An 88,916-nucleotide genomic window follows, 5' to 3' on the forward strand; every position below is an offset into this window, starting at 1 on the left:
GCGGCAAATAGGGGGGAGGTTGGTCGGAACTTCCAGGTTTTCTGCAGAAATATTGCTGGAACCGGCGCATCCTGCCAAGAGAGATGTCAAAGCGAGACCGAAAAATAACACAAACTTTGTTTTCATGGCAACAAATATAATTTTATTATTTGGCTTTGTAATAATTTTCTTCCAATATTGATAAAAAGTTGCTTATTTTAGGACGGCCTTTCTTTATAGATTTGTAAACTTTCGTTTTCAAAGCGGTAGTTTTGGGTGCAAAATAGGGAGGTTTGGTAAAATGACATGTTGTGCCCTTTAATGATGGGGGTAAATATCTATCTTTGCCGCCGGAATTGAGATTGGGTAACAAATGAATATTTATAGCTGGAACGTAAACGGGCTTAGGTCCGCTGCGAAAAAGGGATTCGAGGAGTGGTTCAAGGCCACGAACCCCGACATTCTCTGTCTGCAGGAGGTGCGGGCAGAAGAAGACCAGATCCCAGAAGAAATTGCACATCCCGAAGGATACTTTGTTTACTGGAACCCCTGCAAGCGTAAGAAGGGGTACAGCGGTGTTGGTATCTATACTCAGATTGAGCCGGATCGTGTCAATTATGGTTTTGACATGGAGGAATTCGACGACGAAGGTCGCGTGCTCCAGCTGGTTTTTCCGGACTGGGTCCTGAATTCCATCTATTTCCCCAATGGTGGCTCCGGCGACGATCGCCTGGACTATAAGCTTCGTTTCTACGATGCCTTCCTGGAAAACAGCAAGCGCTGGCTGGAAGACGGCAAGCATGTGGTTACCGTTGGCGACTACAATACCTGCCATAAGGAAATCGATATTGCCCGTCCTAAGGAAAACGAGGATGTCAGTGGCTTCTTGCCTATTGAACGCGCCTGGATGGACAAGTATGTTGAAAACGGCTTTGTGGATAGCTTCCGCCTGCTGCACCCGGACCAGAAGGATATCTATTCCTGGTGGAGCAACCGCTTTGGCGCCCGTCGACGTAATGTGGGCTGGCGTATCGACTATGCCTTCATCGATGCAGGCCTTGTTCCCAACGTGACTGCCGCGAATATCCATACTGACGTCATGGGTTCAGACCATTGCCCCATCAGTATCGAACTGGAACCGCCCTTCGCTCCGCTGCCTATCAAGGCTCACGAAGAATAGCGTGGATTAGCGTAAAGCGGAAAGTTAGCGTAAAGCGGAAAGTGTAAAGCGTAAAGAAGGAAGGTCTCGACAATGTCGAGACCTTTCCCTTAATTTTTATCCTTTAACCTTTATCCTTTATCCTATCACCTACTACCTAGTCTTCACGATGGTCCAGGCTTCGTCGAAGAGACGTGCTGCATCGCCAGGATCCTTCAGGAACACCATGCGGTTGATTTCTTCTGCAGTGGGGTTGATCACGCGGTTGTTCTTGAATTCTTCGTCAATGACTTCAAGGGATGCCTTGTTGGGTGTGGCATAGTTGATGAACTTTGCCAGCTGGGCGCCGATCTTTGCGTCAAGAATGTAGTTCATGAATGCGTAGGCGCCGTCCTTGTTGGGAGCCTTTGCGCTGAGGAGCATTGCGTCAACCCACATGAAGGAGCCTTCGGTGGGGATGGCGAACTGGAGGGTGGAATCTTCTTCGATGGCTGCCATGGCTTCGCCGTTGAAGACGATTGCTGCCCAGTCCATCTTGGAAAGAACCTTGTCCTTGCCGCCTACAGAACCGTCAAAGCCCAGGAAGTGGGGATCCTTCTTAGCTTGGAGAATGTATTCCACAGCTTCGTTGATCTGCTTCTGGTCGGTGGAGTTGGCGTCGTAGCCCTTAGCCTGCAGAGCCATGGAAAGCATGGAACGGCTTTCTTCCAGAAGGCTGAACTTGCCCTTGGTCTGCTTGGCGTCAAACAGCATGGAGTAGCTGACCTTCATGGGGTCAACGTCAGCATCGCGGTAGAGAATACCTGTGGTACCCCAGAGGTAAGGAATGGAGTAGCTGTTGGTGGGGTCGTAGCTTGCGTTCTTGAACTGGTCTGCAATGTTTACGCGGTTGGGAACCTTGCTTGTGTCGATGGGCTGGATAAGGCCCAAGTGGATCATCTGCTGGATCACCACGTCACTTGCGATAATCACGTCGTACTGGCTGGTGCCGGAGGCCTGGAGCTTGCCGATCATTTCTTCCTGGGCTTCGTACAGTTCCAGCTGGAGCTTGTAGCCAGTCTTCATCTGGAAATCCGTCAGCATCTCGGGATCGATGTATTCACTGTAGATCATTACAGTGACCTTGTCCGGATGTGCGTTGGACTTCTGTTCTTCGTTACAGCCTGCGAAGAAGCATGCTGCGGTAAACATAGCAAGAGCAAGAAGAATCTTTTTCATTTTTAGCCCTTTGGTGATTGTGTGAGTTTTAAAAGCTTACGTTCCTTACGGATGCCCTTTAGAACCATCAGGATCATGATGAACAAGGTCAGTCCAAAGATGATGGAAGACAAGGCGTGAATCTGGGGGGAGACTCCTCGCTTGAGAGAACCGTAGATATACAGCGGTAGGGTCTGAGATTCGGGACCGCTGGTAAAGAAGCTCAGGATGAAGTCGTCCAGGGACAGCGTAAATGCGAGGAGCGCGCCGGAGACGATGGCTGTAGAAAGCTGAGGCAGGATGACGCGGAACCAGGCTCCGGCGGTACTTGCGTAGAGGTCGCGGGCGGCCTCGATCTGGTCTTTGCCGATGCTTACCAGGCGGCTCTGCACCACGAGAACCACAAAGCTGATTTCCAAGGTCACATGGGCGATGGTCATTGTCAGCATGCCCGGGTCGAAGATGCTTGTCCAACTGCGGAAAAGGGCGAATACGGAAACTAGGGCGATGGCCATCAAAATATCGGGCGTCACCACAGGAACGTTGATGCTCATGTCGTAGAAGTAACCCATCTTCTTGCCCCAGGGCGTACGATGGATGCCGATAGCGAGGAGGGTTCCAAGAACGGTTGCAATCAAGGTGCTGACTACAGCGAGAATCAAGGTGTTGACCGTGGTTGTTTGCACCATGGCGTTACTTGCAAGTCCTGTGTACCAGTCCAGGGTAAAACCGCCCCAGCTTTGGCCGTGCTTGCTGGCGTTAAAGCTTTGTTCTACCACAATGAACATGGGCAGGTACAGAAGTACAAAGCCGATGATGGCAAGGACTGTTGCGAAAATGGGAAGTTTGCGCTTAGACAAAGTTCTTTCCTCCCACTCGCTGGAAAATAATCAGGCTTACCACGCTGCAGATGATGAGCACGGTTCCCAGCATAGCACCGAAGGGCCAGTCCATGGCGGAGCCGAACTGCTGCTGGATCAAGTTGCCGATAAGCATGTACTTGCCGCCGCCAAGCAGGTCGCTGATGACGTACATGCCAAGGCTAGGTACCAAGGTCAGGATGACGCTAGCAATAATTCCTGGCATCATCTGGGAAAGCACTCCGTGATAGAAGGTGCGGATGGGGCCTGCGTACAGGTCGCGGCTTGCTTCTACGATACCCCAGTCCAAACGTTCGACGCTGGTGTAGAGGGGGAGTACCGCAAAAGGAAGCATGGAACTGACCATGCCGATGTAGACAGCAAAGCTACCGGGATATAAGGAATCTCCGGCTCCAATGAGGCCGAAAAACCTGGCGATGTCAGCAGGGAACATGTCTGGCCCAAGCAAGGTCATCCAGGCGGATGTACGGATTACCAGATTGGTGCAGCTGGGGACCATGATGAGGGCGAACAGGAATGCCCGCATGGACTTGCCGTGATTGGCAATCCAGAATGCCATGGGAAGACCGAAGGCTACACAGAGAACCGTAGTGATGACCGCAATCTTGAGGCTGCGCCAAAGAATGAGCAAGTTGTCGGGAGACCAGCCGAAGGAACTGAAACCAATTAAGCGTTTGACATTCTCGATGGAAAAGTCCCAGTTGATGCTTCCGTAGGAGCCTCGCTGGGCAAAAGCAAGAACCATGAGGAAAATGGTCGGTAGTAGCAGGAAAACTAGGAGCCACAGCATGCCAGGACCTGTGAGCAGGACGCCGAATTTGCGCATGCGGGCGCGGGTGGTGAGCTTACCTTCAAAAACCTCGGTTGTCATGCAAAAAATTTAGAAAGATTCTTGCTTGTAGCTGGAGGTGGGGTTGCTTACAAAAACAAAAAATCCCTGCTTTTAGCAGGGACTTTTCGTAGAGCCCAGATCGGGAGTCGGACCCGAGACCTCTTCCTTACCAAGGAAGTGCTCTACCACTGAGCTACCTGGGCTTTTCTTAGGTGCGCCCAAAGATAGTTTAAGTTTAATCCTTTTGCAAGGGATTTTGTAAAAAGATTAATCGTCAAGAACCTGCAGGTACTGCGGTTCCATATAAAGCTTGACCTGGTCGCCCGGGTTGTAAATTTCGTCGGGGTCGGTCATCACACGAAGCTTGAGGCTTTCTGCATTGCCTACGCCGGGAAGTTCTGCAATCAGCTCCCAGTAGTCGCCACGGAAAATACGTTCCAGAATGCGGGCGTCAAAGACGTTGTTCTCGAAGGATTCGCCGGCGGTGCAAACGTGGATGTCTTCCATACGGATGGCGATGCCGCCGCAGGATTTGCCTACATTGTCGCCTTCGGATGATACTGCCCATTGAGGGTCTTTTTCCAGAACCAGTTCGCCAAAGGCTACCTTTGCTAGTTTGTCTGCAACGCGCTCGCTTTCGAGGATGTTGCATTCGCCCATGAAGGTTGCCACAAAGCGGTTTACCGGATGTTCGTAAACATCTTCGGGAGTGCCGTCCTGAACGATGGCGCCCTTGTACATCACCAGCACGCGGTCGCTAACGGCGATGGCTTCGTCCTGGTCGTGGGTCACCATGATGAAGGTGGTGTCCGTCTTCTTCTGGACTTCCTTCAGTTCCACCTGGAGCTTCTTGCGGAGGTTTGCATCCAATGCGGAAAGGGGTTCGTCCAGCAACAGAATGTCGGGCTCGTTCACCAGGGCGCGGGCGAGAGCCACACGCTGCTTCTGACCGCCGCTCAAGGTTGCGGGCATTTCGTTCTTCAGGTCGGTGATGTTCACCATTTCCATCATGGCGTTTACACGCTTCTCGATTTCGTCTTTGGGAACCTTGTGGCTCTTGAGACCGAAGGCGATGTTGTTGAAAACGTTTAGATGGGGGAACAGGGCGTAACTCTGGAACACCGTATTGATGGGACGGTGCGCCGGAGACTTGTTGGAGATGACTTCGCCACTGAGAATCACTTCGCCTGCGTCGGCCTTTTCGAAGCCTGCGATAATGCGAAGAAGCGTGGTCTTTCCGCAGCCGGAAGGACCAAGCAAGGTAACGAACTGACCGTCCTTGATGAATACGTCAATTCCCTTGAGCACGGCCTTTTCGCCGAAGCTCTTGGAAACATTCTTAACCTGAAGATCGAAAGATTTCATATTTGAGTTGTGAGTTTTGAGTTATGAGCTATGAGTCTTAAAAAGCGCGGCTACGCCGCCAAACAAAAACTCAAAGCTCAAGTCTCATTGCTCACTGCTAGCTATGCAAGTACTCGATGATGGCGTCGTGGATGGTGGTGAACACGCTGCGCAGTTCCTTTTCATCTTCTTCAAGGAGGGTCACGCGGAAGCCCTTGAGGTCGGTGCTGAAACTGGTGCTCGGCACCACGCAGATTCCCTTGGCGCCCAACAGGTAGTACACGAAGCGGTAGTCCAGGTTGTCGGTCTTGGAGCACCATTCTTCAACCTTGGCCTTGATCAGCGGATTGTCAATCTTCATGGTCTGGTGGTTGTTCAGAACACCTTCACGGAAGATGATGGTGTTGTAGAATGCACCGTAGGTGGGGTTGAAGTAAAGTTCGGGAATGTCGCTCAAGATTTCGTTGATGATAGCGGAGCGGCGGCCGATCTTTTCGTTCAAAGCCTGGCGGTGTTCCATGAAGCGAGGATCGCCCAGTACGCGAGGAATGGTCATCTGGGGAAGCGTTGTGGAGCAAACTTCCACCATCTTGGCGTTGTCCAAAGCGCGGCAGAAGGCGTCGAACTGTTCGTCCTTGTCGCGGTTGTAGTATTCAACCCATCCGCAACGAGCACCCGGCCACGGGTATTCCTTGGAAATGCCCTTCATGGCAATAGCCGGAACGTCGCCGATGTATTCGGCCAGGGCGTAGGCGTGAGCTCCATTGTAGGTAATCTTGTTGTAGATTTCGTCGCAGATGATGAAGAGGTTGTAACGCTTGGCGATATCAACGATCTTCTTCAAGATTTCCAGGGGGTACACCATGCCGGTGGGATTATCCGGGTTGAGAACCAGGATGCCTGCGATGCTGGGGTTGTACTTCACCTTATTTTCCAGTTCTTCAAGGTCCGGATACCAGTGGTTTTCGGGCTTGAGGCTGTAAGTAATGGCGGGTGCATGAGCGTGGGCAGCTTCTGCAGAGCTGTGGGTGCTGTATGCAGGAGACGGTCCGATAATGCGGGTGGTCATGGACAGCAGGCTATAGAGCGTTGCGATAGCATCGCCAAGGCCGTTGAAGAACAGAATGTCGTCAACAGTAATCTGAGCACCGCCCAGCTTGTTGGTTTCCTTCACCAGGAATTCGCGGGTTTCCAGCATGCCCTTGGACGGGCAGTAACCATAGGAACGGTTGGTCTTGGAAAGGTCCACGACGATGTCCTTGATCCATTCAGGGACCTGGCACTTCTTTTCAATGGGGTCGCCGATGTTTTCCCAGTGGATGTTCGGCATGCCCAGCGTCTTAAGGAGGTTCGCCTTCTTAACGATCTCACGGATTTCGTAAGACAGTTCCTTGGCGCCATCGGTAAGCAAACGCTTTCTCATTTTATACTCCTGTATCGTACTGAAAAATTCAAAAATTTACCGCTTAATAATAGATAAAAATTGATTTTTGAATTTCCTTGTTTTGTGGTTTATGGTTTAAATTTGGCTAAAATAAAAAGGGCTGTCCTTGCGGGACTGCCCTTTGAATTCCTTTTATCTGTTTCGCTAGTTGGTTACGTACAGACCTTTACAATTCCTGAACAGTCGCACACGATTTAACGCAGGCTCGTGCTTCCGCCGCGCCCGCCGCAATCGCTGCTGCGATGATGTTCTGTTCAAAGACGTTCTTCATATTCTGTAATATACTTCAGAAAAAAGATTGCGTCAAGACGAAGCAAAAAAAAAATTATTTTTGTAACGGAAGCGAATGCTCCTTCTTGAACCTTTAACCTTTATCCTTTCCGCTTTATGCTCCTATACGATCCCATCCGCAAGAAGGATGTTCCTGCAACGCCCGAAGAACACGTGCGCCAGGCGACCATCCGCTACTTGCTGGATCAGGTGAAGGTTCCAGAACATCTGATTGCGGTGGAATTCCCTTTGGGATCCATAGACTCGAAGACAGATGACCGCGTAGACATTATGGTCCATAATTTCAGGGCTGGAGCTACTATCGATAGGCCTTGGCTCCTGGTGGAATGCAAGGCTCCCGGTGAGTACACCTGGCCCCGCCTACAGCAGCAGCTGAACAAGTATTTGCAGATTCTAACGCCAAGCTATGTGATGCTTTCGTTGGGTGACGCTGTACGTTACTTTAAATTGGATCCCGCTACAAAGCGGTTTGAAAAAATCGAAACCCTGCCTCTGTTTCAATAGGAGTCTGCGGGGCAATCTTACTGCACTACAGAAGATACTTCACCATCCTTGAATCGGGTGGTGAGCCTGTCTCCGGATTTCAGCTGGCTTGCGTTACGGATAAACTTTCCATTAGCGTCAAGGGTGAGGGAATAACCTCGGGCCAGTGCTGTTGCCGGGTCTGCCGCCTTGACCTTGGTTTCGTATAAGTTAAATGTTGACTTGGCGAGATCTAGAATTTTTCTGGTTCCCTGCCTAAGGCCTTCGGTGTCTCTGTCGAGGCGGGCATTTTCATCGCGAAGGACGTAATGCAGGTCGCGCTTGAGATTGCTGGTGCAAACGGTCAGCTTTGTCTTTTCGCTTTGGATTCTTCCTGTAACCAACTGCTGTAGACTTGTTCCCATGGCAGCAAGATTTCGATTTTCCTGCACAAGGGAGTCCTTGGCTGCAATGGCGATTTCTGAAGCGCGCTGCTGCATGTTTGCCCAGCTATCTGCAACCCGGTCTATGAGACGTTTTGCGGTGTCCGTAGGTGTGATACAGCTTTGGTAGGCGACTTCGTCAAGAAGGCTCTTGTCGATTTCGTGGCCGATTCCGGTGAATACGGGAATGGGATAGTTGGCCACAGCCCTGCACAGGGCTTCGCTGTCAAAGAAATTCAGGTCGGTCTTTGAACCGCCACCGCGGATGATGCAGACTACGTCGAGGTCGTCTACCTTGGACAGTTGCTCCAGGGCTGCAAGAACGGAGGGCTCTGTGTCGGCCCCTTGCATCTTTGCGTAGGCGGTCATGACCTTGAAGTGGAAGGGGGAATCTTTCAGCTTGGTTGTAAAATCGTTGTAGGCTGCAGTTCCTTCGCCGGTTATAAGTCCGATGCGGATGGGAATCTGTGCCAAATCCAGCTGCTTGTTCTTATCAATCAGTCCTTCCAGGGCCAGTCGCTTTAAGATGGCGCTTTTGGTAAGAGCCAGTTCGCCAACAGTGTAAACCGGGTCGATATCAAGAACCTGGGCCTGCAATTTTCCATAGGGAATGTACAGGTCTGCTTTGATCAGAAAGCTGACCTTGAGCTGTTCCTTTAATGCAAAAGGCGTTGCGCAACTTTCGGTCTTTGCACGAAGGGCGTTGAATTTTGCGCTGAAGCAGTACAACGGAATCGTTGCTAGGGGAGAAACGTTACCTTCTTCAAAATCCGCTATGCTCAGGTAAACAATCTTGGCCTTTTCATTAATCTGGGTAATGACCCCATGAACCCACACGGCCGGAGTTTCGTCCAGCCTGTGCTTTAAAGCTTTCATGTATTGGGTTACTGAAAAGGATTTAATCTCTGCTTCCACGGTGAGAATATAACTATTTCTTTTCTACTTTTACCGTACTATGGCAAAAGTTGTATCTGCAATGGAAGTTCGTCAAAACTTTGGCTCTCTGCTGAACCAGGTTTCATTGAAGGACGAAGAAATCGTTATTGAACGCGCCGGCAAGCCCCTGGCTCGCCTGGTGGGTGTATCCGCTCCCACCGCCGGCAAGCTGGACTTCCGCGATATCGGTAAGCTTCCTAACCAGATTTGGGAAGACTAGTTCGCTGTCTTTGCAAAAATCTCTATTTCCAGCGTGTCGCGCTTAGAAGGGTCGGCCTTGCTTTCTGCTATCAGCTGGGCGGTTTCACCTTCGGCATTGGCTTGGACAACTAGATAATCTGACGAAATTTCCTGTTCTGCCTTACCATCGGCTTCGCAGTCGGAAATCTTGTAATTGTTGTTGATCTTTAAAAGGTCCTTGCAGGGAACGAACCAGGAAACGTCTTGGCCAACATACGTCCAGGCTTTGTCTTTGTAAGGCTCGGATGTGAACTGGAACTGGTTGAATCGAATCAGGTCGCCTTCGCTTGCTTCAATGGACTTGTAATATTCATCATTTTGTGGATCATAGAACTGCATGGACTTCAGAAGTCCCGGCTGTTGGATCTGGGTGAATAGCTGTAGTACATAACGAAGAGAGTCTGCAACCTGGTCCAAGGGCGATGAGTTGAGACGAAGATAATGCAGGTAGTAAGGGCCATCTGCAGGGATCTTGAGCGCGCCACCGTATACGGAACTAAGTTCAACCTGTCGCTTCTGTTTCTGGTCAAGAATTTCTAGAATGACAGGGCTGGTAAATTTGTCGTCGTCGTAATTGGAAATCCAGTGGGAGACGATCAGGGAATCGCCTTTCTTGTAGTCGCCAAGCCAAACGAACTGTTCCTGGCGAAGATTGTATCTGTAGATTGCGCTGTCTGGGGAATCCTTAGGACGAGTTCGCTTGAATACGCTACCGGGGTAGGGAATGGAATCCGGATTTGAAAAATATTCGCCTTTCTCTAATGCACGCGCTTTTGTTTTTGCTTCAAAGAATGCGTAAGGGCCGGTGTAGGCGTTGGAGAAGGATTCTGTGGAAATCTTCAAGGTCCAGTTGACGGAATCGTTGGGAACAAGGAGTGTGTCCAGATTCTTTGTATATGATCCGAGGACATTGTCTCCATCGTTTAACTGGTATTTTTTTACGTTCTTGCCGGAGGTGGTAAGGTTGACGCTGTAGCCGTCGTTGGCCGTGAAACCGATGCTGATGTAGTCCGGGGCGTCGTCAATGGAAACAATCCCGCGGATGGTGTCAGTCATGTTCATCTCAATTTCTTCTTCGTCTCCAGTAAAATTGTAGTAGGCAGTGTCGACTTGAACCAACAGACGCAAGTTGGAGTCGTCTGTAAACTTGCCTAGGATTTCTAGGTAATAGTGGTTCTTGCTGAATACGACAAACTGGTTGGAATCCTTGAATACGGCGCCGTCCTTGGATCCAAGGCTAGGAACGAAGTAGTTTGTGTACAGTGAATCCTTTTGATCTTTGGATTTGGGAATTGCAGTCAAGGTCTTGAGTTGATTGCCAAATTCACTGCGGATTTGGATCTTGTCGTCTTTGATGTCGTTTGTAGATGCGAAGACCTTGATGCGGCTTCCCTTGGGAAGGTCGCCGATATACAGGGGAATGGATGTGACGGAGCTGTCGATATAGGTTTCACTGCTGTCTATTGAGGAAGAATCTCCCTTGGACAGTTCGATGTTAACCTTCATGGTGTCGTTGATGGAAATTTCGCCGCGATAGTCGATGTCGGCTCGAGTACTAAGAGAACTGCTTGAACTATAGGACGAAATGGAGGAACTGCTATCGGTGTTTTCCGTGGATGCACTTGATGAATCGTCTCCACAAGCGGTGAAAACAGCTGAAGCGGCAAAGGATGCAAGACCGAATTTAAGGTTTTTTTTGAAACTCATCGTCAGTCTCCTAGTTCAAAATGTAGAACTTCTGCTCTGCTGTAAAGGCCTCGCCGATAACCTTCAGGATGTACCGACCAGTGGGGAACGCCTTGGCCTTGAACTTGAAATTAGTTTTCTTTTCGCCTTCAAGTTCTCGTGCTGCAACGGTAAGCATTCTCTTGCCGAATTCATTCATGATTTCGATTTGAACGAATTGCGGGTAGCCTACAGTCAAGTCAAAATTGCATTCAAGGGAATAGATGTCGATCTGAACCTTGGTTAAGGTGTAGCCGCCGTCCATGGCTTCTCCTCCGACAGAACGGGTGTTGTCGAAGTAGCCTACGTATAGAGCAGGTGCGAACTGCTTGCCTGCAGCAGGGGAGTTGAGGACTGTTTCACCGGGTTCTACCGCGGTGAGAATCAAGGTGTACAGCCCGGAGCTATGCTTTCGTTTGAAAAAATCGGTGAGGGTGGGAGTCCTTAGGAATGCACCAAGAGGTGCCTTGGGATTAAGAGTGATGATGCCGAGGTATTCTGCATACTTGGTGTCAACACCGCCGCCGGAATTCTTACGGATGTTGAACTGTCCTCCGGCCTGGGGGAGATTTGCGGGGGCGTTTTCCCAGGTAAGTTCGTTGTCTGGCCAATCAATGCCGAGCTTCTGGTCGCCAAAGTTCATGTCCTTGGAAGTTTCCTTGAGACCGAAGATATTGAACTGCACGGGCTTGGTTATGCTGTCGGGCATGTCCAGCTGTAAAGCGACGTCAAATAGGGGGCCAGGAAGAGCGGAGAGGTCGTAACGTAGGTAGAGCTTGCCTGCGCTTCCGGATATGTTTGCGACCCTCATTTCCGGGTCGGTATTGTGAGGGCTGTAGTTGTCGAATTCCGAAATCCAGGTGGCTGCGCCGCGACCGCTGGGAATATTGTCGCCGCTATGGTCCAGGGTTGTGTATTTCTTATCGAAAACGTAGATCTTGCCTGTGTCTGCTCCGGTCTGATAGCCGTCGTCACCTGTCATGATAATGTTGTAGCGACCGCTGGCGGTAAAAGAAACGTCGGTGGAGTAAGCCATGCTGTCGGAGAAGACAACCTTGCCGGGGCCAGTTCCTTTTTTCCAGCGGACAGGTACTTCGCAAAGTCCGTCTCCGCGGCCGTCGTCAATGACAGAACCTGTTACGCGGAGTCGGTTGGGCTGGACCAGGAGCATTTCCTTGGGGATGGTAACCTGAGGCTTTTCGTTGGCGCCCTGCTTGGGTGCGTAGCCGACGAAAAGGGGAAGCCTTGCTCCGCCTTCTTCGTTACGAGGGAGATCTTTTCCAAAGAGGGACTTGATGGCAGAAGCCTGTCGTGATTCTTCGACAATCTTGTGATATGGATTTCCGCGGCGCAAGGTTTCCCTAAGTCCAGTAACGGAAAGTCCAGAGTTGTCATTGATGAACATGGGGCGGTCTTTTGCCTTGTCGCTTGCTTCGATTTCGACTCCAATCAGTTCGGCGTTCGCCTTGTTGAAGTTCTGCAGAATTGTATTGCCTTTCTTGGCGGTCAGTCCAAGAATCCAGATGGTGCCGCCGTTGTTGGTAATCTTGGGTCCCTTCGTGTCGCCAATCATGGTGACTTGACGGCCCCACAGTTTCTGGTGGTTAATCTGGATTGTTCCCACGGCAACGTCTTCAAGATAGACGTCTCCAGTACCGATTTCATCGGTTTCCAGGGATTTTACCATCATGTTTTTCAGCAAGATGGATCGGGTAGATTTCTGGATGATGCCGCTGCCGAATTCGGAGAATCGTTCAATGGTCAGTTCGTTAAAGGCGCCCTTCTCGATGATGAACTTGCCCTTGCCATCGATGCGACCTTCGATGCCGATTAGACGGCGAACACGGTTGCGGATATAGATGTCTCTATTGATTGTCCAACGTCCTCCTGGAGGGAAGAATATGGTTTCTGCACCATCATCGATGGCGTCTTGAATTGCCTTGGAATCGTCTGATCCTGTGCTGGATTTTCCACCGTAATCGCCGGCAATGGTTATCCAGTTGTCGGCCTTCTGTTCCGCAAAGTTGGGTGTTTCTGCAACAGCGACTCGCATAGACTGCTTTGGGCTGTGGCATAGCTGCTTGCTTTCTTCAGAAGTGAATTCAATAATCTCGTTTGGAATTTCTTCCTGATATCCTTTCTTTTTGCTCTTGATTGTTTTAGCGTATTTGCTGATTTTCATGGAACGGATGAATAATCCGGCGTCGTTCATGATTGCTGTCGTTGGAACGGATTTCTTTTTACCTGGATCGTACTCTAGCAGACCATCTACAAGACTCAACATGGCGTAAGGACCATGGTTATATACGGCTGGAACGCCGCCCTTGAAACGCAGGGCTCGCGCAGCAACGTTCATGTTCTCGTTTTCAAAACCGACTTTTTTCTGGCCACCGAGGGTGACATGCTCCAGGGTAATAGTACCCTTTTCGCCCTTGGCATATATGCCGATGTTGAATCCGCGAACTTCGACATTCTTGATTAAAAGTGGGCCTATGTTTTCACTGAAACTGAGGTCAACTCCGTAAACGCCGGTGCTGTCACCGGAATAGATTTTTACGTTAGAAAGGGTACCCTGGTTTGCTGCGTTAAACTGGATGCCGATGGCACCGGGATTTCCCTTTCCGGTTCGAATGGTCATGTCTCGGACTGAATTTCTGATTTTCAGTTCTGGCCCCATGCCAGTAAAAATAACAGCCTTCGGAAAATCAGCGTTGTCGAACCCGTAGGTGGAATCAGCCAATTGGATGATTGTTCCGCCCATGCTTTGACCCTGCAGAATGGTTCTACGGCTGGAGGTTTCTGCCTTGCCAGTTTCTGGCCAAACCAGTTGTTCGGAGATTTTGTAAATCCCGTGAGGAAGGTAGATGATGTAGTCGCCGTCGGGATGGTCGTTTAACGCCTGTTGGATGGCCTGGGTGTCATCGGTCTTGCCGTCAGCCTTGGCGAGGTAGGGTTCCTTGGTTACATTGATCACCGTCTTCCCTAGGGGAAATTCCACCTGGGCAAAAAGGGATGCGGTAAACAGAGCCACAAAAAGCACGAAAACGCGATACATATTAACCTCCAAACTACCTTTTAATATATGTTTTTATTCAGGAATGGGGTAATATGTTGCAGCTAGTCTCCGCATTTCTCAAATACAAAGGGGTTATGGTCACCCTGAACCTTAAAAATACGGCGGTCGCGCTCACATTCCCTCGGTGTTACCGGGTACATTTTGTCCCAGGCTTCGAACAGCTTGCGGTCTTGTGAAGAAAGCTTGATTCCGTAGGTCTTTTCCATGTAGAAACTGACTCGGGCGATGATGCCGCGGGCTTCTTCGCGGGGCTGGGCCTTTTTCTCCTTGAAGTCAACGATTGTCTTGCATTTGCCGTACATGGGCGTAGGATCGTTGGTCCACTGGCTGTACATGAAGTTGTTGCGGTCTCCATTGACTTCGCCAATGGCCGGATAGAGGTTGTGGAGGTCACCTTCCATGATCTTGAAGGTTGTGTCGTTGGCGCTGCAGTTCTTGCGGCCACCCTCTTTCCAGCAGGGAAGGAAATGCCCCATGTTGTGGGCTGTCACGATATGCTCCCATTCGATGGACTGGGCTCGCTTGAAACTTTTTCTGTTGGGATTGTTTCGAGGTTCAAAGTCGCAGCTGCTGAAATCCACCGTCTTCTTGTCCAGATACTTGCAGCCACAGTAAAGGGTTTCCTGCAGGTCGCCGTAGTAGATGCGCCGCATCTGCTTTCCTGCATCGCGGTAGTTGTAATGCTGGGGCTTTGCCTCGGGATCAACCTTGGCGAAGGATTCCGTAAAGAGAATCAACAAGACGATGGCAAGAAGAGCCAACATGGAAACTGGAGCAGATTTAGAAAACTTGCGACGCATGTATAAACCCGATATAAAAAAGACAGGACCAAGGAACCTTGGACTCCTGCCTTGAAAGTAGATTATTTTTGATCTGTTGTAATGAACTTGGTTTGCTGAGGCCCGCGATTACTAAGGCCTGCGATTACAGCGCAGGGTCCTTGGCGTTGTTGGCAGCAAAGGCTGCTGCGCGATCGATGCAGGTTCCGCAAGTTCCGCAGGGCTTGTCTCCACCTTCATAACAACTCCAGGTCAGTTCCAGAGGAGCCTTGAGGTTTAAACCTTCCCTTACCACATCGGCCTTGGTCATACCCGCGAAGGGTGCGAAGACCTTGACTTGGTTGTAGGTTCCGATGGAAATGGCCTTGCTGATGGTTTCCACAAATTCGGAACTGCAGTCGGCGTAGGCATTGCCGGCGGCATCGTCCCCGTGGGCACCAAGATAGAGCGTTACGTCGTCGTTTTCAAAAATGCTTTGGGCAAGGCTAGCGCAGGCGCTGAGCATCAGTCCGTTTCTGAAAGGAACGTAAGTGGATACCTTGCCGTTTGCGGCAGCGGAATTAGCCGGTGCCGTGGCAGCCTGTTCTGAAATTTGCTCCGCGTAGCTCTTGTGACTGATTTCCTGGGAGGAATTTGCCAGCAGGGAACAGTTGGAATACTGAAGAATAGTGGAAATGTCCAGCTCGTAATGGGGCAAGTTGTAGAAGTCTGCAACGGCCTTGGCGCTATCCAATTCCTTGCGATGTTTTTGCCCATAGAAAATGGATGTGGTGACCACGTTTTCGGCGCCAAACTTGGCTACAGCCATGGCGACACAGACGGTGGAATCCACACCGCCCGATGAAAGAACGATTGCTTTTTTCATGATAATGTCCAAGGTTCCAGGCGTGAGGCCTGGGCTGCTGTTTACTTCCAGGAGTTACGACGGTCAACGCTTGCGAACAGGCGGTCTGTAGCCTTCTGTTCATAAACAGTACCCGGCTTGCCGTAGTTAGCGAAGGGGTAGATGGAAATGCCACCGCGGGGGGTGAAGATACCTTCCACTTCGATGTACTTGGGATCAAGAAGCTTAATCAGATCCTTCATGATGATGTTGGCACAATCCTCATGAAAGTCCCCGTGATTACGGAAACTGAACAGGTAAAGCTTTAGGGACTTGGATTCCACAATGTACTGGTCTGGAACGTAATTGATGCGGATTTCTGCAAAGTCCGGCTGACCAGTCTTGGGACAGAGGGACGTAAATTCAGGGCAGTTCAGCATGACCATGTAGTCGTTATCCGGATGCTTGTTTGGAAATTTCTCCAACACGTCCGGGTCGTAGTCGTACTTGTATTTGGTGTTCTGGTTACCGAGGAGTGTAACTCCTTCCAGTTCTTCGCTAGACCTGCCTGAATGCTGGTCAAAATAATCCGAAAAGATTTCGGCCATAATGTGCTCCTAGTTTTGTTTTAAGACAGGCGGAATTTCGAACTGTCTTCTCTTGCGATTATCCATAATATAGAAAAGTTTTTTGGATAGTAAGAGTCGGGACTGGGTTTGCTATATTTTGGACATGCAAAACGCTGGTATGGAATATCTTAATTCCCGACTGATGTTCGGGATGGTGCCCGGTCTGGAATCAACCAGAAAGCTCTGTGAAGCCATGGGAAATCCTCAGAAGAAATTCAAGACCATTCATGTGGTGGGAACCAACGGAAAGGGCTCCACCAGTTTTTATCTGGCCGGAGTGCTGCAAGCACACGGTTTCAAGACAGGCTTGTTTACCAGCCCCCACCTTGTAAGCCTGCGTGAAAGGATCCGCGTAAATGACTTGCCTATCGGTGAAGAAGATTTGGATCGTCTTCTTTTGAAAGTGAAGGCTGCTGCAGACGCTATTAATTCTTGCGCTGGGGCAGGGGAGGCCATCGAGCCTACGTTCTTTGAGGTCCTTACGTTGGTTGGATTCCTATACTATGCGGAACAGAATCTTGATGTTGCTGTTCTTGAAGCGGGCATGGGAGGCCGACTTGATAGTACGGCGGTTGCCGAAGGTGAACTGACGGTTCTTACCAGCATTGGCTTGGAACATACAGAAGTGCTGGGCGCAACTGAAAGCGCCATCCTGAAGGAAAAGATGGCTGTTGGCGGCAAGACCTATGTTGTTGGCGGGCTGTCACAGGAACTTCTGGAAGAGGCAAGGCTGTTCGCCGCTTCCCGTGGGGCGGAGTACGTCGTGCCGTCGATTCGTGATGATATTTCTCTGCCAAACTTGGGACAGCATTATGTAGAAAATGCAAGTTTGTCTCTTGCTGCCGCAAAGTTGTTCTGCGAAAAAGTTGCCGGGCGAAATGCTGCCAAATCGGGCTGTGATGGCATCGCTTATGACGACGCTCTGGCCGTCCGTATCCTAGGGAAACGCTCCTGGGCTGGCCGCATGCAGACCCTGGCCAACCGCGAAGGCCGTGTGGATTACATTTTGGATGGAGCCCACAATTCTCACGCGGTTCGCCGTCTTGTCCAGGCTTTGGATCGCTACTATCCGGGTGTCAAGTTCCATTGCGTCTTCGGCGCCCTCAAGGACAAGGATGTGGACGAAATGCTTAAGCTGATGGCGCCTCATGTAAGTCATTGGCACATCACAAAGACTCCTTACCCGCGGTTTCGGGAACTGGATGACTTACGCTCCCAGCTGGCGGCCTTGAACTTGCCGGTAGCAACCGAGGGCCTGCTCAGTCGCGAATTCTTGGACCGTGTCCGCGCAGCATCAGAACTCCCCGTATTGATTACGGGAAGCCTTTACATGATTGGCGAAAGTGTGCAGGCCTTGAAGAAGGATTACGAGGGCCTTGCATTTTTCCGCGGGCTAGACCAAACAACAAACGAACATCGCTAACTCTGGCGGACACTAATAAAATCAGGTTGTCGCTGATAAAATTAGACGACCGCTATTGAAATCTGGCGGACGTTAATGAAAAAACGCGCGGTTTAAACCGCGCGTTTTTTGATGGGAGTTATCTGCACATGTCAAAATAGACTGTGCAGACCCTCGTCTTATTTATTCATCTGCTTGATCAAGTTCAGAGCGGAACCGGCCTTGAACCATGCCCACTGCTGTTCGTTGTAGGTGTGGTTCAGGGTGATGTTGTCGGCGGAACCGTCTTTGTGGTGTGCCACCAAGGTGAGCGGCTTGCCCGGAGCAAACTCGGTGAGGCCGAGAATGTCGAACACGTCCTGTTCCTGGATCTTGTCGTAGTCTGCCGGGTTAGCGAAGGTGAGGGCCAGCATGCCCTGCTTCTTCAGGTTGGTTTCGTGAATACGAGCGAAGCTCTTCACGATCACAGCCTTAACACCCAGGAAGCGGGGTTCCATAGCAGCGTGTTCGCGGCTGGAGCCTTCACCATAGTTTTCGTCACCGATAACGATGGAGCCGATGCCCTTTTCCTTGTAAACCTTAGCAAGTTCCGGAACTTCCTTATAGGAACCGCACTGGCAGAGAACCTTGTTGGTTTCGCCGTTGAAAGCGTTCACAGCACCGATGAGCATGTTGTTGGAAATGTTTTCCAAGTGACCGCGGTAGTTGAGCCACGGACCTGCCATAGAAATATGGTCGGTGGTGCACTTGCCCTTGGCCTTAATGAGGATCGGAGCGCCCATGATGTCCTTGCCGTCCCATGCCGCGAACGGTGCCAGAGCCTGGAGACGCTTACTTTCCGGATTGATGGTCACGGTGATGGAGGAACCGTCTTCTGCCGGAGCCTGGAAACCAGCATCCTTCACTTCGAAGCCGTTGACCGGGAGTTCGCACTTTTCAGGAGGATCCAGCTTCACAGCCTTGCCTTCGCCATTGACGAGGGTATCGGTAGCCGGGTTGAAAGTGAGCTTGCCGGAGAGAGCTGCGATTACAGCCATCAACGGGGAAGCGACGAAAGCGTGAGTGTTGGGGTTGCCATCGGCGCGCTTTGCAAAGTTACGGTTGAAGGAGTGGACGATGGTGTTCAATTCCTTCTTGTCGGCACCAGCACGGTCCCAACGGCCAATGCAAGGACCGCAGGCGTTGGTCATGATGGTTGCGCCAAACTGCTTGAACAAGTCAATGAGGCCGTCGCGTTCAGCGGTGTAGCGGACCTGTTCGGAACCCGGGTTGATGATGAGCGGGCACTTGGGGGTAAGACCCTTGGCCAGAGCCTGCTTGATCATGCTTGCAGCCATGAACAAATCTTCGTAGCTGGAGTTGGTGCAGGAACCGATGAGGGCTGCGCTAACTTCGTCCTTGGATTCCGGCTTTGCGTCTGTTGCCTTGATGGATTCTGCCATGTCGGTGATAGCGAAAGCGCGGTCCGGGCTGAAGGGGCCATTGTAATGGGGAACGAGAGTGGAAAGGTCGATTTCCACAACGCGGTCGAAGTACTTTTCCGGTTCGGCTTCCACTTCGGGGTCAGCCTGGAGGTAAGAGGCAATCTTGTCGGCGGCTGCGGCAACGTCTGCGCGGCCGGTAACCTTCAGGTAGCGGCTCATGGAATCGTCGTAGCTGAAGGTAGAGCAGGTGGCACCCACTTCTGCACCCATGTTGGCGATGGTAGCCTTGCCGGTAGCAGAAAGGCTGCGAGCGCCTTCGCCGAAGTATTCGATAATAGCGTTGGTGCCGCCCTTAACGGTGAGGATGCCAGCCAGCTTCAGGATGATGTCCTTAGCGGTTGCGAAGCCCTGGAGCTTACCGGTGAGCTTCACACCGATCATCTTCGGGTACTTCAGTTCCCAGGGGAGGCCAACCATGGCGTCCACAGCGTCTGCACCGCCAACACCGATAGCCAGCATGCCGAGACCGCCTGCGTTCACCGTGTGGGAGTCGGTACCGATCATCATGCCGCCCGGGAAAGCGTAGTTTTCAAGCACCACCTGATGGATGATGCCTGCGCCCGGGAGCCAGCAGTCAATGCCGTACTTTGCGGAAACGGACTGGAGGAAGTCGTACACTTCCTTACTGTCGGACTTTGCCTTGGGAAGGTCAATTTCCACACCTTCCTTGGCGATAATCAAGTGGTCGCAATGTACAGAACTTGGAACAGCGACCTTGGATTTTCCAGCAGTTGTAAACTGGAGGAGGGCCATCTGGGCGGTTGCGTCCTGCATTGCCACGCGGTCCGGATGGAATTCGGCAAAATCAGTACCACGAACATACTGCTTGGATTCTGCACCGTCGATCAAATGGGTGTAGAGAATCTTTTCTGTTAACGTGAGGGGGCGGCCAAGGAGCTTGCGTGCACCGTCAACGCGGACCGGCATCTTGGCATAGACCTTCTGGATCATGTCGAAATTAAAAAGCATAGTTACCTCGAGTTAGTAGACAGTAGAAAGTAGATGGTAGGAAGTTGTTGCTTCGGCGGTCTACAGGCGACAGTCTTGAATTTCATGTGCATAAGTTAGAAAATGTCGAAACTTATGTTTGAAAGCTTGCAAAAATTGTGCCAAAAATGCAGACGTAGGCAGTGTCTTGACTTTTGAAGATTATTCCCTTACATAAGATAAACTTTCATTCCTTCGTCCTTTAACCCTTGATATACATGGTGTCGATTTCGAAAAATATCAAGTACTTCTCCACGGATCTCCTTATAGCGTTCTTCGATTGTTAAAATTTCATTTATGTTGTCATTATGTATTTTTGTGGCGTTCTTGAAATATAGAAAAGGCTGAATGTCATAAAATGACAAAAGAACTGCTTTGGATGTAGATGCCAATTTTAGGTGTTGAAATTATGCGTGCGTTCTGTTTTTTTTCTCCAAAAAAATGTGGAATTATCTATGTTTAGTGTGTTGTAGAGCTTGATGAACGGTTTTAAGGAGGACGTTCTTATGAACATGAAATTTATTAATGGTTTCTTTGCTGCTGTTTTGGCAACCTCCATGATCGTTGGCTGCGATGATGATTCGTCTTCTGTGTCCGCACCAAAGGATGATCCCGTGTCATCGTCTAGCGCTGAAGAACGTTCTTCGTCAAGTGTCATTCTGAGCGATAGCGATATAGAATCGTCGGGGACTTCGTCCCCTTACGAAATCTTATCCTCTGCTGAGGAAGAATCTAGCAGTTCTTCGGAAGTTGCAGTGAGTTCTTCTTCAATTGTTGCGAATTCGTCGAGTTCGAACGATGACGTGGATAGGTCTTCTTCATCTGACATTGAGGCGGAATCTTCATCCTCGTCATCCTGGAGCAGCGCAGCGGCGATAGGATCCAGTAGCAGCATCGCTTCGTCCAACAGTTTCAATGACGGCAGCGAATATGACGCTACTGCAAACACATTGAAGGACCTTCGCGACGGTCATACTTACAAAACAGTAACCATCGGTACACAGATCTGGATGGCGGAAAACCTGAATTATGCCTATACAGGCGTACCTTACCAATTCGTCAAATATACAAGCTTCTCCTCGGACTCCACTAGTTGGTGCTATGACAATGAGGTTGCCAACTGCGACAAGTACGGTCGCTTGTATACTTGGGCTGCTGCCATTGACTCAGTGACTCTGGCAAATAATGCTGACAATCCACAGATTTGCGGATATGACAAGACTTGTATGTTATCGACTGTTACTCGGGGCGTTTGCCCCTCTGGTTGGCACTTGCCCTCTATGGATGAGTTCATCACCCTGATGGATGCTGTTGGAGGTTATGCTACTTTGGGTATTGTTCTTAAGTCGCAAATTGGTTGGGAGTCAAAAGAAGGTGTGCCGGCAGGCACTGATGCCTACGGTTTCTCCGCGCTTCCCGCGGGCTTCGGGTTCTATGATGGTGTTTTCTCAATTGTCGGCAAATTAGCTTACTTTTGGTCTAGTAGCGAAGACCAGAGTGACGGTGCCTACGGCCTGGACTTGTCCTACGATGACGAGGAGGGCGACATAGTCGGCCGCATCAAGAGCTGCGCCTTCTCGGTACGTTGCGTAAAGGATTAGACGCTGTGTTACGTGTTGGGCGATAATTTTCGCGAATAATCTCAAATCCAAGCTTTTCCACATAGAATTGCTTTAAAACTTCGTAGTTTGAAACGATGATGACAACGTGGTGGATTTGATCAAATTTCATGAGTTAGCTTCTATATTGAGAAATATAACATCAACGGGATTCCTTTCTTTTTTCCTATTTTTGCGGCATAATGAAAATCCTTCAGATCAACAAGATTTTTAATCGCTTGGGTAAGTTCCAGACAGCCCATCGTCGTGGAATTCTTATTGGGATTATTCTTTTTACTCTGGCTGCCGCTGCCGGCATTTTACGTTTTGAGTTCAGTTTTACAAATGATGGCTGGTTTCTGGAAGGGGACCCGGCCAAGGTCAATGCGGAAAAGTTCCGGGAGCATTTTGGAAACGACGCCAGCGTTGTGGTTCTGGTAACTGCGCGTGAAGTTGGTAATGTCGCAGAATCCGCGCCAAGTGTCCGTGATTCCGCAATCCTTGAAATGCGGGATACTCTTTCTCGCTACATGCTGGCGAACATTCCTCTGGCAAAGGAAATCCATTCCATCGAAAACACCGCAGGTACCGAGGCGCTGCTTCACCTGAGTCTAGAACGTTACACGGATCCGGCTGATGATGCTGCAAAAATTGGCCGCGCAGTAGCGGACATGTTGAAGCGTCCGGAGTTTAAGTCTGAAAAGTGGGACTTGAACGCCGGCGGCGAACCCTATCTTGAGGTGGCGAAGAACGATTCCACCATGCCCCAGGCGGCACGTTCCGTAGTTATCGGCGTGTTCATCATGATTTTCTGCCTGGCCTTTTTCACCCGAAGTAAATTCGGTGTGCTGGTGCCCCTGATGGCCATTGCCTTTGCCATGGCTTCTGTGTTTGGCATTTGCGGCTGGCTGGGCGTTAAGCCTGACTTTACCTTGTTTACGTTGCCCTTGGTGCTGGGCATGGCCTTAAGCGTAGGCTATTCCATCCACTACATAAACAGTTTCAAGCAAGCATATCAGCGACTGGAAACCTGCTTTGGCAATCGCCCGAAAAATCGTGATGAAGCCCTGGTGGAAGCGGTAACGGAAACGGGCTGGCCCATCTTCTTTACGGTGGTGACTACGGTTGCTTCCATGTTGTCATTTTTGGTTGTGGAAATGCCTGTGATGAAAATCGTGGGCTCCATTTGCGCCGCCATGGTTTTTGCAGTTTACCTGTACGTGATTATTCTGGTGCCCATCTTGTTTAGTTATGACGGTAAGGGCAAAAAAGCGGTCGCGAAACTTGCAAACGATGAAGGCCGAATTGAAAAAATCCTGGTGAAGATAGGTGGCAAGGCTTTGAACATGAAGCTGCCGATTGCCTTGGCTTCTGTTGCCGTTGCCGTAGCCAGCGCCATTGGATGCATGGGGCTGAAGGTGAATATGGAATATGTGGAAATGTTCGGTACCAAGTTGCCTTTTGTGGAGCGCCTGGTAGAACTGATGGATTCCGAACTGGCCAATGTTTATTCCTACAACGTGATGATTGATTTGGGCGATGATTCTGATTCCGCGTCCTTCAAGAATCCCGAAAAATTCGCCGCTTTGGACAGTGCCGTTACGGACTTGTCAAACCTGCCTCTGACCAAGTTCACCGAAGGAAAGGCCCGTGTGATGGTGGGTGGCGTTACCGACGATTTTAGCACCGCCTACATTCATGTGGAACTGAAGGAGTGGAATTCCAAGCAGATTGATGTTGATATCGACAGCGCCCAGGCTCTTGTTCGCCATTATTTCCCTAAGGCCGATGTGGGTGTAGAAGGTTATGCCGTGGAACAGGCTTCCATGAATAACAAGCTGGTGAAGGGTGAAATCAAGTCCGTGTGCGTATCCTTTGTGATGATAGTCCTGCTTTTGATTGCATCGTTCATGAGCGTGAAAACGGGATTGATTGGCATGATTCCCAACGTGGCTCCTATTCTCGTGATTGGCGCAGTCATGGGCTACTGCGATTTTAGCATGGACATGATGACCATGATGGTGATTCCCATGGCCATCGGTATAGCGGTGGACGATACCATCCACTTTGTCAATCATTCCAAGCTTTGCTTTGAACGATGCGGTAACTATCGCGAATCTGTTCTTGCCACCTTCAGGGACGTGGGCAAGAGCATGGTGAGCACCACCATTATTCTTTGCATGATGTTCCTTGCCTACATGGTAAGCCCTGTGACCATCTTCTTTAGGGTGGGGCTTATGGCAAGCATTGGCCTTGTGACTGCCCTGGTGGCGGACTTTACCATTACGCCGGTGCTGATCGTGCTGACAAAACCCTTCGGTAAAGGTTTTAAAAATCAAAAATCGGCTGGATTACTCCAACCGATTATATTGCAAAATTTGTGCCAAGAATTGAAGTGAAAGCTAGTTGCAGTTATCCGGGATATCCAGGGTGTAGGAACCGTCTGCTTTGAAAAGGGTGTCGGGGACGCAAGATGGCTCCTCGAAAGCGTCGTTGCCGGCGGGTACTTCGTAGTCAAGGTCTTTTTGCTTACATTTCTTGATAGCCTGTTCCTTTGTCCTCGCGATTGCGATAGAATCGGACACTGTATATGAACCGAATGCGACTTCTTTGATGTAATCATCTTCGCAAACCACGTACGCACCATTGGCTGTATCAGCGCTTTGGGTCATTTGGTTACACATGTCTTCCATGGTCATTTTTGTATAAGGTTCCATGCCGACGAAAACAGTTACTGTGATGCTGTCGTTTTTGATGAGGTTGCGGTATATGGCCTTGATTTCAAATCCTGATTGAAATTCAATGGAGGATTCAATGACTTCATTTCCTTTTTCATAAACGGAACATTGGAATCCATTGATGGAATCGCCTTTGGCAACTGAATAAATTTCACTTCCGTAACCTGCAGGATTGTTTGCCCAGCGCTCGGGGAAAACGCCGCTGGTTTCATCGGCATCGGTGCCGCTGGAACAGGCGTTGATTAATGCGATGGCGAATGCGCTAACCCAAATAAACTTTGACTTGATCATAGTCAAATAAACCTCCTAATTTCTGTATGCAAAAAAAATAGAAAAAAGTCCTGCGATTTGGCTCGCAGGGCTTTTTGTTGAACTAAGTCTGTTAATTACTTGTCCAGACAATCGTCCAGGACAGCGATAATCTTTTTCTTTTCCATATGCTGGCCGATGAAGACGAGGCGAATGATACGGTCTCCGTATTCATCGTCCCAAACCTTCTTCAGGTCAGGATTCTGGGCAAGAATGTATTCCTGAGTTTCCTTGCTTTCGGCAGCGAACCAGCGGCCGAAATTCTGGGCGGTAGCCTGCTTGCCAGCCTGTTCGAACAGGTAGCTTTCGGTACGTTCGTCTGAGAACCACAGGAGACCCTTGGTGCGGATGATTGCGTTAGGATAGTCATCCAGGAATGCTTCGAACTTCTTGCGATCGAAGGGACGGCGGCGTTCATACACGAAGGTAGAAATGCCGTATTCGTCACCATGGGGATGATCCTTGTCGTGATGATGACCGCAGTGGCAAACGCCGTGTTCGTGATCGCAGTGGCTGTGGTCTTCGTCATCGTGATGGTGATGATGCTCGTGATCATCGTCGTCGTCATCATCGTGGTGATGGTGGCAAACGCCATGTTCATTGTCGCAATCGCTGTGGTCTTCGTCGTCATGATGGTGGTGATGTTCGTGTTCGTCTTCATCGTCATCATCATCGTGGTCATCGTCGATCTTGTTCAGTTCGATGGCCCAGGCGGCACCTTCAGCAACCTTGTCGAAGTCAAACTGCTTGGTGTCCAGGATTTCCTTCATTTCCACCTTGCCGAAGTTGGTCTCGATCATCTTGGCGGTGGGCTGCAGGGCCTTCACCACAGCCTTCACATGTTCCAGGTCATTCTTTGCAAGGCTGTCCACCTTGTTCAGGATGATGGTGTTGCAGAATTCGATCTGCTGGATCAGCAGGTTTGCAATGTCGGTTTCTTCCAGGTCCTTCTGGAGAAGCTTGTCGCCACCGGCGAATTCGTCGGCCAAACGGCAAACGTCCACCACTGCGGTTACGCTGTCCAGATGGCAGGGGAGAGGTTCGCCATTCTTGCTCTGGAGCTGGGAACCGGCCATGCAAATGGTCTGTGCGATAGGTACGGGTTCGCAAATGCCGCTGGCTTCAATAAGGATGTAGTCGAACTTGCCGGTTTCAAGAATTTCGGCAATCTGTTCCAGCATGTCCTGCTTCAGGGAGCAGCAAATGCAACCGTTGGAAAGGGGCACCAACTTGCCGGAATCTTCCTTGGTGATGTTTCCGCCCTTTTCGATAAGGGTCTGGTCAATATTGACTTCGCCAATATCGTTGACGATAACAGCTACGTGATAGCCTTCCTGATTGTTAAGAACGTAGTTGAGGAGAGTAGTTTTACCGGCTCCTAAGTAACCGGTGAGCACTGTAATAGGTACTGATTTTTTCATGGTCGATAATCTAGCAATTTATTCATTTCTAGGCTAGAGCAGACTGTTTGGGGTGTTTTCATTTTTGTATTTTAGGGGCATGAACTTGAATTTTGTAATCTTTTTAAGCATAGTTCTCGTTGTTCTTTTGCTTTGCATGTTCGTGGTGAATCCTATTGCCCGAAAAATTGCAGAAAAGACTCCCAACAAGTTTGACGATCTCCTTGTAGAAAAACGGTTCTTTTCTAGGGCTTTGCAGCTTGTTCCTGCAACGATTTTTAGCGCGGCCTTTGCCCGCTTTGTAGAACAGCAGTCCCTTGTGTACGATATTTGTACCCGTGTTTCTGCAGTATGGTTTGCCCTGATTGCCTTTGCTGCGGGAAGTTCCTTCTTTGATGTGGTCGAAACCTTGAACGACCAGAACCAAAGACGAAAGAACAAGTCTTTCCACGGAACATTCCAGGCGGTTAAACTGATTTTGTTCTGCGTTTGTGCCATTGTTGTCATATCGCAGGTCATTGGCAAGAGCCCCGTATTTATACTCTCTGCTATGGGTGCCGCCGCAACCATCTTGATGTTGATCTTTAGGGATTCCATTCTGGGCGTAGTTTCGGGTATCCAGATTAATTTGTCTGACTTGCTCCGCAAAGGGGATTGGATTGAGATTGAACGTCACCATACTGATGGTACGGTCATCGACATTACGCTTACCTCTGTGAAAATCCGTAACTGGGACAAGACCATCTCGGTAATTCCTGCTTATGACCTCATTACCAACAGTTTCAAGAACTGGCGCGGAATGGAAGAATCCGGCGGTCGTCGCATTAAGCGTTCGCTCTTCATTGACCAGCAGAGCATCCGCTTCTTGACAGAAGAAGAAATCGAACGATTGTCTAAGATTGAAATCTTGAAACCCTACATGGATGAAAAGCGCGTAGAGTTGGCTTCGGAATTTACCGCCAAGTATGGCGAAGGTGCTGTGCCTACGGAGCTGGACATGGTGAACAGTCGCCACATGACTAACATCGGAACTTTCCGCGCCTATTGTACCGCTTATTTGCGCTCTCTAAAAAATGTGGCGCAGGACATGACCTTGATGACACGCCAGCTGGCGCCAACTCCTGAAGGCTTGCCTCTTGAAATTTATGCATTCGCCAATGTGACCCAGTGGGTGGCCTATGAAACAATTCAGGCGGATATCTTTGACCACCTGATTGCAGTGCTTCCGGAATTTGGCCTTAGTTTGTTCCAATACGTGGCTTGGACGCGGAAGTAGTTGCCACATTTGCAGAGCATTTTTCTTTTCCAACGGGCTGAAATTGTCTCCTATGATTCCTGTCACGGGCAAGAACCTGTAAATTAAGTTATACTTGAAATGTTGATGCATGGTGCGAGTATGTAAACCTGGCCCCAGGGAGTAGATTCGATGAATGGGAAAATTTTTGGAAATAGTCTGGTTAAGGCGGGCTTTGTAGCTTTTGCTTTGGCTTTGGGCCTTGCCGCATGTGGCGACGGCGAATCTTCAAACGGACCGACTAATAACCATGAGGACACAAACATTTCTTTTGTTGGTTCTGAAGATGATTTGCCCAGTTGTACAGAAAGCAGGGATGGTTTCGTAAACTTTATAGACGGGACGAAGGAAGGCTTTGTTTGCAAGGATCGTAAGTGGGTTCATTACGATATGATTGCTGACGTTGAAGAAAATCTGCCTGGCTGTACTGGCTCAAGAGAAGGCCTGTCAGCTTACCTTTATGAAGAAGACCGCGAGTTGAATTGCGTGGAAGGCTCCTGGGATGTTGTTGGCGAGGTTGCAAGCTCCTCTTCCAGTGTCATCCTGAGCGATAGCGAAGGATCTAGCAGTTCTTCTGCAAAGAGTAGCAGCTCTGTAGCCTCTTCAAGTTCCGTAACATCCTCTTCTTCTGTCGCAAGTAGTTCTTCTTCGAGTGTCATCCCGGGCACCGACCCGGGATCTTCTTCCTCTTCCAGCGTCATTCAGAGTTCGTCGAGCGAAGGAACTAGCATCAAGGATGGAAGTAAATACGATGCGTCGGCAAATACCTTGACCGACCTCCGCGACAACAAAATCTACAAGACCGTCACCATCGGCACCCAGACATGGATGGCCGAGAACCTGAACTACGCATACACTGGCGTGAAGTACAAATACATCAGTTACACTTCCGATTCCACCAGTTGGTGCTACGAAAACAAGGCTTCCAACTGCGACAAGTACGGTCGCCTTTATACCTGGAGTGCAGTGATGGATAGTGCTGCCCAGTTCAATGTAAATGCGGGAACCAAGTGTGGCTATGGCAAGACCTGTACCCCCAATAGCCCCCACCGCGGCATTTGCCCCGAAGGCTGGCATGTGCCCACGGACGAGGAGTACAGTACTCTGTACACCTACATCGGAGGTTCCGACACCGCTGGTTCGTTGTTGAAATCCACCAGTGGCTGGGATGATTATTACGGCAAGAGCGGTAACGGTACCGACAAGTATGGCTTCTCGGTGCTCCCCGCCGGAAGCAGGAGCGAACATGGCAGTTTCAGCTATGAGGGCTGCTACGCCCTCTTGTGGTCTGCTTCTGAGAAATTTAGCAGCTACGCGTGGTACCAGTACTTCGGCTACGATTACGACTACGCAGGCCAGTACAACATCTACAAGGACAACGGTCGAAGTTTGCGTTGCCTCAAGGACTAAAGCGATGGTGACCTTTGATCACTTAGTGCTTTAGCACTTATGTGATTCATGGCCCCCTTTAGGGGGATGTTGCGCAGACAAACATGTTTGTCTGCATAACCGAGCCTGAGCGTAGGCGCTTTAGCACCCTCGAATTAGGCATTGCGTAAGCCAAGCCTAATAGCGGCCTAGGCTAGGTGAACGAAGTATTTCCTGTCTATTGACATATCCGTCAAATAGATTTATATTCTCCTTGACATTCGATAATCCGTCTGATAGTGGTGTGAAGTTTTTGCAGACACGCTGGCTTCCGAGTCCCAGGGCGGCAGTTGCATCGTTTGGCATTAGCGGTAAAAAAAGCAGGATTTGGGTCGGTGAGTAACGCGGCTGACTAGGGGAGTGGGCCTCCGCCTGCGAAATGCCAAGCACATCCTCGGTAGATAATACCGAATTTCACAAAAAATGTTGTTATGCCAATGCACGTTATGCGTGTATTGGTTCTGCGTATCGTTCCTAGAAATCGCATCAGGTTTCTGGGTGTGATATGTTGTCTTAAATCCTTAAAATTTCAAACCCTAATGAGGTAAAAATGAATAGAAACCAGTATGCAAAAATGATGCAGGATATTCACGAAACCCGCATCGCTGGTGGCGACGTCGCCGCCTGTATTACCAAATATCGTGAAATGTACAAGTATGTTTATGTCTATAACGATTCGTGCTTCAAGAAAATTTTTGGAGCCATTGAAAACAGGGGGCTGGCCGCCAGTTTCCTGAATGCAATCCTTAATCTGGAAGGCCCTAGGTGCATCGGCAAGTTGGATTTTATCGATCCTTCTGTTCCTGGCGGACCTTTCGTTAAGTCGGTGACTTCGGACCTTGTTGCAGAAGATCCCGACAAGAACCGCATTGTTATCGAGGTTCAGCACAAGGGAAATTCGACCTTCAAGGATCGCCTTGTTTTCTACACGGCCTGCCACACTTTGCAGAGCAAGGTTCCTGGAGACACCTTTACCCTGCGCCATGTGGATTACATTGCCCTCCAGATGTTCGATGCGTATTCCGATAGCGAAGACTATAAGCATGTTGTGCAGTTGAAGGATCAGCATAATGTACTGTACCACGGAAAGAACGTATTGACCATTGTGGAAATCGAGAAGTTCCTGAATGGGAATTACGATACTGACGACAGTCGCTTGGCAGATTGGCTCCGCGCTATCGATCTGGTGAATAACGAGTTCAATGGTGAGGTCAAAAATCGGTATTTGGTGGACTTGCAAAACGCCGCGAAGTTGAGTAATTTTGATATGGATTACTTGCTGACGGAGGCAAAGAACATGTCTGACCACGCTTATGAACTGTCTGTTGAACGTGACGAAGCTCGCCTTGAAGGCATTGCCGAAGGACGTGCAGAAGGCATTGCCGAAGGTCGAGCAGAGGGCCGTGCAGAAGGTCGTGCGGAAGGTCGTGCAGATGGTCTTGCTGAAGCTAAGCGTTCCGCTGTAATCAAGGCCCTGAAACGCGGCAAGCTTACGGTAGATGAAATCGCCGAAGATAACGATCTGCCTCTTGAAGAAGTTCTTAAGATTCAGAAGGAACAGCCTTAAGATATCTTGAGAAAATCTTTATCTTAGTAACGACTTGAAAGTTGTAGTTCTAGCTGAGAAATCGGCTAGAATTTTTTATCTACTCAATTCCACCACGTAATCGGCGGCGTTGACGAAGTCTTGCGCATGTTCGATGGCTACGACGGTGTGTCCTGCCTCGGTTAGGCCTTTAATCAATTCCAGCAGGTGCAGGATGTCTACCTGATGGAGACCCCGGGCTGGTTCGTCAAATAAGAAAAGTGTATTGGGGGCCTTTGCGCGGGCCAGGGCGATGGAGAGACGCAAACGGGCTCGTTCACCGCCGGACATGTGGGCGGTGGATTGTCCTAAACGCAGGTAGTCCAAGCCTGTATCCACCAGAGGTTTCAGCTTGTCGGCGAAGGGTTTCATGTTGGCGAAAAGCTTGTAGGCGTTGCCAATTTCCATGTCCAGGATGTCGGCGATGGAAAGACTCTTGAATCGAATTTCAAGAACTTCGTCACGGAAGCGCTTGCCCAGGCAGACGGGACATTCCGTTTCTTCGTAGCCGGAGGGGTCCAGGATGACGCCTTCGCCCTTGCAGTTTTCGCAGCGGCCGCCTGCAGCGTGGGTTGCGAATTTGCCGGCGGCGTATCCGCGGACTTTGCTTTCGGGAAGCTTTGCGAACAGGTCTCGCAGCAGGTTTCCCATGTTGATGGCACTGAGGACTGTGCTGCGGCGGTTCCCGTGGAAATCCCCTGTGGAAAGGATGGAAAGGGCGTCGATGCCGAGGGAGGAGAATTCACCTGCCTTTGCGCGGACAGCCAGATTCTTGAACATGAGGGTGGATTTTCCGCTGCCGCTTTGGCCGGTGATGACACTGAACTTTTTCAGCGGGAAATCTGCGGAAACAGATTTCATGTCGAAGAGGGCGAAATCCTTGACAGAGATTGCTAGATCCTTCGACTTCGCTGCGCTCCGCTCAGGATGACACGGGGAGGGTCGCTCAGGATGATGTTCCGCGCGGGTTCCCTTCAAATACTTAATCCAATTTCCCGTGGGGGAGGCGGGATTCTTCAAAACTTCTGCAGCAGGGCCCATGAACAGCACTTCGCCGCCTTTTTCGCCGGCGCCAGGGCCCATTTCAATGATCCAGTCCGCCTTTGCAATAATGCCGGGATTGTGTTCGATCAAAACCAGGGTGTTGCCTCGGGACTGGACTTTCTTCAGCACTTTCCAAAGGGCGTCCACATCCGTGTGGTGGAGGCCGCTGGCCGGTTCATCCAACGCAATCAAAAGACCGTTCAAATGTCCGGTGGAAAGGCTTGCCAATCGCAGGCGCTGCATTTCACCGCCGGACAAGGTCGTGCCGGAGCGGCCTGCCGTTAGGTAGCCGATGTCCAGTTCGTTTATCGCCTCGATGCGGTCCAGCAGACTATTTAGGGTAGGGAGCAGGTTTTGTTTGATGCGTCCCTCGAAGAGGCCACGGACTTTTTTCTCCAGCAGGGAGAAAGGCGTGTTCAAAATCTCGGCCCAGGTAACGCCCTCGATGGTTGCGTTGAGAAATTCCTTTTTCAAACGCAGACCGCCACATTCGGGGCAGTCTACGTTGTTTTCTTCATCAACGTCTGCGTTCGTTCCCGTAAGGGAACTGTCCACGACGCCTTTACCTCCACAGCGGGGGCAAGCAGCCGTTCTAGAGTACGGTGAAAGATCCGTTGCGTCCAGGGCTTTTGCCATATCGGGGGTCCCGTGTTCCTTACAGCAAGGAACGGTACTGAATTCAACTCGTGCGCCGTTCTCGTCCAGCGTCAAGTGCGAATGGGTCAGTTTCAAAACTCCATCCACCGCTTCGGCGATTCGGGTTCGTGTATTTTCGCGGACAATGACGCGGTCTACGACAATGAAGAATTCCTTGGGGCAGATTTCCTTTTCTGCGTCGGTCAAGTCGGCCAGGGAATAAACCACTCCGTCAGCCATGGCGCGGGTGTAGCCCTGTGCCAAGAATACAGCGGACAACTTGTCCAGCGACTGGCCGGCGCTTTTCTTACCCGCGGCACTCTTGTCTCCTGCGACATCCTCACGACCCGTGCTCACACGGGCAAAAAACTGCAGTTTGGTTCCTTCTGGTCTGCTGGCGATCTGCTTGATGATTTCTTCGCGGCTGATACTTTCCATGGGCTTGCCGCAAACAGGGCAAGCCGGCTTTGCAAATGCGGCGAACAAGGTGCGAAGTGCACTGTCGCATTCAGAAATGCTTAAGGCGTAAGCCTTGGCGGGGGCTTCTCCGTGGCTAGGTCCAATGGCTAGGCTTGCGGATAATCCTTCGGCGCTGTCTAGGGGAATGTTCCTACGGCCGCCCAGCAGTTCGCAGGCAAAAGGCGACAATGTTTCAAGGTAACGTCGCTTGGATTCCCCATGCAAAGTGTCCAAGACCAGTGTGGATTTTCCGCAACCGGAAGGACCGCATACGACGGTAATCTTTCCCAACGGGAACTGGGCGTCCACATTCTTCAGGTTGTGGAGCCTACATCCGCGAAGAGAAATGAAATCAGACATGATTCGCCAATCGTGAAATCGTCTTTGGGACGATTTATCCTATTCCTTGATGGTGAATCTCAGTTCGCCAAAGGGAGTGCAGAAGTCCAGATTCTCCAGATTGTTCTTTTCGATTCCGGCAAACATGCGGTAGCCGCCGCCGATGGAAACTTCCAACATGCGGGTTACGCGATAGTTGAACTGGGCAGACATGTCTGCTACAAAGAAGTAGTCTTCGGGAGAGAAAGCTTCGTCGCCTCTTTCAATGATGTTGACCACGCCGCCACCTACGTTGATGGGAATGGAAATGGAAAATTCTCCCATGCGGAAAGGAGTGAGTTCAACCTGTGCGCCAAAGGCGTTGTAATTAATCAATTCGGTACCAGCAACGTTATAGTTTCGGACGTCGCTGGCGATAAAGGAAGCCCATACGCCGGTTGCCAGCAGAGGGTTCCATTCGATGCCGATGCGAAGATTTATGAAAATGGTGCCGTCGTCGGCAATCATGGAGTTTCCTCCGCCAAAGCCCAGGTAGGCGGACCAGCCGTCATTCTGCTTTTCTTCGGGAGTGAAGCTTCTTGATCTCAGCTCTGCATTAGCGGAAGTGGTTGCAACGAGAGCCAGGACGAGAGCTGCCAAGGCAATTTTAACGTTCAAAAACTTTCTCATAAATCCTCCGAGATGCCGAGCCAGTTCCAGTTGTGCTTTCCGGCTTCGGGCCAGTTACAGATTGCCCATACAAGGCTGTTTCCGCACAGGATGATTGCCCAGATTCCAAAAACAAGAATCAGGACCAGGGGAATGAACGCTAGGGAGCCGTAGAAAATAGACATTCTAGTCACCATGGCGGTCTGGATCAGCATCAAGATCTTTACGTAAATGTGGATTGCTGCCCAGGCCAAAACGGTAATACCCAAGGAGGACAGAACCAGCTTTTTCTTGGTGTAGTTCTTGGCCTTTTCCTTTGGCCTGGAAGGCAGGGCGTAAAGGGCGAGGAAAATCAGGAAGATGATGATTGCCTGCAGGGAAATGTTCCAGAAGGCGTTGACCAGGGTCTTCAGGACGCTGTGGTCAAAGTGCAGTTCCTCGATGAAAATGACGTTCAATGCCTTTTGTACGCTGTTCACGAAACCTGCGTATAGACCAATCAAAAGAGCGATCGCCATTAAAAACGGAGTGTAAATCTGGATTTGCTTGTACAGAGGGCGGGAAGTCTTGTTTTCCCAGACCACATTGAAATTGGACTCCAGACTGCCGAAGGCGAGGATGAAGGTTACAAACAAGCCGAGGGCGCCGATGAAACCGAGCCTTCCGATAGGAATGTTTTCGGCGTTCTTGATGATGTCTACCAGCTGCTGGGTGGGCCAGTCCAGGCCAAGCATGTCGAAAATGTGGGGAATGTAGTCCGAAATGAAGTTGCTGAAGCCGATGGCGATGGTAATGGACGTCAGGATGATCAGCAGCGGGACCACGGCCAGGAAGGTGGTGTAGGTCAGGGACGCTGCACGGGTAGGCCCGTGGAAATACAGAAAGGACTTGCCGGCGGTAACCGCAATCTTAACGGGGGTGGGGGACCTGTCGGCTAAGCCGTCAAAAATCCGTTCCCAGGAAAAATTTTTGAACCACTCGGGCATCATGGCCCAAATGTAGTAAAGTTGACGGAGTGCCTTTTGTTAAAAAAGCTTTATGAAAAATGCTCTTTTTGACCGTTTTTTAGCCAAAATGTAGACTTTCTAAACGTTTGAAAGCTTTTATTTATCTTGAATTTTGTAAAAATGCGTCAAAAATGTTGACTTTTAATAAAAATAAATGTAGATTTAGAACCATGAAGAACGTAAGTGAGTTAATAGAGCTGTGTTGTCTGTGGACTACGGGTTGTTTATTGATTCTTTTCGCTCTTTAGGATGTGAATGTAATTTAAGGGAAACCTTAAGGAGTGTGTTTATGGGTTTTGGATTGATGAAGGCTGTAATGGCCTTTGGTTTGGGCCTTGGCTTGGCTGCTCAGGCAAATGCCGCCGCCCGTCAGATGGAAAATCTTAACCGCGGCCTAGTTTCGGCCAACGTGGGTAACGGTATGCTGGTGAGCTGGCGTCTTTTGGGTACAGATGCGCCCACCACCGCTTTCAACCTCTATCGCGACGGAACGAAAATTGCCACCATTGGCGGCTCTGAACCGACCAATTACCTGGATGCCAAGGGCACCGCAACATCTAAGTATACCGTTGCCGCAGTAGTGAACGGTGTGGAAGGAACTCAGGAAGGCCTTTCCCTGGTTTATGACCAGACTTACAAGGACGGGAACAGCAAGATTTCCTTCCCCTACAAGGTTCTGAACCTGAAGGCTGCAGCTCCCGCCAACCAGACAATGCCCGACGGCAGCACTTGCGTCTACAGCATTAACGACATGAGCACTGGCGACCTGGACGGCGACGGCACGCTGGATCTGGTGATCAAGTGGGACCCGAACAATTCTAAGGATAACGCCAACTCCGGTTACTCCGGCAGCGTTTTCATCGACGGCGTCAAGCTGGATGGAACCCGCCTGTGGCGTATCGACCTGGGCAAGAACATTCGTGCCGGCGCGCACTATACCCAGTTCATGGTCTTTGACTTCGACGGCGACGGTGTTTCTGAAATCGCCATGAAGACTAGCGACGGCACCGTAGATGGAACCGGTAAGGTCATCGGCGACGCCTCCAAGGATTACCGCACGGGTAGCGGTACCATCATGAGCGGTAATGAATTCTTGACGATTTTCAACGGCACTACAGGTGCAGCCATCAATACTGTCAACTTCTGGCCTGCTCGCGGCAAGATTTCCGGTGACAATTACGGTAACCGCGACAACCGTATGCTGGCCGCTGTTGCTTACTTGGATGGAGTTCATCCCAGCTTGATTACTTCCCGCGGCTACTATACCGAGGCGTACGTTGCCGCCTACGATTTCGATGGCAAGAAGCTGAACACCAAGTGGCAGTATTCTGCATCGACTGCTGGTCAGGGGCTTTACGGTCAGGGCAATCACAACCTGAGCATCGCCGATGTAGACAACGACGGCAAGGACGAAATTATCTGGGGCGCAGGCGCTTTGGATCACGACGGTACTTTTATGTATCGCACGGGCCTTGGTCATGGTGACGCCATGCACGTGTCCGACATGGATCCGGATCGCCCGGGTCTTGAAGTTTGGGACGTTCACGAAGAAACTAACGCTGCTTACAGCGATGAACTTCATACCGCCGAAGGCGGCAAGATTATCTGGGGCACCAAGCAGACCGGTGGCGACAACGGTCGCGGTCTGGCTGCAGATTTGGATTCCACCAACCGCGGTTTTGAAATGTGGAGCTACGCCAGCGGTGCCATTTATAGCGCCACCGGCAAAAAACTTTGGGACGTCCTCCCGTCCCAGAATTTCCGCATCTACTTTGACGGCGATCTTCAGGACGAATTGCTGGACGCCGTGGGTTCTCCCAAGGCAGGCACTTACGCCTACAACACCGGTGGAAAAATCGACAAGTGGAATCAAAGCTCCAAGGGCATTGACCGCTACTTCAGTTTCTACAATGTGGAAGGCTCCAGCCTGAACAACTACACCAAGGCTAATCCCTGTCTGGTGGCGGATATTCTGGGCGACTGGCGCGAAGAACTGATTACCCGTTCCGGCTCCGACCAGAACAAGATCATCATTTTCTCCACTGCGGTGACTTCTCCTCATCGCGTCTATACCTTGATGCATGATTCCCAGTACCGTCTGGGCATTGCTTGGCAGAATGTGGCTTACAACCAGCCGCCACACCTGAGCTATTACCTGCCGGATAACGTGGGCAAGAACCTGAAGCAGCCCAGCCTTTATACCGTTGGCAAGGGTGGCGCTGTGGTTTACCCGAATAGCTCTAGCAGTTCCGTGACTCCCGCTGTTTCTAGCTCTTCTGTCACTCCGGCCGAGTCTTCTTCCAGCGTTGTTCCGGCTTCCAGCTCCAGCGAAACTCCCGCCGTGTCCAGCTCCAGCAAGACTTACGTCACCGCTTTGGACGCTTCCGCTCCGGATGAAGGCGCAGGTGTCTTTGAAAATACCAACGCCGGCTGGCAGGAAAAGGGCTATTACAACTTCGACAATAGTACAGAAAGCTTCGGTACATGGAATATCTATTCCAAGTCCGCTACAGAAGCTACCTTGACTATCCGCTATGCTAATGGCGGCAAGGCTGAACGCAACATGAATCTTACTGTCAACGGAGAAAAAGTTGGCGAAGTGAAGATGGACATGACCGGTGCCTGGACCACTTGGGAAACCGTGGATGTAAAGGTGATGCTTGTCGAAGGCAAGAATGTTCTGACCCTTTCCTCTATTACCGCTGATGGCGGTGCCAATGTGGACATGCTCTACTTTGACAAGGCCGACATTTGCCTCTATAGCGACTATGAATCCGGCAAAGTGAAGTTTGAGGAAGAAAATGGTGAGGATCCCTCCGCAGTTCAGAATGTGGCGAAGGTTGTCGGTTTCAATAGTTACAACGCCGTAACCGGAGTGCTGAACGTTCGTGAGGCGGGCTTTGCTGAAATCTACTACTTCGATATGCAGGGCAATATGCGAGTGGGGCACTCAGCCTACGTTCCTGCCGGCGAGTCGGTTTTCAAGGCTCAGACTGATATGCTGCCTAAGGGAGTTTTCTTTGTGAAGGTTAGGCTGAACGGTCGACTGGTGGCTCAAACTAGAATGTCAAACCCCTAGTTAATGTATCGTCCAACTTGGAATATGAATCTATGTGAATTGGGTAAAAAAAGTCAACATTTTCCTAATGGCTGAAATTGTGCTTGATTTTGCGTAAATTCATATTCTGATGTTGAAAAACGTTTTTTTTGCGGAAAAATAGAGGGTCTTGAAAGCTTTTCTATGGATAAAATGTCAACGATTTGAGCTTGAATTTTTGGTCGTTTTTTGCGGTATATATATACATTATAATGGTGTAAATATATCCCCGTTTTAACGAACGTGATAAGGAGCGTGTTATGGGTGCGAAATTTAGTTGTTTTAGGTCTGTTTTAGCCTTCGGTCTTGCTGCTGGCGTGGCAACCTCCGTTTACGCTGCCCCTAAGCAGATGGAAAATCTTAGCCGTGGCCTCCTGGTGTCCAATGTGGGCCAGGGTGTGTTGGTAAGCTGGCGTCTTCTTGGTGTCGAAGATCCCGCCACCGAATTCAATCTTTATCGCGATGGTGCAAAAATTGCAACTATCAAGGGTAACGAAGGTACCAACTATCTCGACAAATCCGGCAAGACAACCTCCAAGTATGCAGTTTCTGCCGTGGTTGATGGCAAGGAAGGCTCCAAGTCCGATGTTTCTGTGGTTCTTGACCAGACTGTCGCAAATACAGGTCTTTCTGTCCCTTACAAGACCATCAAGCTGCAGCCTCCTGCAAATCAGACCATGCCCAATGGTGAAGTTTGCACTTATACTCCTAACGACGCAAGCGCTGCCGACCTGGATGGCGACGGCGAATACGAAATTATCTTGAAGTGGGATCCCTCTAACGCCCACGATAACTCTCAGACCGGCTATACGGGCACCGTATTTATTGATGCCTACAAGTTGGATGGCACCCGTCTGTGGCGCATCGATCTTGGACCGAACATCCGTGCGGGCGCTCATTATACCCAGTTCCAGGTCTTTGACTACGATGGCGACGGCAAGGCTGAGATGATCGTGAAGACTTCCGATGGAACTATCGACGGCAAGGGCAAGGCCATTGGCGACAAGTCCAAGGTTTATCGCGATGGTAACGGCTTGGTTCTTACTGGAAACGAATTCCTGACTGTTTTCCGCGGTGTCGATGGTGCTGCCATTAGTACCATTAATTTCGTTCCTCCCCGCAATATCTTGAAGTCCGAAAAGGGCAAGAACGGTGCCGGTTACTGGGGCGATAACTACGGTAACCGTAGTGAACGTTACATTGCTGCAACCGCCTATCTGGATGGCGTTCATCCTAGCGCAATCTTTGCTCGCGGTTATTACACTTCTTCCTATGTTGTTGCCTACGACTTTGATGGAACCACATTAAAGCAGCGCTGGTACCACAAGTCCGAAACTCCGGGTCAGGGCCTTTACGAAGAAGGTAACCACAACATTACCACCGGTGATATCGATGGTGATGGTTTCGATGAAATTGTCTTTGGTGCTGCATCCCTGAATCACGACGGTACCTTGCGCTACCGCACTGGCCTTGGCCATGGCGACGCTGGCCACTTGGGCGACCTGGATCCGGATATCCCGGGCCTTGAATTCTTCGGTGTCCAGGAACATACCACAGCAAAGTGCACCGACGACCTTCGCGATAAGGACGGAAAGTTCCTTCATTGTAGTCCTCAGGGCGGTAACGATAACGGCCGCGGTATTGCTGCCGATATCGACTCCACTCATCGCGGCTATGAATTCTGGTCTGCTAAGGGCGGTGGACTTCACACCATCAAGGGTGAAGTCCTGGGAACTCCCGCTCTTGCTCAGAATTTCCGCATCTACTTCGATGGCGACGCATACGATGAACTGCTGGATGGCGGCTATGTGACCAAGTACGATCCCATTGCGAAGAAGGCTAATGTCTATTTCGATGGTCCGGGCGCCTTGAAGGCCGCCGGCTGCAACGGCACCAAGAATACTCCGTCCCTGGTGGCCGACCTCTTCGGTGACTGGCGCGAAGAAATGGTGCTCCGTAAGGATGGCGATCCTACCACCCTGTACATTGTGTCTACTCCGGTGACCTCTCCTCATCGCGTTTACACTCTGATGCACGATCCGGTTTACCGTACTGCAATCGCCTGGCAGAACACGGCTTACAACCAGCCGCCGCACCTCGGTTACTACCTGCCGGATATGGTCAAGAACCTGAAACAGCCCGAAATCCAGATGGTGGGCGAGCCCATTGTTTCTGTTCCCGACGAAACTGCTGACTATCCGGTTGTTAAGGATGGCAAGTCTTCCTTGGAAATTTGCAAGCCTGTAGAATTCGATGGCTTTGTATGCCAGACTGACAATGTGGGCTTCGAACAGGATGGTTTCTTCAATTTCGCAAATTCTATTTCCAGTTACGGTGTGTGGGAAATCTTCTCTCCGAAGGATGCCAAGACCACTTTGACCATCCGCTTTGCTAACGGCGGTACGGCAAACCGCAATATGGCTCTCTCCGTGAACGGTAAGTCTGCAGGTGTTGTTGAATTTGCTGCTACTGGCTGGACCACTTATAAGGAAGTTTCTGTAGATGTAGCCCTGAAGGCTGGCAAGAATACAATCAAGCTTACTTCCATGACTTCCGATGGCGGCCCCAATGTAGACCAGTTTACTTTCGCTATGGATGGCATTGAAATCTATGCCGACCAGAAGGTTCCCGAAGTAAAGGATCCTGAAACTCCGAAGGACTCTACCGAAACCCCGAAGGATTCCACGGAAAATTCCGATCCGACGGCTATTATGGGTGTACCCGCTGTTGCTGGATTTAATTCTTACAACCCTGCAACCGGCATGCTCCGAACCAATTTGGCAGGTTCCGCCGAAGTGACCATCTTCGATATGCGTGGCCAGCTGGTGGGAAGCATCTACAAGAGCGTTTCTGTTGGAATGAATTCTGTGGTTATCGATCAGGAAATGCTGCCTCAGGGCAAGTATATTGTCCGCGTCAAGGTCAATGGAAAGGCTGTTGCCAAGAACGTGTTTACAATCAAGAAATAGGGATAAATGAAATCCGCGTAGGAAACTGCGCGGTATTTCTTTGCTTAAGTTGAAATCATTTTTTTGAGTGTTCGGTATGAAAAAGAATTTCTTCAATAAGTTTTGGCAGGGTATTGTCGCTGGATCTTTGCTTGTGGCTCCAGCTACCTACGCTGGTGTAACCATCTACATGCTTGGTGATTCTACCATGCAGGACTGGGCTTCCGGTTATTACCCTAAGCAGGGCCAGGGCCAGGATTTCCATTTCTGGTTTGATAAGGCTGTCGTTGTAAATCGCGGCCAGGGCGGTATGTCCCTTGGTGGTGGTGGCCTTGACAAGAAGGGCAATACAGCCGTGGGTTACTATGATATGTTCTGGAAGCATGGTTGCACATCTGGCAGCAATTGTATTGTCGATAAGGTCCAGGCTGGCGATTATGTGGTTATCCAGTTTGGTATCAACGATGTCAGCTACAGTACCGAAGATTTCTTTGCATCCAACATGAGAAAGCTGGTGGCAGAAGCCAGGGCTAAGGGCGCCTATCCCATTATTATGAGCCCGATTCGCCGTCTCTACTACGATTCTCCGACCGCAATCCATAATAGTTATCGTGGCTATCCGGCTTTGAACCAGAAACTGTCCGAGGAACTGGATGTTCCGTTCATTGACATGAGTGAAATGGTTGCCAACTACATGATTTCCGTTGGTGAACAGTATGCCGCCCAGTTTATCTTCAACTATGCAACTAGGGATGAATACAGCAATTTGGGTAGTGACCAGGCTGACCAGGTTCATTTGCAGATGAATGGTGCTAATGCCTTTGGTCGTATCATTACCGAACAGATGCGCGCCAATAAGGATCCTATGGTCAAGAAGTTGGGCGACTACATGGCTCCCATGTATCAGGTGGACGTTAAGGTTTCTCCCGAAGGTGCTGCTGAAGCAACTTCTATCGGAGCCTACTATCCTGAGGGCATGACTGTGATGCTGAAAACCATTCCTAAGTCTGGCAAGAAGTTCCTTGGCTGGTACGATGGCAATGGAAATAAGGTCAGCGGCAATGCCGTTTCTACAGTAAAGTCTCCGTACATTTACACCTTTAAGATGGGCAATAAGTCTACGCAGTATACTGCAGTTTATGAAGGCGGTACCGCTCAAAAGTACACTGGTGATGGCAAGGCTTTGACAGCATTCCCTACAACCACACCCAAGAGCCTTGCTGATGTGACCTTTGAACCCTTTACCCCCATTGGTGGTACAACGGAAACTTCTGTTGCCGTTGACAAGAATATCAAGAAATTCTTTGATGCTGCTAAACCCGATGATCAGGGCGTTGGTTGGACTGAAAGCAATAATGCTGGATTTACAGGTGATGGCTTCTATAATTTTGACAATTCGAATAAGTCTTTTGCAACCTATAAGGTGAACTTCCCAGGTGCGGGCTATACCACTTTGGCAGTTCGCTATGCAAACGGTGGCAACACAGACCGTATGTTCAATGCGTATCTGGATCACGATTACTATGTGAGTGCACCTCCTACCGGAGGCTGGGACAAATGGGATACCGCTTATGTTGTTCTCGATGCTCCCGCGGGTGAAGCTGAACTGAAGCTTATGTCCATCACCTCTGATGGCGCACCCAATATCGACGCATTCGGCTTTAGCCTTGAAGGTGTCTGCCGTGCAGGCGACGAGAAGTGCATTGAAGCCTCTGCTCCGAAGGATCCTGAAACTCCGGAGACTCCTGAAGTTCCCGAAACTCCGGAACAGCCAACGGATTCCACTGGCGATACGACAACCTTTGTGCATGCCAATTCCTTGTTGCTGAATCAGGCGGGCTTGGCAGACATTCGTGTGTTTGATATGTCTGGCAAGCAGGTTCTTAGAACTCAGATGACTATGGGCGTTGAATTCCCGCAGCAGCAGATCGCTTCCATGATTAAGGGCTCTGGCCTTTATCGAGTAATTGTCCGTAAGGGCAATCAGATGATGAACCGCACCTTGGTCAAGACAAAGTAGGTTGAGTATGAAGTTCGCTAATGCCGCAAAATTTATTGTAGCTGCAGCCGTATTTACTGGCGTTGCAATCAGTGACTCTACGTCATTTACCATTCACGTGATTGGCGACTCTACTGTTTGTAATTACAAGGAAAGTGCCTATCCGCAAACAGGTTGGGGCCAGGTTCTCGCTCCCTTCTTTGATGATTCCCGTGTAAAGGTCATCAACTACGCCATTGGCGGCCGCAGCTCCAAGTCTTTCATCAACGATGGTCGCCTGACCGAAGTGCTGAACAACACTCAGCCCGGCGACTACATCTTCGTGCAGATGGGCACCAACGACCGCGACTACTCCAAGGCCGACCGCTACGTTCCCATTGACTCCAGTGCCTACTGGTTCCAGAAGTACGTTGATGGTGCCAAGAGCAAGGGGGCTCACATTGTGCTCATGAGCCCTCTGATGCTGAATACTTACCCGCGTAATGTGTTTGACAACAATCTTACCGATGCGTCTCACAAGGGTAAGGAATATCCTGTAAAGGATAAGATTGCTGAAGTTGCCAAGAAGAACGGCGTTCCCTTTGTCGATCTTACCACCAAGACTTACAATCTGTATAAGCAGCTCAGTTCCGCCTATATTTCCCGCTACATCTTCAAGATGTTCCTGCCGGGTGAATATCCCAATTATCCCGCTGGCGTAACCAACGACGGAACCACCCATTTCCAGGAAACAGGCTCTGTGGTGCATGCCCAGATGATTGCGGAAGGCCTGCGCGAGAACTTGAACAATTCCAGCGTGAACGCTTCCGAAAAGGCTGCCTTGACGACCTTGGTCGGAACACTCAAGCCGACTTTCAAGTTGACCGTAAAGGCAAACATTTCCGGTAGTGGCCTTATTACTCACAATCAGTATCTGCCGGGTGGTGCAGCCTTGAATCTTCATGTTTCTCCGGGCAGTTTCGGCAAGAGGTTCCAGTATTGGGCCGACGATGACTGCAATAAGGTGACTGCCGACTCCAACTACTATAAGGTGGCCATGCCGTATCGCGACATCACTTACACGGCAATTTTTGAAGGTGGTGCCCAGTGTGTTACGACCGCTCATGGTGCGGAAAATACGCCGAATCCTGGCTCTAGCTCTAGCGCCGGTGACGTAGGGCCTTCTTCTAGCAGCAGTGAGGTAGTCCGGTTTGAAATTCTGAAGGGTACGGCAGATTGGCCTAGTGTCAGCGATATGTCTTATCCGAACATTGGTGAAGATAGTCAGGGTTGGACCGAAGCAAACCATGTCGGCTTCGAAGGCAAGGGCTTCTTTAACTTTGACAACCGAATTGGCTCCTACGCAACCTACAAGATGACCTCTTATCAGTCCGCTTCCAATGCAAGAATGTTTATCCGTTACTGCAACGGTAAAACAACTGCAAGCAAGATGAGCGTCAAGGTAGACGCCAAGACTTACGAAGTGGAATTCCCGCCTAGCGGTTCCTGGGATAAGTGGGACACGGTCTATGTGGATGATGTATGGCTGGATGCCTGCGATTTCGACTTGATCATGACCTCCCTTACTTCTGATGGTGGCCCCAATGTGGACATGATCGGCTTTGACATCAAGGACGTTTATCGCATTGGCGCTGAACCTGAGGAAACTCCGGTGGAATCCAGTAGTTCCAGCAGCTCCGAAGTCGAAATTGCCCCTGGTAGCAGTTCCAGTAGTGATGATTCTGTCACTGCCATAGTAAGGCGTTATGTGCCGCAATACGAAAACCTGAAACAAGGTCGTTCTGTGAATCTTTTAGGACGAACCGTTTCTGGTTCCAAGCAGGCTCACGGTCGATATTTCAAGACTAAGTAGTTTGGAAAAATAAAACTCAGGGTGAAATTCCTTGAGTTTTTTTGATTCAAAACACTTTTTACACGGAAAAAGACCGTGTATTAAAAAATGTGGACAAAAATTTGTCTCAAAGTGTGGACTTTTAGCTATATTGTAGGGGTATAATTTACCTGTAAATATTTATTGCACGATGATTAATTTATTTGAATATCTGAACTACCGTGATTTCTTGAAAGACGCTTACGAAGAACGCCATGCTGGCGATTGGCGCTTTAGCCACCGCTATATTGCAGAGAAGGCCGACTTTGATGCATCTATGTTCAATAAGATTCTGCAAGGCAAGCGTAATCTGACGCCTCGACTTGTGTCGGTTTTTGCAGATATTTTTTGTAATGATGATCGTGAGAAAAAGTATTTTGCTGACATGGTGGCCTTCAACCAGGCCAAGAACCATTCTGAAAGCCGCCAGTACCTAGAAAAGCTGGTTGCAACTAAGGAATGCAAGGTTGAAAATGTGGCCAAGGACCAGTTCGAGTACTTCGATAACTGGTACCATGCGGTAATTCGTGAATTGGTGACTTTCTACCCCTATGTGGGAGACGATGCCGCCCTCGGTTTGATGGTGCGTCCGCCTATTACCGCCAGCCAGGTCAAGTCTTCCATTGCCCTTCTTGAACGCTTGAATATGATCAAGAAGAACGAGCAGACCGGTTTTTATGAACAGACCCAAGGCTTGATTTCCAGCGGTACGGAATCTTACAGTACCGCCGTGAATTCCTACATCCAGCAGAATTTGAAGGTTGCTCAAACTGCCATAGACCGATTTGAACGTGACGAACGCAATCTTTCCACTTTGGCTTTTGGTTGCAACGAAGATACCTATAAGGAACTTGTCGAAATGGTTCGCCGTTTCCGTCGCGAGGTCCTGGCAAAGGTAGGGCAGTGTCAAAAGCCCAATCGTGTTTTTCAACTGGGCATGCAGTTGTTCCCGTTGTCCGACCCCTATCCTCCTCCTCAGCGCCGAGGACGTAAACGCCGTATTCGCGGTGCAGAAATAAAAGACGGGGAAGGCCGCGCAGTCAATGGCTCTGGCAACGAGCCGGTCCAGGAATTGCCGGAGGAGGTGAACAATGGCTAAGATGAAAATGCTTCAATTGGCATCTGCGTCCCTTGTTTCCTTGCTGATGCTTTCAGCCTGTTCCGAAAACAGCAAGACTGCTGCCGGAGGAACCGAGGCCGAGTCTACCATCGCCCTGCAGGTTCGACTGGCTGATGGTACGGCGGCTGCAAATGCCCGTGTACGCGCCCTGCCCGAAGGCTATCTTGCTGATGGTTTGCAGTCTGCGGAATGGACTGTGGCTGATGAATCCGGCTTTGTTGAGTTCAATGACATGGAACCGGGTGCCTATATGGTGGAAGCCCGCAATTCTGATGAGTCCAAGGACGTTTCCGGTGCTGTTTTCTCTGTTGTCTTGGATTCGGCGGTTGCTCGAGCTGTAGATACACTGCAGCTAGACAGCCTTACCCGTATTGAAGGCTATGTGACACCGGGGCAGGGCCCCTCAGTCATCCGTATTCCGGGCCTGGAGCGCTTTGTGGTTCCCGACAGTTCCGGACATTTCGTGGTGGATAATCTTCCTGCTGGAAATTTTGACCTGGTAATCGAAAGCCGTTCCAACCGCGGTACGGTTAAACTTTCCGCTACTGCTGGCGAGACTGTTCCGGAGGTCAACTTGGGTAAGCCCCGCGGCTTTGCCGTAGAGGACTTTGAACGCTTTAGCGGAATTTCTGCTACGGGCGAAATCCTTGGAGATGGCTGGTGGTATACTTTGGATGCCGACGGCAAGAACATTATGCCCCTGTGGGACGAAACCTTGACTCGAACCTATTCCGGCAGCGATGGCTGTGCATCTGGTGGATGTGCCCGCACAACGAACCGTTTAGGATTCCTGCTGGGCGGTTTCGAAACGGAATATGCACTGCCTGGTCTTGAAACCCTGATGTTCTCTGCACGCGGTTCTGGAACCCTCCGTGTTTCCCTGGCCTATGGCAGTACCGACGATGCTTCTGAAAATGGCTTTGAGTACGAAGTAGAATTGTCCAAGGTATGGGAAGGCTATTCTATCGACATCTCCAAGATGAAACCTTATGGAAAGGCTTCCCTCAAGAATGTCAAGGTTAGCAGAATCGACTTTAGGGTAGGGAAGGGCGATACCCTCTTCCTGGACGATGTGTTCCTTGGCGGAATCAATGAAGAATCTCTGTCTTCTGTTGCTACAGTTGAAGATGAACTGGCTTCTGACTATCCCAAGGATTGGAAGGATCACGATGCTCTGTTAAAAGAACTTGTTGGATATGGCGTTGGTACTCGAGGTGGCGCAGGCCTTCTAGACGAAAAGGAAATCACGGGTGAAATCTGTGTGGTGACCACTACGGACGACTATATCATTGTGGAAGATACCACCAACGTAGATTCCCTTGGAAATGCTGCAACTACCGCCATCATTGCTCCGGGATCCCTTAGAGACTGTGCTTATAGGGATACCGCTTCGTGGATTATCTTTGAAAAGAGTGGTGTCTACAACCTTAGCACGCCCTTGAGAATGAAATCCAACAAGACTATCGATGGTCGCGGTCGCGATATCCGTATTACTGGCATGGGAGTTCTGACCGATGTCTCTGAGAACCTGATTTTCGAGAATTTGACCTTTACTGCCCCGACAATTGCAACCAAGGATACCAGTTCACGCAGAGCATTGTCTATTCATAATGGGACACACCATGTATGGATCGACCATTGCACCTTTGAGGAATATCCTCTGGTAGAACTGGATGTCAAGCGTGGCTCTCATTCCGTAACGGTTTCCTGGTCCCGTTTTGAAAATGCTCAGACTGGCATTCTCTTTGGCCTTCCTCCGGAATCCTTTAAGGAATCGGAACAGACCATGACCATGCACCATAACTACTTTGCCAATATGGATTGGTCTGCTGCCTTTGCACGAGCCGGCACTCTGCACGCCTATAATAACTTCTTTATGGACTTGGCACACTATGGCGTGGAATGTACTGATTCTGCCCGTTGCTACATTGAACGTAATGTCTTTAACATCGACAATACGGTGTCCCTCTATCGCCTTTGGGATGACAAGGGTGTTGCGATAGACTCTACCGTAGGTTTTGTAAAAATGGTGGACAACTGGAATGCTGTTGTCAGCGATCCCATTCTAGGTGATGCTAACGGATACAAGCCTGACTATTCCTATGAGGCAGAATCGGCTGATGCTGGGCTTGCTTGGAAAGTAAAAAAGCTGGCTGGTCCACGATAGTTGTCCTAAGGTAATAAGGAACGTCCCCACGGAGTGGGGCGTTTTTTTTATAATTCGTTGCATGAAACAAAAACTACCTGCCTTTATTCTGATGTTGGCGATGCCTTTTTCCATTATTGCCTATATCAAAGTTGCCGCCATGAGTGGCTCGGAACTTTTGGGTGTGCTGGCGGCCATGGGCCTTTACATTTTTGTGTTTATCTTGCTTGCCAAGATTTTCAATTCTCGAAATAGCGAGGGATCGGAACCAGCTCCTGCGCCTTTTGATGAAATGGAAGCTACTCGAAATTTGGCTGCTAGGCTAGGAAAGGTGGCGGATGCAGCGGCGGAAAAGAAAAATTCCGAACAGACGAAATAGAATCTTCGTTGTGGCATGCTTTTTGCATGCTTTATTTGTTTAACCCTTTTTAAAAAGGCTGATTGCCAGGTGGAATATGTCTGAAAAATTGAAGGAAGCTCTTGAACTTGTTAAGCGGACCCTTAAGGAAGTAAGAACCTATAACCAGGCTTCCTCTGTCCTGAATTTTGACCAGCAGACCATTTGTCCTTCTGCCGGTATGGAAGAACAGGGCAATATTGCCGCATTTCTTTCCAACAAGGCTTTTGCCTTGACGAAGGACTCTGCATACATTGAAGCCTGCCAATTCATTTACGATCATAGGGGAGAGCTGACCGCCGAAGTGTGCGGCGACGAAACTGCTGCGGAGTTCGACTGTGCCCTTGCAGAAAGTCTTCATCGTGATTTTGCCCGAGAAAAGAACATTTCTGCCGAGATGCAACTGGAACACTCTCAGGTCTACAACCGCGCCTTCGTCAACTGGATCAACGCCAAGAAGGCTGCCGACTTCAGTTTATTTGAAAAGTCCCTGGGCGAGGTCCGCGAAGCGCAGCTCCAGGCCGAATCCTTGAACGATGACCGCAAGGAGACCCCCTACGATACCATCTTCGACGGTTACGAACGGGGCCTTACCTGTGCCGATCTCGATGCTGTCTTCAACCGCTGCAAGGAACGCCTGGTGCCGCTTCTCAAACGCATCATGGCAAGTCCAAAGAAGATTCGTACTGACTTCATGAGCCGCCCTGTAACAGACGAGGCTCAGAAGAAAATGGCCCAGTATCTGCTGGAACTGATGGGCTTTGACTTCAGTCGTGGAGCATTTTCTACTGCAGAACATCCTTTTACAACGGAACCGGGACAAAATGACGTCCGCGTGACAACCCATTACTATCCCAATGCTTTCTACTCCAGCATGTTCAGCATCATCCATGAAGGTGGCCACGCCCTGTTCGAACAGAACCAGCCGGCGGAAAACTTCAGCCACTATATCGAGTACAACAAGACCATGGGCATGCACGAGTCCACCAGCCGCTTCTACGAAAACCGTATTGGCCGTAGCAAGGAATTCATTCACCTGATTTTCCCCAAGTGCAAGGAAATTTTCCCGGAAGTCTTCTGCGATGTGACTGAGCAGGAATTCTATGAGGCCATGAACATCGTAACGCCCAGCTTTATCCGCACCGAGGCCGATGAGTTCACCTACACCTTCCACGTCATCATCCGCTACGAAATCGAGAAACTGATCGTGAACGGAAATGCGGACGGCACCCCGGTGAACATCGCCGACCTGCCCAAGCTTTGGAACGACAAGTACGAGGAGTACCTGGGCATCCGTCCCGCAAACGATAGGGAAGGTATTCTCCAGGATGTGCACTGGACCAGCGGATTCGGCTATTTCCCCACCTACGCCATCGGCAACATGTACAATGCCATGTATTACAACAAGATGGCCACGAACTTCGACTTGCCCGCCGCAGTCCGCTCCGGGGATTTCGCAAAAATCAACGGCTGGATGAAGGAAAACGTCTGGACCCGAGCTGACCGCGAAGCCCCCAAGGATTGGCTCCGTCAAATCACGGGCCGTGAACTGACGCCCGATGACTTTTTGGATTATCTGGAAGCAAAGTATTCCGAAATCTACGAACTGTAACTTGTTGATTGTCAACGGGTTACGTGGTGTGTTTGCCGAGAATTGCCGATTTTGAGCAAAAAACGGCAAAAATCTTTAAAAAGTAGGCCTAAAATACTATCTTTGAATTTGTAATCTTAAAGGAGCTACTAATGCTTAAATCTACTCTGCAGCAGACCGATAAGGCAATCTTCGACATCATCCAGGAAGAAGCCGAACGTCAGGAATATGGCATCGAACTGATCGCCTCCGAAAACTACACCTCCAAGGCCGTCATGGAAGCTATGGGTTCCGTGCTGACCAACAAGTACAGCGAAGGCTACGTTGGCAAGCGCTACTACGGTGGTAACGAAGTGATCGACAAGATGGAAGCTCTCGCCATCGAACGCTGCAAGCAGCTCTTTGGTTGCGACCACGCAAACATCCAGCCCCTTTCCGGTTCTCCGGCAAACGCTGCTGTTTACATGGGCGTCCTCAAGCCGGGTGACAAGGTCCTTGGCCTCAAGCTCGACCACGGTGGACACCTTTCTCACGGCCATCCGGTGAACTTCTCCGGTATGCTCTACAACTTCGTCCAGTACGAAGTGGATAAGGAAACTGGCCGCATCGACATGGACAAGGTCCGTGAAATCGCTCTTAAGGAAAAGCCCCGCATGATCCTCGCTGGCTTCTCTGCATACAGCCGCAACCTTGACTGGAAGAAGTTCAAGGAAATCGCCGACGAAGTTGGCGCTCTCACCATGGCTGACATTTCTCACGTTGCTGGCCTCATCGCTGGTAAGGCTATCGAATCTCCGGTTCCTTACTTCGATATCGTCACCACCACCACTCATAAGACTCTCCGCGGTCCCCGTTCTGCAATCATCATGTGCAAGGACAAGATGATCAAGAAGATCGTCAAGGGCGAAGAAAAGGAAGTCTCCCTGCCCAAGGCAATCGACGCAGGTCTGTTCCCGGGTATGCAGGGTGGTCCCCACGACCACATCAACGCTGGTAAGGCAGTTGCATTCCTCGAAGCTCTCCAGCCGGAATTCCAGGCTTATGCCCAGAACATCATCAAGAACGCTAAGGCTATGGCCGACGAACTGATGAAGCTCGGTTACAAGATCATTTCCGATGGTACCGACAACCACCTCATGGTTGTGGACATGACTTCCAAGGGTATCGGTGGTAAGGATGCCGAAGTCGCAATGGAAAAGGTTGGCATCTCCTGCAGCCGTTCTACCATTCCGTTCGACACTCGTAAGCCCATGGATCCGTCCGGCGTACGTCTTGGCACTGCAGCCATCACTACCCGTGGCTTCGACGAAAATGATTCCCGCTTGGTTGCTCAGATCATCGACCGTTGCATCCAGAACAAGGACAACGAAGAAGGCCTGAAGGCTATCCGTCAGGAAATCATCGAACTCTGCAAGAAGCACCCGCTTTATAAGTAAGGCAAGCTTCGCGCGAAGAGCGCTAGTAAGCGCTAAAAAGACCGTCGGAACAAACCGGCGGTTTTTTATTGTACTTTTGTATCACGACTATTGACTTTGCATGATACAAAAGTTAAATTAAGTGATATAAAGACAAAAGGGGTTGGAGGTTTTTTATGAACGTGCTTAAAATATTGATTCCGTTTTCAGTAGTGGCAGCCTTGTTGGCTTGCTCCGATGATGCTACGTCTAATGCTACGGAGAATAAAGAAGATCCTTCTTCTCTGGAGGACGTGTCTTCGGCTGATGATGTTTCGTCATCAAGCGTCTCGGATGAGGCTGTTGTATCAAGTTCTTTGGAGTCGCAGCTTTCTTCGTCTTCTGTAGTTCCTGATACGGCGCGTTTTGATGCCGATGGAAAAATAGGGGAGTTTACAGATTCTCGTGACGGTCATGTCTATAAGATTGTAAAAATCGGTGATCAGGTTTGGATGGCTGAAAATTTAGAGTTTGGCCGCTCTAAAAAAAATCCGGGATATTCCTGGGCGGAGGCAATGGATTCTTCCTCGACGGGATGCGGTAATGGCAAGTTCATTGTGGATGGCCAGGAGTTTAGTGCTTGTCCTGTTCCAAAGCCTGTTCAGGGCATTTGCCCTGCGGGTTGGCATTTGCCTTCTGTTGAAGAATATGAAACACTGATTGATTTTGTGGGTGGCGCTTCTGTAGCTGGAGAAAAACTGAAATCCACATCTGGATGGAATGGTGTTGGAAATGGTACCGACGCCTACGGCTTCAATGCGCTGCCATCCCCGTACAATCGCTTTGCAACGTCTGATGTAAAAAATAATGGAGACGTGGTTTATGTAGAGCTGAGCCATGAGAGTCGTTGGGCCAAATTATGGAGTGGAGACAGAAAATTCTTCAAGGATTTCTCTGTTCGCTGCGTCATGGGGCAAGGACATGATGCTTCTGATATTGTCATTCCTGAAATACCTAAGGAAACCTATACCGGCGATTACGGAACTTTTGTGGATTCGCGCGATGGCAGAACGTACAAGACAGTAGAAATCGGAAATCAAACATGGATGGCTGAAAATCTGAATTACATCTACGACGAAGAGCTAAGTTATGGGTGTACCGTGGGCGAGGGCGTAGATTGCAATGGTAATGGACTTTATTACTCCTACGATGAGGCTTTGGACTCAAAAAGAACGAATTGCTCTGTTGAAAATTTGACAGGGGAAGATTTCTTTACAAATTGTGGCGTAGCCTTGCCCATGCAGGGAATTTGTCCCGACGGTTGGCACTTGCCTTCCAAAGAGGAGTGGATGACCCTTGTTGCCTATGTGACGGGATACGAGTCCGGTGAAATGCTTCATGGAAGTAAGGATGCTGGCTATTTGCTGAAAACGTCAAAGGAATGGCCCGTTGGCTCTATGGGTATCAATGCTTTTGGTTTCTCTGCGTTGCCTGTAGAAGATCAACGGGACAGAATCATTACAGGTTACGAAGACTCGTTTGAAGTTTGCTATTGGGCTGGGTCAATCAGCGATAATCTTCCCTGGTTTAGTCATGACTTTTTCTGCATCGATGGAAAATCTGCGTATGTAGGCACGTACATGGTTGATGGCGCAGCTGCTCCTGTTCGCTGCGTCAAGGGCGAAGGCAACATCAAGTGGCAAAAAGAATTGAACTCTTCCTCTTCCGCGGAAATTTCCTCTTCTAGCGTGAGTTACGGGCAATTGACGGATGAACGTGATGGCAACGTCTATAAGACGGTAAAGATTAATGACCGCGTCTGGATGGCTGAGAACTTGAAGTATAAGGTTGCTGATGGCAAAAGTTTCTGCAACTGCGGTGATACCTCATCTTGCGATGGCTGGGGCTTGCTCTATACGATGAATGCTGCAAAGGATTCTTCTCTTTGCCCTGTCGGCTGGCATGTTCCCTCAAAGACAGAAATGGATAAGCTTGTATATGAAGTAAATGGTTTTGGCAAAACTGATGTGATGCTGAGATCCAAGGATGGCTGGCGGACTGTTGCGGATAGCTATCTTCGCGGAACAGATGACTTTGGTTTTGGTGCTGTTCCTGCAGGAATTTTGTGGATGCCCATGGATGACTATTATGAGGAAACCTCATACTGTGGAACTCTTCCGGATGATGAAAGTGAATATGCCGCCTTCTGGACTTCCGATGGTTCGCTCATGGGTATTGCTGTTAACTATAATTCCGAAATGATAAAGTATACGGATCCAAGTGAACTTAATGAGGGCGAATTTGCGTTCTCCGTCCGTTGCGTCCAGAATGAGTAAAATTGTAAATACCAATTACGAAGTACGATTTACGAGATAGATAATCGTAGCGATGTCGCCTAACATTCTCTCATAATTCATAACTCATAATTCATAATTAAAAAACGTCTGTCAGCTTTAGCTGCCGGACGTTTTTTTTGGGTTTGTGCTGCAGTCTTTTCTATATTCTTCCCTATGGCTGCGATTTATCTAGAAAATGTTTCTTTTCGCTATCCGGGCGCTACTGCTGAAGCTCTCTCTCAGGTGAATCTTGAAATTCCAGAAGGAAGCTTCTTTGCGCTGCTGGGGCCCAATGGGGCCGGGAAGACAACTCTTCTTCGATTGCTTTGCGGTCGGTTTCCTTGTTTTAAGGGAAAAATTGAAATTGCCCAGGAGTTCCGTGGCAAGAATGGATTCCTTGATCCTTCCGTTTTTGGGGTGCTGCTTGAAAATCCGGGAATCTATCCCAGGCTTTCCATAGAAGAATACGTGGAATATTTTGCAGGATTCTATGGCTTTGGGGAGTCTGGCATCAGCCGAAAAAATGAGTTTAAGAAAAGAATTCGTGATCTGTCCAATAAGTTGGAATTGCCTGATTTAAGCACCAAGATGTCAGCCCTTTCTCTGGGAAATCGTCAGAAGGTTCAGCTTCTCCGTTCCATGGTACCATCTCCGAGGCTGTTAATTCTTGACGAGCCTGTTGCCAACCTGGATCCTGCATCCCGCGAGATGGTCTGGTCTTTGATTGCTGACTGGCGAAAAAACGAGGGCGGTACGGCCATTGTTTGTTCTCATATCCTTGCTGAAATGGAAAGCGAAGCCACCGACTATGCCATCATCGAACGCGGTCGCGTTTTGAAATCTGGAGCTGTCGCCTCCGCTATTGCGGCTGATTCTTCCAACGGAAATCGCTTTAGCCTGACTCTTGAAAAGGGCGTGTCGGAGGAACAGATTCTTCAGGCACTTTCTGCTGCAGGAATTGCGAACGCTTCTGTGCATGCCGCCAATAAGAACCTTTCTGACTTGTATCGCGAAACGGTAAACCGATAATCGGTTATAAGCCCGACAACCGGGTTGTTGCTATACCTTAAGCAAACTGTGGCTAGAATGTTTGGGACAGGTCGAAGGCGAATCTGCCTGTGGCGAAGTGTTCCAGGTCCCAGTTATCCAGATGTTTCTTGAAGGCATAATCCAGGCGGAATGTCAAGAACTGCCATTGGTAGCGAAGTCCAAGACCTAGACTTTCGTCGGTTTCCGGGGCGTAAATTTCGTCGACGTCAGTAACCTTGGCCCAGTCGTAGAATTGAACGATTTGCCAGTGTCTGGCGCTCTTCCATGGTAATGTCCAGCGGATTTCCTGATTAAATCGGAAGTAGGTGGGGGTAAGGCCAGTATTGATTATGGTTTCGCCTTCCTTTTCAGGATCCGGTTCTTCGTAGCTTGCGTAGATACTTCTGAATCGGTAACCACGTACCGACCTGGAACCGCCCTGATAGAACATGCGGGCATCGTCTTCAAGGGCCTTGGCAAAGAACTTGCCCGTGCTTCCGCTGAGAGCTCCGTTGAATGTCCAAAATAGCGGAATGTAGATGTTGGCTGTAAATTCTCCGTAGGAGTACGGGTCGCCGATCATGGTTAGGGAGTAAATGTCTCCATCCCAGTTTGTGCCGGCGCCAACAGTAGGTGCAAGACGGATTCCCTTTGTTGGATTGAAGTAGTCGTTGGTATAGTCGAAGGTCAGAGCGACTTCTCCCTTCAATTTGAACATTTCATCTGTAATTTTATTCACATATCGTGTATCCAGTGTACCACGGAATTTGATATGCTTGGTAATGCCGAAGGTAAGGTCGCCACGGTTAATGACTTCGTATCGCTCTTCAATGCTGTCGGGATATGCCGGCGGATTGATTTTTTCGTGATTTAGCGTGAGACGGTCTTCAAATCGGATAGCGGTGGGAATGAAGCTGAACGATGTTCCGAATAGCAACGGATTGGCGTAGCCTACGGATGCTTCCTGTTTATGTTGGGCAACAAGGGCGCTGGTTGAAAATTCATTGAACCGGCCGAAGAAATTTTTGTGTCGTGCATACACCTGGGCGCCAAATCCGTAGATCTCTTCATAGAAGAATCCGTATCGGTTTTCTCCAGGAATTCGCTCTGTCACGTTCATGTGAACGTCCGAAAGGCCGTCTTCTCTTAGGGAGTCGCTGAGCTTGATTTGTGTAAACAACTGCGTTGAGAACAGCTTTGACTTGAAGGAATTATACTGGTCTCCGTCAATGGTTTCGCCCTGCGGAATTCTCCAAAGGGACGATAGCCATGCCGTGTCGGTCAAACCGGCTTCGCTGATGGAATCGCTCTTGACGCTGGGCGTGACGGATCTCTTGCTGCTGCTGACCATGTTGCCCATCATTACCTTGGGTCCGGGCTCTACGGTAATCTCCACGTAAATCTTTTTGCGGGTCGTATCCAGCATTTCGATGGAAGAAACATAGGCATGCAGGAATCCTTGCTTGCGGTAGGCTCGCTGAATGTTCTGCAAGTCTTCGGAAATGTCGTCGTGATTGTAGAATCTGTCCTTGGATGTGTTCAGGCTGGTTTCGTCAATGTGAATCTTGCTGTCTTCGGGAACTTTAAGCTTGACGCCGTTAAAGCGGTAACGCTCACCGTCACGAATGTTAAAGTAATAGCCGCGGACGACACTGTCCTGGCTGATTCTGTCTCTATGTACGTCCAGGACGATATCAAGGCTGTAGTAGCCGCGGGAATAGTATAGAGATTTTATGTTCTCCAAGGACAGACGCATCAAGAAGTCTTGCTTGGTGGAGTCCATCTGGCCGAATTCTTCCGGAATGTCCAACTGTTCTTCCAGCTGGTACGAAGAGAATGCCTTATTTCCGCTAATGTCGATGTACCAAGGATGTTTGACACCCTCGTCTGCAAAAAGTATTGCGGTGAGTATGAAAAGGAGTCCTAGAATCTTTCTCATTTCTTATCCTCCTTTTCTTCATTAGGTTGGCTGTATACACTTTCGCATTTTCCTAACCCAAGAAGGCAAGGATTCCAGTAGCGGTAAGTGTAGTTTATGCCCACATTCTTTTCCATTCGGTTTTCGTTTCCGCCGGTTGTACCGGTATTGGTAAGATATTGCTTTTGGATTAGCAGAGCATTAAGGGATAGCGACGGAGAAATATGATTCTTGTGAGAATACTCAGCTTCCTGGAAAACGGGGAGCGTGTAGTTTACGCCGAACTGGAGTGCTTGATCGTAGGTGGGGTTTTCACTCTGGTCCTGGGTGTAGCCGAAAATAAGGCTGAGGTTGTTTACCCAGCGGTCAAGGGAAATGGGAACCTTTACGTAGCTCGAATCCTTGTCGCTTGAGGAGTTGTTTTCGAACAACATAACCTTCATGTCGATATCGCCGATGTAGTCACCGCCAAGGGTTTTGTTTGCCGTTGTGGAAATAACCTTACCGATGGCCTTTCCTGCAAGTTTGTTCCAGTCTGTAGCCTCGCCGGAGTCGTCTGCAATACAGCCCAGGAATATGTTATAGTAAATGGCTGCTGCGGAAGATTCTGTTCCGCAGTTAGAAGACGGCATTGGCTGCGGGTTGGTTATGGTACCTTGAATGTCAAGATTGATGGGGCAGGTTTCGTTTTCCTTTTCCTCGGTGTCATTACAGTAGGGCAGATTCTGGATACTGCTGACATCGATTACTCCGTGCTGCCAAGGAACGTCGTTCCAGGATATTTGGAATGCGTTCAAGTCAAACTGATAAATTTCCTTGACTCCGATAAAGCCGCTATTTGTGTTGGTAATATCGCCTCGCAGTAGCGGACGGTTTGTGCTTCCAAGAATCCAAATGTCTACAGTAAAGGGGAAGGTGGCGAAGGGGGTCACGATGGCGATAGAGTCTTTCTGTGTATCACTGATATGCAAAGAAAGATTGATGGGGCTTGCAGTAGAAAGCTTGGCTTCCTGCTGGGTCTCCTTCTGTCTGAGTTTTGCAATGGAGTTGTTTAGCAAGGTAAGGTACTTGTCCAATGCGGTGGGCGTAACCTCGATGTCGAATTCCTTGTAGTACGTTAGACGGTCTATGGAAAGGTTTCCGAAGATGGTGTTGTTCTTGATGATGCCTTCAGTACTGTGCGGAATGCTGAAACCTACATCCGCATGTCCAAGTGCATCGGCCTTACCGTAAATATCATGATTGAACTGATAGGTAATCTTGGGAATCTCTGCAGAAATCAACAGGGAATCAGCGTTGTCTTCCATGTGTCCGTTGATGTCTTCAAGAACAATGGAATGCTCATCCAGATCAATGGTGAACTGCTTCGACTTCACGTCGATTGCTTCAAGCATCAAGCTGTCTATGTTGAACTTGAGTGTAGCAAGGATGGACTCTCCACGTTTGTTGGTTGTGCTGGCTCGAGTTACGTTGAGTACTCCGTTTTCCACATTTCCTTCTAGGCTGAACGGTATCAGAAGATTCATCTTCGGGGGCTGGTACGTTGTGGAACTTGTCTTGAAGTTCGCCGAGATTCCATGAAGTCCCTTTCTTATGTCGGCTGTCAAATCCATATGTAAGTCAGTGTTCTTGATTTCACTGATGGTCTTAGGAATGTACCATGAACCATTGGCGTCGACGGTGCCCGTAAAGATAAGGTCGTTGTCGATGAAGCCTTCTGCCCAGAGGGTTCCACCGTTATCACTGCCGTGAGAGAAACTGACGTGGCGCTTGTCGTTGAAAATGTGATCCAAAATGACCTGGGTGTTTCCTGTCCATCCGCCACCGCCGATGTCTAGATAGGCGTTCAGCTCGGCCTTGTCACCTTCGGCGAAAATGTTCAATTTCTGAATGTTGAAAACGTTTGATGGAATGTTGGAAAATTCAATGTTAAAGAAGTTCAGGTTTCCGATAAGTCCCTGTCCTTCGTTGTATGCCAGTTCGCCGGTCAGCATACCGGAGGCGAAGGTCGTGTCTTGCAACGGTTCCAGAAGCAGAGGGATGCTGAAGTCCTTGGACGAGATCCAGGCGTTCAGGACCTGTATGGGCAAGAAGCTAGTTGGCTTGAATTCCGGATTGGAATCGTTGGGGATGATGAACGAACCATTTGCCATGACACTGTTCTTGTTATGGAATGCGTTCGCCTTGTCTACGAAAATGGTATCGCCGTTCTGCCTTACCACAAGATCTGCGGAGACATTGAACGCGTCAAGTTCACCATCGATGGTCACCTCGGCAAGACCGATGTTGTTGTCGAAGTCCTGGTGCCACTCACCGGTCACCTTTCCATTGATTTTTTCGTTGAACTTGAAGTTCGCAAAGGGGATGGTTGCTAGAACGGTGTGTTCTGCCTTCACGTCTAGTGTGATGGTGTCTCCAATGCCGATATAGGCGCTGGCCTTGCCTCCATTGCGCTGGGTTACGTTCCAGGAAGTGTGGGGGTGCGGGTCGTTCCACTTCACATCGCCGTCGAAGTCGAAAGTTTCTTTAGGAGTGTAGATGATGCCTTTACTGAAATCAATGCCCTTGGTGTTCAGTTCCAGATAGACTTCCAGGGAATCTGCAGTCATGTGGTAGGCGTAGGGGACTGTGTCGAACTTGGCCAGGACACGCAGCTTATGCAAGTCGAACGTGCCATAAAGCTTTGGATTGGTCGTGAATTCCAGGTTGCCGTGAGTCCAGTCTATGGCCCATGGCTCATAAGGGGAAATATCTCCTACGAAGTCGATGTACAGGGAATCCTCGAAATCTAAGGTTCCGGTTACGACAGATCCTTGTCGTGTTACCACGACTGCATCGATCTTGTTGCCGGTTTTGCGGGCCCCTTCGATTTCAAGATCCAGCGGCATCATCTGGGGGCCGAACAGGGCGTTCATGTTTTCCACTTGAACGTCGAATACACCATCCAGGTTTTTGTCAAAATCGCCTTCAATATGGATGGTTCCTCCTTCGTTGTTCTCCATGGTAATGTCAGTATGGAATTGTTCAGCGTCGCCCTTCAGCTTGATGGTGATGTCTTCGGGCTCCAGAGGCCATAGGGCGCCTACATGAGTTTGAACGGTTGCGTTGTACTGGGCGCTGTTCTTCTTGGTATCGACGGTTGCGTCTACGTCTACTTTCAGTTTACCGATGCCTGGCAGGGCTTCGGGCAGCTTGAAGGGCAGCCAGTCCTCGGGCGAGTTTACCGTAACCTTGGTACTTGTATTGACTACAGAAAGATTGTTCTTCGGTGCGTCTGCCTTGACTATGACAGAGTCCGTAGCTGTCTTAACCTTGGCATCAAGCTTCAGGTTTTCGCCCTCGAAGTCGGCTTCTAGATTGATCGCGGCGGGACTTATCAGGAAGTCGCCGGATACGGAATCGATTTTAAGTGCGGCGGCCTTTTGCCCCTGGCTCTTTATGTCTAGCTGGGAAACCTCCCAGTGCTTCCCGTCAGAAAGTTTGACGTTTGTTTGGGCTATATTGACATGGGCCGGCAGGTAGAACTTCATTTTTTCGGGAACTGCCGGGGTGAAACTGGAGTCGGGTTGCTCTTCCACCTTGGTAGAATCGCCTTGTGGAAGGCTTACATAGGCATCCACCGTGTCAACCTTGAACTCAATGCCCTTTACGTCGCCGAAAATGGTAATGTCCAGGCTCGGGTTGGTCACCTTGACTTCGGTGCTGTCCACGGAGACCCGGACGGAGTCGAAGCTGTGGGTCAACAGTCCGTCCATCTTGTGACCATAGGGGGTTATAGTCACGCCGTTGATGGTATGGGGGGTAGAAAGGATTCTTTCCACGAGTGCACGGCAAAACCAAGCGCCAAGAGCAATGGCGCTAACAACAACTGTTGCAATGACAGCTGTTCCTGCAAATGTGGAAATTCTACGTTTCACGTAATCAATAAGTTAGCAAAGATGCGTGTAACTCATTGATGCTCAATGAGTTACAGACGTCGTAAATGCGGCCGTTTCTTAGTGTTAGTGAACAAGTGTGTACTCCTGTTGTTCGATTTGATGTTTCTTTGGGGTTTTAGAACCATCAGAAATTCATTACTTGCTATATTCTGGGCGATTAATTCGCCTTTCAGGCTCTTTGGGAAAATTGAGGTTTCTATGACTTTACGCTCGGTAGTTCTTGCTGGCCTTTGCTCTGCAGGTGCTTTCTTGTTTTCTGGTTGCGATGGCTTTGGGGAAAAGGATTCGATCCTTGCTAAGATCAACGACGAGAAAGTTTTTCAGGAAGACGTCACCTATTATTACCAGAACAATGGAACAGCCCTTAAGGTAGAGAAGAATAAGTTCCTTTACGACAACTTTTATGCCAAGGCTGCTCTTGTTTCCAGGGCGTTGAAGGAATATCCCGACTTGAAGAAAGAGTGGGAAGACTACTATAAGGAAATTGACCCTCGCATTTTAACCATGGTGTACCAGCGTTTCTATGCCATGGAGAAGATGACCTATAGCGATGAGGAACTGCGTAACTTCTACTACGCAAACCGTAATCTGTTCCCTACGGATACCTTGGGCCAGTATGAGCTTATGCGAGGCGAGGCTGCCGCAGAATATTACCTCAACAGCCATAAGGATTCCCTGGATAAGTTCTTGGCAGAAATGCTGAAGAATGCCGGTGCTCCCAATGCCGACGATACCTTGGGACTTCGCAAGCGCTTTGTGCACATGCGACGTCAGGAAATCCGTACTGAATTGAGCGAAAATCTCCTGGAGAAAAACGGCATTCAGATCAATGAACTTCCCGCGGTTGATGGGGAGGCCTACTACAATTCCCATAAGTCGGAATACATGACTGTGCCGGGTTATGAACTGTATCATGTAGAGGGAACTGATTCCGCATCTCTTGCCGGGATGTTCAAGGAGGGAATCTCTCTGGAACAGTTCAAGCAGCTGGCTGCAACCAAGAGCAAGAATGCAAGTACGGCCAAGGACAGTGGGTACGTCGGCGTCGTGAAGAAGGATTTCTCCTTGCCCTATGGCATTGGCATGGTTCCGACCTTGTCCTTGGCTCTTGAAGGCAAGGATGCTGGCTTTGTAACAGGAGCACTCCGCTCTGAACCCACTGGAATCTTCCATCGTTTCTTCCTGGTCAGGAATGTTCCCGCTGAAGTCAAGCCTTATGACCGCGTTGCCGGTATGGTGAAGGCTGATGCTGCATCTGGAGCAATCTTTGAATTGGCTCCTGAATTTGTACTGGTTTCCAAGAATGGCAAGGCTTTGTTGACAGAAAAGGAACTGTTGGAATTCAAGGCTCGTAATTACGCCAGCTATGGCTACGACAGAAACTTCCATGACCGTTTGGTCAAGATGCTCGCCGACAACATGGCTTACGCCGATGCCGCCAGGGCCCTTGCACTCAACGAAACCGCAGACTACAGGGCTGTAGTTCGTAGCGCACGAATTGACTTCATTACCGAAAAGTACTTGGATCGCAAGCGTGGTCTTAAGGATGTGCCGGAAGATACTTTGAAGGCCTGGTACCAGCGTGTCGGTTCTCCCATCCATGTGGGTTACGACTATGAAAAGGCCAAGGATGACCTGCGTCTTATTGCCACATTCCCGAAGAATCTTTACGACCATCAGTACAACTTCGGCTACAGGGTGATCTATGCTGGAAAGACTTATGAACAAAGTATTCCTGCAATCTACCAGAAGCGCGGTGACGAATGGCTTAATTTGTACAGAGCCAGACTGAGTGCCGAGGCTTATAGCACAGCAAAGGTCTCCCTCTACGATAATTCCATTCCTGAATTCAAGCCGGAACTGCTGGCCGATGTCATGCTGTCTCGAGTAGACTCCCTTCACAAGGCTGGCAATCTGACTCCGTCTTACAACGGCTACCGCATGCTGATGTATGCCTACGCCGAGGATGACGAACTGTTCCAGAAGGTTGCCTACGAAATGGCTCAGATCCAGGCCGAAAATGAGGAGTTCCTGGATGCGGACGCAGAATACAACGCCTTCTACAAGATGTGGCCCCAGAATGAAAATGCGGAAAAGGCTCTCTTTAGCCGCGGTTTCATCTTGAACGAGAACCTGGGGATGAACGATGTCGCCCTGGAAGTTTTCAAGGAATTCAACGAAAAGTATCCCAACAGTGAACTGAAGGAGTCGGTGGACTGGCTTGTCAAGAACATCGAAACCAACGGAAAACTGGCGGAAGACCTGATGAAGAAGATTGAAAGTGCCGAATAGGAGTCTAAAACAGGCGTTTTTGGAATTCAATCTCGATCCGTCAGTCTAATGAATCTCGACTAAAAACCTATATTTAACTCACTCACAATAAAAGGTGGTATACCATGGAAATGACTTTCGCTATGATCAAGCCCAATGCCGTTAAGTCCGGTTTGGTTGGTCAGATTATTGCCCGTTACGAAGCTGCAGGCCTCTCTGTCTGCGCTATCAAGATGCATCAGATGTCCAAGAAGGACGCTCGCGGCTTCTACGCCGAACACGTCAAGAAGCCCTTCTTCCCGGAACTGGAAGCCTACATGACTAAGGGCCCGTCCGTGATGCTCGCTCTGGGTGGCGAAAATGCAATTGCCAAGGTTCGCGCTATCAATGGTGCTACCAATCCTGCTAAGGCAGAACCGGGTACCCTCCGTTACGACTTTGCTCCTTCCATGACCGAAAACGTTGTTCACAGCTCTGATAGCCCCAAGAGCGCAAAGCGTGAACTGGATTTCTGGTTCACCAAGAAGGAACGCTACGCCTACGAAGCTGCAAGCAAGAAGGCTTGCTGCATCCTCTAATGGCAGTTTAAGGTCTAAAAAAGAATTACAAACAAAAAAAGACCCCCTCAAGGAGACACAAAACAATGCAATGGATCATTAAGTACCTTACCTCTTCCATTGGTAAGAAACAGATCATGGGATGCTCTGGTGCGTTCCTCGCTCTGTTCATCCTCGTCCACATGTGCGGCAACCTCCAGTTGCTGAACTTTGATCAGTCTGCAGCACAGGCATCCTACAATGCCTATACTGAATTCCTGACCAGCTTCAACCCGCTCCACTTCCCGGTAAAGTTGATTTACCTCATGGAACTGGGCATGGTTGCTGCATTCGGTCTCCATATCGGTCTCGGCGTTTTGCTGAAGCTCGAAAACAAGAAGGCTCGTGGCGCTGTGGGTTACGAAGTCAACGCTCGCAAGGGTAACAAGTCCTTCGCTACCTTCACCATGATCTGGACCGGCCTTATCATTCTCGGCTTTGGCATCCAGCATCTCGCTAACCTCAAGTTCGGTGCTCACTACCTGTACCAAAACGCTGCCGGCGAAATCGTCCGAGACATGTGGCTCACCACCATCGACATGTTTGCTAACCCGGTTTGGACCGTGTTCTACCTGGTTGCCATGCTCGTTATCGGCATCCACCTGTTCCACGCCATCTCCTCTGCCTTCCAGACCCTCGGTCTTGCTCACCAGAAGTGGACTCCGGTTGTTGAAGTCCTCGGCATCGTGTACAGCATCGTGATTGCAGTTGGCTTTGCTATCGAAGCTGGTTTCTCCTGCTACATCGCTCACCAGCCGGAAACCGAAGCTCTCCGCGCCAAGTCTCATGAACTCCAGCAGCAGCTGGAACAGAAGAAGGCTGCTTCCGAAGCTAAGACTTCTTTCGTTGTTCCGTCTGTGGGCATCATTTCCACCAACGTTTAATGGAGACCATAACAAATGATTCTTGATTCTAAAATTCCTGGTGGTTCCATTTCCGAAAAGTGGACCAAGCATAAGTTTGAATTGAAGCTCGTGAACCCCGCCAACAAGCGTAAGTTCACCGTTCTCGTGGTGGGTACCGGTCTTGCTGGTGCATCCGCTGCAGCTTCCCTCGCAGAACTGGGCTACAATGTTAAGTCCTTCTGCATTCAGGACTCTCCCCGTCGTGCTCACTCCATTGCTGCCCAGGGTGGTATCAATGCTGCTAAGAGCTATAAGAACGATGGTGACTCCGTCTATCGTCTTTTCTACGATACCGTTAAGGGCGGTGACTTCCGCGCTCGCGAAGCCAACGTTCATCGTCTCGCCGAAAACTCCAACCTGATCATCGACCAGTGCGTCGCTCAGGGTGTTCCCTTCGGTCGTGAATACGGTGGCCTTCTGGACAACCGTTCCTTCGGTGGTACCCAGGTTTCTCGTACCTTCTACGCCCGCGGTCAGACCGGTCAGCAGCTCCTCCTCGGTGCATACCAGGCTCTCATGCGCCAGGTTGCAGCAGGCAAGGTAACTCTCCTTCCGCGTCGTGAAATGATGGACCTCGTGGTTGTCGACGGTAAGGCTCGCGGTATCATCGTTCGTAACCTCGTTACTGGCGAACTGGAAAGCCACGTTGGCGACGCAGTCTGCCTTTGCACCGGTGGTTATGGTAACGTCTACTACCTGTCCACCAACGCTCAGGGTTCCAACGTTACTGCAGCATTCCGCGCTTACAAGAAGGGTGCAGCATTTGCTAACCCCTGCTACACTCAGATTCACCCGACTTGCTTGCCCCGTCATGGAGACCTGCAGTCCAAGCTGACTTTGATGTCTGAATCTCTCCGTAACGATGGTCGTATTTGGGTTCCTCGTAAGCCCGGCGACAAGCGTTCTCCGGACCAGATTCCTGAAAACGAACGTTACTACTACCTCGAAGAAAAGTACCCCAGCTTCGGTAACCTCGTTCCTCGTGACGTGGCTTCCCGTAATGCTAAGCAGGTTTGCGACGCCGGCATGGGCGTAGGCAACACCGGCCTTGCAGTTTACCTGGACTTCGCCGACGCTATCAAGCGCATGGGCGTTGCAGGCGTTTCTGCTAAGTATGGTAACCTCTTCCAGATGTACGAAAAGATCGTTGACGAAGACCCGTACAAGGTTCCGATGCGCATCTTCCCGGCAATCCACTACACCATGGGTGGTCTGTGGGTTGACTACGATTTGATGTCCACCATCCCGGGCTGCTTCGTTCTCGGTGAAGCTAACTTCTCTGACCACGGTGCTAACCGTCTCGGCGCATCTGCTCTTATGCAGGGCCTTTCCGATGGTTACTTCGTGATTCCGTTCACCATCGGTGGCTACTTCGCAGGCACCAAGCTGGAAAAGGTTTCCGAATCTGATCCTGCTTTCGAAGACTGCAAGAAGCAGACCGCAGAAAAGATTTCCAAGCTCCTCTCCATCAAGGGGCACCGCACTGTTAACGATATCCATCGTCAGCTCGGTAACATCATGTGGGAATACGTTGGCATGGCCCGTAACAAGGCTGGCCTCGAAAAGGCTCTCCAGGAAATCCCCGCACTCCGCGAAGAATTCTACCAGAACGTCAATGTCGTCGGTTCCGAAGGTTCCTTCAACCAGAACCTGGAACGTGCCGGCCGTCTGGCTGACTTCCTCGAATTCGCAGAAGTCCTCACCCTCGACGCCCTCCACCGTGAAGAATCTTGCGGCGGTCACTTCCGTGAAGAAAGCCAGACCGAAGAAGGCGAAGCAAAGCGTGATGACGAAAACTTCTGCTACGTCGGTGCTTGGGAATACAAGGGCGACAATGTTAAGCCCGAACTCCACAAGGAACCGCTTACATTCGATAACGTCCACCTCGTTACTAGGAGCTACAAATAATGAGCAACGGCAACATGAATTTGACTTTGAAGATTTGGCGTCAGAAGGACTCCAAGACCAAGGGACAGTTCGAAACTGTCAAGATCAGCGACATTTCTCCCGACATGTCCTTCCTGGAAATGCTGGACATTGTCAACGAAGAACAGATGAAGCAGGGCAAGGAAGGCTTTGCATTCGACCACGACTGCCGCGAAGGCATTTGCGGTATGTGCTCTCTGGTCATCAACGGTATGCCCCATGGTCCCGACCACGGCATCACCACTTGCCAGCTGCACATGCGTAAGTTCAAGGATGGCGATACCATCGTGATCGAACCGTGGCGCGCTGCCGCATTCCCGGTTATCCGTGACTGCGCTGTGGACCGTTCCGCATTCGACCGCATCATCGCTGCTGGCGGCTACGTTTCCGTCAACACCGGTGCCGCTCCCGAAGCTTCCGTGATCCCCGTTCCCAAGGCTGATGCAGACCGCGCATTCGACGCTGCTGCTTGCGTTGGTTGCGGTGCTTGCGTTGCTGCATGTAAGAACGCTTCCGCTATGCTCTTCGTCTCTGCTAAGGTTTCTCACCTCAGCTTCTTGCCCCAGGGCAAGGTCGAAGCCAAGAAGCGCGTGCTCGCTATGGTGGCACAGATGGACAAGGAAGGCTTTGGTAACTGCACCAACCTTTACGAATGCCAGGCTGCTTGCCCGAAGGGTATCACCGTGGATTACATCGCCAAGATGAACCGCGAATACCTCATGGCAACCGCTACCTACGCTGAAAAGGTTTATGGTAAGGACTAATTAGTCCTCCCTAGCCTAAAAAGCTTAAAGAACTCCGTTCGGGTAAACTCCGGGCGGGGTTCTTTTTTTTGTGGGGTGTGATAATTAGTTGTTTTGCGTTGCTGGCAAAATAGGTGAAATTTTAGATATATTTGTATGTGACGTACGTCACGTGCCCATATGCTTTGCGGGCTGAACGGATGGTGTTGGAGGTTTGATTATGATGAAGAAGGTTTGCGGATTATTCGCTGGAATCGTGCTTGCGCTTGTGTGCGGCGGATTTGCGGGGTGCAGCGACGATGTGACATATCAACTGTCTGAAAATTGGATAAATGCCGAAGTTGTGGGGTTCATTGATGATTCGCTTGTAATGGTAGAGGATTACCGGTATTGGTATGAATTTAGAGAGTCGTGGAATGGCGCTTATTCTGAAGATTCTGGATGTGAAAATACGCGGCTTTGTGTTTACAATTATCGGGTTCAAGAGGATGGGCCAAGATCGTGTGATACCTCAATTGGTTACGCAGGTTATAGTGGGCAACTTACTGATTCTGTAGTTTGGTACGGAATTTTTGGTTCGCGCAGCTCGTTGCAATTGTGGAAAGTCGGCGAAAACGGTAGGAAACATTACAGCCTTGATGTCGTTAATGATGGGTGTGGCGTTGGCTTTGATGGTGCGCGTGCGCATGAGTGGCTTGATGGAAAGTTTATCGTAATCGGAAAACAGTCGCTGTCTGCGGGTAATGACAGTTGTCAGTATGCGGTATTGGATACTATGAAAAGAACGCTTACGTACAAACGGCTTGATGAAAACTTGAAGTGGATTCAGAAATGCGATGACGTAAGGGCGTGGGGCGAGGATGTGTATTGCTTACAAACGATTCCTAATGCTGATCAAATAGGGCATTTGTTGGTAAATGGCGTGGACCAAGGGATGTTGAAAATTAATGCCGCAATCGGTCCGTTTTGGGGGAATATGCTTGAGTTATGGAATAACTTATGTGAACTTTCTGATGAAGGAATATTGAAATGTTTGTCTGTTCGTTGGCTTGGTGGTACGGAAAAGGCGAAATTTGTCGATGAAAATGGAAATACAATTTATTTGGGAGAATGATTAAAACGAGGTTGGTTGAAAATGGAAAAACTGCTATTAATCGTGTTATCTTTTGCTATCGGAGGTTGGGCTATACCCAGGCCCATGGAATGTTTAACGAATTTTTTTGTTTTACATTTTTAACTACATTTACCATTGTAAATTTAAAGGAGTTACACAATGAAATTTTTCACAAAGATTGCAATGGTTGCCTGCTGTGCCGCCTTTTTGTTCGGCTGCAACGAACAGAAGAATGATAACGCAGCACAGGCTGACGAATCCCTGAACAAGGTGAAGGCTGCAGGCACTTTCGTGCTTGGCCTCGATGACTCTTTCCCGCCCATGGGCTTCCGCGACAAGGACAACAACATTGTGGGCTTTGACATTGACTTGGCTGCTGAAGTTTGCGCCCGTCTCGGTGTGACTCTCAAGACTCAGCCCATTTCCTGGGACGCCAAGGAACAGGAACTGAACACTGGCAAGATCGACTGCATCTGGAACGGTATGAGTGTTGACTCTGCCCGCGCTGCCGCCATGAACCTGAGCGACGCCTACCTCAAGAATCGCATGATCTTCTCCGTGAAGGACAAGGCTCTTGCTAACCTCGCTGCTCTCGCCGGCAAGAAGATTGCCGTGCAGAACGGTTCCACTGCCCAGAAGTTGCTCGAAGCTTCTGACGCTGGCAAGGCTGCCAAGGAAATCGTTCCCTTCGACGATAACCAGACCGCTATGATGGACCTGGACAAGGGCGGTGTTGACGCTGTATTCCTGGATGAAATCGTTGCCAAGTACTGGATCGCTTCTAATGCCAAGGATTTCGTGGTTCTTGAAGAAGGTCTCAGCGATGAAGTCTATGCTATCGGCTTCCGCAAGAAGGACCAGGCTCTCCGCGACGCCGTGAACGAAACCATCAAGGCAATGCAGGCCGATGGCAAGTTCGCTGAAATCCAGGCCAAGTGGTTCGGTAAGTAAAAAATGTCTGATTTAGCTACTCTTCTGCCTGTTCTTTGGGGCGGTTTCGTTACCACTCTAGAAATCTTTGGACTGACGCTGTTGTTCTCCATTCCGCTGGGACTCTTGGTCGCAGTGCTGAAGATGAGCAAGTACCGCGTTGTCCGTTATCCGGTGTCCTTCTACATTTCCGTGATGCGCGGTACACCGCTCTTGCTGCAGATTGTAGCTATCTACTTCGGTTCCTATTACCTGAGCGAGTATTCCGGCCTGGGAATTTCCTTTGACCGTTTCCCGGCGGTAGTGGCTGCATTCTCCATCAACTATGCGGCCTACTTTGCTGAAATTTTCCGCGGTGGCATTCAGGCTATTCCCAAGGGCCAGTACGAAGCGGCTACTATGCTTGGCTTGACCCGCGGCCAGACTTTCTTCCGCATTATCTTGCCTCAGGTTGTAAAGCAGGTTGTTCCTGCCAGCGCCAACGAAGTCATTACCTTGGTGAAGGATACGTCCCTGGCTCAGGTCATTGCCGTGACGGAACTTTTCTCTCTGGCTAAAAAGCAGCAGGCTGCCTACGCCAGCATTTATCCGCTGTTTGTGGCTGGCGTGTTCTACTATATCGCAAACCTTTTGCTCAGTTGCCTTTTCGCCTACGTAGAAAAGAAACTGAACTATTATAAATGATACGTTTCGGTGTCATTCTGAACGAAGTGAAGAATCTAGGATAAAGGTTAAAGATGAGTATGAACGCTGTTTTGAAAGTAGAACACCTGAAGAAGTCCTTTGGCGATAATCATGTCCTTAAGGATATTTCCTTCGACCTGAAGGAAGGCGAAGTCCTTTCTATCATTGGCCCCTCTGGTAGCGGCAAGTCCACGCTTCTCCGCTGCATTACCCAGCTGGAAACCATGGATGCCGGTACGGTTTGCGTGAATGGCAAGGACATGGTTGTGGGCGTCGATAAGAAGGGTCTGGCCAAGTACGCTCCTGCAAGTGTGCTCCGCGAGATTCGCTTGTCTACAGGTCTTGTGTTCCAGAACTTCAATTTGTTCCCGCACTTGACCGTGCTCCAGAACCTGACCATTGCGCCTATTCGCGTTCTTGGTATGGATCGTGAAGAAGCCCGCAAACGTGGCCGCGAACTGCTTAAGCAGATGGGACTTGAAACCAAGGAAAAGGCTTACCCCTGTGAACTTTCCGGCGGCCAGCAGCAGCGCGTTTCCATTGCCCGCGCCTTGGCCATGCAGCCCAAGATTCTGTTCTTCGATGAACCCACCAGCGCCCTGGACCCGGAACTGACCGGCGAAGTGCTGAAGATTATCAAGGGCCTTGCCGACCAGAAGATGACCATGGTTATCGTGACCCATGAGATGGCCTTTGCCCGCGATGTTGCGAACAAGGTAATCTTTATGGACCAGGGCGTAATCGTGGAGCAGGGAACACCTGATTTTGTCTTCAACCAGTCCGGTAATGAGCGCTTAGCTAGCTTCCTGAGCCGATTTGCTCAAGGATAGTGAACACACGGGAAAATTTAAGAACCGCTTATCGCATAGTTGTAAAATCGGAAATGAAAAACGCCGGGGTCAAAACCTCGACGTTTTTTATTTTTAAGTGTTGTCTAACAACTAACGTGCCCGGGCGCTCCAGCGCTTTTTAAAGCGGGGCTCGTCCAGAACCTTTGCCCAGATGAAACCGCGACGGATTTCATCTTTGTTGAAATCACGGGTGTGGTTTCGATGTTCTGCCGTGGATAGGCAAGGGGCGCCGAGTTCCTCGGTTCCGTTATTGATTTGACCCGCCTGCTCACGGAGCTGTCGGGCACGTTCCTCAAGTTCGGCCAGTTCCTTCTGGTGTTTCAATTCAGCTTCGCGACGTGCTTTGAGGGCGGCTTCCTGAGTGGCTGCAGCCTGCTGTTCTTCCGCTTCGCGCTGTAATCGCTTGAAGTGGTTGCTCAGCTCTACCTTGTCGTGGACAAGAAGGTCGCAGTCGCCTTCGCCCATGTCGCGGCCGACGATGCGCTTTGCCTGAAGTTCGGCAAGAACCTGCTGGGCAATCCGCTCAGAGAAACCGAAAGCTTCCTGCAGCAGCTCAACACTTACGTATTCCCACTGGACAACGGATTCGGCGATTTCGCTGAAGGTGTATTCTCCGGGCTTTGCCGGCGTGACGACTGGCAGACCTTCGTCTTCCTCATCATCCTCTACTTCGGGAGATGGCGGAACGTAGGTACCCTGGGATGCATCTCGCTGGGCTTCCTCGAACTGGCGAATCAAATCCTGCAGATTGCGGCTAGGCTTGGGCTGGGCTTCGTCAAAGTCCTGCCCGGCCGAATCGCTGGGAATGTTTTTCGGCTGTTCCTGTTGTTTCTTTTTACCGGCAGCAACCTTCTTGATGACTATATCAAGAACGTATATGCCGATAAGAATGAGTAAACCTTCCATATGAGTTATTAGGTTATAGGTTAAAGGATAAAGGTTAAAGGATTGCTAATTTGAATTTCTTGATTTCGCAGACTTTAAGCCAGAAAGCATTTTGGCAATTTCTTCCGTTTTGCATTCAATGGATGTGAGTTGCTCTTTGGAAATGTAATTCAAAAGAGCAGCGATTTCCAATTGGCTTTGTGCTTCCATCAGAGATCCAAAACTTATTTCCAAAAAATGGATCGAATCTTTGGTAGACGTTCTGCCAGAGCCTTCTGCAATGTTTGATGTTACAGAAACTGCGGCTCGTTGAATTTGGTTTGTCAAAGCGAATTTCTCTGCAGTTGGAAATGTTGACGTAAGATTATATACGTCTATAACCCATTGCAAAGATTTTTGATAAACCTTAAGTTTCCTGTAGGCGAACATCTTTAACCTTTATCCTTTCTACTTTACGCTACTTGGCAGCTTCGCTGCCAGTCCCGATTTCCTTACGCATCTGGGTGTCGGCTTCGATGTTCTTCATGTTGTAATAGTCCATGACGCCGAGCTTTCCGTCGCGGAGGGCGGTTGCCATGGCCATAGGAATTTGGGCTTCGGCTTCAACCAGCTTAGCCTTCATCTGCATGACCTTGGCCTTCATTTCCTGTTCGGCGGCGAATGCCATGGCGCGGCGTTCTTCTGCCTTGGCCTGGGCGATCTTCTTGTCGGCTTCGGCACGGTCGGTTTCAAGGATTGCACCGATGTTCTGGCCAACGTCCACGTCGGCGATATCGATGGAGAGAATTTCGAATGCAGTACCTGCGTCGAGGCCGGAAGCAAGAACCTTCTTGGAAATCATGTTGGGGTTTTCGAGAACTTCCTTGTGGCTCTGTGCAGAACCGATGGAAGACACGATGCCTTCGCCAACACGGGCGATAACGGTTTCTTCACCTGCGCCACCCACCAGCTTCTGGATGCTTGCACGCACGGTAATACGGGTAACAGCGTGAAGCTGGATACCGTCAAGTGCCACAGCGGAAACCTTAGGAGTGGTAATGACCTTGGGGTTCACAGACATCTGCACGGCTTCCAGAACGTTACGGCCGGCAAGGTCGATAGCTGCAGCTTCCTTGAAGTCCAGCTTGATGTTTGCCTTGTTGGCGGCAATGAGGGCCTGGATTACGCGGAGAACGTTACCGCGGGAAAGGTAATGGGCTTCCAGCAGGTTGGTATCCACCGGGAGGCCTGCCTTGCAACTCAGAATGCGGGCTTCAACAATTACCTGGGGCGGTACCTTACGAAGGCGCATACCGATGAGCTGGAAAATGCTGACGTTTGCCCTGGAGAACAATGCCTGGAGCCAAAGGCTAAAGAACTTGCCAATAAAGGCGAGAAGGATGATGACGACGATGGCGGCAATGACAATGCCTACGGTAATGAGTGTTTCCATATTTATTCCTCGGGATAATTAAACTTGATTGACGATTGATGATTAAATGTGGGAAGTCTGCGCTAGCAGGCTGAAACGAAAATGTGCCCTTCTTGTATTGCGTCTACCTTTACGGTCTGGCCGGCTTCGATGATTTCGCCTCGAGTCTGGACATCCAAAAGCTTGACACTTCCGTCTTCCATCACAAAGCTGGCCTGGCCAACCGGGCGAAGGAACGTCTTTGCTGTACCCTGGTCTCCAACTTTTACATCGTTGATTGCTTCCGTGGGGGAGGCTGCAGATTCTAGGTCGGTCTTAAGCATGGGGGTCCATCCTTCGGGCAGCAGGGGAATCAGGTACTTGCTTGCCGCAATGGGGAATATCAATGCGATTCCCGCGCAGCACAGCATGTAGAACAATCCAAATAGCCAGGGCAATGCGTCGAAGGTTTCTTCCGCAGCCTCGGGTACATATTCAGGAATTTCTGCCGGATCGTAGCTGAAGGCAAGTGCGAGAATCATGCAGATGATGCCTCCCACGCCAAAGAGGAATGTGCCTGGCATTACGAATATTTCTACAAGGAACAGGGCTACACCTGCGATGAGTAGGATTGCAGGCATCATGCCATCAAGCTGGGGCGCGAACTGGCCCAGGAATACAATGGCAATGAGAATGATGCCGATAATGCCGAATACGCCAAAGCCAGGAGTCTTGAATTCGATGTAGAGAGCGCCGAATCCAAGAATCAAAAGAATGCCTGCAATGGCTGCAATGGCGCTGGCGATTTCTTCACCCAGGGTGGTTTCCACTTCGCTACGGCTCTTGATGGAAAGGGCTGTCTCGAATTCCTCGCGATCCTTGAAGGTTCCTTTGGAGAATCCAAGTTCCATGGCTTCCTTGTCGGTCATGGTCAGAAGTTCGCCTTCCTTCACAAGAATCTTGGGGGCTCCCCAGAAGTCGATGTCTTCCTTGCTGAGAACCTCGTATTTAGCGGCCTCGATAACCATGGTTGTGTCACGTTCGGTTTTCTTGCCCTTGTCCAAGGTCCGCTTCAATTCAAAAATTTCCAGTTCCGGTGTGACGAAGGCGGAACTGAGCAGTTCCGGGTAGCCGTTTTTCTGGGCTAGATTGCGGAACTTTGCGCGAAGGGGGGACTGGATCTTCTCGCCAACGATTTCCGGGGCGCCGCCGGCGCTTTGCAGAATGGGGGCGCAGTCACCGATGGTGGTGGCTTCCATCATATAAAGCTTGTTACAGGCGAGAGCAATGAGGGAGCCTGCGCTGATAGCTTTCTTCTTGACGAAGGCGATGGTTTCGGGGCCGCGGATGGCCATGATGGTGTCCACCAGGTCAAAGGCCGCGTCCAGGCGACCGCCGAAGGTGTTGATCTCGAAAATAATATGGGTTGGATTTTCTTTTAGGGCGTCTCCAATGGCGCGGGCGCAGAACTCATACATGGAAGGTTCCACGTCGCCTTCCAGCTTAATCCAGACTGCGTGCTTTTTTTCAATGGATTCTGAGACCTTGTTTTGCAAGGTATCCGCGATGCCCTGAACATTTGCAAATGCGAAAGCGGCAAGTACCGCCCAAAACACAAGAATTTTTGATAAAAACTTCATACCATCAATGTATAAAGTTTTTGCGTCAGTAGAGTGTCAAAATACGGGTTTTCAAACAAAAAAGGCCGCACATAATCTGTGCGTCCCTTTATCGTTTTTAATGTTGCGGATTTGATTGCTTACAAGCTTGCCAGAACCTGCAGCAGACGCTTCTTGGCGGGGCCGTCGTTCAGGGGCAGGAACAGCTCCTTGGCGAAGGACTTCATAAGCATCTTCTTGGCGGTTTCGGCGGGGATGCCGCGGCTGGTCAGGTAGAACATCTGGTCGGCGTCAAGTTCGCCACAGGTGTTGCCGTGGGTGCATTCCACGTCGTCGTGGTAGATCTTCAGTACCGGCTTTACGGAAACGCTGGATTCGTCACCCAGGAGAATGGAATTCACCAGCTGGCTGGAGTTTACCTGGCTGCATCCGTTACCCACGATGACGCTGCCGTCGTAGCTGACGTAGGACTTTTCGTCCAGCAGGTTGCGGGCGAACTGGGTACTTACGGTGTTGGGTGCGTTATGGCGGATGGTCAGGCGCTGGTGCTTGCTGGCAGAACCCTTCAACACGCTGAGTGAACGGTAATCGAAGTTGGCGCCTTCGCCGTTCAGGTCCACGTCGATGCTGATGCGGCCGATACCTGCGTCCTGTAGGATGTTGGAAAAGTGAACCGTAGAATTGGCGGCTTGCTTGATTACAAAATGGCGGAACTGCAAAGGCAAATCGTTTGCAGGGTTGGCAAAGAAGATTTCCAGCTCAGCGCCTTCTTCCACGTTAATGTCGAAGCGTTCGGCGGCAATTTCGTGCTCCACCTTGTTGTCCAGAATTTCCAGGGAGACCTTGGCGTTTTTACCGATGTTGAAAATGCTGTGACCGAAGTCGTCGCGGCTTTTGATGAGACCCATTTCGGTTTCGCCTGCGGCAAAATCCTTCTTCATGGCGGGAGCGGACTTTGCGATGGGCAGGAGGGCCGCGATGTCGGTTTCGGCGGCAATGCCGAAGTTTCCGCAGTTGGCGAGTGCGCTGTCGGCAGCGGTACCAGCGGCGGCACCATTAGCGGCGCAGTTACAATCAGCGTCCACTACAGAAGGAATTTTATTGACCGGGAAGAAACTCCACAGCTCGTTATTGCGCTTGGGCATGCCAAGGGCGTTGATGCGAGCCTGGGCGGCCTGTGCTAATTCAGAATTCATATAGCTCATGACAGCCTCAATTACTTTTCTTCGATCCAGTCGTAGCCCTGTTCTTCAAGCTTCAAGGCCAGTTCCGGGCCGCCGCTCAGAATAATCTTGCCGTGGCGCAGCACGTGAACGTAGGTGGGCTTGATGTAGTCCAGCAAGCGCTGGTAATGGGTCACGAGAATCACTGCCTTTTCGGGGCTCATGATGTGGTTGATGCCGTTTGCCACAATGCGGAGCGCATCAATGTCCAGGCCGGAGTCGGTTTCGTCCAAGAAGGAAACCTTGGGGTCGAGAATAGCCATTTGGAGGATTTCGTTACGCTTCTTTTCGCCGCCGGAGTAGCCTTCGTTGACGCCGCGGTCGCGGTAACGGTCGTCCATTTCCAAGAGTTGCATCTTTTCTTCGCAAAGCTTCTTGAAGTCCGCGTCGCTCATTTCCGGGAGGCCCAGGAAGTTACGCTTGGAGTTCAGGGCCATCTTCAGGAATTCCACGTTGTTCACGCCGGGAATTTCGGTGGGGTACTGGGTGCTGATGAACAGGCCGGAGTTGGCGCGTTCGCAGATTTCCATATCCAAGAGGTTCTTGCCGTCAAGCTCAACGACACCGTCGTTCATGGTGTAGGCGGGGTGGCCGGCGATCACCTTGGAAAGGGTGCTCTTGCCGCTTCCGTTAGGGCCCATGATGGCGTGGACTTCGCCGGGCTTTACTTCCAGGTTGATGCCCTTCAAAATCTGGGTGCCGTCTTCGATACTTGCCTTAAGATTCTTGATGCTTAACATTTTTTCCTCTTTATATTTAAACTCTTGTGCGGGCTGCGCGAACTTTATTGTGGGACCCTATTGCGCGGTGCCTAGAAGCCCATGTCGTCAGGCTCGTTAAATCCGCCGTCGTCGTAGGAGTACGCTTCTTCGTCGGGCGGCTCCTCATCGCTTGGAGGAATTTCTGAGCCGTCGGAAATAAAACCGTCTTCCATGCTTTCGGGCGGAACTTCCATCATTTCTGGAGGCATTTCGGGAACGTCCATGTCTTGTTCCTGCGCGAAGGAATTCTGCATGGCAGGCTTCTGTGAGGCGGGCATGGGGCTTGCCGGAACCGTGCTTGCGGGAGCCGAACTTGTTTGTGCTGAATAGGGCTGTCTATAGCTTGCGTACATGCCTTCTCCGAAGGCTGTTCCTTGGGAGGCTCCGGGAATGGCTGCCTGGAACATGATCAGTCTGGACTTGCTCTTGTTAACCTGGTCGATAAAGATGTTAATATCGATCTTGCCGGTGTTCAGCATAACGCTCAGCTTGTCGATTCCTTCCACGAATTTCAGCATCTGCATGCGGATGTTGACGCCGTCCTGGGAATCCAGCGGAATAAGCTTTTTCTGGCGGTCACAGACCTTAGAAGAAAGAACCGTCAGCGTCTGGTAGAATTCCTTGACTGCCTGCAGGTCGCTCCATTTTTCGTCGGGAAGTCCTTCGATGAAGACCTGTATCTCGGGCGATACGTTTTCGTAGAGCAGTTGCGGGGAGACATAGCCTGTTTCGGAATACAGCGCAATAATGCTGTTGACGAACTCGTCTACAATGGGGGATTCAAACATCTGGATGCCGCTGGTAGCCCATTCCATGTCAAAGTAGACTACGGCGTAGTTCATCAACGTGGGGGTTCGTAGCAGCAGGTTGGCAAAGCGAATCTCGATGGGGGAGATGGCGTGCCATGGTATGGTTGCCGCAGGTTCTACGGCAACGGTGCCGTTTTCCGGTACGGCCGGTTTCTTGCGCTCGGGCTTTAAGGCCTTTACTTGTGCCAAGGAACGGTCTGTGTTGAATCGCTCTGAAATCAGTTTCAGGTACTGGTTCTGCAGTTCGCGATCGGCGATGCTCTTGACCAGTGACTTTGTATAGTTGACGAAGTCGGCGCGGGTCTCGGGGCTTTGCAGGTTGCGCTGTCTTGCCAGGTAGCTCAACCAGTCTTCCGCCTGGGTCAGGGCTTGCTTGAAGGCGTCTGCGCCCTGTTCGTTTACGAAGTTGTCCGGGTCGATCTTGGTGCCGTCCGGTCGGGACAAGGCAAATACCTTGGGTGCGATTCCCTTGGGCAGTACAATCTCAAGGCTGCGCAAGGTTGCGTTCTGGCCGGCGGCATCGCCATCAAACACCAGATAGGCGGTCTTGGCGTAGCGGGCCAAAATGTTGGCGTGGGTCTCCGTCAGGGCGGTGCCGGATGCCGCCACCACGTTGGTAACTCCACCCTGGAAAAGGCTGATCATGTCGAAGTAGCCTTCCACGATAATGACCGCGTTCTCCTCGGCGATACTTCGACGGCTGTGGTAAAGCCCGAATAGAATGTCGCTCTTGTGGTAGGTGGCGGATTCCGGGCTGTTCATGTACTTGACGGGCTTGAAATTCGGATCCTTGTTGTCGCTGAGGTCACGGCCGCCGAATGCGACAATGACTCCGGACTGGTTCTGGATGGCGATCATCAGGCGGTCGCGGAACTTGTCGGAGATGCCTCCGTTTTCCTTTTCCTTGGCAAGGCCCGCCTTGACGCAGTCTGCAGGGGAGAATCCGTTCTTGACAGCGAATCCGATAAAACCTTCACGACCGGCAGGAGCGTAACCGATGTGGAACCGCTTGCGGGTCTCTTCCGTAATGTGGCGGCTGTTCAGGTAGGCCTGGGCCTTTTCGCTTAGGGTCAGCTGCTGTTCAAACCATTGGCAGGCCAGTTCGTTAAGCCTGCGGACCATGCCTCGTTCTTCCTGTTCCTCGGTATTTTCCTTGGAGTCCAGTTTCGGCAGGGCAAATCCAGTAAAGTTGGCAACCCATTCCACCGCTCCCTTGAAATCCATTTTCTCATGTTCCTGGACGAACTTAAATACATCGCCAGCAGCACCACAGGCAAAGCACTTGTAGATGCCTATGGTAGGGTTCACGTTCATTGACGGGGATCGGTCGTTATGGAATGGGCACACTCCAAGAAAACGTCCATTTCCGGAACGTTTCAACGGCACAAAATTCTCAATGACGGTTGCAATGTCCGCCTGAGATTTTAGCTGTTGGATGATTTCGTTAGAGTAAAATGCCACGGGCTAACAAGATAGAAAAATCCGGTTAGACCACGGCCTTGCTTTTCCATTTTCCGCTGCGCCAGCGGTAGTAATTGGCGATAGAACGGTAGAATTCATCGGCTGCCATGCCGAGCCAAAGACCGGGGAGGCCAAGGTCCAAAACGAAGGCGAGGAACAGGGCTGTGGCTACACCCAAAGTCCACATCATGCCACTCCCCACAATGGCGGGAAACTTGGAGTCTCCAGAAGCGCGGAGGGATGTTGTAATCACGAAGTTTACTGCCTTGAAGGGCTGTACCGCCACATCGCACCAAAGGCACATCTGGCCTAGGGCAATGACCTCGGGATTGTCCGTAAAGACGCCAATGAGGTGAGTACCGCAAAGTGCCATGATTACAGACAAAATAAGTCCGCTAATGCAGCTGATGAGAATGGTCTGGTGAACACGCTGGTCGGCGGTCTTGAATTCCTTTGCGCCCACCAGGTGGGCCACAAGAATCTGGTTTCCGTTACCGAGGCCGCTCCCGAGAATTACAGACAAGGCGGCGAAGTTCCCGGCGAATACTCGGGCGGTCATGGCCAGCGTTCCGATGTGTGCCACCATGGCGGTAATGAACACGTTGAACAGCTGAAAACTGATGGGTTCCGCTGCAGCAGGAAAACCGATGCGGATCCAGTCGGGAAGGATGATGCGGGAACGCTTCAGGTCGCGGCGGTGGGTCTTGTGCTGAGCCTTGTAGCGCAGTACACACCAGAGAATAGCGGAGGAAATCAACCAGGAAAGTGCAGTTGCCAGGCCAACGCCCTTGGCTCCCATCTTGGGAAGCCCAAAGAGGCCTTCCAGGAAGATGTAGTTCATGATGGCGTTGCTTACGATGGTGATGGTGTTTCCGATGAGGTTCCAGACCGTAAGACCGTGGGTTGCCACAAAGGCGGTAAGTGAAGACTGCAGGGCCCTGAATGCAAAGCCGAAGGCTACCACGGACATGAACTGCTGGGCGAACATGACCGGGTCTCCCTGAAGGCCCATCCACAGGGGGATCTTGCCGGACAGGGGGATGATGATGACGGTCAGAAGAACGCCCAGAAGAAGGCTTCCGAAAAGGACCATGGTCTGGGTGGAACGGGCGTGGCTGTTCTGCTCTGCCCCGATGTACTGGGAGGCAATGCTTGCGCCAGCCTGGGCGAACGCGTTAATGGCTGTGAACAGGGCGGCAAGGACGGGCATCAGGGCTCCAACGCCGGCGGCAGCCTCTTCGGAGGTGCGTGACAGGAACCAGCTGTCCATCATGGGCTGGATCATGTTCACGGCGAAGGTGAAAATCAGCGGCCATGAAAGGCTGAGCAGTGAGCGGTCTTTGACTTGTTTCCCTTGCATGGGCCCAATTTTAGCAATTTTGGGTAGGGCTTGTGCAGTGTATTTTCTGCTGTTTTGTTTTCGCCTGTATACGGAATGTTATGCCTGGTTACAGGACCTGAGACAGCTTCGAGATAATCTGCTCTACGTCGGTAAAGGCGCAGACAGGAAGGCTGATTGCCTTTTGTGAAGATTCCTCGGCTGCAGGTGTTTCTCCATGGCCCTGCTCCATGTTTTCAAAGCAACTCTGGCTGCTGAGGGTGGCAGGGTAGTGAATGCAGTAGGGAATGTCTGCCTTTTTCAGCTGTTCTATGAAACCCTCGCGATTGTCTACGAGGAGGGTATACTGTGCGTAGGTGCTGGTGTTGCCTGCTGCGGTGGTCTGGGGCTCGAATCCCAGGATGGCACTGAAAAACTGGTCGTACTTTAGGGCGTTCTGCCGGCGGACGTCTAGTTCCTGATCCAGGTGTCTGAGCTTCACCCTCAGGATGGCTGCCTGTAGGGCGTCCAGACGGCTGTTCATGCCGATAATCTGGTGTTGGTAGTGCCCTTTGCTGCCGTGGTTTGCCAACATCCGGATCTTTTCCTCCAGTTCTCCGTTGCTTGTAAACAGGGCGCCGCCGTCTCCGTAGCATCCCAGGGGCTTGGTGGGGTAAAAACTGGTGATGGCGATGTCGCCAAAGGAACAGGCGGGCGTTCCGCACTGGGTGGCGCCGAACGCCTGGGCGGAGTCCTCGATAATCCAGAGTCCGTTTTGGTCTGCAATTTCGCGAAGTTCCTTATAGGGGGCGCATTGTCCAAAGAGATTGACCGCGATAATGCCCTTGGTTCGGGGGCTGATCCGCTTTTTTACGCTGTCGGGGGAAATCTGCAATGTTCTGGGGTGGATATCCGCAAAAACGGGGGTGCCGCCTAGCAGTGCTACGCTTTCCGCCGGGGCGATAAAGGTGAAATCCGGGACGATGACCTGGTCGCCAGGCTTTAGACCCAACGCCATGAGTGCAATCGTCAGGGCGTCGGTGCCGCTTCCGCAGGTCACGGTCTTGACTGGTTTTGCCTCTTTTTTCCCTTTTTCTAGGTAGGCGGAAAGTTCTTTTTCTAGATTTTGAACCTGTAAACCGCCTATAAAGCAGCCGCTGTCCAGTACCTCTTTCTCGATTTTTTCGAGTTCTTCTCGGTAGGTATTTCGCTGTTCTGGCAGGTTTACGAAGGGAATCATGGATTAAAAAGTAGAAATTTTTAACCACCCCTTGAAATATTTCAAACTTTTACTAACTTTGAGCCAACATTTTTAAGTAGGTTTTCACCCGGAGATAATAAGGTGCCTCAACACAAATCTTGCAAAAAGCGTTTGCTTCAGGCCGAAAAGGCCAATGCCATGAACCGTTCTACCCGTTCCGCCATCCGTACCGCTCTCAAGGCTGTACGTTCTGCTTCCACCAAGGAAGAAGCCCTCAAGGTTATGCCGGAACTGTTTAGCATGTTGGACAAGGCTGCTGCAAAGCATCGCGCTGGCTTCTGCGCAAACCGCGCTGCCAACTACAAGGCTAAGGCCGCTAAGGTCATCAATAGCCTCGCTTAATTCTTAAGCGCAACTGCTAGTTGAAAAGATTGATGCCAGTACACGTATGTGTACTGGTGTTTTTCGCGTTCTTGGGAATGTGCTTGTTTTGAACTCCTGCCGCCAAAGAGGATCTTGCGACATCCTGAAGTTGCGACATCCTGAAGTTGCGTCATCTAGAAGCTGTGGCTTCAAAAAGTTGCGGCTTCAAAAGTTGTGATTTCTAGAAATTTCCTATTAGGCAAAATCTATTCCCAGTTGGATTGGAATTATGCCCTTTTGGGGCTGTTTTTTAGCTTTTTGGCGAAAAATGAGGGATTATTTTTACTAGATTAGGTCATATAAGAAATGTCAAGGATTAGTAATGTCTTCGATTAATTTTGCTACTCGTGAAATAAGTTGTAAGGTTGTTTATTATGGCCCGGGTCTTAGTGGTAAGACCACCAATTTGCAGGTGATCCACCAGAAGATGCCTCAGGACAAGCGTACCGACATGGTGTCCCTCGCTACTGAAGGTGACCGTACCTTGTTCTTCGACTTTTTGCCTTTGAACCTCGGTGATATCAAGGGCTTTAAGACTCGATTCCAGCTCTATACCGTGCCTGGTCAGGTTTACTATAACAGTACCCGTAAGTTGGTGCTTCGTGGTGTAGATGGCATCGTTTTTGTCGCAGACTCCCAGCGTTCCCGTCAGGCCGAAAATATTGAAAGTCTCCAGAACCTTCGTCAGAACCTCCAGGACTATGGCATGGATTTGGATGATATGCCGTTCGTTCTTCAATACAACAAGCGTGACATGGACAATGTCTTTACCTTGGATGAACTGAATGCGGAACTCAATCCCCGTGGAATTCCGTTCTTCCCGGCAACCGCCCATAATGGTAAGGGCGTGGTTACTACCCTCAAGACCATCGCCATGTTGGTGATTGAAAAGTTTAATGTGAAGCAGGGTTTCTTGCATCAGGCTGCTGCCAATGCAAACAATTCCGGCGTTCACGATGTTTCCTTGACTAAGGAAGGTGTTTCTGTTAAGGCCGCACCGGCTGTGCCGCCCCAGCCTGCTCAGCCTGCATCTCCGTTTAGGATGCCGTCCTTTGCTGCCAAGCCTCCTCAGGCCGGTGTCGCAGGTCAGCCTGCCGGTGCTGGTCTGTTCCAGAAGGGAGCTACGTCTTCCCCCTTCGGTCGCCCCCGTGCAGCTACGACAGTTCCTCGTATGCCGACCTTTGGTCGTGACGTCGCCAAGACCAATAACGAGGCCGATGACGAAATCGAATTGCGTCCGTACGTACCCAAGAAAAAGGACTAGTCTTTAGCAAGTTTAGGAGCATGCAATATGAGCGATTTTACCATTTATTCTGATGACGCTGAAAAGGTCCGCCGCCTTATGTCTGCCTACCAGGCAAGCGTTAAGGCCGAGTATATCGTGCTTTGCCATCGCGACGGTTCCATTATTGCCGAAGTTGGCTCCCTTGGTTTGGACGCCACTCCTCTTGCTGTGCTTAGCACTGCCTCCTTTGACTCTGCAAGTCAGGTGGGCCTGATGCTCGGAGGCGAAACGTTCAACTCCGTTTCTTACACCGGCGAGAACCGTTCCATCTACATTACTCCGGTGGACCAGGCCCTGCTGTTGGTCCAGATTTTCCCGGACTCCAAGCTTCCGAACCGTATCGACGACTTCAATCGTCTGCTGGTCGAAAAGCTTAGGGATGCGGTTCCTGCCTTTACCCAGAACACTAGCCGACTGGTTCGCTAGTCTGGTCTATCGGAGCGTCTGTGTCAAGACTTCCTCCGCTGCGTAACTTACGCAAGACGACGATCGTTGTTATCGCCGTTTTCCTTGGGTTTCTGATTCATAGACTTGTGGTCATTTACATGGGTGATGAAGTCATTCGTGATTCCGTGGATGCGGAACTGACCCTGGCACAAAGTGTTGTCTGTAGTCATATCGTTAATGGTTCTCCCTTCGGCGTAGACAGTGTCTTCGAAGAAGGTACCCGACTCTACTATTATTCTACGGTTTCATCTTCGGCACTGTTGGATGGTGATACCTTGATGCATATCTGGTTCAATGGCCTTGATACGGTGCAAAAGTCCGTGTGCAGCCTGACCCAGGATATTTGCCATACCACCATCGTTCCCTCCTTGCTTAAGCCTGGTGAATGGAGCGTTGATCTCATTGCCGGTCGAAAGCTTTTGTCGACTCGGCAGTTTATTGTAGAACCTATCCATAGGTAAAGTTTATGTCCCGACATCTTGGTTTGGGACTTTTTTTACTTGCGGTCTATGCCTTCGGTATGGACGTGGATTCCTTGCCGGTTTGGAATCCGGCCATTCTAGCTCATGGCGGAGTAACTGCCGCGGAACCAGATACGGCTTCGAGAAGGGATTCCCTGGAAACCCACGGTTACAAGACCATGCAGATTACGGTGGGCGACGGCGGGACCCAGGTAGACCAGGAACTTCGCCTTTCCATACAAGGTAAACTTACCGATAGCGTTTATATTGACGCCTTACTTTCGGATGTGGGCCGACGCGCGGGAGACCAGACTACGGCGACCCTTCGGGAGGTTGACCAGATTTATTTCAGGGTGGAATCCCCTAACGCGTTCTTGCATCTGGGTGACTTGACCTGGGTCGATGAATCTATGGGGCTGTATTCCATGGAACGAAGTTCCCTCGGCGCCATGGGTGGTGTCAGGGGAAATTTTGCAGGTGGATATTCCCAGGTTCGTGGCGTCGTGGGTACTGACGAAGTGGAACATTTTTCGCGGACGGTTAACGGAGTCAGCGGTCAGCAGGAAGGCTATGCCATGGATCCTTCCGGCGGCTACGTTGCCATTGTTCCTCATTCCGAAACGGTTTGGCTGAACGGACACAAGCTGCGCCGAGGCCTCGATTACCAGGTGAACTACGCTGGCGGTCTTCTTGACTTCAAGGGCTCCGTTGTTCCTTCTTTCGATGATGAAATCCGCGTGGAGTACGACGCTTACGAGAACGACAACATCTTTACCTTGTATGGAGCCGCCGCCAGCTATAGGCATCCTAACCTGTACCTGGACATTTCTGGTTTTCGCCTGGAAAATGATGTGGATCGCATGAAACGCGGAACCTGGACCGACGAGGATTATGCCCTACTGAAGTCCGACAAGGGCGAAGCTTTTGTTCGCGATGATTCCCTTGGTGCTTTGAACAGGCCCAAGCGCTATGAACGTTTTGGCGCCCGCATGCAGCTTCAGCAGAATAACCAGTTCTACGGGGATGTAGAAATCGCGATGAACCGTGAGGATTCCAATACGGTGGCAGACAAGGTGGACGGCCCTCAGGGAAAGGCTGCCCGATGGTTTGTAACCACAGACTCTACAAGGGATCTGAAGCATTTCCCCTTGGCGATGTCCGTCTATGGAAATCGTGTGGAGCAGGGCTTTGACATACTTGAAAATCCTGGTTCCGACATGGACTGGAATACCTACGGATTGCGGGATGACTGGGATTTGGCCTATGGGGACAGCGCGTTTATGGATGATGACTTGCTTCATGACGAATTTGCCTTGAGAATGCGTCTTGGCGCAGGCTGGTTCGCCGGAGCCTCCTGGGGTTATCGCCGCAATGAGGACGAATCCTGGAATTCCTCGAGAGGAGACATTTCCTTGACTCACAGGAATTCCGCTGCGGTAAGCCAAATTGACCTGATTCGGGTTGCAAGCCAGCAGAACCAAACTATGGAACGTTACCAGGCTACCGCCCGATCCGAATTCCTCCAGGGTTTTATTCGACCCTTCGGGAATGGCGACATCCGGTACACGCAAATCGATGATGATTCCCGCCAGGATGAGGTTGTCTACGGCCGCTCAAACGGTGGGGTAGGGTTCTTCTTTGACCGCGGTGAAATTCGAGAATCTGCCGGCGGCCGCTTTGCCAAACATCGGGGGGATTCCTATGGCGATGACTGGTCGGACTCCCTGAAGGCGGCAACTTGGCAACAGCAGGTTACTTGGAATAGCAGGTTTTTCACCGTAGAGCATCTTCTGCAGTACGAACATGTCCGTCGGGATTCCTCTGATGACGAAAGCAGCTGGCTTGGGAACTTGAATAGCCGTTTCGGTTCCGAGAATGCGGGCTTCCACGGGACGGTCGCCTACAAGCTGGGCCTTACAGAGGAACAGATCTATACGCCCATCTACAAGCAGGTGGCGCCTGGTACCGGTGACGTCAGGTACGATAGCCTTACCGCTTCCTACATCGAGGGCGTAGACAACGGTGACTTCGTTTACGAGGGCATGGGACGTAACGATTCCGTTGGCGCGGTCCGTGCATCGGAGGCTAGCTTCGGCACGGAACTTCGCTTGAATCCGGGCCTTGTTGCAGGCGTTCGTAACGGCATCCTCCGGGACATTACCTTGGGCGCGTCCTACGATGGGGAAGGTAGCGATACCACGGGCAAGACCTTGTATTTCCCGCCGGTAACGGTGGCTGAACTCCGTAAGATTACGTCGGGCCGCATCGCCGTCGGTGGCCTTGTGGATTGGCAGCATCCTTCGGGCGCTTCCCTTGCCTATAAGCCGGTCGCGGAGTACATCAAGCGACTTTCCTCCATATCCTACTTCGAGACCACCTTGTCTCACGAAATCGATGGCGGGTACCACATCAATATGGATCATTTCGTTGGGGCGGATTTCCTGACTCAGGACGTGGAACTTTCCGCCCTCCAGAAATGGAACTGGAATATCTACGATGGATCTCTCAGGTACCGCTTTGATTTTCTGGATGGATTCTTTGTGCAGCCTCTGGGCCGTTATCGCAACGGCTCCGGCTCCGACGATACCAACCTGGATTTTGACGCAAACCTTTGGGAAGCCGCACTACGACTGGGATACAACAAGTTGAACAAGGTGAATACCTACGGAAACTTCTCAGTTATTCAGGTGGATAAGGATGGCCTTATGGTTCCTTACCAGGTAATGAACGGCTACGGCGAAGGACGTACTTATAGGTTTGAATATTCCTTGTCTGTGGATATCAATGACTTTATTTCCCTTGGTGCTTACTATGTTATTCGATTTGGTAATTCCGAGGAAAATGTTTTCCAGAAACTGACCATGGAAGGGAAGGCGTATTTTTGACAATGAAGGATGAAGGATGAAGGATGAAGGATGAAGAATGAATGACTGATAACTGAAAACTGATAGCTGATAACTGATAACTAATAATGAATAAATGGTTTTGGACATACGTGGTTGTGCTTGTGACTTTTGTCGCAACAGTCTTTGCTTCCGAGGACTGTCGTGTTCAGCGTATTGTCTGGTCTGGGGATCATTCCGAGTCTGACGAGTCTGTGATGGCGCCCTTGGTTGGCGAACCATGTGAGGCCTGGAAAATCAGTGCGGCAAGATTGCAACGAGACTATGAGAATCACGGATTCCTTGGAGCAAAGGTTTCTGGTGAAATGGATTCTACGGGAACCCTGTTGCTGCAAGTAGAGCGTGGCGCCGCCTACGTATGGGCGGGGGCTGTGAATCTGGATTCCTCGGGAACCAAGCCGGAGGTTTTCCAGAAACTGAGCGGCCTTAAGACGGGTGACCTTGTTAGCCCGCAGGATCTTGAACGCTCCCAGCGGAAACTTGCGCGAATGGGCTATTACGAGCAGACTGCCGATGTAAAGATGTTCCGTGACCCGGCAAGGAACCGCATTGTTCCCGCGTTCCGCATGAAGTCGGCGGCCATGTCTGCGGCAGAAGTGCTGCTGACCTACTCCAGCGACGGAAACCAGTGGGAAGGCCTTGTGGACGTGAACCTATACAACATTCTGGGAACAGCAAGAGACCTGGAACTGGAGGGCTTTACCGGCGAGGAATCGCGACATCTGCAGGGAATGTACAAGGAACCCTGGATTTTCGGTACGGAATGGAACCTGCTGTTCCGCGGTTTCTTTGACGAAGATTCCTCGGAACGTGAAGCCTACGGGGAAGTGGGTGTTTCCCGCGATATTGGCTTTGACTTTAATGTGGCTGTATTCCTGGGCCTCTCAGAGACGGAAAAGCGAACTTCCTTTGAACTGTCCTACGTTTCGCTGGACCGTTTTGTACTGCCTCGCAGCGGCACCCGTCTGAAAACTTCCGTGGTATGGAACATGGACCGCCCGGATTCCCTGGATAATTACTTGAAGGTCCGCGGTTCCATATCTCATTATGTGCCTGTTTACGGAAACTGGATCGTTCGTGCCGGCGGTCAGGCGGGCGGAACCTTCGCCACGGATGCTGACCTTGCTCGAAACGATATGTTCGCCTTGGGCGGTATGGATGACTTCAAGGCCTTGGATTACCGCTTTATGCGAACTCGCGCTTATGGCTTTTCGGAATTCGCCTTGCTTTGGCAGGACGGTTATGACTTGAGTATCGAAGGATTCTACACGCCCGGCCTTTATCGCGCGCTTCGCCCTGGTCACGGCTGGAAACGTGAACAGGAATATGGCCTCGCCTTTACCCAGTATCGCAAGAACTGGAGCGTCAACTTCTACTATGCCCTTCGCAATGGCGAAAGCTACCTGGACGGAATTGTAGGTGTGGGCGTGAAAACGCTGTTCTAAAATTGGAAAAGAAAAAGGCTTGAGTTTTCCACTCAAGCCTTCTGCATACTCGAAGGTTGATAATATTAGAACCAGTAAGTTACAGTAAACTGCATCTGGTAGTTCTGAATATCGATTTCGTAAGAACCGAGGGGGCCGAGATCGATGTCGTCAAAGACATTGGTAAGACCGAGGATGTAGCGGAAGCCTACGTCAATGTTCGGGGAAACATCGTAGCCGAGGCCGAATACCAAGCTGAATTCAAAAGTATTCTTCTTGTACATGTCGTCGAGGCTGCTTGCTATGCTAGATGCTCCGTAGCCATAGTCATAGTCGTCCCAACCATAGTCGTCATCATCTTCATAGAGACCGCTGCTAGAAACATCCCAGGAGCCAGACAGGATTAGGGCAATCTGCGGACCAGCTTCTACGTAGAGGTTCATGACTGGGGTATAGTGGAAGAGAACGGGAACGTCAATGGCCCATGCGGTGTAAGAAACATCGTCGTTACCAACGCGACGCAAGTCTAAGGTGACTTCGGGAATTACAGATGCCTTTTCGGAAAGAGCAATCTTTGCTGCTGCGCCAGCGTTAAAACCAACGCTCATACCGCCGGTAGTGCCTTGTTCGGTACTCATCCAGTCGGTAAGGTTAATTGCTGCATGTCCACCAAACTGAATGTTCTGTGCGCTGGCGATAGATGCTACGCAGGTTGCTGCTACTAGAAGTTTCTTGAACATGAGTTCTCCTTGGTTGATTTGATAAGCAAAATATGATTGAAATGGGCTCTTCATCAATATGTGTGGGTGGCTTCGCCACCCTTTTTTGTTGACTTTCGCCTAAATTAAACAAAAAATGGCTCTTCATCAACATGTGTGGGTGGCTTCGCCACCCTTTTTTGTTGA

General features: G+C 50.3%; 64 protein-coding genes, 1 tRNA gene and 1 pseudogene (1 of these 66 only partly in view). 35 read left to right on the forward strand and 31 right to left on the reverse strand.

Translation table 11 applies throughout. From position 1 onward, the window contains the following. Positions 1 to 126, reverse strand: partial view of a hypothetical protein gene (locus MJZ26_04980; GenBank protein MCQ2105129.1) — the start only. The gene continues 462 nt to the left of window position 1, outside the view; 126 of the gene's 588 nt are visible here — the first part of the coding sequence; it begins with the start codon at positions 124 to 126; its stop codon lies beyond the left edge, outside the window. A gap of 226 nt (positions 127 to 352) precedes the next feature. Here MJZ26_04980 and MJZ26_04985 point away from each other — a divergent pair, with 226 nt between their 5' ends. Further along, positions 353 to 1,159: an exodeoxyribonuclease III gene (locus tag MJZ26_04985; GenBank protein ID MCQ2105130.1), complete on the forward strand. Its 807-nt coding sequence runs from the start codon at positions 353 to 355 to the stop codon at positions 1,157 to 1,159. Between the two features lie 132 nt (positions 1,160 to 1,291). On the opposite strand, the gene MJZ26_04990 is transcribed toward MJZ26_04985, so the two are convergent. The 6 genes from MJZ26_04990 to MJZ26_05015 all read right to left on the reverse strand — a co-directional run bounded on the left by MJZ26_04990 (position 1,292) and on the right by MJZ26_05015 (position 6,815). Continuing rightward, entirely contained in the window at positions 1,292 to 2,356 is a 1,065-nt protein-coding gene (locus MJZ26_04990) for a spermidine/putrescine ABC transporter substrate-binding protein (GenBank protein MCQ2105131.1), read from the reverse strand. A gap of 2 nt (positions 2,357 to 2,358) precedes the next feature. Next, positions 2,359 to 3,195, reverse strand: coding sequence for an ABC transporter permease (locus MJZ26_04995; protein ID MCQ2105132.1), 837 nt, complete (start codon positions 3,193 to 3,195; stop codon positions 2,359 to 2,361). Continuing rightward, complete coding sequence (locus tag MJZ26_05000) at positions 3,188 to 4,087, reverse strand: ABC transporter permease (protein ID MCQ2105133.1); 900 nt, start codon at positions 4,085 to 4,087, stop codon at positions 3,188 to 3,190. Before MJZ26_05000 ends, MJZ26_04995 begins: the two co-directional genes overlap by 8 nt. Before the next feature lie 92 nt (positions 4,088 to 4,179). After that, positions 4,180 to 4,251 (reverse strand) — tRNA-Thr (locus MJZ26_05005). 64 nt (positions 4,252 to 4,315) lie between these two features. Further along, positions 4,316 to 5,413 (reverse strand): ABC transporter ATP-binding protein, encoded by a 1,098-nt coding sequence (locus MJZ26_05010; GenBank protein MCQ2105134.1) that lies wholly within the window; start codon positions 5,411 to 5,413, stop codon positions 4,316 to 4,318. A 97-nt stretch (positions 5,414 to 5,510) separates the two neighbouring features. Further along, complete coding sequence (locus tag MJZ26_05015) at positions 5,511 to 6,815, reverse strand: pyridoxal phosphate-dependent aminotransferase (GenBank protein MCQ2105135.1); 1,305 nt, start codon at positions 6,813 to 6,815, stop codon at positions 5,511 to 5,513. A 408-nt stretch (positions 6,816 to 7,223) separates the two neighbouring features. Here MJZ26_05015 and MJZ26_05020 point away from each other — a divergent pair, with 408 nt between their 5' ends. Then, the gene (locus MJZ26_05020; GenBank protein MCQ2105136.1) at positions 7,224 to 7,631 is read left to right on the forward strand and encodes a type I restriction enzyme HsdR N-terminal domain-containing protein; all 408 of its coding nucleotides are present in this window, start codon (positions 7,224 to 7,226) and stop codon (positions 7,629 to 7,631) included. A gap of 17 nt (positions 7,632 to 7,648) precedes the next feature. Here MJZ26_05020 and xseA read toward each other — a convergent pair whose 3' ends face one another. After that, positions 7,649 to 8,908 (reverse strand): exodeoxyribonuclease VII large subunit, encoded by a 1,260-nt coding sequence (xseA, locus tag MJZ26_05025; GenBank protein MCQ2105137.1) that lies wholly within the window; start codon positions 8,906 to 8,908, stop codon positions 7,649 to 7,651. Positions 8,909 to 8,987: 79 nt separating this feature from the next. Between xseA and MJZ26_05030 the strand changes: the two genes are divergently transcribed. Further along, positions 8,988 to 9,188 (forward strand): type II toxin-antitoxin system Phd/YefM family antitoxin, encoded by a 201-nt coding sequence (locus MJZ26_05030; protein ID MCQ2105138.1) that lies wholly within the window; start codon positions 8,988 to 8,990, stop codon positions 9,186 to 9,188. On the opposite strand, the gene MJZ26_05035 is transcribed toward MJZ26_05030, so the two are convergent. From MJZ26_05035 to queF, 5 genes are all read right to left on the reverse strand, one after another. Further along, the gene (locus MJZ26_05035; GenBank protein ID MCQ2105139.1) at positions 9,185 to 10,915 is read right to left on the reverse strand and encodes a hypothetical protein; all 1,731 of its coding nucleotides are present in this window, start codon (positions 10,913 to 10,915) and stop codon (positions 9,185 to 9,187) included. The genes MJZ26_05030 and MJZ26_05035 overlap by 4 nt on opposite strands. Positions 10,916 to 10,925: 10 nt before the next feature. Beyond that, positions 10,926 to 13,988: a glycoside hydrolase family 55 protein gene (locus tag MJZ26_05040; GenBank protein MCQ2105140.1), complete on the reverse strand. Its 3,063-nt coding sequence runs from the start codon at positions 13,986 to 13,988 to the stop codon at positions 10,926 to 10,928. A 62-nt stretch (positions 13,989 to 14,050) separates the two neighbouring features. Further along, on the reverse strand, positions 14,051 to 14,809 hold the full coding sequence (locus MJZ26_05045; GenBank protein ID MCQ2105141.1) for an endonuclease: 759 nt from the start codon (positions 14,807 to 14,809) through the stop codon (positions 14,051 to 14,053). A gap of 124 nt (positions 14,810 to 14,933) precedes the next feature. Beyond that, on the reverse strand, positions 14,934 to 15,653 hold the full coding sequence (gene queC, locus MJZ26_05050; GenBank protein MCQ2105142.1) for a 7-cyano-7-deazaguanine synthase QueC: 720 nt from the start codon (positions 15,651 to 15,653) through the stop codon (positions 14,934 to 14,936). Positions 15,654 to 15,694: 41 nt separating this feature from the next. Then, a complete protein-coding gene (queF, locus tag MJZ26_05055; GenBank protein MCQ2105143.1) occupies positions 15,695 to 16,219 on the reverse strand; it encodes a preQ(1) synthase in 525 nt (174 codons plus the stop codon). Positions 16,220 to 16,358: 139 nt separating this feature from the next. Here queF and MJZ26_05060 point away from each other — a divergent pair, with 139 nt between their 5' ends. After that, complete coding sequence (locus tag MJZ26_05060; protein MCQ2105144.1) at positions 16,359 to 17,663, forward strand: bifunctional folylpolyglutamate synthase/dihydrofolate synthase; 1,305 nt, start codon at positions 16,359 to 16,361, stop codon at positions 17,661 to 17,663. A 158-nt stretch (positions 17,664 to 17,821) separates the two neighbouring features. On the opposite strand, the gene MJZ26_05065 is transcribed toward MJZ26_05060, so the two are convergent. Continuing rightward, the gene (locus MJZ26_05065; protein MCQ2105145.1) at positions 17,822 to 20,095 is read right to left on the reverse strand and encodes an aconitate hydratase; all 2,274 of its coding nucleotides are present in this window, start codon (positions 20,093 to 20,095) and stop codon (positions 17,822 to 17,824) included. A 524-nt stretch (positions 20,096 to 20,619) separates the two neighbouring features. On the opposite strand from MJZ26_05065, the gene MJZ26_05070 reads away from it, so the two are divergent. Next, positions 20,620 to 21,714 (forward strand): fibrobacter succinogenes major paralogous domain-containing protein, encoded by a 1,095-nt coding sequence (locus tag MJZ26_05070; protein MCQ2105146.1) that lies wholly within the window; start codon positions 20,620 to 20,622, stop codon positions 21,712 to 21,714. A gap of 200 nt (positions 21,715 to 21,914) precedes the next feature. Next, positions 21,915 to 24,110, forward strand: a complete 2,196-nt coding sequence (locus MJZ26_05075; protein ID MCQ2105147.1) for an efflux RND transporter permease subunit — start codon at positions 21,915 to 21,917, stop codon at positions 24,108 to 24,110. Positions 24,111 to 24,113: 3 nt separating this feature from the next. Here the strand turns inward: MJZ26_05075 and MJZ26_05080 are convergent, their stop codons facing one another. Beyond that, positions 24,114 to 24,740: a hypothetical protein gene (locus MJZ26_05080; protein MCQ2105148.1), complete on the reverse strand. Its 627-nt coding sequence runs from the start codon at positions 24,738 to 24,740 to the stop codon at positions 24,114 to 24,116. 95 nt (positions 24,741 to 24,835) lie between these two features. Beyond that, a complete protein-coding gene (locus tag MJZ26_05085; GenBank protein ID MCQ2105149.1) occupies positions 24,836 to 26,179 on the reverse strand; it encodes a GTP-binding protein in 1,344 nt (447 codons plus the stop codon). Between the two features lie 79 nt (positions 26,180 to 26,258). Between MJZ26_05085 and MJZ26_05090 the strand changes: the two genes are divergently transcribed. The 3 genes from MJZ26_05090 (at position 26,259) to MJZ26_05100 (ending at position 30,447) form a co-directional block, all read left to right on the forward strand. Continuing rightward, positions 26,259 to 27,434 carry a mechanosensitive ion channel family protein gene (locus MJZ26_05090; GenBank protein MCQ2105150.1) on the forward strand — a complete coding sequence of 392 codons (1,176 nt, stop codon included), beginning with the start codon at positions 26,259 to 26,261 and terminating at the stop codon, positions 27,432 to 27,434. A 150-nt stretch (positions 27,435 to 27,584) separates the two neighbouring features. Beyond that, a complete protein-coding gene (locus tag MJZ26_05095; GenBank protein MCQ2105151.1) occupies positions 27,585 to 28,862 on the forward strand; it encodes a fibrobacter succinogenes major paralogous domain-containing protein in 1,278 nt (425 codons plus the stop codon). A 568-nt stretch (positions 28,863 to 29,430) separates the two neighbouring features. After that, a complete protein-coding gene (locus MJZ26_05100) occupies positions 29,431 to 30,447 on the forward strand; it encodes an Rpn family recombination-promoting nuclease/putative transposase (GenBank protein MCQ2105152.1) in 1,017 nt (338 codons plus the stop codon). A gap of 75 nt (positions 30,448 to 30,522) precedes the next feature. Here MJZ26_05100 and MJZ26_05105 read toward each other — a convergent pair whose 3' ends face one another. Genes MJZ26_05105 through MJZ26_05115 form a run of 3 tightly spaced genes read right to left on the reverse strand, consistent with a single transcriptional unit; the run spans position 30,523 to position 34,580 of the window. Further along, complete coding sequence (locus tag MJZ26_05105) at positions 30,523 to 32,964, reverse strand: ABC transporter (protein ID MCQ2105153.1); 2,442 nt, start codon at positions 32,962 to 32,964, stop codon at positions 30,523 to 30,525. A gap of 39 nt (positions 32,965 to 33,003) precedes the next feature. After that, entirely contained in the window at positions 33,004 to 33,612 is a 609-nt protein-coding gene (locus MJZ26_05110; GenBank protein ID MCQ2105154.1) for a hypothetical protein, read from the reverse strand. Then, entirely contained in the window at positions 33,609 to 34,580 is a 972-nt protein-coding gene (locus MJZ26_05115) for a YihY/virulence factor BrkB family protein (GenBank protein ID MCQ2105155.1), read from the reverse strand. Before MJZ26_05115 ends, MJZ26_05110 begins: the two co-directional genes overlap by 4 nt. A 307-nt stretch (positions 34,581 to 34,887) precedes the next feature. Between MJZ26_05115 and MJZ26_05120 the strand changes: the two genes are divergently transcribed. From MJZ26_05120 to MJZ26_05170, 11 genes are all read left to right on the forward strand, one after another. Further along, positions 34,888 to 37,677 (forward strand): DUF5010 C-terminal domain-containing protein, encoded by a 2,790-nt coding sequence (locus MJZ26_05120; GenBank protein ID MCQ2105156.1) that lies wholly within the window; start codon positions 34,888 to 34,890, stop codon positions 37,675 to 37,677. A 278-nt stretch (positions 37,678 to 37,955) separates the two neighbouring features. Further along, positions 37,956 to 40,664 (forward strand): T9SS type A sorting domain-containing protein, encoded by a 2,709-nt coding sequence (locus MJZ26_05125; GenBank protein MCQ2105157.1) that lies wholly within the window; start codon positions 37,956 to 37,958, stop codon positions 40,662 to 40,664. 76 nt (positions 40,665 to 40,740) lie between these two features. Continuing rightward, positions 40,741 to 42,663, forward strand: a complete 1,923-nt coding sequence (locus MJZ26_05130) for a GDSL-type esterase/lipase family protein (protein ID MCQ2105158.1) — start codon at positions 40,741 to 40,743, stop codon at positions 42,661 to 42,663. 7 nt (positions 42,664 to 42,670) lie between these two features. After that, positions 42,671 to 44,494: a GDSL-type esterase/lipase family protein gene (locus MJZ26_05135; GenBank protein MCQ2105159.1), complete on the forward strand. Its 1,824-nt coding sequence runs from the start codon at positions 42,671 to 42,673 to the stop codon at positions 44,492 to 44,494. Between the two features lie 169 nt (positions 44,495 to 44,663). Further along, positions 44,664 to 45,611 (forward strand): TIGR02147 family protein, encoded by a 948-nt coding sequence (locus tag MJZ26_05140; GenBank protein MCQ2105160.1) that lies wholly within the window; start codon positions 44,664 to 44,666, stop codon positions 45,609 to 45,611. Beyond that, entirely contained in the window at positions 45,604 to 47,799 is a 2,196-nt protein-coding gene (locus MJZ26_05145) for a right-handed parallel beta-helix repeat-containing protein (protein MCQ2105161.1), read from the forward strand. Before MJZ26_05140 ends, MJZ26_05145 begins: the two co-directional genes overlap by 8 nt. 61 nt (positions 47,800 to 47,860) lie before the next feature. Beyond that, the gene (locus MJZ26_05150; GenBank protein ID MCQ2105162.1) at positions 47,861 to 48,157 is read left to right on the forward strand and encodes a hypothetical protein; all 297 of its coding nucleotides are present in this window, start codon (positions 47,861 to 47,863) and stop codon (positions 48,155 to 48,157) included. Positions 48,158 to 48,233: 76 nt separating this feature from the next. Beyond that, entirely contained in the window at positions 48,234 to 49,787 is a 1,554-nt protein-coding gene (locus tag MJZ26_05155; protein ID MCQ2105163.1) for a carboxypeptidase M32, read from the forward strand. Positions 49,788 to 49,918: 131 nt separating this feature from the next. Then, the gene (locus tag MJZ26_05160; protein MCQ2105164.1) at positions 49,919 to 51,202 is read left to right on the forward strand and encodes a serine hydroxymethyltransferase; all 1,284 of its coding nucleotides are present in this window, start codon (positions 49,919 to 49,921) and stop codon (positions 51,200 to 51,202) included. 155 nt (positions 51,203 to 51,357) lie between these two features. Further along, complete coding sequence (locus MJZ26_05165; protein ID MCQ2105165.1) at positions 51,358 to 53,496, forward strand: hypothetical protein; 2,139 nt, start codon at positions 51,358 to 51,360, stop codon at positions 53,494 to 53,496. Positions 53,497 to 53,670: 174 nt separating this feature from the next. Continuing rightward, entirely contained in the window at positions 53,671 to 54,525 is an 855-nt protein-coding gene (locus MJZ26_05170; GenBank protein MCQ2105166.1) for an ABC transporter ATP-binding protein, read from the forward strand. Positions 54,526 to 54,577: 52 nt separating this feature from the next. On the opposite strand, the gene MJZ26_05175 is transcribed toward MJZ26_05170, so the two are convergent. Together MJZ26_05175 and MJZ26_05180 are read right to left on the reverse strand one after the other, a co-directional pair. Next, entirely contained in the window at positions 54,578 to 56,464 is a 1,887-nt protein-coding gene (locus MJZ26_05175) for a BamA/TamA family outer membrane protein (protein ID MCQ2105167.1), read from the reverse strand. Beyond that, positions 56,461 to 60,360: a hypothetical protein gene (locus MJZ26_05180; protein ID MCQ2105168.1), complete on the reverse strand. Its 3,900-nt coding sequence runs from the start codon at positions 60,358 to 60,360 to the stop codon at positions 56,461 to 56,463. Before MJZ26_05180 ends, MJZ26_05175 begins: the two co-directional genes overlap by 4 nt. Before the next feature lie 219 nt (positions 60,361 to 60,579). Between MJZ26_05180 and MJZ26_05185 the strand changes: the two genes are divergently transcribed. The 9 genes from MJZ26_05185 (at position 60,580) to MJZ26_05225 (ending at position 70,380) form a co-directional block, all read left to right on the forward strand. Further along, positions 60,580 to 62,673: a hypothetical protein gene (locus MJZ26_05185; GenBank protein ID MCQ2105169.1), complete on the forward strand. Its 2,094-nt coding sequence runs from the start codon at positions 60,580 to 60,582 to the stop codon at positions 62,671 to 62,673. Between the two features lie 104 nt (positions 62,674 to 62,777). Then, the gene (gene ndk / locus MJZ26_05190) at positions 62,778 to 63,230 is read left to right on the forward strand and encodes a nucleoside-diphosphate kinase (protein MCQ2105170.1); all 453 of its coding nucleotides are present in this window, start codon (positions 62,778 to 62,780) and stop codon (positions 63,228 to 63,230) included. 65 nt (positions 63,231 to 63,295) lie between these two features. Continuing rightward, complete coding sequence (locus MJZ26_05195; protein ID MCQ2105171.1) at positions 63,296 to 64,132, forward strand: succinate dehydrogenase cytochrome b subunit; 837 nt, start codon at positions 63,296 to 63,298, stop codon at positions 64,130 to 64,132. Between the two features lie 15 nt (positions 64,133 to 64,147). Next, positions 64,148 to 66,061, forward strand: coding sequence for a fumarate reductase/succinate dehydrogenase flavoprotein subunit (locus MJZ26_05200; GenBank protein MCQ2105172.1), 1,914 nt, complete (start codon positions 64,148 to 64,150; stop codon positions 66,059 to 66,061). Then, positions 66,061 to 66,843 carry a succinate dehydrogenase/fumarate reductase iron-sulfur subunit gene (locus MJZ26_05205; protein MCQ2105173.1) on the forward strand — a complete coding sequence of 261 codons (783 nt, stop codon included), beginning with the start codon at positions 66,061 to 66,063 and terminating at the stop codon, positions 66,841 to 66,843. Before MJZ26_05200 ends, MJZ26_05205 begins: the two co-directional genes overlap by 1 nt. Positions 66,844 to 67,042: 199 nt before the next feature. After that, positions 67,043 to 67,936, forward strand: coding sequence for a hypothetical protein (locus MJZ26_05210; GenBank protein MCQ2105174.1), 894 nt, complete (start codon positions 67,043 to 67,045; stop codon positions 67,934 to 67,936). A gap of 159 nt (positions 67,937 to 68,095) precedes the next feature. After that, positions 68,096 to 68,887 (forward strand): amino acid ABC transporter substrate-binding protein, encoded by a 792-nt coding sequence (locus MJZ26_05215; GenBank protein ID MCQ2105175.1) that lies wholly within the window; start codon positions 68,096 to 68,098, stop codon positions 68,885 to 68,887. 3 nt (positions 68,888 to 68,890) lie between these two features. Then, the gene (locus MJZ26_05220) at positions 68,891 to 69,550 is read left to right on the forward strand and encodes an amino acid ABC transporter permease (protein ID MCQ2105176.1); all 660 of its coding nucleotides are present in this window, start codon (positions 68,891 to 68,893) and stop codon (positions 69,548 to 69,550) included. A 59-nt stretch (positions 69,551 to 69,609) separates the two neighbouring features. Beyond that, entirely contained in the window at positions 69,610 to 70,380 is a 771-nt protein-coding gene (locus MJZ26_05225; GenBank protein MCQ2105177.1) for an amino acid ABC transporter ATP-binding protein, read from the forward strand. A gap of 111 nt (positions 70,381 to 70,491) precedes the next feature. Here MJZ26_05225 and MJZ26_05230 read toward each other — a convergent pair whose 3' ends face one another. The 9 genes from MJZ26_05230 to MJZ26_05270 form a co-directional block, all read right to left on the reverse strand. Next, positions 70,492 to 71,307 (reverse strand): hypothetical protein, encoded by an 816-nt coding sequence (locus MJZ26_05230; GenBank protein MCQ2105178.1) that lies wholly within the window; start codon positions 71,305 to 71,307, stop codon positions 70,492 to 70,494. 45 nt (positions 71,308 to 71,352) lie between these two features. After that, positions 71,353 to 71,715, reverse strand: coding sequence for a four helix bundle protein (locus tag MJZ26_05235; GenBank protein ID MCQ2105179.1), 363 nt, complete (start codon positions 71,713 to 71,715; stop codon positions 71,353 to 71,355). A 28-nt stretch (positions 71,716 to 71,743) separates the two neighbouring features. Further along, positions 71,744 to 72,724: a flotillin-like protein FloA gene (gene floA / locus MJZ26_05240; protein MCQ2105180.1), complete on the reverse strand. Its 981-nt coding sequence runs from the start codon at positions 72,722 to 72,724 to the stop codon at positions 71,744 to 71,746. A gap of 56 nt (positions 72,725 to 72,780) precedes the next feature. Beyond that, positions 72,781 to 74,316 (reverse strand): ATP-dependent Clp protease proteolytic subunit, encoded by a 1,536-nt coding sequence (locus MJZ26_05245; GenBank protein MCQ2105181.1) that lies wholly within the window; start codon positions 74,314 to 74,316, stop codon positions 72,781 to 72,783. Between the two features lie 119 nt (positions 74,317 to 74,435). Beyond that, the gene (locus MJZ26_05250; protein ID MCQ2105182.1) at positions 74,436 to 75,491 is read right to left on the reverse strand and encodes a SufD family Fe-S cluster assembly protein; all 1,056 of its coding nucleotides are present in this window, start codon (positions 75,489 to 75,491) and stop codon (positions 74,436 to 74,438) included. A 20-nt stretch (positions 75,492 to 75,511) separates the two neighbouring features. Then, a complete protein-coding gene (sufC, locus tag MJZ26_05255; GenBank protein ID MCQ2105183.1) occupies positions 75,512 to 76,258 on the reverse strand; it encodes a Fe-S cluster assembly ATPase SufC in 747 nt (248 codons plus the stop codon). A 71-nt stretch (positions 76,259 to 76,329) separates the two neighbouring features. Then, entirely contained in the window at positions 76,330 to 78,549 is a 2,220-nt protein-coding gene (dnaG, locus tag MJZ26_05260) for a DNA primase (GenBank protein ID MCQ2105184.1), read from the reverse strand. A gap of 25 nt (positions 78,550 to 78,574) precedes the next feature. Further along, a complete protein-coding gene (locus MJZ26_05265; GenBank protein MCQ2105185.1) occupies positions 78,575 to 79,909 on the reverse strand; it encodes an MATE family efflux transporter in 1,335 nt (444 codons plus the stop codon). A gap of 88 nt (positions 79,910 to 79,997) precedes the next feature. Beyond that, positions 79,998 to 81,107, reverse strand: coding sequence for a DegT/DnrJ/EryC1/StrS family aminotransferase (locus MJZ26_05270; protein MCQ2105186.1), 1,110 nt, complete (start codon positions 81,105 to 81,107; stop codon positions 79,998 to 80,000). A 132-nt stretch (positions 81,108 to 81,239) separates the two neighbouring features. On the opposite strand from MJZ26_05270, the gene rpsT reads away from it, so the two are divergent. The 6 genes and pseudogenes from rpsT (at position 81,240) to MJZ26_05300 (ending at position 88,032) form a co-directional block, all read left to right on the forward strand. After that, positions 81,240 to 81,470, forward strand: a complete 231-nt coding sequence (gene rpsT, locus MJZ26_05275) for a 30S ribosomal protein S20 (GenBank protein ID MCQ2105187.1) — start codon at positions 81,240 to 81,242, stop codon at positions 81,468 to 81,470. Positions 81,471 to 81,813: 343 nt separating this feature from the next. Further along, a pseudogene (locus MJZ26_05280) lies at positions 81,814 to 82,401 on the forward strand (GTPase domain-containing protein). Positions 82,402 to 82,782: 381 nt separating this feature from the next. After that, on the forward strand, positions 82,783 to 83,202 hold the full coding sequence (locus MJZ26_05285; protein ID MCQ2105188.1) for a roadblock/LC7 domain-containing protein: 420 nt from the start codon (positions 82,783 to 82,785) through the stop codon (positions 83,200 to 83,202). Between the two features lie 20 nt (positions 83,203 to 83,222). Further along, a complete protein-coding gene (locus MJZ26_05290; protein MCQ2105189.1) occupies positions 83,223 to 83,684 on the forward strand; it encodes a hypothetical protein in 462 nt (153 codons plus the stop codon). Between the two features lie 5 nt (positions 83,685 to 83,689). Further along, positions 83,690 to 86,569 carry a hypothetical protein gene (locus MJZ26_05295; GenBank protein ID MCQ2105190.1) on the forward strand — a complete coding sequence of 960 codons (2,880 nt, stop codon included), beginning with the start codon at positions 83,690 to 83,692 and terminating at the stop codon, positions 86,567 to 86,569. A gap of 86 nt (positions 86,570 to 86,655) precedes the next feature. Then, entirely contained in the window at positions 86,656 to 88,032 is a 1,377-nt protein-coding gene (locus MJZ26_05300) for a BamA/TamA family outer membrane protein (GenBank protein ID MCQ2105191.1), read from the forward strand. A gap of 65 nt (positions 88,033 to 88,097) precedes the next feature. Here MJZ26_05300 and MJZ26_05305 read toward each other — a convergent pair whose 3' ends face one another. Next, on the reverse strand, positions 88,098 to 88,751 hold the full coding sequence (locus MJZ26_05305) for a PorT family protein (protein MCQ2105192.1): 654 nt from the start codon (positions 88,749 to 88,751) through the stop codon (positions 88,098 to 88,100). Positions 88,752 to 88,916: the final 165 nt, after the last annotated feature.

This window comes from Fibrobacter sp. (assembly GCA_024398965.1).
Taxonomy (GTDB): Bacteria; Fibrobacterota; Fibrobacteria; order Fibrobacterales; family Fibrobacteraceae; genus Fibrobacter.

Bases quoted from the DNA above. Each gene is read 5' to 3' on its own strand.
- MJZ26_05245 (MCQ2105181.1), bottom strand. From the start codon at position 74,316: ATGAAGTTTTTATCAAAAATTCTTGTGTTTTGGGCGGTACTTGCCGCT.
- MJZ26_05085 (MCQ2105149.1), bottom strand. From the start codon at position 26,179: ATGAAAAAATCAGTACCTATTACAGTGCTCACCGGTTACTTAGGAGCC.
- MJZ26_05105 (MCQ2105153.1), bottom strand. From the start codon at position 32,964: ATGTCTGATTTCATTTCTCTTCGCGGATGTAGGCTCCACAACCTGAAG.
- MJZ26_05135 (MCQ2105159.1), top strand. From the start codon at position 42,671: ATGAAGTTCGCTAATGCCGCAAAATTTATTGTAGCTGCAGCCGTATTT.
- ndk (MCQ2105170.1), top strand. From the start codon at position 62,778: ATGGAAATGACTTTCGCTATGATCAAGCCCAATGCCGTTAAGTCCGGT.
- MJZ26_05030 (MCQ2105138.1), top strand. From the start codon at position 8,988: ATGGCAAAAGTTGTATCTGCAATGGAAGTTCGTCAAAACTTTGGCTCT.
- MJZ26_05115 (MCQ2105155.1), bottom strand. From the start codon at position 34,580: ATGATGCCCGAGTGGTTCAAAAATTTTTCCTGGGAACGGATTTTTGAC.
- MJZ26_05040 (MCQ2105140.1), bottom strand. From the start codon at position 13,988: ATGTATCGCGTTTTCGTGCTTTTTGTGGCTCTGTTTACCGCATCCCTT.
- MJZ26_05265 (MCQ2105185.1), bottom strand. From the start codon at position 79,909: ATGCAAGGGAAACAAGTCAAAGACCGCTCACTGCTCAGCCTTTCATGG.
- MJZ26_05035 (MCQ2105139.1), bottom strand. From the start codon at position 10,915: ATGAGTTTCAAAAAAAACCTTAAATTCGGTCTTGCATCCTTTGCCGCT.
- sufC (MCQ2105183.1), bottom strand. From the start codon at position 76,258: ATGTTAAGCATCAAGAATCTTAAGGCAAGTATCGAAGACGGCACCCAG.
- MJZ26_05295 (MCQ2105190.1), top strand. From the start codon at position 83,690: ATGTCCCGACATCTTGGTTTGGGACTTTTTTTACTTGCGGTCTATGCC.
- MJZ26_05150 (MCQ2105162.1), top strand. From the start codon at position 47,861: ATGAAACAAAAACTACCTGCCTTTATTCTGATGTTGGCGATGCCTTTT.
- MJZ26_05000 (MCQ2105133.1), bottom strand. From the start codon at position 4,087: ATGACAACCGAGGTTTTTGAAGGTAAGCTCACCACCCGCGCCCGCATG.
- MJZ26_05210 (MCQ2105174.1), top strand. From the start codon at position 67,043: ATGATGAAGAAGGTTTGCGGATTATTCGCTGGAATCGTGCTTGCGCTT.
- MJZ26_05065 (MCQ2105145.1), bottom strand. From the start codon at position 20,095: ATGCTTTTTAATTTCGACATGATCCAGAAGGTCTATGCCAAGATGCCG.
- MJZ26_05045 (MCQ2105141.1), bottom strand. From the start codon at position 14,809: ATGCGTCGCAAGTTTTCTAAATCTGCTCCAGTTTCCATGTTGGCTCTT.
- MJZ26_05010 (MCQ2105134.1), bottom strand. From the start codon at position 5,413: ATGAAATCTTTCGATCTTCAGGTTAAGAATGTTTCCAAGAGCTTCGGC.
- MJZ26_05250 (MCQ2105182.1), bottom strand. From the start codon at position 75,491: ATGAATTCTGAATTAGCACAGGCCGCCCAGGCTCGCATCAACGCCCTT.
- MJZ26_05145 (MCQ2105161.1), top strand. From the start codon at position 45,604: ATGGCTAAGATGAAAATGCTTCAATTGGCATCTGCGTCCCTTGTTTCC.
- MJZ26_05080 (MCQ2105148.1), bottom strand. From the start codon at position 24,740: ATGATCAAGTCAAAGTTTATTTGGGTTAGCGCATTCGCCATCGCATTA.
- MJZ26_05090 (MCQ2105150.1), top strand. From the start codon at position 26,259: ATGAACTTGAATTTTGTAATCTTTTTAAGCATAGTTCTCGTTGTTCTT.
- MJZ26_05285 (MCQ2105188.1), top strand. From the start codon at position 82,783: ATGAGCGATTTTACCATTTATTCTGATGACGCTGAAAAGGTCCGCCGC.
- queF (MCQ2105143.1), bottom strand. From the start codon at position 16,219: ATGGCCGAAATCTTTTCGGATTATTTTGACCAGCATTCAGGCAGGTCT.
- MJZ26_05200 (MCQ2105172.1), top strand. From the start codon at position 64,148: ATGATTCTTGATTCTAAAATTCCTGGTGGTTCCATTTCCGAAAAGTGG.
- MJZ26_05270 (MCQ2105186.1), bottom strand. From the start codon at position 81,107: ATGATTCCCTTCGTAAACCTGCCAGAACAGCGAAATACCTACCGAGAA.
- MJZ26_05110 (MCQ2105154.1), bottom strand. From the start codon at position 33,612: ATGAGAAAGTTTTTGAACGTTAAAATTGCCTTGGCAGCTCTCGTCCTG.
- MJZ26_05060 (MCQ2105144.1), top strand. From the start codon at position 16,359: ATGGAATATCTTAATTCCCGACTGATGTTCGGGATGGTGCCCGGTCTG.
- MJZ26_05160 (MCQ2105164.1), top strand. From the start codon at position 49,919: ATGCTTAAATCTACTCTGCAGCAGACCGATAAGGCAATCTTCGACATC.
- MJZ26_05305 (MCQ2105192.1), bottom strand. From the start codon at position 88,751: ATGTTCAAGAAACTTCTAGTAGCAGCAACCTGCGTAGCATCTATCGCC.
- MJZ26_05170 (MCQ2105166.1), top strand. From the start codon at position 53,671: ATGGCTGCGATTTATCTAGAAAATGTTTCTTTTCGCTATCCGGGCGCT.
- MJZ26_05220 (MCQ2105176.1), top strand. From the start codon at position 68,891: ATGTCTGATTTAGCTACTCTTCTGCCTGTTCTTTGGGGCGGTTTCGTT.
- MJZ26_05155 (MCQ2105163.1), top strand. From the start codon at position 48,234: ATGTCTGAAAAATTGAAGGAAGCTCTTGAACTTGTTAAGCGGACCCTT.
- MJZ26_05300 (MCQ2105191.1), top strand. From the start codon at position 86,656: ATGAATAAATGGTTTTGGACATACGTGGTTGTGCTTGTGACTTTTGTC.
- MJZ26_05215 (MCQ2105175.1), top strand. From the start codon at position 68,096: ATGAAATTTTTCACAAAGATTGCAATGGTTGCCTGCTGTGCCGCCTTT.
- MJZ26_05095 (MCQ2105151.1), top strand. From the start codon at position 27,585: ATGAATGGGAAAATTTTTGGAAATAGTCTGGTTAAGGCGGGCTTTGTA.
- MJZ26_05165 (MCQ2105165.1), top strand. From the start codon at position 51,358: ATGAACGTGCTTAAAATATTGATTCCGTTTTCAGTAGTGGCAGCCTTG.
- MJZ26_05120 (MCQ2105156.1), top strand. From the start codon at position 34,888: ATGGGTTTTGGATTGATGAAGGCTGTAATGGCCTTTGGTTTGGGCCTT.
- MJZ26_05100 (MCQ2105152.1), top strand. From the start codon at position 29,431: ATGAATAGAAACCAGTATGCAAAAATGATGCAGGATATTCACGAAACC.
- MJZ26_04985 (MCQ2105130.1), top strand. From the start codon at position 353: ATGAATATTTATAGCTGGAACGTAAACGGGCTTAGGTCCGCTGCGAAA.
- MJZ26_05130 (MCQ2105158.1), top strand. From the start codon at position 40,741: ATGAAAAAGAATTTCTTCAATAAGTTTTGGCAGGGTATTGTCGCTGGA.
- MJZ26_05125 (MCQ2105157.1), top strand. From the start codon at position 37,956: ATGGGTGCGAAATTTAGTTGTTTTAGGTCTGTTTTAGCCTTCGGTCTT.
- MJZ26_05020 (MCQ2105136.1), top strand. From the start codon at position 7,224: ATGCTCCTATACGATCCCATCCGCAAGAAGGATGTTCCTGCAACGCCC.
- MJZ26_05225 (MCQ2105177.1), top strand. From the start codon at position 69,610: ATGAACGCTGTTTTGAAAGTAGAACACCTGAAGAAGTCCTTTGGCGAT.
- MJZ26_05205 (MCQ2105173.1), top strand. From the start codon at position 66,061: ATGAGCAACGGCAACATGAATTTGACTTTGAAGATTTGGCGTCAGAAG.
- MJZ26_05185 (MCQ2105169.1), top strand. From the start codon at position 60,580: ATGACTTTACGCTCGGTAGTTCTTGCTGGCCTTTGCTCTGCAGGTGCT.
- xseA (MCQ2105137.1), bottom strand. From the start codon at position 8,908: ATGAAAGCTTTAAAGCACAGGCTGGACGAAACTCCGGCCGTGTGGGTT.
- MJZ26_05195 (MCQ2105171.1), top strand. From the start codon at position 63,296: ATGCAATGGATCATTAAGTACCTTACCTCTTCCATTGGTAAGAAACAG.
- MJZ26_05175 (MCQ2105167.1), bottom strand. From the start codon at position 56,464: ATGAGAAAGATTCTAGGACTCCTTTTCATACTCACCGCAATACTTTTT.
- MJZ26_05075 (MCQ2105147.1), top strand. From the start codon at position 21,915: ATGAAAATCCTTCAGATCAACAAGATTTTTAATCGCTTGGGTAAGTTC.
- MJZ26_05230 (MCQ2105178.1), bottom strand. From the start codon at position 71,307: ATGGAAGGTTTACTCATTCTTATCGGCATATACGTTCTTGATATAGTC.
- MJZ26_05070 (MCQ2105146.1), top strand. From the start codon at position 20,620: ATGAACATGAAATTTATTAATGGTTTCTTTGCTGCTGTTTTGGCAACC.
- MJZ26_05235 (MCQ2105179.1), bottom strand. From the start codon at position 71,715: ATGTTCGCCTACAGGAAACTTAAGGTTTATCAAAAATCTTTGCAATGG.
- MJZ26_05140 (MCQ2105160.1), top strand. From the start codon at position 44,664: ATGATTAATTTATTTGAATATCTGAACTACCGTGATTTCTTGAAAGAC.
- MJZ26_04990 (MCQ2105131.1), bottom strand. From the start codon at position 2,356: ATGAAAAAGATTCTTCTTGCTCTTGCTATGTTTACCGCAGCATGCTTC.
- queC (MCQ2105142.1), bottom strand. From the start codon at position 15,653: ATGAAAAAAGCAATCGTTCTTTCATCGGGCGGTGTGGATTCCACCGTC.
- MJZ26_05015 (MCQ2105135.1), bottom strand. From the start codon at position 6,815: ATGAGAAAGCGTTTGCTTACCGATGGCGCCAAGGAACTGTCTTACGAA.